82 protein-coding genes and 1 tRNA gene (1 of these 83 running past the window's edge) are annotated in these 106873 nt (G+C 49.5%); 59 read left to right on the forward strand and 24 right to left on the reverse strand.

What is annotated here, in order from left to right; all coding sequences use genetic code 11:
* Both IEX60_RS16190 and IEX60_RS16195 read right to left on the reverse strand, forming a co-directional pair.
* A protein-coding gene (locus IEX60_RS16190; RefSeq protein WP_229717599.1) for a glycosyltransferase family 4 protein crosses the window boundary here: on the reverse strand, positions 1 to 137 show its start. Its footprint begins 2152 nt before the window's first position; the window shows 137 of its 2289 coding nt (coding positions 1–137); its start codon is at positions 135 to 137; the stop codon falls past the left edge of the window.
* A 178-nt stretch (positions 138 to 315) separates the two neighbouring features.
* The gene (locus IEX60_RS16195; protein ID WP_188752449.1) at positions 316 to 918 is read right to left on the reverse strand and encodes an OmpH/Skp family outer membrane protein; all 603 of its coding nucleotides are present in this window, start codon (positions 916 to 918) and stop codon (positions 316 to 318) included.
* A gap of 262 nt (positions 919 to 1180) precedes the next feature.
* On the opposite strand from IEX60_RS16195, the gene gyrB reads away from it, so the two are divergent.
* Positions 1181 to 3139 (forward strand): DNA topoisomerase (ATP-hydrolyzing) subunit B, encoded by a 1959-nt coding sequence (gyrB, locus tag IEX60_RS16200; protein ID WP_188752450.1) that lies wholly within the window; start codon positions 1181 to 1183, stop codon positions 3137 to 3139.
* Positions 3140 to 3216: 77 nt separating this feature from the next.
* On the opposite strand, the gene IEX60_RS16205 is transcribed toward gyrB, so the two are convergent.
* Entirely contained in the window at positions 3217 to 4107 is an 891-nt protein-coding gene (locus IEX60_RS16205; protein ID WP_188752451.1) for an AraC family transcriptional regulator, read from the reverse strand.
* Positions 4108 to 4361: 254 nt separating this feature from the next.
* Between IEX60_RS16205 and IEX60_RS16210 the strand changes: the two genes are divergently transcribed.
* The 3 genes from IEX60_RS16210 to IEX60_RS16220 are packed head-to-tail and all read left to right on the forward strand — an operon-like array spanning position 4362 to position 9265.
* Positions 4362 to 5990 carry a fucose isomerase gene (locus IEX60_RS16210; RefSeq protein WP_188752452.1) on the forward strand — a complete coding sequence of 543 codons (1629 nt, stop codon included), beginning with the start codon at positions 4362 to 4364 and terminating at the stop codon, positions 5988 to 5990.
* Positions 5987 to 7654, forward strand: a complete 1668-nt coding sequence (locus IEX60_RS16215) for a ribulokinase (RefSeq protein WP_188752453.1) — start codon at positions 5987 to 5989, stop codon at positions 7652 to 7654. Before IEX60_RS16210 ends, IEX60_RS16215 begins: the two co-directional genes overlap by 4 nt.
* A gap of 51 nt (positions 7655 to 7705) precedes the next feature.
* A complete protein-coding gene (locus IEX60_RS16220) occupies positions 7706 to 9265 on the forward strand; it encodes a sodium:solute symporter family protein (protein ID WP_188752454.1) in 1560 nt (519 codons plus the stop codon).
* 25 nt (positions 9266 to 9290) lie between these two features.
* Here IEX60_RS16220 and IEX60_RS16225 read toward each other — a convergent pair whose 3' ends face one another.
* Positions 9291 to 10160 (reverse strand): hypothetical protein, encoded by an 870-nt coding sequence (locus tag IEX60_RS16225; RefSeq protein ID WP_188752455.1) that lies wholly within the window; start codon positions 10158 to 10160, stop codon positions 9291 to 9293.
* A 398-nt stretch (positions 10161 to 10558) separates the two neighbouring features.
* Between IEX60_RS16225 and IEX60_RS16230 the strand changes: the two genes are divergently transcribed.
* The 33 genes from IEX60_RS16230 to IEX60_RS16390 all read left to right on the forward strand — a co-directional run bounded on the left by IEX60_RS16230 (position 10559) and on the right by IEX60_RS16390 (position 61188).
* The gene (locus tag IEX60_RS16230) at positions 10559 to 12205 is read left to right on the forward strand and encodes an ArnT family glycosyltransferase (protein WP_188752456.1); all 1647 of its coding nucleotides are present in this window, start codon (positions 10559 to 10561) and stop codon (positions 12203 to 12205) included.
* A 120-nt stretch (positions 12206 to 12325) separates the two neighbouring features.
* Entirely contained in the window at positions 12326 to 13615 is a 1290-nt protein-coding gene (locus tag IEX60_RS16235) for a purple acid phosphatase family protein (RefSeq protein ID WP_188752457.1), read from the forward strand.
* A gap of 109 nt (positions 13616 to 13724) precedes the next feature.
* Complete coding sequence (pafA, locus tag IEX60_RS16240; RefSeq protein ID WP_188752458.1) at positions 13725 to 15359, forward strand: alkaline phosphatase PafA; 1635 nt, start codon at positions 13725 to 13727, stop codon at positions 15357 to 15359.
* 344 nt (positions 15360 to 15703) lie between these two features.
* Positions 15704 to 17443 carry a GMC family oxidoreductase gene (locus IEX60_RS16245; protein WP_188752459.1) on the forward strand — a complete coding sequence of 580 codons (1740 nt, stop codon included), beginning with the start codon at positions 15704 to 15706 and terminating at the stop codon, positions 17441 to 17443.
* Between the two features lie 14 nt (positions 17444 to 17457).
* Positions 17458 to 18087, forward strand: a complete 630-nt coding sequence (locus IEX60_RS16250) for a gluconate 2-dehydrogenase subunit 3 family protein (RefSeq protein WP_188752460.1) — start codon at positions 17458 to 17460, stop codon at positions 18085 to 18087.
* An 18-nt stretch (positions 18088 to 18105) separates the two neighbouring features.
* Positions 18106 to 19554, forward strand: coding sequence for a Gfo/Idh/MocA family protein (locus IEX60_RS16255; protein WP_188752461.1), 1449 nt, complete (start codon positions 18106 to 18108; stop codon positions 19552 to 19554).
* 16 nt (positions 19555 to 19570) lie between these two features.
* The gene (locus IEX60_RS16260; protein ID WP_229717600.1) at positions 19571 to 20203 is read left to right on the forward strand and encodes a 3-keto-disaccharide hydrolase; all 633 of its coding nucleotides are present in this window, start codon (positions 19571 to 19573) and stop codon (positions 20201 to 20203) included.
* 5 nt (positions 20204 to 20208) lie between these two features.
* On the forward strand, positions 20209 to 20943 hold the full coding sequence (locus tag IEX60_RS16265) for an orotidine 5'-phosphate decarboxylase / HUMPS family protein (protein ID WP_229717601.1): 735 nt from the start codon (positions 20209 to 20211) through the stop codon (positions 20941 to 20943).
* Positions 20922 to 21947: a zinc-binding dehydrogenase gene (locus IEX60_RS16270; RefSeq protein ID WP_188752463.1), complete on the forward strand. Its 1026-nt coding sequence runs from the start codon at positions 20922 to 20924 to the stop codon at positions 21945 to 21947. The genes IEX60_RS16265 and IEX60_RS16270 overlap by 22 nt, the downstream gene beginning before the upstream one ends.
* A 20-nt stretch (positions 21948 to 21967) precedes the next feature.
* Positions 21968 to 22777 carry an SDR family oxidoreductase gene (locus IEX60_RS16275; RefSeq protein WP_188752464.1) on the forward strand — a complete coding sequence of 270 codons (810 nt, stop codon included), beginning with the start codon at positions 21968 to 21970 and terminating at the stop codon, positions 22775 to 22777.
* Between the two features lies 1 nt (position 22778).
* The gene (locus tag IEX60_RS16280; protein ID WP_188752465.1) at positions 22779 to 23660 is read left to right on the forward strand and encodes a sugar phosphate isomerase/epimerase family protein; all 882 of its coding nucleotides are present in this window, start codon (positions 22779 to 22781) and stop codon (positions 23658 to 23660) included.
* Positions 23661 to 23752: 92 nt separating this feature from the next.
* Positions 23753 to 24691: a dihydrodipicolinate synthase family protein gene (locus tag IEX60_RS16285; protein WP_188752466.1), complete on the forward strand. Its 939-nt coding sequence runs from the start codon at positions 23753 to 23755 to the stop codon at positions 24689 to 24691.
* A gap of 21 nt (positions 24692 to 24712) precedes the next feature.
* Positions 24713 to 27127, forward strand: a complete 2415-nt coding sequence (locus IEX60_RS16290) for a beta-N-acetylhexosaminidase family protein (protein ID WP_188752467.1) — start codon at positions 24713 to 24715, stop codon at positions 27125 to 27127.
* 6 nt (positions 27128 to 27133) lie between these two features.
* The gene (locus IEX60_RS16295) at positions 27134 to 27955 is read left to right on the forward strand and encodes an HpcH/HpaI aldolase family protein (RefSeq protein ID WP_188752468.1); all 822 of its coding nucleotides are present in this window, start codon (positions 27134 to 27136) and stop codon (positions 27953 to 27955) included.
* Positions 27956 to 28016: 61 nt separating this feature from the next.
* Positions 28017 to 29210 (forward strand): sialidase family protein, encoded by a 1194-nt coding sequence (locus tag IEX60_RS16300; protein ID WP_229717602.1) that lies wholly within the window; start codon positions 28017 to 28019, stop codon positions 29208 to 29210.
* A 20-nt stretch (positions 29211 to 29230) separates the two neighbouring features.
* On the forward strand, positions 29231 to 30358 hold the full coding sequence (locus IEX60_RS16305; protein WP_188752470.1) for a sialidase family protein: 1128 nt from the start codon (positions 29231 to 29233) through the stop codon (positions 30356 to 30358).
* Positions 30359 to 30447: 89 nt separating this feature from the next.
* A complete protein-coding gene (locus IEX60_RS16310) occupies positions 30448 to 31869 on the forward strand; it encodes a PhoPQ-activated pathogenicity-related family protein (protein WP_229717603.1) in 1422 nt (473 codons plus the stop codon).
* Positions 31870 to 31930: 61 nt separating this feature from the next.
* A complete protein-coding gene (locus IEX60_RS16315) occupies positions 31931 to 33730 on the forward strand; it encodes a purple acid phosphatase family protein (RefSeq protein ID WP_229717604.1) in 1800 nt (599 codons plus the stop codon).
* Between the two features lie 35 nt (positions 33731 to 33765).
* Positions 33766 to 34932 (forward strand): sialidase family protein, encoded by a 1167-nt coding sequence (locus tag IEX60_RS16320; protein WP_188752471.1) that lies wholly within the window; start codon positions 33766 to 33768, stop codon positions 34930 to 34932.
* Positions 34933 to 34953: 21 nt separating this feature from the next.
* A complete protein-coding gene (locus IEX60_RS16325) occupies positions 34954 to 37197 on the forward strand; it encodes a hypothetical protein (RefSeq protein WP_188752472.1) in 2244 nt (747 codons plus the stop codon).
* Positions 37198 to 37421: 224 nt separating this feature from the next.
* Entirely contained in the window at positions 37422 to 38507 is a 1086-nt protein-coding gene (locus tag IEX60_RS16330) for an acyltransferase family protein (protein WP_188752473.1), read from the forward strand.
* Positions 38508 to 38593: 86 nt separating this feature from the next.
* On the forward strand, positions 38594 to 39151 hold the full coding sequence (locus tag IEX60_RS16335; RefSeq protein ID WP_188752474.1) for a hypothetical protein: 558 nt from the start codon (positions 38594 to 38596) through the stop codon (positions 39149 to 39151).
* A gap of 20 nt (positions 39152 to 39171) precedes the next feature.
* On the forward strand, positions 39172 to 42582 hold the full coding sequence (locus tag IEX60_RS16340; protein WP_188752475.1) for a SusC/RagA family TonB-linked outer membrane protein: 3411 nt from the start codon (positions 39172 to 39174) through the stop codon (positions 42580 to 42582).
* Positions 42583 to 42670: 88 nt separating this feature from the next.
* Complete coding sequence (locus IEX60_RS16345) at positions 42671 to 44224, forward strand: SusD/RagB family nutrient-binding outer membrane lipoprotein (RefSeq protein ID WP_229717605.1); 1554 nt, start codon at positions 42671 to 42673, stop codon at positions 44222 to 44224.
* Between the two features lie 38 nt (positions 44225 to 44262).
* Positions 44263 to 45513, forward strand: coding sequence for a hypothetical protein (locus IEX60_RS16350; protein WP_188752477.1), 1251 nt, complete (start codon positions 44263 to 44265; stop codon positions 45511 to 45513).
* A gap of 41 nt (positions 45514 to 45554) precedes the next feature.
* Positions 45555 to 46919: a PhoPQ-activated pathogenicity-related family protein gene (locus IEX60_RS16355; RefSeq protein WP_188752478.1), complete on the forward strand. Its 1365-nt coding sequence runs from the start codon at positions 45555 to 45557 to the stop codon at positions 46917 to 46919.
* Between the two features lie 309 nt (positions 46920 to 47228).
* A complete protein-coding gene (locus IEX60_RS16360; protein ID WP_188752479.1) occupies positions 47229 to 50534 on the forward strand; it encodes a SusC/RagA family TonB-linked outer membrane protein in 3306 nt (1101 codons plus the stop codon).
* 22 nt (positions 50535 to 50556) lie between these two features.
* A complete protein-coding gene (locus tag IEX60_RS16365; protein WP_188752480.1) occupies positions 50557 to 52257 on the forward strand; it encodes a SusD/RagB family nutrient-binding outer membrane lipoprotein in 1701 nt (566 codons plus the stop codon).
* A gap of 193 nt (positions 52258 to 52450) precedes the next feature.
* The gene (locus IEX60_RS16370) at positions 52451 to 55210 is read left to right on the forward strand and encodes a DUF1553 domain-containing protein (protein WP_188752481.1); all 2760 of its coding nucleotides are present in this window, start codon (positions 52451 to 52453) and stop codon (positions 55208 to 55210) included.
* Between the two features lie 3 nt (positions 55211 to 55213).
* Positions 55214 to 56674 (forward strand): DUF1501 domain-containing protein, encoded by a 1461-nt coding sequence (locus IEX60_RS16375; RefSeq protein WP_188752482.1) that lies wholly within the window; start codon positions 55214 to 55216, stop codon positions 56672 to 56674.
* Between the two features lie 49 nt (positions 56675 to 56723).
* Positions 56724 to 58160: a c-type cytochrome domain-containing protein gene (locus IEX60_RS16380; RefSeq protein ID WP_188752483.1), complete on the forward strand. Its 1437-nt coding sequence runs from the start codon at positions 56724 to 56726 to the stop codon at positions 58158 to 58160.
* A gap of 69 nt (positions 58161 to 58229) precedes the next feature.
* Entirely contained in the window at positions 58230 to 59537 is a 1308-nt protein-coding gene (locus tag IEX60_RS16385; RefSeq protein ID WP_188752484.1) for an acetylxylan esterase, read from the forward strand.
* Positions 59538 to 59544: 7 nt separating this feature from the next.
* Positions 59545 to 61188 (forward strand): FMN-binding glutamate synthase family protein, encoded by a 1644-nt coding sequence (locus IEX60_RS16390; protein WP_188752485.1) that lies wholly within the window; start codon positions 59545 to 59547, stop codon positions 61186 to 61188.
* 1 nt (position 61189) lies between these two features.
* Here the strand turns inward: IEX60_RS16390 and IEX60_RS16395 are convergent, their stop codons facing one another.
* Complete coding sequence (locus IEX60_RS16395; RefSeq protein ID WP_188752486.1) at positions 61190 to 62767, reverse strand: M20/M25/M40 family metallo-hydrolase; 1578 nt, start codon at positions 62765 to 62767, stop codon at positions 61190 to 61192.
* 70 nt (positions 62768 to 62837) lie between these two features.
* Here IEX60_RS16395 and lysS point away from each other — a divergent pair, with 70 nt between their 5' ends.
* Complete coding sequence (lysS, locus tag IEX60_RS16400) at positions 62838 to 64556, forward strand: lysine--tRNA ligase (RefSeq protein ID WP_188752487.1); 1719 nt, start codon at positions 62838 to 62840, stop codon at positions 64554 to 64556.
* A 70-nt stretch (positions 64557 to 64626) separates the two neighbouring features.
* On the opposite strand, the gene IEX60_RS16405 is transcribed toward lysS, so the two are convergent.
* The 3 genes from IEX60_RS16405 to IEX60_RS16415 all read right to left on the reverse strand — a co-directional run bounded on the left by IEX60_RS16405 (position 64627) and on the right by IEX60_RS16415 (position 66904).
* Positions 64627 to 65049, reverse strand: coding sequence for a SufE family protein (locus IEX60_RS16405; protein WP_188752488.1), 423 nt, complete (start codon positions 65047 to 65049; stop codon positions 64627 to 64629).
* Positions 65050 to 65133: 84 nt separating this feature from the next.
* Positions 65134 to 66375, reverse strand: a complete 1242-nt coding sequence (locus tag IEX60_RS16410; RefSeq protein ID WP_188752489.1) for a cysteine desulfurase — start codon at positions 66373 to 66375, stop codon at positions 65134 to 65136.
* Between the two features lie 91 nt (positions 66376 to 66466).
* Positions 66467 to 66904, reverse strand: coding sequence for a hypothetical protein (locus IEX60_RS16415; RefSeq protein ID WP_188752490.1), 438 nt, complete (start codon positions 66902 to 66904; stop codon positions 66467 to 66469).
* Between the two features lie 196 nt (positions 66905 to 67100).
* Between IEX60_RS16415 and IEX60_RS16420 the strand changes: the two genes are divergently transcribed.
* The gene (locus IEX60_RS16420; protein WP_188752491.1) at positions 67101 to 69833 is read left to right on the forward strand and encodes an outer membrane beta-barrel protein; all 2733 of its coding nucleotides are present in this window, start codon (positions 67101 to 67103) and stop codon (positions 69831 to 69833) included.
* A 1-nt stretch (position 69834) separates the two neighbouring features.
* Here IEX60_RS16420 and IEX60_RS16425 read toward each other — a convergent pair whose 3' ends face one another.
* Positions 69835 to 71220 (reverse strand): DUF3748 domain-containing protein, encoded by a 1386-nt coding sequence (locus tag IEX60_RS16425; protein WP_229717606.1) that lies wholly within the window; start codon positions 71218 to 71220, stop codon positions 69835 to 69837.
* Between the two features lie 262 nt (positions 71221 to 71482).
* Here IEX60_RS16425 and IEX60_RS16430 point away from each other — a divergent pair, with 262 nt between their 5' ends.
* The 5 genes from IEX60_RS16430 to IEX60_RS16450 all read left to right on the forward strand — a co-directional run bounded on the left by IEX60_RS16430 (position 71483) and on the right by IEX60_RS16450 (position 76082).
* Complete coding sequence (locus IEX60_RS16430; RefSeq protein WP_188752492.1) at positions 71483 to 72088, forward strand: RNA polymerase sigma factor; 606 nt, start codon at positions 71483 to 71485, stop codon at positions 72086 to 72088.
* Positions 72089 to 72101: 13 nt separating this feature from the next.
* Positions 72102 to 73370 carry an outer membrane beta-barrel protein gene (locus IEX60_RS16435; protein WP_188752493.1) on the forward strand — a complete coding sequence of 423 codons (1269 nt, stop codon included), beginning with the start codon at positions 72102 to 72104 and terminating at the stop codon, positions 73368 to 73370.
* A gap of 217 nt (positions 73371 to 73587) precedes the next feature.
* A complete protein-coding gene (locus IEX60_RS16440) occupies positions 73588 to 75528 on the forward strand; it encodes a tetratricopeptide repeat-containing sensor histidine kinase (protein ID WP_188752494.1) in 1941 nt (646 codons plus the stop codon).
* A gap of 211 nt (positions 75529 to 75739) precedes the next feature.
* Positions 75740 to 75892 (forward strand): hypothetical protein, encoded by a 153-nt coding sequence (locus IEX60_RS16445; RefSeq protein WP_188752495.1) that lies wholly within the window; start codon positions 75740 to 75742, stop codon positions 75890 to 75892.
* The gene (locus tag IEX60_RS16450; RefSeq protein ID WP_188752496.1) at positions 75870 to 76082 is read left to right on the forward strand and encodes an alkaline phosphatase; all 213 of its coding nucleotides are present in this window, start codon (positions 75870 to 75872) and stop codon (positions 76080 to 76082) included. The genes IEX60_RS16445 and IEX60_RS16450 overlap by 23 nt, the downstream gene beginning before the upstream one ends.
* Here the strand turns inward: IEX60_RS16450 and IEX60_RS16455 are convergent.
* Entirely contained in the window at positions 76079 to 76702 is a 624-nt protein-coding gene (locus IEX60_RS16455) for an HAD family hydrolase (RefSeq protein WP_188752497.1), read from the reverse strand. The genes IEX60_RS16450 and IEX60_RS16455 overlap by 4 nt on opposite strands.
* The gene (locus IEX60_RS16460) at positions 76699 to 77895 is read right to left on the reverse strand and encodes a proline dehydrogenase family protein (protein ID WP_188752498.1); all 1197 of its coding nucleotides are present in this window, start codon (positions 77893 to 77895) and stop codon (positions 76699 to 76701) included. The genes IEX60_RS16455 and IEX60_RS16460 overlap by 4 nt, the downstream gene beginning before the upstream one ends.
* Positions 77896 to 78036: 141 nt before the next feature.
* Here IEX60_RS16460 and IEX60_RS16465 point away from each other — a divergent pair, with 141 nt between their 5' ends.
* On the forward strand, positions 78037 to 79947 hold the full coding sequence (locus IEX60_RS16465) for an amidophosphoribosyltransferase (RefSeq protein WP_188752499.1): 1911 nt from the start codon (positions 78037 to 78039) through the stop codon (positions 79945 to 79947).
* Positions 79948 to 80001: 54 nt separating this feature from the next.
* Here the strand turns inward: IEX60_RS16465 and IEX60_RS16470 are convergent, their stop codons facing one another.
* From IEX60_RS16470 to IEX60_RS16505, 8 genes are all read right to left on the reverse strand, one after another.
* Positions 80002 to 80976 (reverse strand): bifunctional riboflavin kinase/FAD synthetase, encoded by a 975-nt coding sequence (locus IEX60_RS16470; protein ID WP_188752500.1) that lies wholly within the window; start codon positions 80974 to 80976, stop codon positions 80002 to 80004.
* Positions 80963 to 81688 (reverse strand): tRNA pseudouridine(55) synthase TruB, encoded by a 726-nt coding sequence (truB, locus tag IEX60_RS16475; RefSeq protein WP_188752501.1) that lies wholly within the window; start codon positions 81686 to 81688, stop codon positions 80963 to 80965. The genes IEX60_RS16470 and truB overlap by 14 nt, the downstream gene beginning before the upstream one ends.
* A complete protein-coding gene (locus IEX60_RS16480; RefSeq protein ID WP_188752502.1) occupies positions 81688 to 82482 on the reverse strand; it encodes an undecaprenyl-diphosphate phosphatase in 795 nt (264 codons plus the stop codon). Before IEX60_RS16480 ends, truB begins: the two co-directional genes overlap by 1 nt.
* Positions 82482 to 82721, reverse strand: a complete 240-nt coding sequence (locus IEX60_RS16485) for a DUF3098 domain-containing protein (protein ID WP_188752503.1) — start codon at positions 82719 to 82721, stop codon at positions 82482 to 82484. The genes IEX60_RS16480 and IEX60_RS16485 overlap by 1 nt, the downstream gene beginning before the upstream one ends.
* A gap of 9 nt (positions 82722 to 82730) precedes the next feature.
* The gene (locus tag IEX60_RS16490) at positions 82731 to 83609 is read right to left on the reverse strand and encodes a cell division protein FtsX (protein WP_188752504.1); all 879 of its coding nucleotides are present in this window, start codon (positions 83607 to 83609) and stop codon (positions 82731 to 82733) included.
* Positions 83610 to 83673: 64 nt separating this feature from the next.
* The gene (locus IEX60_RS16495; protein ID WP_188752505.1) at positions 83674 to 88239 is read right to left on the reverse strand and encodes an efflux RND transporter permease subunit; all 4566 of its coding nucleotides are present in this window, start codon (positions 88237 to 88239) and stop codon (positions 83674 to 83676) included.
* Positions 88240 to 88277: 38 nt separating this feature from the next.
* Entirely contained in the window at positions 88278 to 89432 is a 1155-nt protein-coding gene (locus tag IEX60_RS16500; protein WP_188752506.1) for an efflux RND transporter periplasmic adaptor subunit, read from the reverse strand.
* 171 nt (positions 89433 to 89603) lie between these two features.
* Positions 89604 to 89978, reverse strand: a complete 375-nt coding sequence (locus IEX60_RS16505; protein WP_188752507.1) for a hypothetical protein — start codon at positions 89976 to 89978, stop codon at positions 89604 to 89606.
* 182 nt (positions 89979 to 90160) lie between these two features.
* On the opposite strand from IEX60_RS16505, the gene leuS reads away from it, so the two are divergent.
* The 12 genes from leuS to IEX60_RS16565 all read left to right on the forward strand — a co-directional run bounded on the left by leuS (position 90161) and on the right by IEX60_RS16565 (position 101475).
* Positions 90161 to 92950: a leucine--tRNA ligase gene (gene leuS / locus IEX60_RS16510; protein WP_188752508.1), complete on the forward strand. Its 2790-nt coding sequence runs from the start codon at positions 90161 to 90163 to the stop codon at positions 92948 to 92950.
* Between the two features lie 72 nt (positions 92951 to 93022).
* On the forward strand, positions 93023 to 93259 hold the full coding sequence (locus tag IEX60_RS16515; RefSeq protein WP_188752509.1) for a type II toxin-antitoxin system Phd/YefM family antitoxin: 237 nt from the start codon (positions 93023 to 93025) through the stop codon (positions 93257 to 93259).
* Entirely contained in the window at positions 93256 to 93654 is a 399-nt protein-coding gene (locus tag IEX60_RS16520) for a type II toxin-antitoxin system VapC family toxin (RefSeq protein WP_188752510.1), read from the forward strand. Before IEX60_RS16515 ends, IEX60_RS16520 begins: the two co-directional genes overlap by 4 nt.
* A gap of 46 nt (positions 93655 to 93700) precedes the next feature.
* The gene (locus IEX60_RS16525; protein ID WP_188752511.1) at positions 93701 to 95836 is read left to right on the forward strand and encodes a S9 family peptidase; all 2136 of its coding nucleotides are present in this window, start codon (positions 93701 to 93703) and stop codon (positions 95834 to 95836) included.
* 422 nt (positions 95837 to 96258) lie between these two features.
* Positions 96259 to 98175 (forward strand): sensor histidine kinase, encoded by a 1917-nt coding sequence (locus IEX60_RS16530; RefSeq protein ID WP_188752512.1) that lies wholly within the window; start codon positions 96259 to 96261, stop codon positions 98173 to 98175.
* Positions 98156 to 98809, forward strand: coding sequence for a response regulator transcription factor (locus IEX60_RS16535; protein ID WP_188752513.1), 654 nt, complete (start codon positions 98156 to 98158; stop codon positions 98807 to 98809). Before IEX60_RS16530 ends, IEX60_RS16535 begins: the two co-directional genes overlap by 20 nt.
* A 201-nt stretch (positions 98810 to 99010) precedes the next feature.
* Positions 99011 to 99271, forward strand: a complete 261-nt coding sequence (locus IEX60_RS16540; RefSeq protein WP_188752514.1) for a transposase — start codon at positions 99011 to 99013, stop codon at positions 99269 to 99271.
* A 154-nt stretch (positions 99272 to 99425) separates the two neighbouring features.
* Positions 99426 to 99499: transfer RNA gene (locus IEX60_RS16545), tRNA-Ala, on the forward strand.
* Positions 99500 to 99828: 329 nt separating this feature from the next.
* Positions 99829 to 100077, forward strand: a complete 249-nt coding sequence (locus tag IEX60_RS24845) for a winged helix-turn-helix transcriptional regulator (RefSeq protein ID WP_262892327.1) — start codon at positions 99829 to 99831, stop codon at positions 100075 to 100077.
* Between the two features lie 314 nt (positions 100078 to 100391).
* The gene (locus IEX60_RS16555) at positions 100392 to 100574 is read left to right on the forward strand and encodes a hypothetical protein (protein ID WP_188752515.1); all 183 of its coding nucleotides are present in this window, start codon (positions 100392 to 100394) and stop codon (positions 100572 to 100574) included.
* A gap of 190 nt (positions 100575 to 100764) precedes the next feature.
* Positions 100765 to 101013, forward strand: a complete 249-nt coding sequence (locus tag IEX60_RS16560; protein ID WP_188752516.1) for a hypothetical protein — start codon at positions 100765 to 100767, stop codon at positions 101011 to 101013.
* Positions 101014 to 101103: 90 nt separating this feature from the next.
* A complete protein-coding gene (locus IEX60_RS16565) occupies positions 101104 to 101475 on the forward strand; it encodes a hypothetical protein (protein ID WP_188752517.1) in 372 nt (123 codons plus the stop codon).
* A 76-nt stretch (positions 101476 to 101551) separates the two neighbouring features.
* Here IEX60_RS16565 and IEX60_RS16570 read toward each other — a convergent pair whose 3' ends face one another.
* From IEX60_RS16570 to IEX60_RS16580, 3 genes are all read right to left on the reverse strand, one after another.
* Positions 101552 to 102319: a hypothetical protein gene (locus tag IEX60_RS16570; RefSeq protein ID WP_188752518.1), complete on the reverse strand. Its 768-nt coding sequence runs from the start codon at positions 102317 to 102319 to the stop codon at positions 101552 to 101554.
* A 167-nt stretch (positions 102320 to 102486) separates the two neighbouring features.
* On the reverse strand, positions 102487 to 103353 hold the full coding sequence (locus IEX60_RS16575; protein WP_188752519.1) for a hypothetical protein: 867 nt from the start codon (positions 103351 to 103353) through the stop codon (positions 102487 to 102489).
* A 146-nt stretch (positions 103354 to 103499) separates the two neighbouring features.
* Positions 103500 to 103850 carry a winged helix-turn-helix transcriptional regulator gene (locus tag IEX60_RS16580; RefSeq protein ID WP_188752520.1) on the reverse strand — a complete coding sequence of 117 codons (351 nt, stop codon included), beginning with the start codon at positions 103848 to 103850 and terminating at the stop codon, positions 103500 to 103502.
* An 86-nt stretch (positions 103851 to 103936) separates the two neighbouring features.
* Here IEX60_RS16580 and IEX60_RS16585 point away from each other — a divergent pair, with 86 nt between their 5' ends.
* Entirely contained in the window at positions 103937 to 104311 is a 375-nt protein-coding gene (locus IEX60_RS16585; RefSeq protein WP_188752521.1) for a DoxX family membrane protein, read from the forward strand.
* Positions 104312 to 104333: 22 nt separating this feature from the next.
* Positions 104334 to 104954, forward strand: a complete 621-nt coding sequence (locus IEX60_RS16590) for a lactate utilization protein (protein WP_188752522.1) — start codon at positions 104334 to 104336, stop codon at positions 104952 to 104954.
* Between the two features lie 136 nt (positions 104955 to 105090).
* Here IEX60_RS16590 and chrA read toward each other — a convergent pair whose 3' ends face one another.
* Positions 105091 to 106179, reverse strand: a complete 1089-nt coding sequence (gene chrA / locus IEX60_RS16595; RefSeq protein WP_229717608.1) for a chromate efflux transporter — start codon at positions 106177 to 106179, stop codon at positions 105091 to 105093.
* A gap of 57 nt (positions 106180 to 106236) precedes the next feature.
* Entirely contained in the window at positions 106237 to 106827 is a 591-nt protein-coding gene (locus IEX60_RS16600; RefSeq protein ID WP_188752529.1) for an FAD-dependent oxidoreductase, read from the reverse strand.
* Positions 106828 to 106873 lie beyond the last annotated feature (46 nt).

Below are 106873 nucleotides of genomic sequence, written 5' to 3' on the forward strand. Positions count from 1 at the left end.
GGATCGTTGATGGCCACAACAAAACTTTCGCTGCGGTTGATATCCCGGATGGGTAATGAATCGAAAAGATTTTTTGAAAATGAACCGATTCCACACTGGCGCGGTTGGTAGGTGCTGATTAACGCAATCTTCATCATTTTTGGGTTATGGTAAAGTTAACTCGTTACTAAAACCTGTAAGAACCAATTTAGTTTCGATTATCATCAAAACTGACAAAAATTCAGTTAATGGATAAATACCAACTTCATGCCAATCCATAAAAAAAGCCGCCTTTTTGGGGCGACTTTTAAAATGTCTGTCACGGATTCAAAATGATTACTTTTTCTCTTTTGCGTATTCCGCATTCAATGCGGTAAGCACTTCATTGGTGATTTCCAGGCTTTCATCGGCATATAACACAGCCGGATTGGAAGCAGAGTAGGTAAGTACCAATTTGTAGCCATTTTGCTTGGCATGCTTTTTCAAGTATTCGGTGATACGTGAATACAGCTTTTCGTTTTCGGAAGCTTCCTCCTGGGCAAATGACGCACTGGCGTTCTGATTGTGACGGGCCAGTTCATCCTGCTTACGGGCGAGCCGTTCTTCCGTACTTTGGCGGTCAGCTGCACTCATTGTCGGTGCCTTCTGTTGGTAATCCGCTACCTCCCGCTGAAATGCGGTACTGCGCGATTGAAGATCTGCCTGTGCCTTTTTAGCTTTATCTTCCAGCTTCACCCGTACGTCTTTGAAATATTCATATTTTTCGAGTAACGTATCGGCATTTACATAGACGATTTTCTCAACCTTGGCTTGGGTGGAATCCCCACCTCCTGCGGTGGCCGCCGAAGGCTTCGTTCCGGGGTTGTTGCAAGACGCCACGGCAGCTGCCAGCAACACACATATTCCTGCCTTTGCAAAAAAGGCGAATGCATTGTTCATGTTTTTAGTAGTCATTTTTCTCATACAAAGCGCAAACCTACTATAAAAATCCGATATTTCCTGCACCAAATTTCGGAAAGATTGCGGAAGCGCGGGAACATTGACCGCCACGGATGCACGGATAAACACCAATCATGTACGGATGAATACCCGTCATTCGCGGCCATTCGTGCGTCCGTGGCAAACTCCGCACCAAACATCAATGCCTATTTCATTTTTCGCACTTTTTTCTTATCTTTGGGCACCGAATTTAACAACAGTAATGAGCGAAGAAAACAAGAATAAATCAACTTATACAGCAGATAACATACAGGTACTGGAAGGATTGGAGGCCGTTCGCAAACGGCCTTCCATGTATATCGGTGATACCGGTGTCAAGGGGTTGCACCACTTGGTATATGAAGTGGTCGATAACTCGATCGACGAAGCTGTTGCCGGTTATTGCGACGATATCCAGGTTATTATTCATAAAGACAACTCAATTACGGTAGAAGATAACGGACGGGGTATCCCGACCGGTATCAATAAGAAAGAAAATAAGTCGGCCCTGGAGCTCGTAATGACCGTGCTCCATGCCGGCGGTAAATTTGATAAAGACACGTATAAAGTTTCCGGCGGTTTGCACGGCGTGGGTGTATCCTGCGTCAACGCACTGTCTACGGTGCTGATTGCGGAAGTGCACAACGAAGGGAAGGTATTCATGCAGGAATACCGTAAGGGCAAGCCGCAGTATGATGTGAAGGCGGTGGGGGAGAGCAGCCGCACCGGTACCAAAGTGACGTTTCACCCCGATCCGGAAATATTTACGACAACCACTGTTTATAACTACGATACCTTGGCCAGCCGCCTACGGGAATTAGCTTTTCTCAACAAAGGGATACGGCTCACATTGACCGACGAACGGGAAGAACAGGCCGATGGTTCCCTGCAGAGCGAAGTGTTTTTTTCAGAAGGTGGCCTGAAAGAGTTTGTGAAGTACCTGGATGGAACCCGGCAGCCGCTCATTCCGGATCCCATCTATGTGGAAGGAATCAAACAGGGAATTCCTGTTGAGCTGGCGTTGCAATACAACGACACATACTCCGAAAACGTACACTCATACGTAAACAACATCAATACCATCGAAGGCGGCACGCACGTGGCCGGTTTTCGCAGGGGGTTGACCCGCACGCTCAAAGCATATGCGGATAAATCGGGGTTGCTGAAAAACATGAAGGTGGAGATCACCGGCGATGATTTCCGCGAAGGGCTCACTGCGGTAATTTCGGTTAAGGTAGGCGAGCCTCAGTTTGAGGGCCAGACCAAAACCAAATTGGGAAACAACGAGGTCATGGGCGCGGTAGACATGGCCGTAGGCGAAATTCTTTCCAATTACCTCGAAGAAAACCCAAAAGAGGCCAAGGCCATCGTTCAGAAAGTAATCATTGCCGCACAGGCGCGGGCCGCCGCCCGCAAAGCCCGCGACATGGTGCAACGCAAGAATGTAATGGGAGGAAGCGGTTTACCGGGTAAATTGGCCGACTGCTCCAATAACGACCCCGCCAAGTGCGAGATATACCTTGTGGAAGGGGACTCCGCCGGTGGAACGGCCAAACAGGGGCGCGACCGTGAGTTTCAGGCCATACTGCCCCTTCGCGGTAAGATCCTTAACGTAGAAAAGGCTATGGAGCATAAGATCTACGAAAACGAGGAAATAAAAAATATGTTTACCGCACTGGGTGTAAGCATCGGTACCGATGACGACGCCAAGGCATTGAACCTCGACAAACTGCGTTACCACCGCATTATTATCATGACGGATGCCGACGTAGATGGATCACACATCACCACCCTCATTCTGACCTTCTACTTCCGCTACATGAAAGAGCTTATCGAGAACGGATATGTATACATTGCCACGCCGCCGCTGTATTTGGTTAAAAAAGGTAAGGAGCAGCAGTATGCATGGAATGACGATCAGCGGGATGCTGCGATCCAGCGGCTCAAGGGCGCGGGCAAGGAAGACAGCGTACACGTGCAGCGGTATAAAGGGCTCGGTGAAATGAACGCGGAACAGCTTTGGGATACCACGATGAACCCTGAAACAAGAACACTGCGTCAGGTAACCATTGAAAATGCCGCCGAATGTGACCGGATCTTTTCCATGCTTATGGGCGATGAAGTAGCTCCCAGACGTGAATTTATCGAGCGTAACGCCAAGTACGCCAAGATTGATACCTAGCCAGTGGTCAGTGATGGGTGATTAGTGATCGGTTTTTTACATGTCACCGATCACCCACCACCGATCACCCACCCCCATTACCCAACTGCGGGCAGCTGCTTGCTGAAAAGATATTTTTTCTTGTACTCCAACGGGGTCATATCCGTTACTTTTTTAAAGTGACGGTAGAAATTCGACACATTGTTGAATCCGCATTCAAAGCAGATTACTTCCGTAGGCAAAATGTCTTCTATCAGCAACCTACAGGCATGGCTGATGCGTATTTCAATCAGGAAATCGTAATACGTCTTTTTGGTCATCAACTTGAAATACCGGCAAAATGAGGTAACGCTCAAGTTGGCAATCGACGCAATTTCTTCGAGGCTGATTTCTTTCTTATAGTTGCTCAGCGTATATGTGCAGACTTTATTGATGCGTACCGCATCTACTTCATTGGATTTATAAAAGGCATGGGCAGAGGTGATCTGCGTGTATTCTTCCGATTCCGCAACGGTTTTCAGGAGGGACAGCAGGATAATCAACCGCTCCATGTCAGTGGCCATCGTTGCCTTGTGCATTAAATCGATCAATTTAGCACGGCTCCTGCCTGTAAATTTCATCCCTTTCCGGGCCTTCTCAAACAGCTTGGGAACGAGATAAGTCTCCGGTAAATTCAGGAAATCCCGGCCCAGGCAGTCGGGTAGAAAATGGATGACGATCGCCTCTACTTTACGGTCGGGGCGATTTTGATAGTACTCTTCGTTGCACTGCCACATGTGTGGAAGGTTGCTTCCCAGCAATAATACTTCGCCTTCGGAAAAGTTGCCGATATTATCACCAATGAAACGTACACCTTTGCCCCGGATAACATGATGGAGCTCCAGTTCCGGATGATAATGCCACAGCGATCCAAAGTTTGGCTGCACATCGTGCCGCGCGCTGAATGACGATTGAATTTGGGTCGGTACCTTGTGAAAAAGTGGTTTCATAGTTCACAATCGTTACTTTTTCCTTTTCCTGGTTTGGGAAAAGAAAGGGTTTATAATTCGTTTTGTCCTCACCGGGAATACGCCATTCCCAACATGCCTACTAAATTAAGTAATAGAAATCCGATCTCCAAGGAAATGATAAGATTGTATAATAAGAAGGCAATAAGTTCCAATAATGCTCCATCCTTTCACCACACCTTTGTATCATGCCGGTCACATGTATCCGGCAGCGACTTTTTGTAAACCAATAGACCATGGATACGATCAATCATAAAAAGGAAATCTGGCTGGTAGCAAGCGGTGATTTGCGGCTGGCCGCGAATCAGTTGTGCTGGAAAGCACAGGAGACAATGGAACAACAGTTAACCGCGGCCGTAGAGCGGCAGGGGTGGCGGTTAAGGCGGGCACATGCTTACGATTCCACGAAACAGCACGGGTTTATCGATTCCCAGCGGATGGGCATTGAAGTATTTAAAAACATTCCACCGGATGCACCGCTGATTGCTGCCGAAAGCGTGTGGCAGTATACACACCATGTACTGGCGGGGCTCACCACACACCGTGGCCCCATCCTCACGGTAGCCAATTGGAGCGGGCAGTGGCCCGGTCTGGTGGGTATGCTCAACCTCAACGGCTCGCTTACCAAAGCCAATGTGGCGTACAGTACGCTTTGGAGCGCGGATTTTACGGACGGTTTTTTCAACAACGGCCTCGCTGAATGGTTGGAGAAAGGCTTTGTTAAGCACGATCTCCGCCATGTGACACCTTTTGATCTGGTAAAAATCCCGACCGCTGATGACGATACCGGGAGATCCTTTGCACGCAGGCTTCGCCAGGCAAAGGCAATCATGGGCGTCTTTGACGAAGGCTGCATGGGCATGTACAACGCCATTGTTCCCGATGAGCTGCTCCATGCTACCGGCATCTTCAAGGAGCGGCTCAGCCAGTCGGCTTTGTATGCGCGGATGCGTACCGTCAGTGAGGCCGAAGCCGAAGCTGTGCTGCAATGGCTGGTCGATAGGGGAATGACATTCAAGTGGGGCGAAGACGAAGAAACCGAACTCACCCGGAACCAGACCCTCGAACAGTGCAAAATGTACATCGCTGCGGTGCGTATTGCGGCGGAGTTCGGGTGCGATACCATCGGCATCCAATATCAGCAAGGGCTGAAGGATTTGACGGTGGCCAGTGATCTCGTTGAAGGATTGCTCAATAACCGGGAGCGGCCGCCCGTCTATTTGGAAACCGGGCAGGAACTTTTTGCCGGGGAGGCAATTCCGCATTTCAATGAGGTAGATGAATGTGCGGGCATCGACGCGCTGGTGACGTACCGGCTGTGGAAAGAACTGGGTATGGACGGTGAAAATACGCTGCACGATATCCGTTGGGGCGAACACTATACCGATGGTGACCTGGACGATTTTGTATGGGTATTCCTCATCTCCGGTGCGGTGCCCGCGGCCCATTTTGAAGGTGGTTATGCCACGGCAAGCAGTTGGCGTCAGTCGCCGATGTATTTTCGGTTGGGGGGAGGCACCCTGCGGGGTGTAAGCAAACCCGGACCGATTGTTTGGAGCCGTATCTATGTAAAAAAGGGGCGGCTGCAGGCTGATCTCGGCGTCGGGCGGGCAGTAAGTCTGCCCGAAGTGGAAACGCAGCGGCGGTGGCAGCTAACCTCACCCGAATGGCCCATCATGCATGCAGTGCTTCATGGAGTCAATCGCGATCAGCTCATGGCCCGCCATGCCGCTAACCACATCCACGTGGTTTATGCTGCCAACGAGGAAGCTGCGCTCCGGGCATGCCGTATCAAGGCTGCGGCACTGGATGAGCTGGGTATTGAAGTACATTTCTGTGGTGACGTAACTAGTTCGGACAAATGAGCAAAGCGGGCGAAAATTGGGTAATCGGACTGGATTTCGGGACGGACTCCGTACGGGCGTTGCTGGTAGATGCCGCCACCGGCGAAGAACGGAAAAGTGCTGTGCGGATCTATCCGCGTTGGAACGACGGCCGTTATTGCGATAGCTTGCGGTCGCAGTTCCGCCAGCACCCGTTGGACTATATCGAGGCGATGGAAGCCGTTATCCGGGAAGTGCTTTCCGGTATTCCGGATGAGGTGGTAAACCGTATCCGGGGTTTGTCGGTAGACACGACCGGCTCTACGCCCGTTGCGGTGGATCGCCAGGGTACGCCGCTTGCACTGCATCCCGAATTTGCAGAAAATCCCAACGCCATGTTCGTACTTTGGAAAGACCACACAGCCATTGCAGAAGCGGAAGAGATCAACCAACTTGCCCACCGGTGGGAAACCGATTATACGATGTACTCCGGGGGCAGCTATTCCGCAGAGTGGTTCTGGGCCAAGATGCTGCATATCTTTCGTACAGATCCCCAAGTGGCTCAATACACCTATTCCTGGATGGAACATTGCGATTGGATTCCGCACTTGCTCTGTGGCCATGGCGACGTACAGGTCCTGAAGCGTAGCCGCTGTGCGGCAGGCCACAAAGCGATGTGGCATGAAACATTCGGAGGACTTCCTTCAGCAGCTTTCCTGACCACGTTGGATCCCCGCCTCAAAGATATCCGTAACCATCTGTACCGGCAGACATACACATCCGATACAGCCGTAGGCACGATATCGTCCGAGTGGGCCCAGCGTACGGGTTTGCCGTCAAACGTCATCATTGGCGTGGGGGCAATCGACGCGCACATGGGGGCTGTGGGTGCTGCCATCCGGCCCTATTCGTTGGTGAAGGTTGTCGGCACATCCACCTGCGACATGCTGGTGGCGCCGGTAAGTAAGCACGGCGACCCGTTGGTAAGCGGAATCTGTGGACAGGTTGACGGTTCCATCGTGCCTGGAATGCTGGGGTTTGAAGCCGGGCAATCCGCTTTTGGCGATCTCTATCAATGGTTTGCCCGGTTGGTAGCCTTTCCGGTTACCACCTTACTCAGCGACACCGTAAGCCAGCAGGAACAACATACGCTCATCAGCCGTATTCTGACTGCTTTGAACCGGGAAGCGGCGGCCCTCCCGGTAACCGATACGGATGAAGTAGCGCTGGATTGGGTCAACGGTCGACGGACGCCGGATGTCAATCCGGCATTGAACGGCTGGCTGACGGGCATTACCCTGGGTACCGATGCGCCGCGTTTGTTCAAAGCGCTGGTGGAAGCCACAGCGTTCGGCTCGAAAGCCATTGTCGATCGGTTTGAGGCGGAAAGCATACCCGTACAGGAAATCATTGCCACGGGGGGCATTGCCAAAAAATCAACTTATGTGATGCAGGTATTGGCAGATGTACTCGGCAGACCCATTAAAACCGTAAAAACCGAACAATCCTGCGCCCTCGGGGCCGCTATGTATGCGACCGTGGCGGCTGGTATCCATCCCACCATCGCCGCCGCCCAGGAGGCCATGTCATCGGGATTTGAGCAGGAGTACCAGCCAAATCCCGACCGGGCGCAGGTGTATGCGGCGTTGTATCGACGTTATCAAAGGCTGGGAAGCTTTCAGGAAAAGTTAACATCCTACAGTTAGCCGCAAAAATAGTAGAATGAATTATATGCCCGAGCAAGTATATTTGTTTCCATGAAGAACCTTCCCCTTATTGACATTGCCGTAATTATTGCTTATCTGGTAGCCATGGTGCTCGTTGGCGTGTGGTTTTCCCGGAAAAACAAAAGTGCCGATCAATTTACCAAAGCCTCGGGAATGATTCCCGGATGGGCAATCGGCCTCTCCATCTATGCTACCTTCCTGAGCAGCAATACGTTTTTGGGCGTGCCGGGCAAAGCATTCGGTGGCAATTGGAATGCGTTTGTATTCAGCATTTCCATGCCGCTGGCTGCGTGGGTAGCGGTAAAATATTTTGTGCCCTTCTATCGGGCTACGGGTGAAGTTTCGGCATATACGAATCTGGAAAAGCGCTTCGGCCCCTGGGCACGGAGTTATGCAGTGGTCTGTTTCCTGCTGACACAGCTCGCCCGGATGGGGTCGATTTTTTTCGGGATCGCTCTCAGTCTCCAGGCACTCACAGGGTATTCCATGGAAATGATTATGCTGATCACGGGGATTTGCATCATTATTTACACCGTGATGGGAGGAATTGAAGCCGTCATCTGGACGGAAGTGGTGCAGGGAGTCATCAAAACACTGGGTGCGGTCCTGATTGTTTACCTAGTGGTTATCAATATGCCCGGAGGTATTTCCAAGATTGTCGAAATCGGTCAGGCCGACCATAAATTCAGCCTAGGAACCCTGGCATTGGATTTCACCTCCTCTTCATTTTGGGTCATCCTGCTGTATGGATTCTTCATCAACCTCAATAACTTCGGCATGGATCAGAATTACGTACAGCGTTATCATACGGCAACATCTGCCAAAGAAGCAGGTAAATCGGTTTGGCTTTGTGTATGGATATATGTGCCTGCTTCGCTTTTGTTTTTTATCATCGGCGCCTGTTTGTATGCTTACTATCAGGTAAATCCGGATCTGATCGAACCCGTCAAACTACAGGCGGCGGCGGAGCGGCTGGCTGCTTCGGCCTCCCAGATCGAGATTGCGGATCTCGCCGCCACACTGAAGCCCGAAGATTATGGCGACAAGGTGATGCCGCATTTCATGGTTACCCAAATACCCGTAGGGTTGGTGGGGCTGATTGTTTCGGCCATCCTATCGGCCGCGATGAGTACCATCAGCTCGGGGATGAATGCGTCGGCCACCGTGTTTTCAGAAGATATTTACAAGCGCTATATCAATCCAAAGCTCGGAAGTCAAGGCCAGCTACGCCTGCTATACATTGCCACCGCCGTGTTTGGTTTGATGGGCATGGTGACCGGCGTGGCCATGATTGGCATCAGCAGTGTATTGGATGTATGGTGGCAGCTTTCCGGCATCTTTGCCGGAGGTATGCTCGGTTTATTTCTATTGGGGATTATCAGCAAAAAAGCGGGTAACAACGATGCGATCATCGCGGTGATCGCAGGTGTTTTAGCCATTCTATGGATGACCTTCTCGTACCTGCTGCCCGAACAGTATGGCTATTTAAAATATCCGCTACATGCGAATATGATTATTGTAGTCGGAACATTGGTGATTTCACTGGTGGGAACAGGGCTGGCTGCCGTGCGTCGGCAGCCAACCGGGTAATGCCCCGGTTCTTGAAACACCGGTTTTACTTTTTCTTTTTTGCCATTTTTTCTTTGAACTCGGTAATCCTCTTAAGGGTGCGGAGAACATTGTATCCAAACTTATCACATTCTTCTTTGGCAACCGCAAAGTTTGCCGCCTTACCGCGTGCAGCCATGTCTTCGGTTACATGGAATGCGTCCAGTATAATGGTTGGGAAGAATTGGGGGTTCGTTGACCAGATTTGCTTTCCTACCCAGTTAAACGCAGAATATCGCAGGGAGAAGACAACGATCACAATGAAACCGGCGGGCAATTGCCGTCGGCATTCCCAGTCTATCTGAATTTGTTTGTCCAGTTTTTCATAGGCAAAGCTTTCATAGTCGATGACCTGGGCATATTCTTTTTCGAATTGGATGGCAACCAGTCCAATGGTGAAGCTAGGGTCCATACTCAAATCCCCGGGCGGATAAAGAATGTCATCAGCTAGGTTAAAACGCGGAAGTTTAAACCGGAAAAGTCCATCGGGTTCCACACTCCATGTGGGGCGCACCGCTATCCTGCTTTCAATGGGCGCATCCAGGTTAAACTGAAATCCTTTCAGGCAACTGAGATCGGTGTCGTGTAGTGTACGCTCACCTACTTCCGTATCCGAGCTGCGTAAACAGGCAGCAATTGCCGCGTTAAGCCGATTATTCATTTTGCTGTCTGATTCTTCATATACCTTCCGGAATATCTGTCGAATCACTTTACTATGCGCGCTCGCCAATCCGAATTCCAGCGCGTTCAATTTAGTGGCATAGGTCTGTTTCACACGATCCGGCGCAATTTGCAGAATTTGTTGGTTGCCTAACCTACGATAAACAATGTTGTTGATTTTTCCCTTGATTTTTCCGTTTCTACCTTGTATCGCCATATTAAAAAGTTTTGGTTTTTTGTATTCAGAAGTCTATCTTTGAATGTATCAGCCAACTAAAAAGTACTAATCCTATTACTTTATGCGAAGTGGCTACCCCGCTTGTACCAAGTCCGTACTTTCTTCACCATGAACCAATAGAACTACCATGCTGAATCTGCCATGCATCCACGTTTTTACTGAAAACCCTGGACTCACCCTGGACTCACTCTGGACTCAAGGTGGACTCACTGTGAAGAAAGGGCATAACAAGTTCCCATTTGGTGTATAATCAATATGAATTCCATATGTAGTTTATTTAGTTGGCTACCCAAATAGAATCACCCGATTTGAAAAAAGCAAATATCATTGATAACTTTACGCACGGTTTGCATGATCCATCGTTATTCAGTTCATCGATGTTAAGTAAACGTGTTTTCTCACTGTTATGTGTCGCCGGTATCGCGGTGAATGGGATCGGTCTTTTTTCCGGTGTAATGATGATTGATGGTGCCCTTTATGCACTCATTGCAAAAAACATGGTGCTAAGCGGAAACTATGAATTTCTTACGCTCCATGGTTTCGATTGGCTGGATAAACCCCATTTTCCTTTTTGGTGTACCGCATTGAGCTACCGTATATTCGGCATCCATGATTTTGCTTATAAGCTGCCCGCATTTATTTTCTGGCTTATTGGCGCGTTGTATACGTATCTGCTTGCCCGTCGGCTGCACGGCCGGAATGTGGCACGCATTGCTGTACTGGTTTACCTCAGTGCATTGCATCTGCTGCTGTGTAATTCAGCGGTGAATGCCGAACCGTATCTGACGGGGATGATCGTTGCAGCAATCTATCATTTCTACCGTACATACCGCGAGGGCACATTCAGCCAGTTGCTGTTTGGTGCGCTGTGGGCAGCTTTGGCGGTGATGACCAAGGGCATTTTCGTGTTGATCATCGTCGGTAGTGGTTTTATTGTGTTATGGTTGGTCCGGAAAGAATGGCGGCAGTTTCTCAACTACCGGTGGTACGCGGCCGTTGCGTTGGTGCTTGTCTTCATCCTGCCGGAACTGTATTGCCTGTACCGTCAGTTTGACGCCAGACCGGCGGTAGAAGTGTTCGGCCAGACCCATGTCTCGGGTATCCGCTTCTTTTTTTGGGATAGCCAATTCGGCCGATTTTTTAATTCGGGACCAATAACCGGTCACGGCGATCCCTTTTTTTACCTGCATACCCTATTGTGGGCTTTCCTTCCGTGGTCGCCACTGCTTCTGTTTGCCGTCTACTTTTCTTTTGGTAAAAGAAGGGTGGCAATGGGGCATCCGCTGTTGTGGGGAAGTTTCCTGATTACTTTTTTGCTTTTTTCTGCATCGCAGTTTCAGCTGCCGCATTATCTCAATGCACTCTTTCCGTTGGTAAGTATCTGGACCGCCCAGCTTCTGGGGAATATGGGAAGATTACCTGCGAACGGCACCATGCACCGCATACAATGGTATTCGGGCATGGTAATCGTTATTCTGCTTTGTGCGTTGATCGTCCTGTTTCATGGTAGCGGTTGGTGGGTATTCGGAATCATCACCGTAGGAGTGGGCTTAGCGGTATTGGTCCTTACCCGGCGCGTTTCACCAAGCAATACCTTTTTGGTGAGCTATGCCATAGGGTTGTTGATCGGGATCTTTTATGGAGGGTATCTATATCCGGGGCTGCTCACCTATCAGGGGGGCGACCGGATGGCCCGGTTCATCAATGCGCATATCGCGGAAGAGCATTACCCGGACCGCCTATATGTGCTGGATCTCGAAATAGAAAATTTTATGCTCGGTTTCCGGTGCGAGGTACCGCTGCAAGCGATCCGCTCCGAAAAACAGTGGGATGCGATAAACGATGGTAGCTTGCTGGCCATACGCCCAGAGGCATTGGGAGAGATTCCCGATCGCTTTGAGGTGGAGCCGGTGGCTTCCTTTGGAGCCTACCGCATTAGCCGGTTGACGTCGAAATTCTTTTACTACCGGACTCGCGACGCACAACTGGGTGAATTCCGTCTGGTCCGGTTGAAAAAGCGCTAACATCCTATAATACCCAGCCAATTTGATACAGAAGCGGCAAGATTTAATGGGATACCTTTGACTGTATCAAGGATAAATTTCGGGGTTACCTTCGTAATCAAATGGACAAAAGATCGAAAAATGGTTAAGTTTATCGTAGGTTGTTTTATTTCAGCCTTTACATGCGTTTATCTACAGGCTTGGGGGCAGGAACTTCCGGATTCGGTACCCCGGCGTATCATTTTAAATGTGACCGAAAATATGGCTTCTTCGGTTGCAATAAATTGGCAAACCTCCAGTCAGGTCCGGGAAAGTTTTGCAGAAATTGCCTTAGCCGATGCGGATCCCCGTTTCGTAGACAAGGCAGTCAGGAAAAAAGCGGAAACCGAATTTGTGCGTCTGGGAGATACCGTTTCGTCCAGTTATCATTCGCTGGTTTTCGATGACCTGACGCCCAACACAAAATATGCCTATCGTGTCGGCCAGGGGAATAGCTGGAGTGAATGGTTTCATTTCGTTACGGCCAGTGATAAGGAGACTGATTCGTTTCAATTTATCTATTTCGGAGATGTACAGGTAAATATCCGGTCGCTGTGGTCGCGTGTCATCCGGGAAGCTTTTGCGAAAGCTCCCAATGCCAGGCTCCAGCTTTACGCCGGTGATATCATCAACCGGGCAAACCGGGATGAGGAGTGGGCCGACTGGTTCGAAGCAGGCGGATTTATACACAGCATGATACCGGGGCTTCCTTCACCGGGTAATCATGACCACTTTAACCTACCGAATGGAGAGAGAGCCGCTTCTGTTCTTTGGAGACCGCAGTTTAACCTGCCGTTAAATGGCCCTGAAGGATTGGAAGAAACCTGTTATTTTGTCGATGTGCAAGGGGTAAGGTTTATTTCGCTTAACTCTGACCAGGCGGAAGAATCGGATCATTACCTGGAAGCCCAGCGCATATGGCTGGAACGTTTGTTACAGCATAACCCCAACACCTGGACGGTAGTTACCTTCCATCATCCGATTTATTCGCCTAAGGGAACACGGGATAACAAGCGGATGCGGGAGACTTTCAAGCCGCTTTTTGATCGATACCACGTAGATTTGGTGCTACAGGGGCACGATCATACCTATGCACGGGGGATGAGCAAAATCCCGATGGAGGGTAAGGGCAAGGCGTCGGGGACGATGTATGTGGTCTCAGTGAGCGGACCCAAGATGACCGGTAGCCACGTGGAGAAGAAATCCTGGATGGATCGGTCGGCCATCTATACCCAATTGTTTCAAATCGTCGATGTATCTTCCCAAAAGCTTTCGTTTAAAGCGTACCTTGCAACCGGAGAGCTTTATGACGCATTCGATTTGATCAAGCAGGAAGGAAACATAAATAAATTGGTTGAACAGATACCGGCGGGTGTGCCGGAACGCCAGTAATAATTGATAATGAACCGTTCCTGTTTAAAATTTCATTTTTATCACACAAGGAATGTAAATTTTAAATAGGATAAGCTCCATCTGACCGATGGAATAAAATTATTTACAGATGAAAAGAATCGGAATTATTTTAATCGCTACGCTTTTGCTTGGAGCAGCGGGGGCTGTAGCCGAAACAGCTGTGCCAAGACCAAAGATGGTGGTGTGTATGGTGGTAGACCAAATGCGCTGGGATTACTTATATCGCTTCTACGATCGTTATGGTGAAGGCGGGTTCAAGCGGCTGCTAAATGAGGGGTTCAATTGCGACCAGACATTAATCAGCTATGCCCCCACCATCACCGGATGCGGACATGCGTCCATATTTACGGGGGCAACCCCGGCCGTCCATGGAATTGTCGGTAACGACTGGCCGGATTTTGAAAAAGGCTATTCGGTCAATTGCGTCGGCGACGAGAACGTGTCTCCGGTGGGTACCGAATCAAAATCCGGCAAGGCCTCTCCCCGTAACCTGCTGACAACGACGGTTGGCGACGAACTGAAGATCGCTACCAATTTCAGGAGTAAAGTAATCGGCATCTCGATCAAAGACCGGGCGGCTATTCTTCCCGCAGGCCATACCGCCGATGCCGCGTTCTGGTTTGATAAATCCAGCAACAGCTTTATCACCAGCACTTACTATATGAGCGAGTTGCCGGAGTGGGTAAAGTCTTTCAACAGCCGCGGAGTTGCGCAAAAATACCTTAACCAGGGATGGAAAACCTTGTATCCGATTGATTCGTATACCCAAAGTACACCGGATGATATGCCGTATGAATCCCGGTTTGCCAATGAAAAGCGTCCGGTGTTTCCCCACCAGTTAATCGACACCGTGACCGGTTTCGACGTGGGCATCAGCAACACACCGTTTGGAAACGGGCTATTGCTTACTTTTGCCAAGGAAGCCATCGATGCCTACCAACTGGGTAGGGGTGGAGATACCGATCTGTTGACGGTTAGCCTGTCATCGCCGGACGCCATTGGCCATCGTTTCGGCCCCAATTCAATCGAAATAGAAGACAACTACCTCCGTTTGGATAAGGATCTGGAAGACTTCTTTTCCTACCTGGACAAAACAATTGGCAAGGACCAATATCTGTTCTTTATCACGGCTGACCACGGCGCTTCACAGTCGCCCGGCTACCTGGCAGCGAATAAGCTACCCTTCGGTTATATGAATGAAAAGTATATGCTGGATTCCATTCAAACCGTTATCCGGTCCGAATATGGAATCGACTCGGTAGTTGTTGCGGCCACAAATCAACAACTCTATTTAAACAATAAGGCCATCGCCGAGCGGGGTGTTTCCAAAGAGGAAGTTGCCGACCGGATTACGGAGCTGCTGATGGAAAGCCCTGGCATAACGGATGCTTTCGTAACCAAAAAATTAGGGAGTGCCACGTTGGCGGAGCCGATAAAAACCATGATGATCAATGGCTTTCATTTAAAAAGGGGTGGAGACATCGTATTCAGCGTGCAGTCGGGTTGGAAATGGGGGTCTATATCCGGTGCCTCCCACAGCCATTGGAATGCCTACGATGCCCATATTCCATTAATCTGGATGGGATGGGGTGTGCGTCCGGGTAAGACAAACCGGCTTGTTCACAATACAGATATCGCGTCCACCCTCGCCTCGCTGCTCCATATCCAGATGCCCAGCGGCAATGTAGGTAGCGTTATTTATGAGCTGACAGACTTGGAATAAGAAAGCATCTAGAATGATACGCAGTCGGTTATGAATGTTGAAAAATCGACGCTTAGCATTGGGGTCGTTAGCCCTGGTTTGGTTGTTGCTCTATTTTCTATACCGGAACCGGATTTTTGTAAAAGTGTAGGTTAACGGGACCGGCGGGGTAGACCTGTATGATGAATCGAGTAGGCAACCGCTTGGAATCATTGGACATCCTCGAAAAGAAGGATTATACCTCAGGTATGACCTTATGCAAATATCCTATAACAACAGGATAAAATGAAATAACCTTCCGCTTCTTAAAATATAGAACTTCGGGCTGTTATAAGCTAACTGATTATAAACCCGTAAAAATCAACATGGCATTTAATATAAATGGAAGTAAGGACAAATACGACGTCATTATTGTCGGGTCCGGTGCGGGCGGAGGTATGGCCGGTTACGTGCTGGCACATGCAGGCTTGAGGGTATTGATGCTGGAATCCGGTCCTTTTTTCGATCCAGCCAAAGATTCGTTACAGATGCGCTGGCCCTGGGAGTCACCGCGCAGAGGCGCATCTACAAACCGTGCCTTTGGAGATTTCGATGGTGCTTTTGGGGGATGGGAAATCGACGGCGAGCCTTATACCAATAACGAAGGAAGCGAATTCCGGTGGTTCAGGTCGCGGATGCTGGGGGGCCGGACAAACCATTGGGGCCGCATTTCCCTGCGTTTTGGTCCAAAGGATTTTAAAGGGGGAAGCTTTGACGGTGCCACCGACGACTGGCCGATCACGTATGAGGAAGTCAAGCCTTACTATGACAAAGTTGATGTGTTGATCGGTGTGTATGGCACCAATGAAGGACTGGAAGACGATCCCGACGGTATTTTTCTGAAACCACCCAAGCCGAGGCTCCACGAAATACTTATTATGGAAGAGGCAAAGAAAAAAGGGATTCCCGTAATTCCGGGCAGGGGCTCGGTACTTACCGAACCGTTGAAAAACAACAGTCAACGGGGTGTGTGTTTCAACTGCGGTCAATGCGGCAGGTCCTGTAAGGTGTATGGAGATTTTTCGTCGTCGTCTGCGTTGGTGATCCCTGCCATCCGGACCGGCAACCTGGAAGTGCTTCCAAATTCGTTGGTACGCGAAGTGCTGGTAGACGGGGATGGGCTGGCCAAAGGCGTTTCCTACGTAAGCAAAGAAGATATGCAGGAATATCAGGTTTACGGCGAGCAGGTGATATTGGCCGCCAGTGCCTGCGAATCGGCCCGTATCCTGCTGAATTCGAAATCCAGGCAACATCCGCAGGGACTGGCCAACAGCAGTGGGGTGGTGGGCAGATACCTTCACGATTCCACGGGAGTAAGTGTAGCGGCATACCTTCCCCGGTTGAAAGACCGCAAGCGGTATAACGAAGATGGCGTCGGTAGTTTGCACGTCTATGCACCGTGGTGGCTGGATAATTCGAAGCTGGATTTTCCGAGGGGCTATCACATCGAATTCGGCGGAGGGATGAACATGCCTTCTTATGGATACCTCAATGATTTGCCCCGGTTTAATGGGGCGTTGGCCCAGACCAATGGGGAGGTCAAGAAAAGCGGCGGATATGGTAGGTCCCTGAAAGAAGAATACCGCAGTTATTTCGGGACTAAGGTGGTGCTGGCCGGACGGGGTTTGGCAATTGCGCGAAAGGACAATTACTGTGAAATAGATTCCAATACTGTCGATAAATATGGTATCCCGGTATTGAAATTTCACTACAAATGGCACGATGCGGAGATCAAACAGGGCAGGCACATGCAGGACACTTTCCATGATCTGTTCACCGGAATGGGTGCCGTCATCACCTCACAGTATGTAGGTGCGGACCGGAACTACGGCCTCAAAAAGCCCGGCGAGATTATTCATGAGGTGGGTACCGTACGGATGGGAGACGATCCGAAAACATCGGCCCTGAATAAATGGTGCCAGGCCCATGACTGCAAGAACCTGTTTGTCGTAGACGGGGCTCCTTTTGTGCAGCAGGGCGACAAAAACCCTACGTGGACGATACTGGCGCTGTCCATGCGGACGTCGGAATATATTTTGGAACAACGGAAAAGACGTAATCTGTAATTACGATGAATAAAATGAAGCGAAGAGATGCCCTGAAAGCCATTGGCGTGTCCATGGTGGCAAGCGGGTTTCTTTTTCACCGATGTGGTAACGAAAAAACAGATCGGGTAATCTCCCGGATCAATCTGGAACTGAAGGAAGGCAGGGAGCTTTGGGAACGGGAGCGGCTTGAAGAACTGAATTCGTTTACATTCTTTGATCAGCATGAAAAAGAAACGCTTACCGAACTGGTGGATCTGGTCATACCCGCGGATGAAGATTCCCCGGCTGCTTCCGGCGTGGGGGTGCCCGATTTCATCGAGTTTATCGTAAAAGACCAACCGGAATTGCAGCAGCCGATGCGGGATGGATTGAAGTGGATAGACGATTACTCCCAACAGCAATTCCGGGGTGCTTTCACGGGGATCACAGCTGATCAGCGGACGCAAGTGCTGGACCGCATTGCCTATCCGGAACCGGAAAGCAGCGAATTGCAATCGGGCATCGCATTTTTTGCGCTGTTGAGAGAGCTGACAGCTTCGGGATATTTTACGACAAAAGCGGGCATCGAATACCTGGGATACGTGGGTAACCGGCCGAATGTATGGGAAGGGGTGCCCACGGATGTCCTCCGGCAATATCACCTGACGCATTTAATTACGTAAACCAAAAAATCCAAAAATATGAAGCAAGACAGTAAGAAACAGTCCAGAAGGGATTTCATCAGCACGGCCAGCCTCGCGGTTGCGGGTGTAACCATCGTGCCCCGCCACGTATTGGGCGGCAAAGGATTTATCGCACCCAGCGATAAACTGCTGATCGCCGGTGTCGGCGTAGGGGGCAAAGGAAGAAGTGACCTGAAAAACTTTTACGATAGCGGCAAAGCTGAAATTGCCTATTTATGTGACGTGGACGACCGGATGGCGAAGGAATCCCGGGAACGGTTCCCCAAAGCGAAGTATTACCACGACTGGAGGGAACTGTTCGATAAGGAATCCAAACATTTCGATGCAGTGTCTGTGTCTACGCCCGACCATAATCACGCCATCATTGCCATGGGCGCCATGCAACTCGGGAAACACGTATATGTCCAAAAGCCATTGACCCATGACATCTATGAGGCACGGAAACTGACCGAAGCGGCAAAAAAATACAAGGTAGTAACCCAGATGGGTAACCAGGGTGCTTCGGGAGACGGGGTCAGGCAGCTCCGGGAGTGGTTTGATGCGGGTATAATCGGCGATGTACATACGGTCTACACCTGGACAAACCGGCCCGTGTGGCCTCAGGGGATTCCATGGCCTGCCCAATCACCCACTGTTCCGAAAGAGCTGGACTGGGACCTCTGGCTCGGGACGGCTCCCTACAAAGAATATGTGGACGGGCTCATACCCGGAAGCTGGCGGGGATGGTGGGATTACGGTACCGGAGCGCTGGGTGATCTGGGCTGCCACCTGCTGGAAGCTCCCTTTTCCGTGCTGGATCTCAAATATCCGATTGACGTGCAGGCAACTGTTGGCAGCGTTTATACGGCCTTCGGAGAACGGGGTTACTTTAAGGACAGCTGCCCGCCGTCGGGCTACGCGATATTGACTTTTCCCAAAACCAGCAAAACGCAGGGGGAAATAAAGCTGCATTGGATGGATGGTGGAATCAAGCCGATGCGCCCCGATGAGCTCGAAGCCGAGGAAATCATGGGGGATGGCAACAGCGGCATCCTGTTTATCGGTACGAAGGGAAAAATGATGGCCAGTGAATATGCTGCCAATCCGAGGCTGATCCCGGTTTCGAGAACCAAGGAAGTAACGGTTCCGCAGCGGTATGAGCGTGTAAAAGACGGTGCGGATGGACACTATGCACAGTGGGTTGAAGGAGCAATCGCCGGCTATGGCAATGCCAAACTAAGTGCGCCCTTTGAACTATCGGGTCCGCTGACGGAAACGGTGTTGATGGCCAACCTGGCGATACGGGTGGCTGATATCCCCAAACCACGTCCCAGCGGTAAAGGGTTCATTTACCCGGGAAGCAACAAGCTGATGAAGTGGGACAGCCAGAACATGCGGATTACCAACTACGAGGAGGCCAATCAGTTTGTGAAGCGGGAATACAGAAAAGGTTGGGGACAATTATAGCTATAACGTGATGACGTTGAAAATATATTTAATCTGCGGCCTTGCCCTGTGGTTTTCCGGCGTGGCAGCACAAACGGGTCGTTGGATGCCACTGTTTGACGGCAAGACATTAAACGGATGGAAAGCAAGCGAAAACGAATCATCCTTCCGTGTCGAAGACGGCTGCATCGTACAGGAAGGACCGCGGTCTCACCTGTATTATATGGGCGATGTGGGTAGCCATGTGTTCAAGAACTTTGAATTCAAGGCCCAGGTGTACACATTCGAAAATGCCAATTCAGGCATTTACTTCCACACCCGTTTCCAGGAAAAAGGGTTTCCCAACTATGGTTACGAGGTACAGGTCAATAATTCGCATCGGGATCCCATCCGTACGGGCAGCTTGTACAATGTGGTAGATATTGCGGATAAGTACGCGGTCGATGGGAAATGGTTCGAGCTGTATATCAAAGTGGTGGATAACCACGTTGTTATAAAAGTGGATGGCACCACCCTGGTGGATTATACCCAGATGGCCGACAAAAGCCGGTTGGTAAGGAAGGAAGATCATTTCGGGCGCTACTTGGATTCCGGAACATTCGCCATCCAGGCGCACGATCCGGGTTCAAAAGTAAAGTATAAAGATATTCAGGTAAAAATTTTAGATTAGCACGTATGATGAAACCGATTGTTCAGATCTCGCTGGATCTTACGGATATTGAAGAAGCGGTGAATACCGCTCATATCGCCTTGCAGGCCGGGGTAGACTGGCTGGAAGTAGGCACCCCGCTCGTGTTGGCAGAGGGCCTGCACGGGGTGCGCCGGCTGAGAAGCGAATTTCCGGATACACCGTTGGTGGTCGACCTGAAAACCATGGATGGCGGTTACCTGGAAGCAGAGATGATGGCCAAAGCGGGCGCAACGCACGTTGTGGTCATGGGAAGGGCCCATGCGGAAACCATCAAATGCGTGGTACAGGCCGGGCGAGATTTCGGCGTGAAGGTGATGGGCGATAACCTCGCCTGCGACTCCATGGTAGACGGCGCCAGGTTTCTGGAAGATCTGGGATGCGATTACGTGATCCACCACATCGGTTACGACGAACGGCGGGGACTGGTGGCGCAGGGTTTGGCCTGTCCCAGTCCGCTGGACCAACTTGCCGAAGTGGTGGAAGCGGTACATGTACCCGTTCAGGCCGTGGGAGGGTTGTCCATTGACCAGGCCATCTCATGCCCTTCTTACGGTGCGCCGTTGGTGGTGCTTGGAGCGCCCCTTACGATTGATGCCGACTCGTTCAAAACGTCGAGCAGCAACGATCTTCCCGGTGTATTGCGTACCATCTGCAAAAACATCCATTCGCAGTCAATCAACAAGAAATATAAACAACCATGGAGTTTTTATCAGTCGTAAATTTCGATCGCCAAAAGGGTTCGGTGGAGCTCCGGAAGGTGCCCAAACCTTCGCCGAAAAGCGGTGAGGTGATTCTGGAAGTAAAGAGCGTGGGCGTATGTGGCAGTGATCTGCACCAATGGACGTCCAGTCACAGCTGGGAGGTCAATTACCCGGTTATATTGGGCCATGAATTTGCAGGGGTCATCCGCGAAAGCGGCCCGGATGTAAAAAACTGGAAGATCGGCGACCGCGTAGTCAGTGAAACGGCGGCCATCATCAACCCGGATAACCCGTTATCAAAAGTGGGGCTGTATAACCTTGATCCGTCGCGCAAGGGATTCGGTTACGGCGTCAACGGTGCGATGACCAAATATGTGGCGGTGCCCGCCCGTTGCCTGCATCGCATACCGGATACACTGGAGTTCGAGAAAGCTTGCCTGACCGAGCCGTGCAGCGTAGCTTACAATGCGGTGGTGAATAACGCAGATATCAAGCCAGGAGACCGCGTGCTGGTTATCGGCCCCGGTACCATCGGGATGTTATGCGCGCTGATGGCCCAGTTAAGGGGTGCCGAAGTGGGCATCGTGGGGTTGGAAAGTGACCGTGTGCGGCTGGACGTTGCAGCGGCCTATGGAATACAACCCCTCACCGGCGATGCAGGTGTCTGGGCAAGGGAGCTGGACGGAATGGGTGCCGATTGTGTGATCGATTCCGCAGGAATCAGCCATACGCTCCAAAATGCCATCGACTGGGTTCGGCCCAACGGACAGGTGGTTAAAGTAGGCTGGGGCCCCCAGCCCATCGGGTTTTCACTGGATCCCATCGTGCAGAAAAACGTACGTATTCAGGGCAGTTTCAGCCACAACTGGCCCGTGTGGGAGAAGGTGATCCGGCTGTTGGCCACGGGCCGCCTGGATATAAGCAAAATCGTCGGTGGGATGTGGCCGTTGGAGGAATGGGAAGTGGCGTTCCGCAAGATGAAGGACGGGGAAGTCATAAAAAGTGTATTGATACCGAAATAAACCAATCGGGAGGAACAACCATGCAAAACGATCTATTAAAAGACAAGGTGATCATCGTCACCGGCGCATTTGGAGGAATCGGACTCGCAATTGCGAAGGCTTGCCTGAATGCCGGGGCATGGGTGCTGCTGCACGGGCGGAGTGAGCGGAACCGGACCGATGCGCTGGCCTACCTGGACGGCGGGGAACGGGTTGAACCATTTGTCGGCGACGTAACGCGCGACAACTTTGCACCGGAGCTGGTGGAGGCCACGATACGCCGTTTCGGCAAGATCAATGGCATCGTCAACAATGCGGCCTACGTGGTCTCGTCAAATGTGCACGATACGACACTTGCGTTGTTCCGGGAGGTGCTAGAGGTGAATTCGTTGGCACCGTTTTCCATCATCCAGGCGGCCCTGCCGCATCTGGCGGAAACCAAGGGGGCGGTGGTGAATATCGGCTCGGTCAATGCCTATGCCGGAGAACCGAATTTATTGGCGTACAGTGTGTCAAAAGGGGCCTTGATGACCCTTACCAGAAACCTGGGAGATACGTTGCACCGGGATTTGGGGATACGGGTAAACCAACTGAATGTGGGATGGGTGCTGACCGAAAAAGAACAGGAACGGAAGGTAGGTCACGGATTGCCTCCGGATTGGTATACCCTTATTTCTCCGATGTATGCGCCCGCCCGGAGGTTACTGGATCCGATGGAAGTTGCAAACTCCGCGGTATTCTGGCTTTCTGATCTGCTGGGGCCTGTAAGCGGACACGCGATTGAACTTGAACAGCATCCCATCATCGGAAGAAATCCCGAAAAAAACGTAGACGCGTTAGACATCGATTGATATGCCCAAATTAGCTGTATTTCCGAAAGCCTTTATGAAAGCGCTTTGTGTAACGGGAGAAATGACGCTTGACGAATGGATTGATCTGGCATCGGCGCTGGAAATTGACGGACTGGAATGGTACGCCGGGTTTCTGGGAATGGAAGACTCCCGCAACTGGACCCGTTACCGCAGCCGCGTAAGCGACGCCGGACTGGAGATACCGATGATGTGCTGCTCGCCGGATTTTACCCATCCCGATGCTGCATTCAGGAAGGAACAGATCCGGAAGCAGAAGCAATGGATCGATATGACGCATGCGCTGGGAGGCCGTTATTGCCGTGTGCTGTCCGGCCAGCGGCGGCCCGAGCTTTCGCTGGACGAAGGCGTAAAACTGGCGGCGGATTCGATCCGGGAGTGCCTTGAATACGCCAAAACACTTGGCATTACCTTAATTCTGGAAAATCATTACAAAGACGACTTCTGGAAATTCCCGGAGTTCGCGCAGAAAGCGGCCGTATTCTGTCAGCTCGTCGAGGCGATCGATGATCCCTATTTTGGAGTAAACTACGATCCCAGTAATAACTTCCTTGCGGGTGAAGACCCGTTGGCACTGCTGGAAAAGGTGAAATACCGAGTCAAGACGATGCATGCCAGCGACCGGTATCTCGTGGGCGGAACCATTGATGACCTACGGAAGATGGAAGATAACAGCGAGGGGTATGCGTCTGTGCTGAGGCATGGCGAAATCGGCAAAGGACTCAACGATTATGATGCTATTTTCACGACGTTGAGGTCCGTTGGTTTCGACAGCTGGATCAGCATCGAAGACGGCGTGGACGGTATGGATCAATTGAAAAGGAGCGTAGATTTCGTAAACCGGAAAATCGGGCAATACTGGTAACATCCTATAATATCCCGCAAATTTGATATAGAACTGCTGCAGTCGCTTGGGCTATATTTGTTTATCAATTACAATATTACCCAAGTATATCAATGAGCAAAAAAGATAAGGGATACATTCCCGTTATGTTAACCCCCTTTACGGAAAGTGGTGCGGTCGATTTTAGTGGATTGACGAAACTTACGGAGCTTTACCTCGGGGCGGGCGCAGCAGGCTTATTTGCCAACTGCCAATCGAGCGAAATGTTTAATTTATCGGAAGAGGAGCAATTAGCTGTCACCAAGCAGGTGTTGCAGGTGGCAGACGGCGCAGTGCCGGTAGTTGCTACCGGTACCTTTGGCGGTCCGGTGGAAAAGCAGGCGGATTTCGTAAAACGGATGTATGAGACAGGAGTGGATGCCGTCATCGTAATTACAAACATGCTGGCAGGGGAATCGGAAAGCGCAGACGTATTTGATGAACGTTTCGGACAATTGCTTGACGCCACGCCGGGTATTCCACTGGGATTCTACGAGTGTCCGGAACCCTTTAAACGGGTGCTGACTGCGGAGCAACTGAAGCGCTTTGTCAGTACAGGACGTGTCATTTATCACAAAGATACCTGTTTGGATATTGAACAAATCAGGGCAAAGCTGGATGCAACAAAGGCCGTATCCAAGTTCGGTTTGTATGATGCGTATATGGTTCATGCCGTAGAGTCGTTAAAAGCAGGTTCCGCGGGTCTATCGTGTATCCAGGGCAATTATTATCCGGAATTGGTTGTCTGGCTGTGTAACCACTTCGATGACGATGAACTGGCAGATCAGGTTGAGCGGGTACGGCAATTTTTTGTCGAACGCATGGATGTGATGCATGCGGTGTACCCGATCGTAGCCAAATATTTCCTGCAAAAAAGAGGACTGCCCATCTCAACCTTTACACGGAAAAATGCCGGTGTATTTGATGCGTCAGTCAGGGGGCAGATAGACTCGCTTTATGTGCAATTTCAGCAATTGATGGAGCAGATTGAGCTAAAGCCCTTATTGGCATAAGGGCCCAATAGATTGGTAACGATGAAGTTGGGAAATGCCATATTTTTCGTCGGACTGTGGATTGCAGTAACCCCTATCGGTTATGCCCAGGGGCGTGGACTTTCGTATATCGACTTGTCAGCGGGCGGTATCTGCAATTTCGTTACCGATAAGCAGCAGCTCTTGCGGACGCAATCGGTCTTGCTTGAGGAGATTGCCAAACGGAGCGGCATTGACCTTCCGATGATGTCTTCCGGGGAACTTGGAAAAAAACCCGGCATTATCTTAACCCTCGAATCGGATACCAAACGCCTACCTCAGGTGGTGCAGGAAGCCGTGGGGGAGATGGAACACATCGGCGCTGAAGGATACCGGCTGATTGCCCTAAAAAAATACCAGATTGTTGTTGTGATGGGAAAAGATGCAAGGGGCTTGTTATTTGGCGTCGGCAAGTTACTCAGAAAAGCAACAATAACGCCCGATTCCATGTTGTTTCCGGACCATTTTTCGTTAGCTACGACACCCAAAAATCCCATCCGTGGCCATCAATTGGGTTACCGCCCCAAAAATAACGCATACGATGCTTTTTCTGTTGCGCAGTTTGACCAGTATATCCGGGAGTTGGCGCTCTTTGGCGTGAATTGTATTGAGCTAGTACCTCCCCGAACGGACGACGATCCGACGCATCCGATCATGAAGCTGCCACCGGCACAGATGATGGTTGAATTATCAAGGATCTGTGATAGCTATGGGCTGGATGTCAGCATGTGGTACCCAAATGTGGGGAAAGATTACGACAGTCCCGCAGGCATCCAGTCGGAGCTGGCCGAGCGGGAAGAAGTATTTGCGGCGTTACCCCGGCTGGACGCGTTATTTATACCCGGCGGAGATCCGGGCGATCTGGAAGTGGACACGCTTTTCCGATGGGTCGGACAGGTAGCCGAGGTGCTTCGCAACTATCATCCGGATAGCAAAATATGGATTTCCCCGCAGGCGTTCAAACAGACCGACCACTGGTTCGACGTATTTTTCGAACAGGCAAACCGCCGCCATGAATGGTTCGGTGGCGTGGTATTCGGGCCGTGGGTCAGCATGCCGATTGCCGAAATCAGAAACCGTCTTTCCCCGGAAATACCGATCCGGCGGTATCCAGATATCACCCACAACATCAGCTGCCAGTATCCGGTTCCGGATTTCGATTTAACATGGGCACTGACACTGGGGCGCGAGAGCATCAACCCCCGCCCGCGGGAATTTAAACACATCCATAACTTATTTGAATCATACGCTATTGGGGGCATCACCTATTCCGAAGGAACAAACGATGATGTGAATAAATTCGTTTGGTCCGACCAGGACTGGGATTCGTCAACACCGGTGGTAGAGACCCTGCGCGATTACGCCCGGCTGTTTTTAGACCCGCTGCTTGTCGAACCCTTTGTGCTCGCCATCTTCGCATTGGAGGATAACCTCCGGGGTTCCCCTTTGACCAACGGCGGCATGATCCGTACACTGGACAAGTGGCGCTACCTGGAACAGCATTCTCCGGCAGGAAAGGCATCGAATCCCCGCTTTCAGATGGGGTTGATACGGGCATATTTCGATGCATATACCTACCGGCGGTTGACCTGGGAAACCTACCTGGAACAGCAAGCGTGGGACGTCTTAAGAGGTGCAGCACCTGAAACGGTGGACAACGCCCTTACGGAAGCCATCGCCTTGCTGAAAAAGGGAGCCTCGCAACCGGTTTGCGCGGATTGGCGGCAACGGTGCCTGGAGCTGGCGGACTCGCTTTACGAAAGTATCGGTACACAGTTGACGGTGGAACGCCACCACGGCTATGAAGAACGGGGTAACTTCATCGATCACATTGATATGCCACTGAACGATGCGCCCTGGCTGTTGCCACAGCTGGAAGCGTTGCTGTCCACTCCTTCCGTTGCAGAAAAAGTAAAACAATTAGCCGGTATTTTACAGCGGACAGATCCGGGGCCGGGGGGGATATACGACAATTTTTCGGAAGCCGGATCGTGGCAGCGGGTTGAGAAGGGGAAGGGATGGTTCGCCGACCCCGGAAATTTACAGTCGGCCAGCCACGGCTTCAACATCAAGGTAAAAGGACCCTCGGAAAGAGCGGCTGAACCCAAAGCATGGATGAAGCAGGCCACGGTCCTGTACGATCATCCGTTGGTAATCCATTACGGCGAGCTGGATACCCATGCTAATTATTCCGTAAAAATAGCGTATACAGGGCGGTTTAAATCGAATATATCGCTGCATGCAGACGGACTGCCGGTACACGGATACCAGCCGGTCTCGGGAAGTGAAGTATATGAATTTGACGTGCCGAAGGCCGCAACATCGGATGGAAAGGTGACCTTTCAATGGCGGTGCAAACCCGGTGAGCGTGGATTGCAGGTAGCTGAACTATGGTTGACAAGGAAAGAACGTAACTAGTCGGTTATGGATACAAATGGATTTTATCAAAAAATCAAGAACGGAACTCCGGTATACGGAACCTGTGTAACGGTAAATAGCCCCCAATGGCCGGCCCTGGTGAATAAGGCGGGGCTTGATTTTGTGTTTCTGGATACGGAACATGTCCCCTTAGACCGGTCTCAATTGGCGTATTTATGCCACGGTTACCGGGCGCAGGGTATTGCACCGATTGTGAGGGTTGGCACTGCTGACGACACGCTGGTCTGTCAGGCCGTGGATGCGGGTGCACAGGGAGTTGTTGCCCCGTATCTGGAAACCGAACAACAAATTGAATCGTTGGTTTATGCATTAAAATACCGACCATTGAAGGGTGCCCTGATGGAACAATATAGGGCGAAGCCAGAAACCGTGCCCGATACGCTTCAAACGTATCTGGCAGGGTATAACAGCGGCAACATAGCGATCGCCAATATAGAGAGTGTGCCTGCCTTGAGCAACCTGGATAGCCTGCTGGCTGTCAGGGGATTGGATGCGGTATTCATTGGCCCGCATGACCTTTCGATCAGCATGGGATTACCGGAGGAATACGACCATCCCGAGTTTGAGAAGGCTGTTTCCCATATTATCAAGTCGTGCAGGTCCACCGGTATAGCGGTAGGTATCCATTTTTCGATGGAACCGGACAGGCAGGTGAAATGGGCACAGCACGGTGCAAATATCATTGTGCACAGTTCTGACATAGCGCTGTTCGGTCAGCGGTTGGCATCCGATATGAAATACATCAAAAATCTATTGGGTCATACGCATCATTCCGGTGAACCGGATACGATGGCAACAGTTATCTGATAAATTCCGGTCATCGTCCGAAATCATTTGATATTTTTGGGCAGAACCAATGAACAAGATTATGAAAAGGCTTTTGTTACTACTAGGAATAAATTTTGGATGGATCATTCCGTCGGTTTCGCAGGACATGGGTTCAGGCGGAGTCCCCGGCACCGTCATTGCCCATCAACCCGCCTCCACGCAGCAATATATCGGCTCGCCCAGCATTGCCATTTTACCGAACGGGGATTATGTTGCATCCCATGATCTTTTTGGACCGGAGAGTTCGGAATTTGTGCAGGCCGTGACGCGCGTTTACCGTTCGGCAGACAAGGGAAAGACATGGAAACAGGTCAGCGAAATCCAGGGAGCATTTTGGTCCAGCTTGTTTGTGAACCGCGGTACGCTGTATCTGCTCGGACCCGACCGTCATCACGGGACGGTCCTGATCCGTCGGTCGGACGATGGGGGAGCTACCTGGACCCGTCCAACCGGGACGGAGGATGGGCTGTTGCTGAAAGGCATGTTTCACTGTGCTCCGGTACCGGTGATTGAACACAACGGCCGCCTATGGCGCGGAATGGAGACCGCTTACGGTCCGATTCAGGAATGGGGCAAGCGGTACGGTGCCATGATGATGTCGGCGCCGGTTGATGCCGATCTGTTAAAAGCCAGCAGTTGGACCACCAGCAATCCGTTGCTTTACGATTCAACCTACCTAAATGGAAACTTTACAGGTTGGCTGGAAGGGAATGCCGTTGTGGCACCGGATGGAGGTATAGTGGATATTCTTCGGGTGGACGACCGTACAACGCACGAGGAGAAAGCGGCAATGGTCAGGATCAGTGCCGACGGAAAGGTCGCTTCGTTTGATCCGGAGACCGGATTTATACCTTTCCCGGGGGGGAGTAAAAAATTTGCGATCCGTTTTGACGAAAAGTCCGGCCGTTATTGGACGTTGAGCAATAGCATTCCCGAGGCATTCCGGAAACAATATCCCGGGAGAAACGCCGCAAGCTTCCGGAATACGCTTGCGCTCATGAGTTCGGACGATCTGCTCAATTGGCAAGTCCACGAGATTATCCTCCAGCATCCCGATGTGATCAATCATGGCTTTCAGTATGTCGACTGGCTTATCGAAGGTGAAGACCTGATCGTAGCCAGCCGGACGGCGTACGACGACGGGAAGGAGTTGGCAAACAACAACCACGATGCAAACTTCCTGACATTTCACCGCATTGAGGGCTTCCGGAAAAAAGCAAAGCAAACATTGTAAACACAAACAAAAACATAGACATGAAGAAGCAAGCAAGGATCTTTTTACCCGCTCTCGTCCTCTTTTGCCTGAAATGTTCCCCGCCCAACAATGTCGCCGGGAACTTTAAACTGCCGCCCAAAGCGGATACCACGGATGCCGCTTACGTGAGCGGCGAACTCCTTTATCCCCTGGATAACAAGCCTACGCCCGAGTGCCATGCATCTACGCTAGTCGAAACGCCCGATGGATTGGTTGCGGCTTTTTTTGCAGGCACCTACGAAAGCCATCCCGATGTGGGGATTTGGGTGTCCCATCGGGTGGACGGCAAGTGGTCCTGGCCCAAAGAGGTGGCAGATGGTGTGCAGAACGATACACTTCGCTACCCCTGTTGGAATCCGGTACTGTTTCAGCCGAAAGGCGGAGACCTTATGCTGTTTTATAAAGTAGGGCCCAGTCCGCAAACCTGGTGGGGCATGGTTATAACATCGAAAGATAATGGAAATACCTGGTCGGAACCCCGGAAATTGGGTGAAGATGCGAAAATAGGTCATTTACTCGGGCCCATCAAAAATAAACCCATTCAGTTGGCAGATGGAACGATTATCAACCCGACAAGTATCGAATACCCGAAGGAGGACGGTGAGGACCAGGATTGGCGTGTTTACTTTGAAATCAGCAGGGATCTGGGGCAAACGTGGGAAGTGGTTGGCCCGATTAACGACGGTGTGGAGTTTGACGCCATCCAACCCAGTATTCTGACCTATCCGGATGGTAAATTGCAAGTAATCTGCCGCAGCCGCCAGGATGTGCTGGTGCAAAGCTGGTCAGAAGACCAGGGGCGGACGTGGAGTAAAATGACGGCTACGGCTTTGCCGAATCCAAATTCGGGAACCGATGCGGTGACCTTACGCGATGGCAGGCAGTTGCTGGTATACAATCATTCCACAAGGCAGGGAGAAGAACCCAAGGGACGGAATATGCTGAACGTAGCGTTGTCAGACGATGGAAATACGTGGACGCCGGTCATGACGCTGGAAAACGAGCCCATTGAAGACGGTTATGCTTATCCCGCCGTTATCCAGTCGGCCGACGGTAAAGTGCACATCACCTATACGTACGACCGCAGGTCTGTAAAGCATGTTGTGCTGGATCCGGAGCGATTGTAATCCGAAGATAAGATGCTATAATCTCTCGGCAACTTTTTACATAATAGCAGGCAAATTCTCGGGTATTTTTGAAATAAAATCGATTATTTATGCAGTGTATCCATATGACACTTCTCCGAAACAAGACGTTAACACGTACGATCGGAAAAATTTTTTTGGCATTTTTCCTGATCTGCACTGTTGCGGGAGAAGGTTTTTGCCAGCAAGGCGCAATCACACCCCGGACGGCCCTCCGCAGTTACCTGAACAACGGCGATCAGGCGTACGCATGGGAGATCCGGGATAGCCTGGTATACGATAAAGGGACCATTTTCCAGGTGCTGCTTACCTCGCAGCGCTGGCGGGAGCATACCTGGCGGCATCAACTGAATGTCATCGTTCCCAACGAAATTGCATACGACGGTGGTTTGCTTTTCGTCAGCAGTGGCCGTATGCAGAAAGAAGATCCAACGATGCCCCAATGGAACGACTTAGCGAAGGATGGATTGATACAGGACGTTGCGCGGATTGCCGAGGAAAATAAAGCCGTGGCGGCGGTCCTCCGGCAGGTGCCCAATCAGCCGCTGTATGGGGGCCTGGTAGAAGACGAGTTGATTTCGTATACGCTCCATCAGTTTCAAAAAGATGGAGACTTTTCCTGGCCATTGTTGTTTCCGATGGTTAAAAGCGCGATCCGGGGCATGGACGCGGTGCAGGAAATTGCCGCAAGCCGTTCCGCAAAACCGGTGGAGCGGTTTGTGGTTTCCGGCCTGTCCAAACGAGGCTGGACAACCTGGCTGACCGCCTCGCAAGACAACCGGGTGGAAGCGTTGGCCCCGATGGTGATCGATATCCTCAATATGCCGGTTAACCTCAATTACCAGGTTGAGGTATGGCACGAATACAGTCCGCAGATACAGGACTATGTGGCGCTTGGCCTGGTGCAGGACATCGGGAGCGACCGTGGCCGCACATTGGCACAGATGATCGATCCGTATTCCTACAAGGAACAGCTTAACAAACCCAAGATGTTATTTATGGGTACCAATGATCAGTATTGGGTCATTGATGCGGTGAAGCACTACATCGACAGCGTGCCCGGCCCTTACTACATTCACTATGTGCCTAACGAAGGGCATGACCTGGGGGATAAACAGCAGGCGTTTCAGGCGCTGTCATCCTTCTGGGGATTTACCCTGCAGCATAAGCCTTACCCGGTTACCGATTACAAAACATCGGTGGGAAAGGATGCGCTGGAATTGAAAATACGGGCAACGAAACCGAAATTGGAGGGAGCGGTTATCTGGAGTGCGGTGTCGGACGATCAGGACTTCCGGGATGAGACCTGGGTGAGTCGTGAACTGCCCGTGGTACACAAGCGGAAATTCAAGGTGAAGGAAACGTTGCCCACTTCGGGTTACAAAGCCTTCTACGTAGACCTGAAATACCGCAACACAAATGGAGAGCTATATACCCAGAGTACGCGGGTCTTTGTGTCAGACAGTCATTCGTTTTTGATCGGTGGTCGGTGATGGGTGATCGGTGATGGGGGGTCTGTGGTCCGTGGTCGGCAGTGAGTGATCGGTGTTCAGTATGATGAATTTGGACAGTATAAAACGGAAAGCGGAACAAGTAGTTGGATGCTTCGTATGGGGCATCCTCCTTGTGGCTGGCTGTGCGCCGGAGCAACGACTGGAAGAACTCACCGTGAAACGTGTGATGGATAGCTTGGTGACGCGTATTTATGCGCAATGGGATACCCGGCTGATCAATGGCTTGGATGAAAATCTGGTGTTGAAATTCGTGAGTCCCGAAGAACAGACCGCGCTTGCTGAAAACTACTGGCGGTTCGGGGTAGACGTTCCGGTGGTTGTATCCCTCATGCGCGACAGTGCACAGGCTTCGGTGCCTTTCTGGCTGGTGGCGTCTGGTTTCGAAAAGACGGCCTACACCGTCCGGAATGAATTGTACACCTATGAGGTATGGCAGAAAAGTTTTCCGGCGGGTGAGGTAGGGCTTGGAATCAACGGATTCGACAAGCACCGCCCGGTTTATTTTGTTTCGGTAGCTCCGCAGCATCCGGGAGAAAAAGTCAACATTACCCCAATCCTGCCTGAAAAACAGGCCATCACCGTGCTGGACACGGGTGCGTTTGTCTATCACGATTGGGATGAACTGATGCTTACTGACGTGCCCCGGCCGCTGAGAGGGCAGCAACTGTTGCCCACCATACGGGGGCGTGCCCGTGAAGCGCATGTCATCGGTGCGTTCCGGAGGACGGCGTTTCCATCCGCGGGAATACCCGATCAAGTGGTGCTCACCCTGCCCGAAAATACAGCGCGCGGCATGGTGGTCCAATGGCGGTGCGCACCGGATGTAAAGCGGGGATGGATTAAGTACTGGAAATCTGGAACGGACGATACCATGCGGGTTGATGTAGCTGGCACGTTGCTGGAGGACCGGTTGTTACGCAATGACCGGTATATAAGCCGGTTCCGCGTACAACTTGATTCCCTGCAGCCCGGTGCGGCTTATGAATATCGGATCGGACAGGGTGATATCGCCGGGGAGACTGGGGTGTTTGCTATGCCGGATGCCACCGATACATTTGCCTTCACATGGTTTGGCGACATCCATAATGACCCCGCATGGGGGAAACTTGCGCAACGTGCTGCCGCCGACCATCCCCAAACGAACTTTTACCTCGCTGTGGGCGACCTTGTCAACACCGGTTTACACCGCGATGATTGGGATGCGCTGTTTGCCTATTCGGGGGGGATTTTCCGAGAGAAGCCACTGATGGCAGTACCCGGCAATCACGACAGCCAGGATGGACTGGGCGCAGGAATGTTCCGCGACCTGCTGTCCTACCCGGCAAACGGACCCGATGGACAACCGCCGGGTTTCACGTATGCATTCCGGTATAAGCATGCACTGTTTTTGATGTTAGACGTCGTCAGCTTTTCCGCGCAGCAGCAGGCCGCTTGGATTGAATCCCAGTTATCGGACACGGACGCGGTTTGGAAATTTGTCGTTTTTCATTTCCCGCCTTACACCCTGGAAGAACCGTATCCAGATATTGTAAAAAACTGGGTGCCTTTGTTTGATAAGTATGGGGTGGATCTGGTAATGAACGGGCATTTCCATTATTACCTGCGTACCCAGCCGATGAAGGATAGTCAGCCTGTAAAAGCGGAAGAAGGCGGCACAAGGTACGTGATGTCCGTCAGCACACGGGGTAAAAATGCTGATTCGGTGTCAGAGCCCTATGCAGCTAACGTATTGAAAGAAGGATATCTTTATCAGTATGTCCAGCTGGACGGCAGACGGTTGACATTTACCTGCGTTGATGCCGAAGGAAAGATCCGAGATCGTTTTGAACTCGCTAAATAATAGCCGATAACCTTAAGATAATCATAAATTTAATCATGAAAAAGCGATTGTTGACCTCTGTTTTTTTACTCTCGTTACTTGCCGTCAAATCAGCGGCAGCCCGGCAACCCGAGGTTGTAGATTCGGTACTTGTCTTCCCGTTGCAGGAACAGCATGTGCACGGCAGCAGTGTGGTGGAACTGCCCGGCGGGGATTTTCTGCTGGCCTGGTTTCAGGGAAGCGGGGAGCGGACGGCGGACGACGTACGGATTATGGGTGCACGTTTGAAAAAAGGAGATAAGAAATGGAGTGCCCCCTTTGAACTGGCGGATACCCCGGATCTGCCGGACTGTAATCCGGTCTTGTTTATGGCCGAGGGTAAGCTCTTTCTGGTGTGGATAGCCGTTTTGGCCAACCAGTGGGAAAACTCGATCCTGCGGGTGCGGTCAACCCAGGCATTTGGTGGAAGCGGTGCCCCCGAATGGCAATGGCAGGATAATATCCTGCTGAAACCCGACGAACGTTTTGTGGACGAGGTGGCTGCCAGGTTCCGTGAATTGCCGCCCCAGCATCACGGCTGGTCGGCATATGCTCCGAGATATGACGAGCTGACGATGGAAGCAACCAAAGACCCGGGGAAACGGAGCATCGGGTGGATGACACGGATCAAACCCCTTGTGTCGGGGAAACGGATTCTGTTGCCGCTCTATTCGGACGGATTCAATTTTTCGCTGCTGGCGATCTCGGAAGATGGCGGCCGTTCCTGGAAGCCCAGCCTGCCCATTGTGGGGCGCGGGCCCATCCAACCGGCACTGGCAAAGCGTGCCGATGGTACCTTGGTAGCTTACATGCGGGATAGCGGCGATGCACCAACGCGTGTCCAGGTCAGTGAGTCGAATGACGGAGGCTGGAGCTGGTCGGCGGCACGTAAGACGGATATTCCAAACGGTGCAAGTGTGGATGTATTGGTACTTGATGACGGCCGTTGGGTCATGCTGGGTAACGATGTAGACGACGGGCGCTACCGGTTGAACCTTTATTTTTCCGACGACGAGGGGGAGACCTGGCCCGTGAAGTTACCGATCGAATACGATGCGTCGAAACAAGGACGCTATTCCTATCCGTCGCTGATACAGGGAAGCGATGGATGGCTCCATATCAGTTATTCTTATCACCTCCGCGGTGAAGAAAAGGCCATTAAATATGTTACTGTTAAACCGTAAATCCCATCCAAACGAATTGTTATGAAGCTAAATTTATCAGGTATTCTTTCCTTCGCGTTGCTGGCCGGTACCTGTGGCAATCCTGCACCCACCGCTGTTGTTTCCTATGCGGATACAGCGTTTACCCAAGATTATAGCGTGAAGTATGTTGCAGATGAAGGCCAACAGGCGGAATTCCGCCGGGTGTATGTTAACCGGGACGGAAAAGTGCAGGTGTTGGCAGCAGATGGACTGAAACATCCTTCCAATGGACATTTTTTGTATCCGGGACATGTCACGGAAGACCGTTCCTATCGGTTTATGTCGGCCAAACAACTGGTCGATATGGCACTGTGTAGGGGTGAGCTGGTATACTTGGACAGCCGTGTAATTTTCAGCAATGCATGGTCGGGAAGGTTGTATATCGAGCATCAGTTGGCGAGCCCCACGGCATTTGCCGCCAACGACAGCCTGGAATTTTTAGTGACGGACGGAGAACAGGTACACTTCCTGGCGGATCATGCAGTGAAGTGGAAAGGGCAGGTACCGGGAGGCAAGGTGCTGCAATTGATCGGCCATCCAACCGATCACAGCCAGTTCTTTCTGGTAACGCCCGAGAGCCTATACCGGTTCTCTGCAGCAACCAACCAATTGGAAAAAATACACGACGGAAGCGGGTTTACATCCGCCGATGTGGACGCGCGGAACAACCAATTGATCGTAGGCACATCCGATGGGTATTTCAGGTACAGCCTGAAAGATGGACAGGTAACCGGAGCGTTGCAAAATAAGCTGCCTTGGCCCCACATTGGCCTAGTAAAGGTAATCGGCGAAAAATACTGGTTTGGCACGGACCGGGGTGCTTTTGCGGTGCGGCAGGATGGGAAAATAGATTACTACGCCGGCAAGCGTTGGCTACCTGACGATCAGGTGACCGATATCGCCAGCGGTGCCGGTCAATCGGTTCTTCTACTGACGAAGGGCGGACTGGCCAATATCCATTTCAAACAGATGACGCTGCTGGACAAAGCGATGTATTACGAACAGCAGGTAAGGGAGCGGCATATCCGCAACGGATTTAACGCGACGCTCACCGGTATGAAAGCGGGCGATTTAAGCACAGGCTACATGGGCGACTCGGACAACGATGGTTTATGGACCTCGCTGTACCTGGCGGCACAGGCCTTCCGCTATGCAACCACCGGTGAACAACAGGCCCTGGACAACTGCATGGAGTCATTGGATGCCATGGCCCGCCTGTATGATATCAATCCCGTGCCGGGATTTCCGGCGCGTTCTTTTGAACGCCGTGGCAAGGGCGACACCCGCACCGTGCTTTCCGACCCCGAACGCTGGCAATTGGCAGACCACCCCGATTGGTACTGGAAAGCAACCACCAGCAGCGACGAAGTTATCGGGCATGTCTTTGCGTTCGGGGTGATCGCGGAATTAGTAGATCATAACGACACCCGCGAAAAAGCGATCCGACTGATTGATACGCTGATGGGACATATCGTGAAAAACGACTATTATCTTGTAGATTATGACGGGCAGCCTACGACATGGGGCAGGTGGAATCCCGAATATGTAAATGGATTCCCAACCAATGTCGGCGACCGGAAGCTGAACTCTTCCAACATCATCGCGATGTTACAGACCGCTTACCATTTTACAGGTAAGTCCATTTACAAAGAAAAGGCGTTCGACCTGATGGATAACCACGGGTACCTTGAAAACCTGCTGCGCCCCATGGCTGAGATCGGGGAAGCTCCTGAAGATGCCGATGATTGGAGCCGGATGCTTTCGGGTGCCTGGAACCATTCAGACGATGAAATGTACTTCGCGGGCTATTGGGGTCTGTATCGCTATGCGTTCAACGACACATTGAAAGCGAAATACAAAGAAGCGATACGGGATCACTGGGAGGCAGAAAGACCGGAAAAAGAAGGGGCATGGAACATTTTTACGGCAATAACCGGAACAGCAGATTTTGATCGCGATGAAGCGATCTGGTATTTACAGGAATATCCGCTGGATCTTATCCAATGGACGATGCAGAACAGTCACCGCCGGGATATTGTGCTGCTGCCACCGAATTTCCGGACCCAAACAACCGAAGAGGTGCTGCCACCGGATGAATTGAAAATATCCCGCCATAATAGCAACCGGTTTATACTGGATGGTGGCGACGATGGAGTGGCTGAAAACAGCGCCGGAGACATCTGGCTCTTTCCCTATTGGATGGGCCGGTACCTGGGAGTGATTGATGCTCCGGCCAATCCGTGAGCGTCCGATGGGCCAATCACATAATTCATGATTTATTGACGTAGCAATTATGTGTGATTAACATGAATTACATCTTGAAAATCAATAGGTTGTTGGTGTATAATATGCTAAAATTCGCTATGCAAATGATAATATCCTACAAAGAAGGCACGGGGTGATTGACTACTTTTGAGGAGAAGCGTTCATAACCATACACTAACCAACTCAATACCAAAAACAGAAAAATGGCACACAGACTAGCAAGTAAGCGTTTACGATCACTGGATGCCTTCCGTGGATTTACCGTGGCCGCGATGATCATCGTGAATACGCCGGGTTCGGAAGAGCATGCCTTTGCTCCGTTGCTGCACGCTTCCTGGAATGGCCTCACACCTACCGACTGCATTTTCCCGTTCTTTATCTTTATCGTGGGCATCTCCATCACCTTGTCATACGGTAAGCTGTTAGCGACCGGCCGGACAAAGCGTGAGCTGATCGGGAAAACATTGAAACGGGCTGCATTGATCTTTCTGATCGGCGTTTTGCTGGGCTTATTCCCTGATTTTGATTTTACGGAAATACGCTGGCCGGGGGTATTGCAGCGCATTGCACTTGTATTCCTGGCGTGTGCACTGCTGTTTCTCTATACCGGTTGGAGGCAGCAGGCCGTGATCGGTGCCGTCGTGCTGCTCGCATATTGGGTAGCGTTGCTGTTTGTACCGGTTCCGGGTGTGGGTACGGGCGTGATGGAACCGGGCCGGAACCTGGTCGCGTGGATAGACAGCCTGCTCATTCCCGGTAGCATGTGGCAGGGAACGTGGGACCCTGAGGGGATTCTTAGTACATTCCCATCGGTGGTCACGGGAATCTCGGGGATGCTCGTTGGCAAGCTGTTGTCGGTAGCTAGCATGCCGCACGAACGGAAAGTGTCATGGCTTTACCTAGGTGGGCTATTGGCCTTCCTGCTGGGGTCCATGTGGGGATGGGTTTTTCCCCTCAACAAGAACCTGTGGACAAGCTCCTACGTGTTGTATACTTCGGGCCTTGCTGCGATGATATTCGCTTCGCTTTTCTTTGTTATTGAGGTAATGGGACGGCAAAAGTGGGCAAAAATCGGGGTCGTATTCGGCTCTAACGCCATTACTGCCTATGTCATAGGTGGCATCTTGCCGGCCCTGCTGGCAGGGTTGAACACATGGTACGTAAGCCATTTCATCGAAGGTGGAAATTGGCCCCAAGTGGCATCGTTATTCTGGGCCGTAGGAATATGTGCACTGTGCTATGTGTTCGTATATCTGTTGTATCGGCAGAAAATTTTTATCAAGATTTAAAATTAGGTTAACGCTGAAGAAAGTACTTTGCACCGGTAGCGAACAAACGGGGATGAATAAGATAAACACAATTAAAAGCCACATAAATGAAGTCGATTTTTACGTTCAAAAGAGTGGGCACAAGCCTGTTGTTCTTGTGTTCCCTAGTTTTCTTCGGGTCGTGCTCCAAAAAGGAGGCACCCGAAACCGATTATGCCGCGATTAAGAAAGTCTGGTTGACCGGAAGTTGGAAGCAGCAGGACATTACGTTGGGTGTATCCACCTCGGTAAACTTGCCTGATGGGACAAAATTACCATTGATTGCGGGTAGCAGTATGATCAGCGATCCCACGATCAACGCCCTGTTAAGCGCTTTATTGGGAGAAAATCGTTTTTTAGCGACCGTAAACAACAGTTTCACGTTCGGGGCCGATGGTACATACAGCATTGATGGAGCGACGGATCTCATTATGCCGCAAGCCGAAAAAGCAGGGAAATGGGAACTGGAGGTATATGGAGCAGTTATCGCTTTATACTCATCTGCAGATGTCAGGGCACCCTATTGGGTCAATTCAATGAACGAAAAGGAAATGAGTGTCGGGTTGATCGTTAAATTTCCCGGATTAGGGGACGTACCGCTCAACTTGTTGCTTGAAAAACAGTAGCAGTTAAAAAACTAGACAATATGAAAAGATATTACTACTTATTTAGTGTCATTGTGCTCTTGCTTTTTGGCTTGGATGCGGGAATGGCGGCACAACAGACGGTCTTAGTAAGAGGTAGCGTCCATGACGACAGTGGGCCCATTCAGGGAGTTACCGTGGCCGAAAAAGGGACGGACCGTGTTACGGTTACTGCTGCCGATGGAACATTCGAGATCCAGGTGGCGACCAGACAGAGCGTGCTGCGGTTTTCTGCGGTAGGCTATGAGTCCACTGAGGTCATTGTTGGGGAACAAACCAGTCTCCGGGTCACATTGGCGCCCAGCTCGCACCAATTGGATGACGTTGTGGTGACGGCGTTGGGGATCAGCCGGGAAAAGAAGGCGTTGGGCTATTCCATTGAAGAAGTTTCGGGAAAGGAGATGGTACGGGTGCCACAGGAAAATATATTAACAGCGATGGCAGGTAAAGTTGCCGGCGTGGCCATTAACCAAACAAGCGGAGCAGGATCTTCTGTGAGTATGGTAATTCGCGGAGCTACTTCATTGAACAATGATAATCAACCGCTAATTGTGGTGGATGGTACTCCTTTAAATAATACCATTAATAATGTTTCCCAGGTCAATGGCGTGGATAATCGGGTGGATTACGGTAATTCCATCTCCAGCATTAACCCCGACGATATCGAGAATATTTCGATTTTGAAGGGGCCCAGCGCTGCGGCATTATATGGTTCCAGGGCGGGCAACGGTGTCATACTCATTACCACTAAAAGCGGTAGACAAGCCCAGAAACTAACGATAAATGCCTATACCAACACGGTATTTGATCAACCATATCGTTTTCTAAAAGTGCAATCAAAGTTTGGCAGCGGGCAAATATCCGCTATTCCTGTTTCGGTAAGCGGTAACCTGCTTACAAACCCCTTCGGTGCTTTGGTACAGGATTGGGTGAACGGCTATTATGGTGCTGAACTGGATAAAGGATATGAAGAAGTGCAATGGAATAGCCCGGTGGACGAGAACGGAAAACAGATAAAAACTCCGTTGATTTCGCACCCTGATAACGTCAAAAACTTTGTACAAACAGGCATTACCAGCATTAACGGGTTATCTGTAGCCAATAATAATAACCTGGTAAGTTACCGGCTTTCTTACTCTAATATGCAAAACCGGGGTATTGTACCCAACTCCGACCTGTTCCGGAATACCTTTAACCTTGCAGCCGACGTCAGAGCCAGTAAAAATTTTAAAATAAGCACCAACCTGGACCTGAGCCGTAATAATTCCAACAACCGCCCTGCCGGAGAAAGGGGAGCTAACCCACTGCAATGGGCTTACTCTGTTACACCCAGTACCGATATCAGGGATATGAAAGATTACTGGATGCCGGGACAAGAAGGATACCTGCAAAGATCCCAGGATGCGGCGCGGCTGGCAGCAAGCGGCAAACCGCCTACCTTTAATAACCCGTATTTCTTAGCCTATGAAATCAATAACGGCTTTATACGGGATCGGGTGTTTGGAAATATCAGGGCCGATTGGCAGATATCGAGCGCCTTCTCTTTTATGGCCAGGTATTCGTTAGATAATTTGGCTGAAGAGCGCGAAACCAAATTAGGCAGAAGTTATTCAGAGGATCCTTACGGCGGGTATGGATTAATGAACCTTAAAAACTTTGAAAATAACGCCGACTTTTTGCTGACCTACAAAAAGGAGTTGAGAGACTTTAATTTATCGGTATCCGGTGGAGGCAACCATCGCTATCAGACCGGGAGCAACGCAAATGCTTCTTCCATCAATGGGCTTATTACGCCGGGGGTTTATACGCTTTCCAATATTGCAATGGGTAATCTTGTGTCGTCAAGTTCCAGATTTGAAAAAGCCGTTAACAGTGTATATGGCTTATTGAACCTGAGTTACAAGGACTACCTGTTTTTGGATGTATCCGGCCGTAATGACTGGTCCAGTACGCTTCCTGACGCTGCCGGCTATTTTTATCCTTCCGCTTCTTTGAGCGTGCTGTTAAATGAAATACTGGGAATGTCATCCGACGTAAACCTGTTTAAGTTAAGAGGCGGTGTGGCTCAGGTAGGTAACGATACGGAGCCCTATAAATTAATGGCGATGTTGGAAAATGCAGGCACATTTGCGGGAGTACCCCAGCTTGCTACCTCAGCGATACTGCAAAATGCCCAGCTAAAGCCTGAGATTGCGAGCTCGTACGAAGGGGGAATAGACCTGGCGATGTTTGGTGGGCGACTGCGCTTTGCGGGGACGTACTATATGGTCGAAAATAAGAACCAGATTTTAAGTACCGAAACGCCCCCTTCATCGGGTGTCATTCGGAAAAATATTAACGCCGGCCTGTTAAGAAGCAAGGGTGTCGAAATGACTTTTGGCATCACACCCATTGAAAACAGAAACCTGCGATGGGATGTTAACGTGAATTTTACCAGGAACCGGACAAGGTTGATCGAACTATCTGATGACCTTCCTTATTTCACGTCGTGGAATGAAGCAAAAGGCGGCGCCTGGACGTATGTAGGTGACGAAATGGGAGACATCTATGATGCTCAGATCGTAACGGTAACCGATAAAAACAGCAAATATTATGGTTATCCCATATTGGACAACACCGGGAAATGGCAGAGCATCGATGCCGTAAATACGAAAAATAAGGTAGGAAACTATAATCCGCGTTTTGTTTTGGGGGCACAAACATCGCTTACTTATAAAGGCTTTAGTTTGAGCATGACATTTGACTGGCGCAATGGTGGTGATTTTATATCGCAAACGTACCGGTATATGGAAGAGGGAGGCCTTTCGCAACTGGCGTACGATAGACTGATCAACCCGGGTGTCCTTCAGGGGAAAGAATTAAGAGATTACCTGGTATCCAATCAGGATAGGCTGATTATATCGGACGGACGTACCATGCCAATAGTTGGTGGACCTACTCCGGAATATAACAGTTTTCCCTTTGTTTACGGACCTTATACCGTGCCGTATGGTGGTGTGTTCATTCCAGGGGTATATCTTGATGAGCAGGGTCAATACGTAGAGAACCTGGGAGAAAATATCGGAAAAGAAGGAGGCACCAAAACACTCCCCCTTGCTGGCGCAACGCCCTGGTCTTTTACCCGTACGGCTACATTCGATGCATCCTACCTGAAATTAAGGGAGATTTCGTTGGGCTTTAGCCTGCCGCAGAAAGTTGTACAACGAGTAAAGGCGCAGGATGTGAACATTTCTGTTTTCAGCAGAAATATCATGTTGTGGACAGCAGCTAAAATAAACATTGACCCCGAAAATGCGTTTCAGCCCAGGGTAGGTGATACGCGGGGTGGTATGCAGTTCGCCCAAGGTATTGAACGATATAACGTAAATCCCTGGGTAATTCCGGTTGGTTTTAAAGTTAGTGTAACTTTCTAAATAGTAAACTATGCTACGCAATAAGATAACAAAAATAGTCTGCGCTATTGTTTTAGCAGTCTCATTTTTAGGTTGTAAAAAATACCTAATGGATCTGAATATTGATCCAAACGGCATTCAACCCGAAACGGCGAATCCCAACCTGGTGTTAACAAAAGTACTTTCCTCAACAGGGATGGCCTTTACCAACCTGGGCTATCAGGATGTTGCCGGGGTCATGCAGCATACGCAGAAAGACGGCTGGGCCGACGGGCATAATAATTACGACTGGGGACAGAGCAATGACTGGTCGATTTATTACGATATTTTAAGAAACAATAAGTTTGTATACGAGCGAGCGGAACAACTGGGGTATGATTTACAAAAAGGTGTATCCCTAGTTATGAAAAGCATGGTATTCGGACTTATCACCGATTTATTCGGCGATGCACCTTATACCGCTGCACTCAATGCGGATGAGGGGGGCGATGAAAATATGTTCCCTGTTTTTGATAAACAACGAGATATTTACCTCGGTATACTGGCCGACCTGGAAACGGCTAATACCCTGTTATCGAAAAACAAAAACGAATACAACAGCACGATTGAAGCAGCTGATATTTATTACCAGGGCGACCCGGTTAAGTGGCGCAAACTGGCCAATTCCCTGCGTTTAAGATACCTGATGCGGCTTTCCGTGAAAGAGCCTGCCATTGCAAAGGCCGGTATTGAGGAAATTGCCGGGGACCCTACCAACAACCCGATTATCACAACGGCAGCAGATGATGCCAATATGCCTTCGTGGACACCCGTGTATGATGTGAGTGAAAGTGAATACAGGAGAATAAAAATGTGTCAAACGCTTGTAGAGGCCATGCGGGCCGGTAACGATCCCCGCCTGGGCGTATGGGCTAAAAGAGTGGAGATACCTATTGTGATGGATGAAACCCTTCCTGATGGTACCGACAAGATTGAAGACGGCAAGCGGTACATTTCCCCGGATATTTTATCAAAGAAAGGACTTACAACAGCTGATATTAGCCTCAATCCCGACTATGTTGGTATTCCGCCGTCTTATACTGCCCCCGCGGCATACAATCTAAGCCCGGATGTGAATCAGGCTGCATTTAATCCACATGTATCTTGGTTGAGCGATATGTACAGAACATTTAATAGTCCACTGCTGAAATCAAGACTTTTGTCGGGTTCGGAAGTAAATTTCATATTAGCTGAGGCGGCGTGGCTGGGCTGGTCTTTGCCTGAAACTGCTGAAACCTATTATAACAATGCCATAAAAGCATCGCTTGAAACATGGGGAGTAGGCGATGCATATGCCGACTTCATAGCCCAACCCGGTGTTGCATATGATGGCACTCAAAAGCAAATCATTGTCCAAAAATGGATCGCCAGCTGGCAGGCGGCTACAGAATCGTGGGCAGATTATAAAAGAACCGGCTTTCCCGAATTGCATACCGGCCCCATGGCCATAAAAGCTGCGGTGCCGGTTCGCTTTTATTATATGCTGAGTGAACGGAATTTGAATAAAACGAATGTCGAAGCCGCCATGGAGAATCTGGAAGAAACCCCCTATTCTCAATCAGAAGGGGCGAACAGCGCCTGGTCAAAACCCTGGGTTATTCAGGGAACCGGAAAACCGTGGTAGGGGAAAGGTGTGAGGTATCAGGTAAAATCATTTGAAAGATGTATATAAGAGTAATCATTTTTTTTCTCTGTATAGTCAGTTTCATCCCTCATACCTATGCCCAAACCTTGAAAGCCGGGGCGGCGGTGAGGGTCATTACCCCCGATCCGCTGTTGCCTGTTTCGGGAGGTGTAGGCATACCACGGCCGGCCAACACACAGCGGGGGGATTTATTTGTACGTGCGCTGGTCATTGAATCTGGGGATACACGTGTCGCTTTTGTCAGCATTGACAATTTGGGATGGCCTGCTGTCCTGGGCGATAGCGCCCGCGCATTGATTACCGGGATTCCTCCGGAAAACATCCTCATCGGGGCAACGCATACGCACAGCGCTCCCGACGCTTACGGGTTTCCCGACGAGCATGGGGTACATTATGCCGATTTGGATTACCTCCGCTTTTGTGTGCGGCAAATGGCCGAGGCGGTCAATGAAGCTGTTAATAAACTGGAGCCCGCTTCGTTGAAAGTCGCTTTGGGAGAAGCGAATGGACGCATCGCCTTCAACTACTATGCGGAAGAGCTTTATGATCCGCGATGCGGCGTTATACAGGCTGTTTCCCAGAACGGTAAGGTCATTGCAACCCTGGTTAATTATGCCATCCACCCCGAGGTGCTTGGCTCCAAGCGGGGCGTGCTGAGTCCCGATCTCTGCGGGCCGCTATACGAACGTATCGAAGAACGGGTAGGAGGGGTAGCCCTGTTTATGAACGGAGCGCAGGGAGGCATGGTTACGGCAGACAACCGGCAGGCGAAGTCGGATGAACTCCCCGATCAATGGGCCGAATGTGTCCGGATCGGAACGTTGCTTGCCGATGAAGCCATCCGGCTGATCCAGGGTGGACAGGTATTGACCGACCCGGAGCTGTTGTGTGTGTCGAAGCAGATTAACTTCCCGGTGGAATCCCCCATCATGCAATACATCCTGGAGCATTCGCCTTTGGGCTACCTTTCACACACGCCAAACGAAATTACAACCCGCATCAATGCGGTGAAGATTGGCCCTGCGACGATATTGACTATTCCGGGCGAAGCATTACCCAATATCGGGTATTACCTGAAGCGGAAAATGAAGTCAGACTATCCGTTCCTGTTCGGGCTAACCAACGATGCGTTCGGTTATATCCTCATGAAAGTGGATTTTGATAGTTTTAAGCGCTACGCTTACATCTCGCGCACCAGCCTGGGGGAGATGACCGGCGAAATCTATCTAGACAAAGCGTTGGCCCTGGTGGACGAGCTTGATCGTTAACGATATTGAAATTAATTAACTAGTTGCAGAATAGAAGAAAAATGAAAAGAGTCTTGTTGAGTTTATTGTGGATAGAGGGGCTGTCTATCGGTTTGAGTTATGGGCAGGCTGCATTGGTAGAGGTTTCTCCCAAAAATGCCTTGTACCATTACCTGGAGTCGGAAGACGCTTCTTACACCTGGGAGTTGAAAGACGTTATCAAGGAGGGCCCCATTGTGGCTTACGACGTATTACTGACCTCACAAACCTGGCAGGGGCATGTGTGGAAACATCAGTTGACCCTGATCGTGCCTAAGAAGGTTAAACGTAAAACCGCGTTACTTTTCATTGATGGAGGCAGTGTCAACAACGAGGGCGAACCCAATTGGCGGGATCCCCGGAAGAACGATGTTGCATTAGCGCTGGCAGGTATTGCATTGGAAAACAAAGCAATTACAGCGGTATTGAAACAGGTACCTATGCAACCGCTATATGGAGGCAAGCGGGAAGATGCTTTGATTTCCATGACCTTACACAATTACCAACAGGATAACGACCCCACCTGGCCCCTGTTGTTTCCGATGGCCAAAAGTGCCATCCGGGCGATGGACGCCATACAGGAATTGACGGCGAAGCAGCTGAACAAACAGGTTGAAGATTTCGTGATTTCCGGTGCTTCGAAGCGGGGTTGGACCACTTGGCTGACGGGTGCCTCTAAAGATAGCCGTGTGAAAGCCATCGCACCGATTGTGATTGATATCCTCAACATGCCGGCCAACCTGAATTACCAGTTGGAAGCTTATGCAGAGTACAGCGAAGAGATAAAAGATTATACCGATCTGGGTATTCCCCAAGCGATGAATTCAGAGAAGGGGCGTAACATTGTCACCATGATCGATCCGTATTCCTATCGGTCTGTACTCACTATGCCCAAGATGATTTTTATCGGAACCAACGATCCCTACTGGGTGGTTGACGGTGTTAAACACTATTTCGATAGCATCCCGGGCCAAAACTTCCTGCACTATGTACCCAATGCGGGGCATAACCTCGGTGGGGGGAAACAAGCGTTTAAGGCACTGGGTGCATTTTTTGGATTCACTGCTAAAGAGGAGCCTTATCCGGTTACCCAATGGAAAACAACCGTAAACGGACAGCAGGTATCTCTGGATATCAACGTCACACCGAAGCGTCTGAAAGGCGTGAAGCTATGGCGTGCCTATTCGAAGGATCGTGATTTCCGGGATGAAACCTGGGCTTCGACCGACCTTGAGCTGCCCCGTACGGCATCCGTTTCGGCAACCATCCCGTTGCCCGCCGATGGTTATCAGGCATTTTATGTCGATTTGATCTACAAAGGTCCCAATGGAAAAGAATACAGCCAAAGCACACGGGTATTTGTGACAAGCGATAAGGAAATATTATAACCATGCTAAGATGTTCCATGCAAAAGGCAATATCCTATAAATAAATCGGCACGTTTTAGCTTATTTTTGGGTAGTTGTTCGGATGGTCTTTCTGGGGAAAAGGAGAGAATACGCTAACCGATTATTACCGAACGACAAATATAGTTTATTAATCTATAAATGCTGGCTGCGGGGATGTAAATGTAAATGCCCCACGCTAAAAGCAGAGATAAATCGCGGTGCAAACGCGGGTTGACACTTGACGCTTAAGCAAGCGGTGTGGCTCCTTTGTTAGCTACCATAACGGCATTGTCTTATAAATAACTGAATATGAAACAACGTTTTACACTAAAAATGAAACAGGTATTCCTGCTGTGCGGTTTATCTGCCCTGGGGTTGACGCAAAGTCCTGTGGTTGCGCAACAACAAAGTAGGTCTGTATCGGGGGTTGTCCGGTCAAGTACGGATTCGGCCCCCCTGGAGGGCGTAGGAGTGGCCATTAAAGGTTCGGAAACCAGGGCCGCCACAGATGCCAATGGCAAATACACGATCCGTGTTACGGGAGACCAACCGGTGCTGGTGTTCAGGTCTGTCGGCTACGAGCCCCAGGAAATCGCGGTGAATAATAAGCAGGTGATCGATGTATCGTTAGTGCCTACGGAGGAGCAGCTTGATGAAGTTGTGGTAACGGCGCTCGGTATTGAACGGGAAAAGAAGTCGTTGGGATACAGTGTGGGTACGGTGGCTGGGGAGGATCTTGTAAGGGTTCCACAGACAAATGTGGTTAATGCACTTTCCGGCCGGGTTCCGGGGGTGACCATTAACCAGACCGGCGGGCCGGGGTCAACCGTGAGTATGGTGATCCGCGGGCAGACATCGTTGAGTACGGATAACCAACCGCTGTTTGTCATAGACGGTATTCCCATGCAGAATAAGCTAAACAACGCTGCGGGAGGGAAGCGGGGCGACCGTAACGACGTGGATTACGGCAACGTGATTTCCGACATCAACCCGGAGAACATTGAAAGCATTTCCATCCTGAAGGGCCCCAGTGCAGCAGCGCTGTATGGTTCACGTGCAGGAAACGGGGTTGTATTGATTACTACCAAGTCGGGAAGAGGAGACCAGGGTTTGGGGATTACTTTTTCGAGCAGTAATGTATTCGAAGTACCTTACCGTTACGTTGATTTTCATTATAAATACGCGAATGGAGACCGGCCTGATCATTATAACGAAGGTTCCGCATACTGGGGTGGGCTGCCATTGGATCAGGGAAATAAAGCACCTCATTTCATGAGCCCGCTTGATGAGAACGGGAATAAAATTCCCATTGAATTGAAGTCTTATCCGGATAATGCGAAGAATTTTCTGGAGACCGGCATAACCTCGGTGAACAACCTGACGGTTGCCGGCTCAAGGGGTTTTGGCACTTACCGGGTATCCTATGACATGATGCGGCACAATGGGATGATTCCCAATTCGGATTTAAAACGGGATGCGATCTCATCCGTTGCTGAATTTAATGTAGGGCAGACGATCAAGTTGCGGACGAACCTGAACTTCCTGCGGTCGAGTTCACCCAATAGACCCGCTACGGGGCGGGGTGCGAATCCGTTATATGCATTGTACAACTGGTCGGCAGTCGACGTCCGCGATATGCGGGAGATCTGGTTGCCTGGGCAGGAACAAATTGCGCAGCGGCGCCCCGGAACGGGCGAAGACAATCCATACTTTCTCGCGTATGAATTAACCAATGCGTTTACAAGGGATCATGCGTATGGCAATGTGGAAGCCGAATGGACCCCGTTGCAAAATCTGGTGCTATTGGGACGTGTAGCACACGATGTGTTCAATGAGAATCAGGAAACGAAAGTGCCGTGGAGTTATTCGCGTGCCAGTAAAGGCGGATATTACCTGGATGATTTTGTGAACCAGGAGACGAATATGGAATTCCGGGCATCGTACCGCCTATTCCCGGGTGATTTTGACATCAGTCTGACTGCGGGGACTTCAGGTATGCACCAACAGGGCAAAAGCCAGTATATGGGCGGTACCGAGCTGACAATACCGGGTCTGTACCGGATCAGCAACATACCGACGGGTAACCGACAGACCACAAACAATACCTATGAGAAGCGAATCTATAGCGTATTCGGGTTGGCGTCCATCGGTTTTGACGATAAGCTTTACCTGGATGTGACCGCGCGGAATGATTGGTCGAGCACATTGCCCGCTAACGACCGTTCGTATTTCTATCCGTCGGCATCGTTAAGCTGGCTGGTGAACAATACGGTTAAGTTGCCGACGGCATTTTCTTTGTTCAAGCTACGCGGGGGCGTAGCACAGGTGGGGAATGACACCGGTCCCTATCAGCTGTATAATGCACTCGGTACCGGCAACTGGGGAGATCTGATTACCATAAATATCGATCAGAATTTGCGGAATCCGATCTTGAAGCCTGAGATAGCCACTTCGTATGAGGGAGGGATCGATCTGAATCTGTTTAAGAACCGGTTACGGTTCGAGGGAACGTATTTCTATGTGGAGAATAAGAACCAGATCCTGAACGTGAATGTTTCACCTTCATCCGGGTATGTGACGGCAAAGACAAATGCAGGATTGCTTTCGAGCCGGGGCTTGGAGCTCATGTTGTCCGGAACACCGATCGCGGACCGAAACGGATGGAATCTTGATGTAAGCCTGAACTGGTCTCGCACCCGCGCCCGGTTGGATCGGCTTTCCGGTGACCTAAAATACCATGAGTTTTGGAAGGATAACGAAGGCGGTGCTTACACCTGGGTAGGCGAAGACATCGGCAACCTTTACAGCCGGGGTTATATGCAAGTGACCGATCCCAATAGCAAGTATTACCGTTGGCCGATTCTTGACCAATCCGACGGACAATGGATCTATAACAACGGGGTCGAGAACATGGAAAAAGTGGGTAATTGGAATCCCGACTTTCTGATGGGAGGACAGATTGCACTCCGTTATAAGCGTTTCTCGCTGACTACCAGCTTTGACTGGCGGAAAGGTGGGCAGTTTATGTCCTGGACCTACCGCTACGGCGGATCCGACTGGAAGGACGCCAACCAGGAGAAAAAGCTGATACCGGGTAGTCTTTACGAACCCGAAGAATTGGCGGCTATGTTGAAATCGAATCCTGAAAAATACATCATCCCGCAAAATGGAAATTTCCCGCGCGTAGGCGGACATACTGCGGAAACCGGAGGATACCCCTTTGAGGGGTTGAATGACGGCGGATTTGTGCCCGGTGTTTTTGACAACGGCGATGGAACCTATACGGAAGTGCTGGGAGGACCGGGTACACCAATTCTGACCCAGATCACCGATATCTATGCCTGGGGTTTCAACAAACAGGTTACATTTGACGCGGATTTTCTGAAAATACGCGAAATTTCGCTGGGATATTCGCTGCCCAATTTTGGGAAATTCAGAAACATGCATGTCTCTGTTTATACACAGAATATCATGCTGTGGACGAAAGCCAATATCGGCGTCGATCCTGAGCGGGCGTTTCGAGTCAATGAAACGGGATTCCGCCAAGGCATTGAATGGAATAACATTTTGCCGTATACGTCTCCCATCGGATTTAAAGTCAGTATAAGCCTTTAATCACAGCTAATAACACAAGGCCATGAAGGTAATGAAAACTCTATATAAACTAGCGATCGTAAGTGTCTTATTTTGTGCGATATCGTGCAGCGATAAGCTCACGGAAGCGAACATCGATCCAAACGTTGTGGATCCGGCTACCGGGAATCCCAACATGATTATGCCGACCGTCCTGGCGACGGCCGCTACGGATTACCTCCTTAAGGGATGGAACGAGCCAGCGGGTATCGTGCAACATATCCAGCACGACAGTTGGAACTCGGGAATAAATCACTATGACTGGACGCCTCAGGATTGGACAAATTATTACGGTATGTTGCGGAACAACAACTACCTGCTGACCAGTCCCAACGCGTATCCCTTCCACGAAGGGGTTGCCCTCACGATGAAGGCATTCATTTTCGGGATGATTACGGATTTGTGGGGCGATGCGCCGTACACCGATGCGTTGAAAGGGGATGAAGGACTTTTTGAACCCGTTTTTGATACGCAGGAAACCATTTATCGGGGGATTTTAGCCGATTTGCAGGCTGCTTCCGATATATTTGCAACCGGAGATAATTCCGGCTACCTGGCTGGGTATGACGTGTATTATGGCGGGGATCCCGCAAAGTGGCAACGTTTTGCCAACAGCCTCATCCTCCGCTATGCGATGCGGATTTCCGAAAAGTTGCCCGATGTGGCAAAAGCTGAGATTGAACGCGTAGCGGCTTCGGGAATTTACATCAAGACACCGGCAGACGATGCGGTGATTACCTACGTGGGTACACAAACGAGCAATGCGTGGCCGATTGAGGCTCCCTGGACCGGCGATAGTCCCTTCAGCAATTTTCGCAGGAGAAAACCGGGTCAAAAACTAATCGATCAACTGTTGTCTACACAAGACCCCCGTTTGGCTGTTTGGTGGAGCCCGGTTCAGGTACAATGGGTGGCCGACCCAACGTTGGGCCGGTATATGGATGACGCCATTTATCGGAATGATGAGCGACTCAGTGTGGTTACATTGCCCGATGCAGAATTCGAACAGGCAATTGCCGCCGGTAATAAATTCACACGGCGGTTTAACCCTAACCTGAAAGGTGCAAACGATCCCGAGCTGAATACCGATCTTTATGTGGGATTACCGGCAGGATTAGTATCGCCGGATAGTTATAACGGCAATCCGGACGCTGGCCAAGACAAACCGAACCAGCATGTATCCTTGATGTCCCATTTGTATCGGAACCACTCAGATCCCGAACTGATGAAATCCAGGATCATATCGTCGGCCGAAGTGAGTTTTATCCTTGCAGAAGCTGCTTTGAAGGGATGGTCCGTCAATGGGAGTGCGGAGTCCCATTACCTGGATGGCATCCGGAATTCATTGATTACCTGGAAGCAGGAAGGTGCATATGCGGATTTTGTGACCAGGGAAGGAGTTGCGTTTAACAGCGCCACGGCGTTGCAGCAAATCATCACGCAAAAGTGGATAGCCAGCTGGACAGGTGCGGTGGAAGCTTGGATGGATTTCAGAAGGACCGGATGGCCGGATCTCAAGCCGGGTCCCGCCTCTGCACAGCCTGTCTTGCCCGTGCGGTTCATCTATGGATCGGCAGAGCAGTTGGCCAATTCGGCCAATATCGCGGAAGCCATAAAGCGTCTGGAACAAAATCAATACAGTAATCAGCCCAATAGCCAGTGGTCTAAACCCTGGATTATACAAGGAACAGGCAAACCGTGGTAACGGTTTGCCTGAAACTTGAAACCCACAAAGGTAGTTGTATAAGTTGGATTGCAAAATCCAACTTTTTTGCGTTTATGGCTGATCTTATTATCTTTACGCTTCGCAATTTGTACTAGCTATTGGCAGGATTAAACAATGAAGTGCCTCCGATGGTTAATACCTGTGAAAATGGCGCTAACGAACTAAACAGCCTATGTGGTATAGATCAAAGCTTTTTGTCGTTTCGATTATCGGGGTAGCCATTGTATGGGGGATCTTCAGCCTATCGCCGGAAGACGAGGTTGATTTCAGTACAGAGATTAAGCCCATTATCAATAAACACTGCATCTCCTGCCACGGTGGCGTAAAGAAAAACGGCGGATTCAGCCTGCTTTTTGAAGAGGAAGCGTTTGCCGAAACCAAATCGGGTAAGCCCGCGATCGTTCCGGGGGATGCTGAACACAGCGAGCTTATTCGCCGGTTAACCGCGGAAGATCCTGAAGAACGGATGCCCTACGATGCGCCCCCGCTTAGCAAAGCCGAAATCAAACTGCTTACCAAATGGGTGAACCAGGGTGCAAAGTGGGGAGAGCATTGGGCATATTCACTTCCCAAAGAGGTAAAGGTACCCCGTACCGGCTTTGCGTTGGCGGCTTTTTGGAATCTTTGGGACAGCCCGTCGTTGCATAGCGATATTGATTATTTTATCAAAGCCAAGCACAAAGAGCAGGGGCTGGCATTTTCGCCGGAGGCAGATCGGGCTACGTTGCTCCGCAGGCTGTTTTTGGATCTGGTCGGTCTGCCGCCTTCGCCCGAACAGGTGGAGTCGTTTGTGAACGATAAGCGACCGGACGCTTATGACCGGCGTGTCGATAGTTTACTGGCTTCGCCCCATTTCGGCGAACGCTGGGCTTCCTGGTGGCTTGATATGGCGCGTTATGCCGATACCAAGGGGTATGAGAAAGACCCGTCCCGCGAAATATGGGCCTATCGCGATTGGGTTATCAAGGCGTTTAACAGCGATATGCCTTTCACCCAATTCACGATTGAACAATTGGCTGGCGACCTGCTTCCCAATGCTTCAAAGGATCAGCTCATTGCCACTGCTTTCCACCGCAACACCATGACAAACGATGAAGGCGGTACCGAAGACGAGGAGTTCCGCGTTGCAGCGGTTATCGACCGTGTCAATACCACATACCAAACCTGGCTGTCGACCACCTTTGAATGCGTGCAATGCCACAGCCACACCTACGATCCCATCAAGTTTGAAGAATATTATAAGTCGTTGGCTTTCTTTAACAACACACGCGACGAAGATACGCCCGCAGATTATCCGACCCTCCGTTTTTTTAACGGGGAAGACAGTCTGCAGATTGAACGAGTTAAACAATGGGTGGGCAGATACGCAGATGCCGAGCGGGTGACTGCCACAGATCGGTTCCTGTATACCCTCGAACCCAAAATCCACGCTCACTCGTGCGACCAATTGATCAACGGAGCGTTGGTCGATACCAAATGGCTCGGAATCCGGAATGGGGGGAGCGCACGGATACCTGCCGTTACGGTAGGCGATAACGATGTGTTTTATATGAATTACAACTCGGGCACACCGGGAGGCGAAATGGAAATGCGGTTGGGGACACTCAGTGGTCCGCTATTGGCGAGGGCGAAGCTGAAACCCACCCAAGGTACGGAAACCGTTGCGATTCCGACAACAACCCCGAAAGGTAAGCACGATATCTACCTGATATTTAAGAACGCTTCGCTGCCACCGGGGCAAGCGGTTTGCCTTGCGGAATGGATGACTTTTCGCCAGCCGTTACCCGGTACCCATCAGGAGGGCTACGCTGAATTGGATGAATCTTTCCTGCAACTGATCAACCGCAGAACACCCTCCGTGCCGATACTCGTTGAGAATCCACCCGAAATGGCCCGTGAGACCCCCATCTTTGAACGCGGCAATTGGTTGGTTCACGGGCCGGTGGTCGAGCCGGATGTGCCCAAGTCGCTCAATGACTTTCCCGATGGTGCGCCACGCAACCGCCTGGGATTTGCCCAATGGCTCGTCAGTGAGGAGAATCCACTTACCGCACGCACCTTAGTCAACCGGGTTTGGGCACAGCTATTCGGACAGGGAATCGTTGAGCCACTGGGCGACATGGGTACGCAGAGCGATCCGCCTACCCATCCCGAATTGCTGGACTGGCTCGCACTGCAATTCATGCATGAAATGGATTGGAGCGTAAAAAGTCTACTTAAAGAGCTCGTTACATCCACCACTTACCGGCAGTCATCGGTAATGACCAAGGAAACCGCTGAAAAAGATCCTTCCAATAAGTACTATGCCCGTGGCCCCCGGTTCCGGCTTTCCGCCGAACAGATACGCGACCAGGCGCTTGCGGTAAGCGGTCTGCTGAGTACGAAGATGTATGGACCCAGTGTCATGCCCCACCAACCCGAAGGGGTATGGATGAGTGTATACAGCGGCGAACGTTGGGAAACCAGCCCGGGAGAGGACAGATATCGGAGAGGGGTGTACACCTTTATCAAGCGGACGAGTCCTTACCCGTCCTACATAACGTTCGATGCCTCCAGCCGGGAAGTATGTTTGATAGACCGGATAACAACCAATACGCCCCTGCAGGCACTTACTACGCTAAATGATCCGGTCTATATGGAAGCCGCCGTTCACCTGGCCAAGCGTATGGTCGAGACCGGGGCAGGGGATGTTGCCGAATCCATCCGGTCGGGATACCGCGCGGTTATGCAACGGCCACTTTCCCGGGATAAGCTCCCAGCGTTTGAAAAACTTTACCAAGAGGCATATCGTCACTACCGGGAAAAACCGGCAGAGGCGGGTAAGTTGATCGGGGGGGCATCCGGTACGGCAGAAACGGATGCCTGTACAGCGGCGTATACGATGGTGGCCAATGCCCTCCTTAATCTCGATGAATTCCTCACAAAATCATAACCCATGGATAAATTACTGAAAGAAGCACAAGAAGCCGAATTAAGAGCCATCACCCGGCGCCATTTCCTGATGGAATGCGTGGCAGGCGTGGGCGGCCTGGCTTTGGGATCCATGTTGGGGGGATGCATGGGGGCGCGTTCTAGTAGCGGTTCACTCGCTTCCCGGCTTCCCCATTTTCCCGGACGCGCGAAAAGTGTCATTTACCTGCATATGGCCGGTGCGCCGTCGCAGTTGGAGTTATTTGATTACAAACCGGAATTGCAGAAGCTCCACAATCAGTTATGTCCGCAGTCGTTGCTCGAAGGCAAAAAGTTTGCGTTCATCCGCGGCACCCCCAAAATGTTGGGGCCGCAAGCAACCTTCCGCCAGCATGGCGATAGTGGTGCGTGGATATCCGATCTCCTTCCGCATTTTTCAACGGTGGCAGATGAGGTAAGTTTCCTGAAGGCGGTGCATACCGATCAGTTTAATCATGGGCCCGCCCAACTTTTCATGCACACCGGGCACGCCCGTTTGGGAAGACCCAGTATTGGATCATGGGTAACCTACGGACTTGGTACGGAGAACAGTAACCTTCCGGGTTTTGTGGTGTTGACCTCCGGTGGCAAAACCCCCGATGCGGGAAAGAGTGTATGGGGCAGCGGCTTTCTTCCATCGGTATATCAAGGGGTACAATGCCGGTCGCACGGCGATCCGGTGCTGTATATCAGTGATCCCGAGGGGATGGACCGGGATATGAAGCGGAAGGCAATTGACGCCATCGGCGCGGTGAACAGGGAGGAGTATGCGACCTATAAAGACCCGGAAATCCTGACCCGTATCGCCCAATACGAAATGGCTTATAAAATGCAGGTAGCCGTACCGGAGGTAATGAACATCAACAACGAGCCCGAATACATCCACGAATTGTATGGCACGCAACCAGGCAAGGAGTCCTTTGCAAATAATTGCCTTTTGGCACGCAAGCTGGTGGAACAGGGTGTACGCTTCGTACAGCTGTTTGATTGGGGATGGGATAGCCACGGAACGGGCGCAGATACCGCACTCGATCTAGGTTTCCGGAATAAATGCCGTGAAATCGACCGGCCTATGACAGCTTTGTTGCTGGACCTGAAACAAAGAGGTCTTCTGGATGAAACGTTGGTGGTATGGGGTGGAGAATTCGGCCGGACCCCGATGCAGGAAAACAGGGACAACAAGGACATGCCCTTTGCCGGCCGTGACCATCATCCCGATGCATATACGATATGGATGGCCGGGGGTGGCGTGAAACAAGGAGTCTCCTGGGGGGAGACTGACGAAATCGGCTTTTCTGCGGTTAACGGCAGTACCTCTGTTCATGACGTCCATGCCACGATGCTTCACCTGCTGGGCTTCGACCACGAGAAGTTTACCTATGAATTCCAGGGGCGTCCCTTCCGGCTCACCGATGTGGAAGGGAACGTCATCCGGGCACTTGTTTGATTTTAATAGCTGATTCTACGAACCTTTTGAAAACCTGCTACGGAAGTTAATGGAAAATAACGGTGACTTACTCCTTTTCCTTGGGAGGTGGCATCCTTTGCTGGTACACCTTCCCATTGGCATGTTAATCATGGCCTTTGTCCTGGCGTTGCTCAGCCGGAAGAAAGCCTATTCGTCTTTGGCTCCCGCGGTATCGATTACCCTTCTTTTTGGCGCCACCGCTGCCGTGGTAGCAAGTGTTACAGGGTATCTGCTGTCCCTCAGCGGTGGCTACGATGTGCGTACACTTTCGCTCCACCAGTGGGTAGGCATCAGTACAGCCTTGGTGAGCGTGTTGTGCTGGCTGCTGTACCGTAAACCGGTTGATATGAGGGATGTGTTTTATCGGATCAGAAAAGGGCGTTTCGCAGTGCTTGGCCTTATGCTTGCATTGCTTGGTATTGCCGGGCATTTTGGGGGTACGCTTACACACGGAGATGGATATTTGACGGAAGCCCTGCCCGCTCCGATGCGGAAACTGATAGGTTGGCAGCCCGAGGTGGTAACCATCGAAAATGTGCAGGAGGCGGCCGTTTATACAGCTATCATCCAACCCATCTTCCGGCAACGCTGTCAAAGCTGCCACGGCACGAAAAAACAGGAGGGCGAATTGGCGTTGCATACCTTCGAAGCATTAATCAAAGGCGGGGAAAGCGGGCAAGCCATCGTTGCTGGGGATACGCTGGGAAGTGAGCTGTACCGGCGTTTGACACTGCCCGAGGGCGATGAAGACCGGATGCCGCCCAAAGGGCGTACACCGATCAGTGATCACCAGATCCGGTTGATTGCCTGGTGGATTGATGCCGGTGCACCTAACGATAAACTGGTGAAGGAAATGGCTCAGCCTGAAGAAATTCAACCCATATTGCTGGGGTTGGAGGGGGGTGATACAAAAACAGCCCTGGGTAAGGAGCCTGTACTAACTTATGAGGATATTCCGCCCGTTAAGCAGGAGGCCGTTGACAAGCTGTTGGCCAAGGGAATGACGGTTGTGCCTGTTGCGGAAAATAAAAATCAGGTCATCGTCAGTGCCATCAACTACCCTGCATTCAGCGATGGCGATGCCGAGCTATTGCTTGAACTGGGTGCTAATATCGCGCAGCTTAAGCTGGGTGGAACACAGATTACGGATGCTGCATTGAAACATTTCGGAAAGCTGACCGGATTGCGGCAGCTCCATCTGGAAAATACGGCGATAACCGATGAAGGTATCGCCTACCTGAAAGACTGCGGGCAGTTGTGGTACCTCAATCTGGTTCATACCGGTGTAACGGATAAAGGCATTCAGGTGCTGAATCAAATTCCAGGCTTGCGCACCTTGTATCTGTATGAGACGGCGGTGACCCCCAACGGTATTGCTGCACTCGTCCAAGCTGCTCCGGAATTGAAGATTGACACGGGCAACTACCAATTGCCGGCATTGCCTTCCGATACTGTGGTGTATTAATTTTGAGGTTACGGTCGATCTTGCTACCTTTATCCGTATAATTGTTACTCATTATAGGCCTTATAAACAATGAATAGACGATCTTTTATCCGTTCCTCCATTGCGCTCTACGGTGCGTTGGTTTTTGCATTGACCTCCTTTGGGCAATCCCGTCCACCGCATCCCATTCAGGTGCTGGTATCACCGGATAAGCCGGATTGGACCTACCATACAGGTGAAGAAGCTACGTTTACGATACGGATTTTGAAGCACCAGGTCCCAATGGAAGATGTGGAGGTAACGTATGCAGTAGGACCGGAGAAAATGAAGCCCGTTAATCAGGGAACGTTGAAGTTAAAAGGAGGCGTTGCAACGGTAAAAGGCAAATTAACCGATCCCGGTTTTTTGCGGTGTGAAGCGCTGATTACGGTAGATGGTGCGGATTACCGGGGCCTCGCCACGGCTGGATATGCGCCGGAAAGCATCCAGCCCACACAAATCCTGCCAGACGATTTCTGGGAATTCTGGGATAACGCCAAGGCGGAAGCTGCAAAAGTTCCGTTGGATGCCAAACTGACGTTAGTTGCAGATCGCTGCACCGAAAAAGCCGATGTCTATCAGGTGGATATTCAGAATTACCAAACGGGAAGCCGGATCTATGGCATTTTAGCCAAGCCCAAAACACCGGGTAAGTATCCCGCTGTGCTGCAGGTACCGGGTGCCGGCATCCGCCCTTATTACGGGATTGTGGATTTGGCAGAACGGGGTATAATTACGCTACAGATCGGTATCCACGGTATTCCGGTAATTTATGAAACGGGATTGTACAACAATCTTGCTGCGGGAGCGCTGAAGAACTATCAATTTTTCAACTTGGATGACCGGGACCAATATTATTACAAGCGGGTTTACCTGGGGTGCGTGCGTGCGATCGATTACCTGTTCTCTCTGCCCGAATTTGACGGTTCCAACCTTGCCGTGTGGGGCGGAAGCCAGGGAGGTGCGCTATCCATCGTCACGGCAGCGTTAGATAACCGGGTAACACATTTGGTGTCCTTATATCCCGCGTTATGCGACCTGACGGGCTATCTGCACGGGCGGGCCGGGGGATGGCCGCATATGTTCAACGACGCCAACGCTCCTTTTATGGCCAAGGAAGAAAAAATCAAGGTATCGGCTTATTATGACGTGGTGAATTTTGCACGTTCTGTTAAGGTACCGGGGTTTTATACCTGGGGGTACAACGATGAAACGTGCCCACCCACCTCGTTTTATTCAGCCTATAATCAGATACAGGCATCCAAGGAATTATACCTAATGCCAGAGACGGGGCACTGGACGTTTCCCGAGCAACAGACGAAGGTACAGGAGTGGCTGCTGAAGCAGCTATTGAAATGAGAATGACATGCGAAAAAAATTCAGTTACGGAGCATGCCTTTTGGTGGCATGCATCGTATTAGTAAGTGTTTGGTGGCCGCCTATTCTTTGGGGTTTCGTGGTTGTCGGTCCACTTATCTTTTTGGGTATATTGGACATGATCCAGACCAAACAAGCGATCCGGCGTAATTTTCCGTTGTTTGGCCGGTTGAGATACCTATTTGAAAGCATACGTCCCGAAATCCAGCAGTATTTTGTAGAGAGTGATACCACGGGCAGGCCTTTTAGCCGAATTTACCGGAGTGTGGTGTATCAGCGTGCTAAAAAGGAGATGGATACAACGCCGTTCGGTACGCAGATGAATGTATACGAAGACAATTACGAGTGGATGAGCCACAGCATCAATGCACTTGATTTTTTTAAAATCAACGACCATCCCCGGGTAACGGTGGGCGGACCCTATTGTCTTCAGCCCTATTCGAGCAGTGTATTCAATATTTCCGCGATGAGCTATGGTTCGTTGAGCAAGAATGCGGTTATGGCCTTGAACGAAGGAGCCAAAATCGGCGGCTTTTATCACAATACGGGAGAAGGTGGACTTACCGACTATCACTTGGAAGGCGGGGGTGATGTGGTTTGGCAGATCGGGACGGGGTACTTCGGATGCCGGCATCCCGATGGCAACTTCAATCCGGAAGCATTTGCCCAGAAAGCGCAGCATCCCCAAGTCAAGATGGTAGAGATCAAGATATCCCAGGGAGCGAAACCCGGCCATGGGGGTATTCTACCTGCGGCCAAAGTCACCGAAGAAATTGCCCGTATCCGGTTGGTGGAAATGGGTAAGGATGTAGACTCACCGCCGTATCACCGGGCTTTTTCCACACCGTTGGGGTTGTTGGATTTTGTGAAACAACTTCGGGATCTTTCCGGTGGGAAGCCCGTCGGGTTCAAGCTTTGCATCGGGCACCGCAGTGAGTTCGTAGCTATCTGCAAGGCCATGATACAAACGGGTATTTATCCCGATTTTATTACGGTGGATGGAGGAGAAGGGGGGACCGGCGCTGCGCCCCTGGAATTTTCCAACTCGGTGGGAATGCCGTTGCGGGATGCACTGGCATTCGTATACGATTGCCTGACCGGATTTGATCTCAAACAGCACATAAAAATCATTGCGTCGGGTAAAATTGCTACGGGGTTCGACCTGGTGAAAAATTTTGCGCTGGGCGCGGATATCTGCAACAGTGCGCGTGGCATGATGATGGCACTTGGGTGCATCCAGGCACTGGAATGTAACGCAAATACCTGCCCTACTGGCGTGGCCACCCAGGATCCGAACTTGGTGAAAGGACTGGTAGTAGCCGATAAGCGGGTGCGGGTTGCCAACTTCCATCATGAGACCGTTAAAAGTGCGGGGGAGCTGATGGGAGCAGCAGGTATTAAACATCCGGATAATATCCACCGGGTATATATCCATCGGCGGATCTCACCGAACCGGGTGGAGACCTACCTGGATAGTTATCCCTATATTCCTGCCGGCAGTCTGTTGCAAAAGCCTTATCCCAAAGCATTCGACATGCTGATGAAAATCAGCAGTGCCGAATCCTTTGAACCTAATTTTGAGGAAGTTGATTTCGTAGAATACGCATGGGCAAAGAAGCCAATGACGGGGTAGCTCAGTATCCCACTCCGGTACGCCTCGGTTGCCGGATCACCGGCCACTGTCCCGGCTGTCCGTCCCTGCCTAACGGCATTACCCGTTTTTCGCGGTTAACCAATTCAGCCTCTTCGCTGGCTTTGTAGGCGAGCGTAGCGATGAGGATCACGTTATCGCGCAGATCGTCGAAGATCAGCTTGTCATAGGTATCTAAATTGGTATGCCAGGTAATGGTGCCATATCCCCACGAAAGCGAGCTCATTGAGAATGCCGGTATGCCGGCAGCGGTAAACGAAGCGTGGTCAGACCCGCCCGTACTGGGCGAACCGGGATAATCGGTTTTAATATCCGCTGTGATGTTGCGGGGTGCGGCGGCGAGCCACCGGCCCATGAAATCATAGGCATGCAGGAATCCCGATCCGTCGATGTTAGCCACCCGTCCCGTACCGTTGTCCTGGTTGAATACCGCCTGGGTTTTTTCGACAATATCCGGATGATCCAAGACAAATGCACGCGAACCGTTCAGTCCCTGCTCTTCGCTGCCCCAATGGCCGATCAGGATGGTTCGCCTAGGATTGGGGTAAACTTTTTTCAGGATGCGTGCGATCTCCATCATGGTAATCGTACCTGTACCGTTATCGGTGGCACCGGAGCCTCCTTCCCAGGAATCGAAATGGGCCGAGAGAATCACGTATTCATCCGGTTTTTCAGTTCCTTTGATTTCGGCGATGGTATTAAAGGTAGGTACGGTACCCAGATCTTTGGAGTCGGTTTCGACCTGAATACGGGGCTTGTGGCCGTTTTCGGCCAGCCGGTATAGGATTCCATAGTCTTCCAGTGAAATGTCAAGTGAAGGTACGATGGTGGTGCGTGCCCCGAAAATCTTATTCGAACCGAATTCGCGCGACCAGTAGCACTGTAGGATCCCGGCCGCACCTGCTTCTTCCAATATACGGGGCAGCGAATTGCTGGAAATCCCCATGGCCTGTATTTTTCGGTTCCAAGCTTCGGTCAGTGAATCACGTTCTTTCTTCATCCGTTCTACGGATTCGGGGCGGCCAAACTCTTCCCAGTTGTGATCGGGCCTGCCGGTGGGCTGAGGCATGGATACCAACACATACTTTCCTTTGACCGTAGGCAGCCAGGCTTGGAAAGCCTGTGAATTTTTTACATCGGGTAAGGTGATGACCTCACCTTCTATGGCTTTCCCTCCGGTGGTGGGACTCCACGCCAGCTGAGTGCCCGCCAGGGTTTTTACACGGGGGTATGTCATGTCGATGTGGGAGATACCGCGGTCCCATCCGCGCCATTCACCAAATTCCTCATACCGGGCCTCGATGCCCCAATCTTTATATTTGGCCACAGCCCAATCGTGGGCATGTTTCATCTGTGGCGTGCCTACTAAGCGGGGCCCCACTACGTCCAACAACTCATGGGCCAGCTGTTTTAACTGAGAGTTTTGGTATGCTTCATCCACGATCTGTTGCACAACCGGATCCAACTGCTGTTCAGATGGCGGCGCCCATTGTGCCTGTACGGCAGAAGGAAGCAGTCCAACTGCTAGGAGAAAAAAGGTTGCTGTTGCTGTGTACTTCATACCACAAAGAAACAATTTATTCTGCATATAACATCGATTTTAGCTATGTTTGCCGCGTAATTTATACCGGATGAACACCGTATTATCTGAACAGGAGTTGCAACGCAGGGATGCGTTGACTAAGTTGGAAGCACTGGGGATCAATCCCTACCCGGCCGAGGCTTTCGAAATCAATGCCACAGCCAAAGATATTTTAGCGAATTACGAGCGCGACAAGCTCAATTATAAGACCATCAGCATCGCTGGCAGGATGATGAGCCGGCGGGTGATGGGCAACGCCTCTTTCATCGAGCTGCAGGATGCTACCGGACGCATCCAGGCATATGTGAAGCGCGACGACCTTTGTCCGGACGAAGACAAAACACTTTATAATACAGTCTTCAAAAAATTGCTGGATATCGGTGATTTTCTCGGTATCAAGGGATTTGTATTTACCACCAATACGGGGGAAATCTCCATCCATGTTCAGGAGCTTATTCTGCTGGCTAAGTCCTTGAAGCCTTTGCCGGTGGTGAAGTCTGCCGATGGCAAGACGTTTGATGCCGTGACCGATCCGGAATTCCGGTACCGCCAGCGTTATGTGGATCTGGTGGTCAATCCGCAGGTGCGTGAGACCTTTGTAAAGGTATCCAAGCTGAAAACTGCGATCCGCGACTTTCTGAATGAGCGCGGTGCCCTGGAAGTGGATACGCCGGTATTGCAGAGCATTCCCGGAGGTGCCGCTGCGCGCCCCTTTATTACCCATCACAATGCACTTGATATCCCCTTATACCTACGCATTGCTAACGAGCTTTACCTCAAACGGCTTATTGTAGGAGGGTACGATTGGGTATACGAATTCAGCCGCAATTTCCGCAATGAGGGTATGGACCGTACCCACAACCCGGAGTTTACCGTATTGGAGTTTTACGTTGCCTACAAAGATTACCTCTGGATGATGGAAATCACCGAGAAACTTTTTGAGCAGGTGGCGATTGCCACCAACGGAACGACTTCCCTGCAGGTGGGCGACAAAACGATCAATTTCGCGGCTCCGTATCCGCGTGTAAGTATCTACGATGCCATTAAGGAACACACCGGCTTTACGGTTGACGGACTGGGCGAAGCGGGGCTGCGTGACGTATGCAAGCAATTGGGTATTCCCACTGACGAAAGCATGGGCAAGGGCAAGTTGATTGATGAAATTTTTGGTGAGCAATGTGAGCACCATTATATACAACCCACCTTCATCATCGATTATCCGGTTGAGATGAGTCCGCTTACAAAAAAACACCGCAACAAATCCGGTTTGGTGGAGCGGTTTGAGCTGATGGTTAACGGCAAGGAGCTGGCCAATGCGTATAGTGAATTGAATGATCCCATCGATCAGCGGGCTCGCTTTGAAGAACAGCTCAAGCTGATGGAACGGGGTGATGATGAGGCGATGTTCATTGATCATGACTTCCTGCGGGCATTGGAATATGGCATGCCTCCCACCGCTGGTATCGGCATTGGTATCGATCGGCTGGCGATGTTGATGACCAATCAGCAGAGCATACAGGATGTACTTTTCTTCCCGCAGATGCGCCCGGAAAAGGTGGTGAAACAGGCGAGCACGGCGGACTATACCGCGCAGGGAGTGCCGGAAGCATGGGTACCCGTCTTGCAGAAGATGGGACTTACGACGGTAGATGCATTGAAGGCGGCCAATCCGAATAAGGTTTTCAACGATCTTGGCGGCTTGCGCAAGAAAATGAAGCTGGAAATCCCTATGCCGGCGAAGGATGAAGTGCTGAAGTGGTTTGAGTAGGTAGTTGATAGTTGATAATTGATAGTGGACAATTGATAGTGTATAATTATCCATTATCCATTATCCATTATCAATTTCTTGTAGCGTTCAGCGCCGCTGCATATAATTTCATCTGCTTTACCATCGATACCAAGCCATTGGCTCGGGTTGGTGAAAGGTGTTCCTTCAAGCCGATTTGGTCGATAAAATAAAGTTCGCTGGTCGCGATTTCCGCGGGTGTATGATTGGATAATACCTTGATCATCAATCCCACCAAACCTTTGGTGATGATAGCGTCGCTATCGGCCGTAAAAATTACCCTGCCATTTTGATAATCCGCGTGTAACCATACTTTCGACTGGCACCCCTTAATCAGGTATTCGTCTTTTTTATACCGGTCATCAATCAGCGGCAGTTCTTTGCCTAATTGGATGAGGTATTCGTATTTGGCCATCCAATCTTCAAAGAATGCAAAATCATCTATTAATTCGTCTTGTATTTCGTTTATGGTCATTTTTTGTGTTCAGTGATCGGTGTTCAGTGATCGGTGATCGGTGGAGCCGGACTTTCCGGCTTTCGGTCTTCCGGACTCCTTTACTTAAACAAGCATTGAAGCCGCCCGGCGGACTGCGGCTACCAAGGTGTCCATTTCTTCACGGGTATTATACAGGGCGATGGACGCCCGCACCGTGCCGGGAATATTAAATCGATCCATGAGCGGTTGCGTACAATGGTGGCCCGTACGTACGGCAATACCCAGTTTATCCAGGATTACACCTACATCGTACGGATGGGCGCCATCCAGCAGGAATGAGATCACGCTTGATTTTTCTTTGGCCGTACCTACAATGCGTAGGCCGGGTATTTCAAGTAGCTCGTGCGTAGCATATTCTAGGAGGCCATGTTCATACGAGGCGATGTTGTCCAGTCCCAATTCGGTGAGGTAGTCAATGGCATGTGCCAGGCAGATGCCTGCCTCAATATTAGGGGTACCCGCTTCAAATTTGAATGGCAACTCGTTGTATGTTGTTTTGGCAAAGGTCACCTCCTTGATCATTTCGCCTCCGCTTTGGTAGGGGGGGATGGCATTGAGCCATTTTTCTTTTCCGTAGAGCACGCCTATGCCGGTGGGGCCGTACATTTTGTGCCCCGAAAACGCGAGAAAATCCACATCCAATGCCTGTACATCGATCGGTAAATGCTGGACGGCCTGTGCGGCATCTAACAATACCGGCGCGCCTACGGCGTGTGCCAATGCGATGATTTCCTTCACAGGGTTGACCGTTCCAAGCGCATTGGATACATACGTAATGGCAACCATTTTGGTGCGTTCGTTCAGCAATGAGCGGTATGCGTCCATATCCAATTCCCCGGCATCATTAATCGGAACAACATGTAAAATAGCCCCGCGTTCTTCACAAAGGATCTGCCAGGGAACAATGTTGGAGTGGTGTTCCATGGCAGAGATAATTAGCTCATCTCCCGTATTGACAAAGGCCTTACCGTAGCAACTTGCCACCAGGTTGATGCTTTCTGTGGTTCCCCGGGTGAAAATTAGCTCGTGCTCATGGGCGGCATTGAGAAAAGGCTGCAGCTTCCGCCGTGTCACCTCAAAAGCGTCCGTAGCCAGTTGACTCAGGTGATGTACCCCCCGGTGTACGTTGCTGTTTAATTGCGTATAATAATTTACGATTGCATCAATCACCTGGCGGGGCTTTTGCGTAGTAGCCCCGTTATCAAGATATACCAACGGCTTTCCGTTGACGGTACGGGTAAGAATCGGGAAATCTTCCCGTACGCTGCTGACGTCAAACCATTCCAATATTGCTGTCCGTTCCATAGTACACAAAGGTACGAGTAATTTTTATTATGACCACTATTTCGGTGCGGTACAGCGGACGATGGGTAAGCTCTTTTACAGCATATGGTGCTTACGAAAATACAATGTGGAGTATTTCTCCATAAATCACCGTGCCGTCGGTTAAAACCGCGTATGCCCGGTAATTTGCATCGTTGAAATAAGAGAATGGAAACGTCACCTGACTGGATAAGACCGTGCCGGCTTTTCCGGGTTTATCGGTGAACGGAATGAGAATGGCATCCTTGCCACCAACGGTGGGCGTTGTCCCCGACTTTTCACTGATCCAGGGGATGAAGATAATACCATATTCTTTGACACTGCTTATCTTTTCGAATTTCAGGCGAAAGGTATATTCCATGCCATATACTGCAGTGGTGGTTCTGTATTCCACTTCCAATGTGGTCACTTCATTGGCTCCGGCCGGCTGCGTGTCATCGGCATCTTTCTTACAGGAAGTCAGAGACATCAATGTCGTTAAAAAGAAGGCAGACAAAAAAATCGTTTTCATAAAATCGTGTTTACTAGTGAATACTTGGTTTATATCGCCTGAAGCGGTAAAAGGTCATCAACCGCTGTTAAAAAATATTGCTTAACAGTAATTTTACATAACGAACCCGTGACATGGCTGACTAAACGGCTTATTTCGATAATGGCGGTCTGATATTTGTGCGCTTCAGCACAGATACTAAAATGACATTTTATTAATGAAATACCTATTTTATGCGGTACTGCCGTTTCTTTGCATTCAATCTGTCTGGGGCCAGCAATACCACATCCAAGGGCGGGTATACGCCGCCAGCGACAGCATCCCTTTTCCGAATGTGACCGTCTCGCTATTCGCTAAACCGGATTCGTCGCCGGTAGGGGAAACCATAAGCCACGCGGATGGTACCTTTGAACTGAAAGATATCCATGCGGGCGATTACCTGCTTCGGATTCAATACCTGGGCTATGAAAATACCGATCAGCCCGTGAAAGTGACCGGTAATACGGATGTAGGTTCTCTGTACCTCCATGAGGGAGCCCGGTTATTGGATGAGATAACGATTTTAGGTCGCCCCCCTGTAGGCAAACAACGCGGGGATACCATTCAATTCAATGCCGCGGCATTCCAGACCATGAAGGATGCCACGGCGCAAAGCCTGATTGAAAAGATGCCCGGTATGGGCAGTGAGGATGGCTCCTTGCAGGCACAGGGTGAAAATGTGACACAGATTTTGGTGGATGGCAAACCCTTTTTCGGTACGGATGTCAAAGCGGCCCTGCAAAATCTGCCCGCGGAAATTATACAAAGTATCGAGGTCTATGACAAACTCAGTGACAAAGCGGAACTGAGTGGATTTGACGACGGTGAACGCCAGAAAACTATCAATATCGTCACCAAACCCAACAGCCGGCGGGGGCTCTTCGGCAAATCTTCTGCCGGATATGGCAACGATAACCGTTACCTGGCGGGTGCGAGTGTCAATGCGTTTAATGAGCACCAACGGCTTACGATAACCGGGTTGACGAACAACATCAATGCGGTCGACTATTCGGCAGATCCGAACAGCCAGGGTGAGGTGCGCCCGCAAAACGGCATTATCAATACAAACCGCATCGGATTAAATTATACGGATACGTGGGGGGAAAAGATGGAAATCAATGCCAGCTATCTTTTCAACCATCGAAAGAACGTCGGCGAGGCTTCACTTTTTCGGGAATATGTGCTCCCGGATGACGACGGACAATATTATACCGAGTCGAGCACGAATTCCCGTAGGAACATGGATCACCGATTTAACATGCGTTTTGAATACCAGATCGATAGCAACAACCGTATCTTATTCCGGCCGGATTTTTCAGCGGAATCCGATAAAGAAAACAGCTTCTTTTCGGGGAATACCGTTGCAGACTCGGGGCCAATGAATCAAACCCAAAACAGCAGGCAGGCAGACAATTCAGATATCGATTTCAACAGCCGGCTATACTACAGCCGCCGCTTTGCTAAACAAGGCCGAAGCCTCCGTTTGGGATTGGTCACCGGAAATCACCGGAATGACGACGATGCCTACCGGCAGGCGGAAAACCTATTCTTTGATCCGGCGGAGCGTACGGAAACCATCAACCAGCAGCTAGTGCGGATGCGCAAAGGATTTGATTGGGAGGCCAGCGCCGCCTACACGGAGCCGGTTGGCAAACGTGGCATGGTGGAGTTGGAATACGAGGTTGGCAACCAGAATAATGATTCAGACCAACTGACCTACGATACCGACGAGATGGGAACGCGGTTGCGCCTCGATACCGCGCTCAGCAATACGTTCAATAGCCAGTATCTGAGGCAGGAGGCGGAAATCGGCTATCAGTATAAAACGGAAAAACTGCGTGCACAGGTGGAAGCGGAGTTCCAGCTTTCCCGGTTGGCGAACGATCAGGAGTTTCCTGCGGCCTTCGCCCTGCAACGTACATTCCGGAGTATTTTGCCATCGGTGCGATTGGGTTACAAGTTTACCGACTCAAAAAACCTGGATTTTGATTACGACGCGCGTACCAATGCGCCCGGAATCGGCGATCTGCAGTCTGTTATCGATAACTCGAATCCCCTGCATTTGCGTACCGGAAATCCGGATCTCGACCAGTCGTATAGCAATCGTTTCAGTTTGCGGTACCGGAGTTATAATCCCGAAACGGAGCGGAGCTTTTTCGCGATGGTACGGTCTTCGGTTACGTCAAACCGTGTGGTTACCCATACAACCATTGCCGAAGAACCCATTGAACTGGCGGAAGGGATCGTGCTGGAGCGCGGTTCCCAACTTACCCGTCCCGTCAATCTGAATGGCTATTGGGATCTGAGTTCGTTTTTTCACTATGGACTGCCTGTGCATTTTCTTCCGTCTAATTTTAATCTTCATGGCGGCATCCGGTACAGCCACAGCCCCGGAATGATCAATAATCAGGTCAATGCGGTTAATACAACCCGTTATAGCGGTGGGATTTCATTAAGCAGCAATATCAGTGACCGGATTGATTTCAATATCTGGACGCGTTCTGCTTATAATACCGTTGAAAATTCGTTGCGTCCGACACTCAACAATAACTTTTTTAACCAAACAACCCACATTAATTACAATTGGATCCTTTGGCAGGATTTGGTATACCGGTTAGACCTGAACCATCAGTTCAATACTGGGCTTTCCGAAGGGTATGATAACAGCATTCTTTTGGTCAATATGGCTATAGGGAAGAAATTTCTCCGGAATGAGCGTGCCGAGGTGAGCCTGAATGTGTACGACCTGTTCGGGCAGAATAACAATATCCGGAGGGACATCACGGAAACGTATATTCAGGATTCGCAATCGAATGTGTTACAACGGTATTTTATGTTGAGTCTTACCTATAACATCCGTTATTTTGCCCGGGGAACAACCCAGGAGGATTACGAAAAGATGTATAACTAAGTTATCGGTGAAGTAGAAAAATCTGCAAAAAGTATTCCTGGTCTACGATCGTATTGCGGTTGTACGCAATTGCCTTCCCGTCGGGCGACCAGTTTGGGGCACCGATGGGCTTTTCGGCATCGGTAAAGCGCGGTGTAATACGTTCGGTAACGCCCGTTGCTATTTCAGTGATAAATACGCTGTTATCCGCAATATAGGCAATCCATGTGCCCGAAGGATCGATGTTGAATGGACTTTGTACGGAAAATTTGTTGCGGGTGATTGCCACGGGATTACCTCCATTCGGAGAGATGCCAAAAAGCTGTATGACACCGTTCGGATCTTTCGCCAGGTAGCAGATGAGGGCACCATCGGGTGTGGTACGAAGCCAGTGCCGGGGCCCTTCCACGCCATGGGCAGAATGTGTAATACGCCGCTGCGACACGCCTTTGGGCACCCCCGGCCGTGAAGTAGCGGTTCCTTCCAGCGGTTGCCCATTAGCTTCGGTTGGCAGTTCGTCCGGTAGATCAACCACGAAGATTTCGGTGAGGGTTTTGCCTTCCGCATTCCGTACATTGCCCTGAAAGGCAATTGCCCGCCGTTGAAGCGTTCCATCGGGCTTGTGGTATCCTTCTTTTCCAATCCAGCACTCATCAAACGCTTTGTCAATGGCATCGCTTCCCGGCACCGGATTTTCTGTGACATCGGTTACCACGACTGAAAAGCAGATTCCACTGTTGTTCTCCAGGGTGCTGTCGGGCGGGACTGTTACCGGTTTCGGTACCATAATACCCACCATCCGAAGATCCTGCACCGCGGTGTCCGTTTTGGCAAGCTGTTCCATTACGTAGTCGTTGTACGTAAAACTGATCCATTGCCCGTCGCCGCTCCATGAATGAGCGTGGGTGCCACCCCGGAGGGCGCCTGGAGTATAAGGGGGAATGATATCCCGTGCATCCATGAAAATAGGTTGCTGGGGCCGATCGATATCGATGGCAACCCCGGTACGCCTTGTGATTCCATAGGGTCGGCTTGCATCGGCATTGCGTATTCCGTGAATAAATAATACACGATCCTGAGTAGGCGAAAAGGTTGCGGCACCGACACCGGGGCCGTAAACTGTCTGGTGTTGCGTTTGATAAAGCGTCCGGATTTCGCCGGTTTCCACATTCACCATCCCGATACTGCCCGTACTGCCAATCTGTGAATCATCATTCCGCGCATCGTATACGATCCATTGACCATCTCTTGAAAATGCCTGTGTATTATGCAGGGTATGGCCCTGCGGTGAGTGGGTAAGCTGAACTTCCTGAAACATGATAACCGGTTTTTCGTTACGATGGCAAGCCTCAGCCACAGTCAGCAGAAAAACCATGCTTAGCAGCCGATATACGATTTGCGATGCCATCCCGGCAAAAATAAGCATCCAGATGATATAGATTACTATAGTATCTTGTTACAGGCTTGTATGATGTTGACCTATTGTTACGGATCATGTTGTTTTTCTGTTAAGGGGATGTAGCGTTTTGATGTAGATCTACGTTTTACTAACTAACGTAATAGAAAGTTTATATGGTTAATTTTTCGTAGGATTGGCTACATAAAGGGGAATGGGGCGTATATTTGCAAAGTGAATCCAAGGAGCTGATTAATAGAAGTGTAGCCGCGTAGTGAGTTTCAACATCCGACACTTAAAGGGGAAGCATGCGTTGTCGTTAGAGGACGCGGTAAAGAGGTGTGCCCAAGTGGGAGATGAACGGAGTAAGGAATTTATCTATAAAACCTGTTATGGTTACATCCGTGCGATCACCATGCGGTATGTCAGAAATGAGTTTGACGCGGAGGAGCTCACAAATGAAAGTTTCATCCGGGCATTTAACAAAATCGGGACGTTTAATAGCGAGGGACTGGGTGATCGTTTTGAGAAATCGTTCCGGGCGTGGTTGGGAAGGATAGCGGTGAATATTTCCATTGATTTTTTACGCGCGCAGAAACAGTTGTTGGCTTTGGATGACGTAAGTGAATCGGAAATCGAACATCGCCCCGTACCGGTGTCGGGAAATCTGCACGTGGAAGATATCATGAAGCTGTTGTTGCAGTTGCCCGAGATCCAACGGACCATCTTTAATTTATACGAGGTAGAAGGGTATTCCCATGAGGAGGTATCGGTATTGCTGGCCATACCCGAAAGCACTTCCCGGACGTACCTGACGCGGGCGAAGAAAAAGTTAAGGGAACTCTATTTAGCCTCGACAAATATTACGGCAGGATTTTAATATGTATGGTTGAATGAACGAAAGTGAAGAAAATAAGGAGCTGATTCAGCGGATTGCAGAGACGTTGCGCAATTATGCCGAACCTTATAAAGAGGGGGCTTGGGAGCGTTTTACTGCGGCACAGGGAACATTCCCGAAACGGGTGCTTTGGTGGCCGTATGCGGGTGCTGCTGCTGTATTGCTTATGGCGGCGGTGCTGTTTTTATCCCATCCGGGATCCGAAGTTCCAACGGTGGTGAGTCTTGAGTCGGTAACGGGAGAAACCCCGTCTTCTGGCTCTGCATCTGCGGAAGAGCCAGACACTGCGGAGCCCGAAGAGCCAGCGCATATGGCAGCCGCTGCGCAGGCTGAGGAGACTAAGGCCCATGCGGCGGTTTCCGCCCCTGCTCCGGAGGTGAGCGAAGCGGATGAACGGAAACCTGTAGCGCAATTGGCTGTGGTGCAGGAGGAGGAAGTGCAGGAAGAAGATCCGGGGATCAATGAGAGGGCTGTGAGCAGTGCCGAAACGAAGGGTGAGGCGACGGATACCCCTCCGCAGCGGATTGCGTTGGCAGATCAACCGGAGACGCATGAGGTACCTGTTACAGCCGTCGGGAAGGAAACCCACGACGATGCCACGCGAAAGTGGAATCTTGGGTTAGCAGTAGCGCCGTCAATGACCAGTAAAAAACTAAATTTGGGAGGAGGGATTGCTGTTGCCTATCAACTATCCGATAAATTTTCTGTGGGGTCGGGTGTGACAATCGGGCGGTTAGGCATGGGGGAAAACCCAAATTATGATCCTTCGTGGGGGAATCCGCCGCAATATGACTCGGCACCGGATGGCATTACGGGGCTTGCCCAAAACCGCGAACAATATAAGCGAGATGTTACGCTGACAAGCAACGTGGTTGCGTTGGATATACCGTTGGACTTCCGTTATGAAGTTTTCAAAGGTCTTTATACTTCGGTGGGTATCTCCTATGTGGCCGTGCTTAGCGAAGAGCGAACCGAACATTTTATCGGCGGCCTCAATGAGACCACCTTTGGATCGGACAAAATGGTGGGGAAGGATTTGGTGGCTTCCACAACCGTAGGTTATAGGACGGAAAAAATGAATACCCAGCCACTTAAAGGTAACGGGTATGCGGGCTTCATGAATTTTTCAGTCGGCCGGAAAATGAAGCTTTCCAAACATATTTTCTTCTCAATAGAGCCCTATTTCAAACTCCCCATCGGGCAGCTTTCCAGGGAGCAAATGGACTTCACAAACGGTGGGGTACGTATTGTTACCGGATTTTAGGTGCGACGTCTTTTTTCGCGTTGAAATCGCACCGTTTTTTCACGCAGCGCATGTTGAGGACATTGCACCTCAGTTACTCATTTTGATTATTTAGCGGAATCACTTACATTTGAGAGCCTGATCATCTGCCTAATGATGTGCTTTTTGGGATTTGTCGTGCGTGTCAGAGGTGTTCATTTTGACATGGTAAAGGCGTGAACATTGAAAACAGAGATAAATGAAACGTAATGTGATGCGTTTTTGCTTGGTTCTCCTGCTGAAGGCTTTTTTAGGAAGTATGGTGTATGCATTCCAGCCAACCGCATCCGTTTCGGCAAAAGATACAGCAATTATCAACGAATGGTACAGCAATGCATCCCATTTGCTGTACAGCAACCTGAGGAAATCGGACGATCTGATTAATAAGGCATGGAAAACGTCTATCGATATAGATTATGAGCAGGGGATTGCAGATGGCTATTATTATACGGGGTGCATATACGAGCGGAAAGGAACGCTAAACATTGCAAAACGATATTTTGAAAGAGCGGTTGCGCTCTATGTTGAAAAGGGGTTTTTCAATAATCTCCCGGATGCTTATCGTCGTTTAGGGATTATTTATATGGACGAAAACAGGCATTATACTGCCTTCGAACATTTCCTGAACGGCTTGCAGGTTGCGGAGGAGGAGGGGAACTTCCTGGGGCAGGTTGAATTGTCCATCGAGCTTGCCAATTACCACAATACCGTTTCAAAAGATTACAAAGAGGCGGTTGCCACACTGGATGGTGCGGAGCGGTTGGCAAAGGAGAAAGATTACCGGGCAACATTGGGGCCGCTCTATCTCCAATACGGCATCGCCTATGCGAAGCAGCGTGACTACCAAACCGCCTTGCGATATAGCAACCTTGCGAAGGGGCAATTTAAGGCCTTTTCGGGACCTGCTGAAAACTGGCAGCTGAAAGTGCTGCTTGTGGAAGGTGGAATTTACAGCAAAACACACGACGATGTCCGATTGGCTGCCATACTGAAACAAGTAGGGGCCGTCGTGGATTCTGTGGGTGACCCACAGCTGCAAATCTCTTACCAGTTGCTACAGGCGACCGAACGATATTTTCTGGGAGATTATGAAAATGTGCTGAAGCTATGTGACGAAGTTAAGAGACAGCTAACGGATCAAGTACAATTGGCAGAAGATTGGCATAACATGCGGTTATTGCAGCTAAAGGCCCTTTATGCGCTGGGTGATATCAACCGTGCGGACATGCTCCTTGATGACTATGAATATGCCAAAGATAGCCTCTATGCAGCGCAATATGTTGGACAGGGGCGGGAAATGAGCGAGAATTACAAATTGGAAAAATTTGAACGTCAAATCAAGGAACAGGAATTGAGGCTGTCCAACACCAGCTATCAGCGATATGGACTCATCGTGGGGATCGTGGTATTACTGACGATCTTGACTATCCTGTACATGCATTTCAGGGAAAAGGATAGACTGGCTCATCGTGTCGCACTTAAAAATGCAGAGATCTCTGTTCAGAATGAGATTTTAAAACAGGCAAATAAGCAAAACGAATTGCTGCTTCGAGAAATACACCATCGGGTTAAAAATAACTTACAGATTATCAGTAGTCTACTTAGTTTGCAGTCTAGGAAAACTTCTAATAAAGAAGTGGTTTCAATGATGCAGGAAAGTAGCAGCCGTATCAATTCCATCGCACTGATTCATACAAAACTTTACCAACAACAGAGTCTTAGCCGTTTGAACATCCAGGAGTATATAGAGCAACTGAGCGTACACCTGTTAAGTGTTTATAATATCGGCAAAAAAGATGTCCGTTTTTTTGTGCAGGCGCAGGATGTTTCGTTGGACATCGATACGGCGATTCCATTGGGATTAATATTAACCGAACTGATGACCAATTCGCTGAAATATGCCTTTGTAAACCGGAACGATGGTGAAATTCATATCGAGGTAAAGCATGAAGGTGCGAAAGATTACGAGTTGATTTTTAAAGACAACGGCGTGGGGATACCGGAGGGTAAATTAACCCAAACTCAGGAAACCCTGGGATTCCGGTTGATTCATTCGTTGACAAGGCAGTTGGCAGGTATCATTCAATATACGTTTGGCGAATTCTCGATGTACAATATCCGCTTCAAGGGACAGGTATGACCTTTGGAAAAACCATGTTCATTATTTCTTTACAAAGGGTTAATCTGAGGCCCTTATTTTTGAGGATTTTATAGCCCATTCATAACTAACGTCATTGATATGAAACGTAGAGATTTTTTCCACCGATCATGGGAATGCGAATCCGGGGCTGTTTGGGGCAACCGCCAGTTTTGAAAAGATTATTGGTTTTAAACACACCAACGAATGGGTCTTGCAGGGAATTGACCGGGACTTTAATGCGAACCAGGTACGTGAGCGCATTGAATATGCACAGGGCTACGCAATCAACGCAGATGAAGCCGTACGGCTGCTGGCCCATTACGTAACCGACTGGGGAGAGGATGGATTGTATAACCCCTTATAAGCTGCCATTTGCAGATTTTGCGGATATCCAGCGGAAATATACGGCAATCGGTTGGGCAGGTACAGGACATTCAGGCGACCACGTGGAAGTCGCTGCCTACGGTGCGGGTGCCGAACTCCTTAAACCGTTTGTGCGCAATACGGACCTCCATTACCTGATGTTGGAAGCCGCTGGGGTAAGACACGGTTAAATCTCGTCGATGCGGACCCAGTCCATGCCGGCAGCAATCGCTCCCTGTACCCCCGGATTGCCATCTTCAAATACCAGGCAATCCCGGGGAGCAACTCCCAGCTGACTGGCAGCACTTAGAAAGGGATCTGGATAGGGCTTGCCCCGTTCGGTATCATCGGCACATACCAATGTTTCAATGGTATCAATCAGTCCGATGGTGGTAAGCGTACGCGTCACCGTCTTCCGGCTGCCGCCGGATACCACGCCAATGCGGACCTGCCCTATATGGTTTTTCAAATGCTGGACGACAAAATCCACGGACTGGGTTCTCGATACGTAATGTTCGAGGAAAATAGCTGATTTTGCAGTGGCAAATTCGTGTGTCGGAACGTGGGTTCCATATCGTTTATTGATTTCTTCAGCAATCAGTACCGTTGGCCAACCTGCCAGCTCATCGATGATAGCCGTATCCAGATCGATGCCGTATTGGGCTGCCGCGTGCCGGTATGCCGCCTTGTGCATCGGCATATTATCCGCCAGGGTACCGTCGCAATCATATAGGTATGCCCCGTAATTCTTTTGGTGGCTGATCTGAGTCAGTATTTCCAGTTTGTTGTGTGCCAAGGTGTCTGTTGTCATTTGCTTAATTTTCTTCGTTTTTTTTCTTTGGTAATGAGTGAGAGCTCGCGCCCGGTCTGTCCGGCTACTGAGGTGTTTTCTTGCGCCCTGCGGAATAGGTATGGCATCACGGCCTTTACCGGTCCAAAGGGCATGTATTTTGCAACCTGATATCCTGCTTCGGCCAGGTTGAAGCTAAGGTTATCACTCATGCCCAATAGCTGTGCAAAATGGATATTCGGATGATTGCGGGACAACTGTCGGTTGTCTATTTCTTCGGCCAGCAGCCGGCAACTGGACTCATTGTGCGTTCCGGCCATCATGCCGATCCGATTGATACGGTCCAGGCAAAAACGGACCGCAAGGTTATAATCCCGGTCAGTTGCTTCTTTGTTGGGCTGGATGGGCGAGATATAGCCCCGCGCTTCGGCTCTTTCCCGTTCAATTTCCATGTATGCTCCCCGCACCAACTTGGCTCCCAGAAAGAAACCATCGGTCTCGGCCAGGTAATAATCAGCCTGGAGGGATGCCAGTTTATCCGTGCGGTAAAGCTGGTAGGTGTTGTACACCACGGGAGCGGCGCGGTTATACGCACGCATCATATCCCGGGCTATATCGTCAATTGCGTCCTGTATCCAGGAATGTTCCGCGTCGATCAATACACGGATGTTGCCGTTGTGGCAGGCCTTGCATATGCGATCGATACGGTGTTTAATGCGAATGTATTCCTGCTCTTCGTTCTTGCTGAGTGGAATTTTGGCATTAACCTTTTCAAATAGCGCAAAGCGGCCCAGACCCGTGGGCTTGAATACGGAAAAAGATATGTGGGGGTTACGTTGAGCGTATTCGATGGTGCGAAGTATTTCGTTACAGGTTTCATCAAAAACAGGTTCGGCATCTTCGCCTTCCACCGAATAGTCAAGAATGGTTTCTACGCGTTGATCTGCCAACCGGTTGACGGCGGTAACACAACCCTCAATGGTTTCGCCGCCACAGAAATGGTTAAAAATCGTATTGCGGATCAGGCCGGTGATAGGCAAACCGATGTGTAAGGCAAAATTGGTGATGGGCGGACCCACCTTCGTCAGCAAGTTGCTGCCGATGATTTTGAACAACCAGTAGGCTTTGTCCAGGTCGCGGTTGCTTTTTCCCCTGAACGCGATTTCTGTATTTTCAAACGAGAGTGAACCTCGTTGCTCCGTTTGTTGGGCCATGGATGTGTGCAATTACGGGGGCGAAATTACGGATACTTGGTAATCTTTACAAGTTTGTTTAAAACACAGCTGAGCCTGCCGATATTTTTATTTGTATCCGAAAGAAATAATTTATGTATCTTTGTGCACTCAAAGCATAACATGAGTGACGCTATCAAACACGAGTGCGGTATCGCACTGATTCGCCTGTTAAAACCCCTTTCATATTATCAGGAAAAATACGGTACGGTCTTATACGGCATTAATAAGCTGTATCTGTTGATGGAAAAACAACACAACCGTGGGCAGGATGGAGCCGGAATTGCCACCATCAAGCTTGACGTAAAGCCCGGTAACCGTTACATCAGCCGGTACCGTTCCATGGCTCCCAATGCGGTTGCCGATATCTTCGAGTATGTCCAGAAGAAATTTGCTACGGTGCAGCGCGCTTATCCGGATCGGTTTACCGATAGCCAATGGCTGAAAGATAACGTGAGCTTTACGGGGGAGGTACTTATGGGACATCTGCGTTATGGTACCCACGGAAAAAACAGCATAGAAAGCTGCCACCCTTTCCTGCGCCAGAATAACTGGATGACACGAAACCTGGTTATTGCGGGTAATTTCAATATGACCAATGTGGATGAGCTGCTTGAACAGTTGTATGAATTAGGGCAGCATCCCAAGGAAAAAGCAGATACCGTAACTGTATTAGAGAAAATCGGTCATTTTCTCGATGCGGAGAACCAGGAACTATTTGATCGGTTTAAACAAAAGGGATACAGCAATGTCGAGATCAGTACCTTGATTGCCGAGCACCTTGATGTGGCGCGGATCCTGCGAAAATCGGCTAAGACATGGGATGGCGGATACACCATCAGCGGAATATTCGGTCATGGCGATGCCTTTGTGATGCGCGACCCGGCGGGTATCCGGCCTGCCTACTATTACGTAAACGATGAGATGCTTGTTGTGGCTTCCGAACGGCCAGCCATTCAAACGGCTTTCAATGTCAAGTTTGAGGAGATCAACGAGATTAAACCCGGCTACGCGTTGATCGCGAAAAAAGACGGTGCAATTACGGAAGAGATGTTTAGGGAACCGGTGGAGAAGAAATCGTGTTCATTTGAGCGGATTTACTTCTCACGGGGAAGCGACGCGGCTATTTATCAGGAACGCAAACATTTGGGGCGTTTATTGTGCCCGCAGATACTGGAAGCGATCAACCACGATATCAATAACACAGTTTTCTCCTACATTCCGAATACAGCAGAAGTCGCATTCTATGGGTTGGAAGAAGGGATTAATGATTACGTCCGTAAGCTACAGAAGGATACGCTTCTTAATCGGGCCGATAAAATATCGGATGAGGAGCTGAATAAGATGCTCAGCATCAACCCGAGATTTGAGAAGCTCAATATCAAGGATGCCAAGCTGCGGACTTTCATTACACAGGATGCGGACCGGCAGGACATGGTACAACACGTATACGATACGACTTATGGGATCGTGAGAGACCATCAGGATACCATCGTAGCCGTAGATGATTCCATTGTACGGGGTACTACGCTTAAGCAAAGTATTCTCACCATTCTTGACCGTCTTAACCCAAAGAAAATCATCATTGTATCTTCAGCACCCCAGATCCGCTATCCAGATTGCTATGGTATTGATATGTCACGGCTGGGAGAGTTTGTCGCATTTGAAGCGGCGGTCTCTCTCCTTTACAAAAGAGGAATGGGTGAAATCGTCGAAAGCGTTTACAATCGGTGTGTAGCTTCACTGGACCTACCTAAAGATACTGTCCAAAACTACGTGAAAGCCATTTATGAGCCATTTACGGATGAGGAGATTTCCAGGGAAATTGCCGGTATCATCCGGGGTACGCATATCCGGGCGGAAGTCGAAGTAATTTACCAAAAGCTGGAGAACCTCCATATAGCCTGTCCGGACCATAAGGGTGATTGGTATTTCTCCGGGGACTATCCCACACCGGGAGGTAACCGGGTCGTCAACCGTGCGTACATGAACTGGGTAGAGGGAAAGAACGTCAGAGCATATTTCAGTGCGTAATGGTGGCCGGGTGAACGATGTGGTGGGGGGCGGATTTCAGCTGGCGGCTGAGAACTACATACCGAATAATTCCCTGATTTTCCGTTCGTCTATGGCCATTTGATCCGTCATTTCTTGCATGGACTCAAACCATTGATCATGCCGGATAAAATGGAGAAAATCGATGCAGAGAGTCTTTCCATAGATGTCTGAATGGAAATCGAAAAGGTGTACTTCGATACTTCTGCTGACACCGTCTACGGTTGGCCGGGTACCGATGTAGCCCATGCCTTTTACCACCTGTTCGGGAGGATTTGGGCGGTATACGCCGGTATCGATGCTTGCAAGGTCGACAATGGCAGCCTCTACTGCATAAATGCCATAAGCCGGTATGAGCTTGTGGCTTTCCAGCACCTGTAGATTGGCAGTGGGATAGCCGATTTGGCGTCCCAACTGATTGCCACGCACAACTTTTCCGGTCAGCTGAAAGGGGTGCCCCAAGTAGCTGTTTGCCGTCGTAATGTCGCCTTTAATCAATGCTTCCCGGATTTTGGTTGACGAAACGGCAACATCGTTGATGTCCTGCTCGGGAATCTGTTCCACCGAATATCCGTAGATTTCTGCATGATCGAGGAGATCTTTGAGCGACCCGCTCCGGTCTTTTCCAAAGCGATGATCGTAGCCGATGACAATTTTTTTTGTACCGATTTTACCTACAAGCACATCGCGGATGTACGCTTCCGGCGATTGATTGGAAAAATCGCGGGTAAAAGGTGTAATAATGAGGTGGTCAATACCTGCATCGGCAAGCAATTGTACTTTTTCTTCGATATCACTGATGAGCCGCAAGCTGTCGTCTTCGGGATGAAGGATCATCCGTGGGTGAGGAAAGAAGGTAAGCAATACGGTTTCACCACCGATTTCCTTTGCACATTCCTTGAGCGTACTCAGTATCTTCTGATGACCTACATGCACGCCGTCAAACGTACCGATGGTTACCACCGCGTTGTCCAGTGGAATGAAATCCTCAAGGTTTCTATATATCTTCATGTGATGATGCAAAGGTAAAATCCTTGATACAGTTCACCAAATCTGTCACTTGCCAGGCGTCTTCTACACGGAAATCACCGCTTTTCGTCCGTCGTAGTTGGCTCAGATAGGCACCATTGTTCATCGCTTTGCCGAAATCATGTGCCAACGATCGGATATACGTGCCTTTGCTGCATACTACCCGAAAGTCTACATCCGGCAAGGAAATGCCTGTTATTTCAAATTCCCGGATGTGTACGCGCCGGGGTTTGACGTCGACCGATTCACCGCGCCGTGCTTTTTCATATACCCGTTCACCGTCTATTTTGACCGCTGAATGGGCTGGAGGAACTTGCTCGATTTCACCCAGGAAGGAGATGGCGGTTTCCCGGATTTGCTTTTCATGAATGGCCGACCAATCGAACCGTTGATCGATCTCCTGTTCAAGGTCATAAGACGGTGTGGTAGCCCCTAGGGTAATGGTGCCTGTGTATTCTTTTTCCTCAGCCTGAAATTCATCGATACGTTTCGTGAATTTTCCGGTACAGACAACCAGTAACCCTGTAGCCAGTGGATCTAGCGTGCCTGCATGCCCGACTTTTACTTTTAGCGGTTTGATTGCATTACGGACTTTCCGTACTACATCGAAACTGGTCCAGCGGATCGGTTTATCGACCAGGATTACTTCGCCTTCGGCAAAGTTAAATTTGCGGCGTATTCCCGATGTCTCCATTACAGAATCTGCAAACTGTGGCCACTCATTAGCATGATCAAGATGACCCCACCCACGATGATGCGGTACCACCCAAACGCTTTGAAACCATATTTAGATACGACGCCTATGAACGATTTGATGGCAATGATGGCTACGATAAATCCAATTACATTCCCAATGATGAGCTGGTTTATTTCGATTGTGCTCAATCCATTACCATCGTCAAAATATCCTTTTAGTTTAAGTAATGTGGCGCCAAACATCATGGGTACGGCCAGAAAGAAGGAAAATTCAGCAGCAGCTTTCCGGGTCAGGTTTTGCGTCATGCCCCCCACAATGGTGCTAGCTGACCGCGATGTGCCCGGTATCAAGGCCAGGCACTGAAAGAAGCCTATTTTCAATGCCTGCCAATATGAAATATCGTCTGAGTCATCAATGCTCGGGCGGTTGAACCACCTGTCGACAAACAGCAGTACGACACCTCCCAACACCAATGTGATGCCAACTACGAGTGGGCTTTCAAGCAATCCATCGATTTCATCGCTGAATAAAACGCCGAAAATGGATGCAGGAATGGCCGCCAACACCAGTTTGTAGTAAAAGGAGAGGGAACGGAGAAACCGGCGGTAATACAGCACCAACACAGATAAGATGGTTCCCAATTGGATGGCAATGGTAAACAGTTTGACAAATGGCGTAGGGGATACCCCCATCAGGGCGGTGGCAATAATCATGTGGCCAGTCGATGAAACCGGCAAAAATTCCGTGAGGCCTTCTACGATGGCCAGCACAATCACTTCGAATAACGTCATTAACTTTTACCGGAATTTTTAGGTTTTATCAAAATGGATACGACACCCAATGCAAAGCCGATGACCACTACAAGGGGAGCCAGGGTGATTTTGGTAAAACTATAGATGTCTTCCGTACCCATCATCAAAATAAATCCGAGGGCGACCACCCCGATGCTCAGTAAAAAGAACTGGTAATTCCGCTTACCAAACACCAAGGATGTATTTTGTTCCTGCTGTTTCTTTTTATATAGTGACATAAGCTATAATTATCGATACAATTCGTTTGATTTCAGCCGTAGGTATTTGCCGACTGCAAAATACGTGCTCAATCCAGAAATCAGAATACCTAACAGGGCTACAATCACAAAGATGGCGATAAATTCAAACCAATTACGAAGGAAGACCAATTCGGGAATTTCCCGTTGCCCGAGGTGCAACGTGAGCAGTAGCAGCAGGATGGCAATCAAGGCACCCAACAGGCCATGTAAGATGCCATACCCCAAAAACGGTCGCCTGATAAAACCCTTTGTCGCGCCCACCATCTGCATACTTTTGATCAGGAAGCGCTGCGAATAAATGGCCAGGCGGATGGTGTTGTTGATGAGTGCCACGGCAATGACCAGTAGCAGGGCGGTAAACGCTAGGATAACAATCCCAATGGTGCGTATGTTCTTGTTTACCATATCAATGAGCGACTCCTGGTATACTACTTCTTTAACCATTTCATTGGCAGATACCTTTTTTATAAACGTCTCAATGCTATCAGTGTTTGCATAGTCAGCTTTCAGGTAGATGTCAATGGAAGAGAGCAACGGGTTGTGTCCGAGAAAATCAACAAAATCTTCGCCAAGTTCTTCTGAAAGATTCTTGGCAGCGAGTTCCTTGCTGATGTATTCCGAGCGCAGCACATAGGGATCAGACTCCAGTTGTTTCTGGTAGGCGAGTACATTCCCTTCGGTCACCCCCTCCTTCATGATGATGTTGAGCACGATATTTTCCTTGACATAGTCAGACAGGTTTTTGGCGTGCACAAGCAGCAACCCTAATAATCCCGTCATCAGCAGCACCAGCGCGATGCTGATGACGGTGGATATATAAACAGATTTTGTCTTTTTCGCGGACGTACTTACTTCGTATACTTCCATTTGCCGGATATTAACGTTGCGAAAGTAGTGAATTGCGCTGACAAATTAAAAAATATGCCCCGGTTTATTGCCAGCCGCCGCCCAGCGCTTTGTACAGTGATAATTTGGTAACAGCTTTTTCCCGATGTGTTTTTATGAGGTTTATTTCTGCATCGAGTACATTTCGCTGCGCTGTAATGACATCCAGATAGGTTGCCCGCCCGGCTCTAAATAGTTCATTGGCTGCATACACAGCCTTACGGAGGGCTTCTACTTCCTGAATATTGTGTATACTCCGCTGGTTGAGATAATCCTGAGCTTTCAAATTTGTTTGCACTTCTTTCCAGGCATTTAAGACTGTCTTTTCATAGTCTTGAAAAGCCATTCCATACGCTGCTTTTGCAGCTTCATAGGCCGAGCGGATGCCGCGCTGATTAACTATCGGGGCAGTTAGTCCGCCCAATAAGCCGTAAGCAACGGAAGTGGGAGCCATGATGAGTTTGCTGATGTCAAACGCCTGGAATCCCACATAAGGGGAGAGCACCAGTGCCGGCATAAATGCGGCCTTTGAGGCCGCTTGGTCCGCCTGGGAAGCAAGCAATTCCAAGTGCGCCTGTCGCACATCGGGGCGGAGTGCTACCAATTGCGGTGTTACACCTGTTGCCAGGGGTTCCGTGAACAAGTTGGTCATCCAACCTGCGGTGTCCCTGCTGATTTGTCCATCGAAACGACCCAATAAAAAATTGAGGTGATTTTCCGTTGCGGAGATTTGCTGGAGCACTTCCTGTTCCTTTCCTTTTGATTGATGAACCACCGCATTGAACTGCTGTATGCCCAATTCATCGGCCCTGCCGGCTTCTTTTTGTACACGAATGATTTCCAACGCATCTTCCTGTAACCCGATGTTTTTCCGCAGAATGGCAAGCTCATTGTCTAATGCCAGTAACTCGTAATAAGCCAAAACTACCTCTTCTATCAGAGAAGTTTGCACGAGTTTCCGGCCTTCATAAGAGGCGAGGAATCGCTGGTAAGCAGCCTGTTTCTGCCTTTTTAGTTTTCCCCATAGATCAATTTCCCACGAGGTGCGTAGCCCAATGAAGTAGTCAGGCAATGGGTCGGGCAGTTTTTCGTCTTCATTGAGGTTTTCCGAAAAATTGGTGTCATAGTTACCAATCCCATCCGGGGTATAAAAACCATATTTCCGTAAGCCCGCTTCGGCCAATGCGTCTACCGATGGAAACATACCGGCCTTTCGGAGTCTTAAATTTGCCCGTGCGATTTCTACCTGCCGGAGTGCGTTCTCCATATCGGGATTGTTGGACAGCGCCGTATCGATCAGGCGAACCAGGTTGGGATCGTTGAAGAAATTACGCCAGCTAACATGGGCGATGCTGGCCGTATCCGTCCCGGTTGTATCTGCGCTGCCCTGGTAGGCAGCAGGTAGTTCACGGTGTTGATGGTCAGGCAATGCCTTATGAGAAGAACAACCCGATGAGAATGCCAAGCAACCGACCACGAGCAGGCTTGCCGCACCCGTTTTTATTTTCTTTTTCTTGTTCGATGCAAAAAGCACATAGAGCCCGGGGATGACGATCACGCCGATGAGCGTGCCGATGATCATGCCACCGACCGCTGTGGTGCCGATGGACCGGTTGCCCAGCGCCCCCGCACCGGAAGCCATGGCTAACGGGATTAGTCCGGCTATGAATGCAAAAGACGTCATTAATATCGGGCGTAAACGAGCAACCGAGCCTTCAATAGCCGCCTGCAACTGCGTAGCTCCCTGTTTACGGCGTAAAATGGCATACTCCACAATGAGAATCGCATTTTTGCCCAATAAGCCAATAAGCATTACGAGGGCCACCTGCGCATAGATGTTGTTTTCCAGCCCCAGGAGCTTGAGGAAAAGAAATGCACCGAATACACCCGCAGGTAAAGACAGGATTACGGGCAACGGCAGCAAGAAGCTTTCGTATTGCGCGGCGAGGATAAGGTATACGAACAACAGGCATAAGGCAAATATGTAAATGGCCTGGTTACCCGAGAGAATTTGCTCACGCGTCATTCCTGACCATTCGATGCCATACCCTTGGGGAAGTATTTCCGCTGCCACCCTTTCTACGGCATCGATGACCTGACCGCTGCTATAGCCGGACGCTGCGTCGCCACTGATGAGCGCTGAACTGAACATGTTGTAGCGTGTTACCTGCTCAGGACCATATACGCGGTTCATCGTTACGAACACCGAATAGGGAACCATTTCACCGCTGTCGTTTTTTACATACAGTTTGAGTACATCTTCCGGTTTTTCGCGGTACCCCGGCCCCGCCTGAACCATTACCTTATACATCTGACCAAACCGGATGAAATTTGTGGCATAGAAACTGCCCATCAACGTCTGCAAGGTGAGCATCGCATTTTCTACACTGACTCCTTTCTTGGCCGCCATATCGTAGTCTACCTCAATGAGATACTGCGGAAAGCGTGGGTCAAACGTTGAAAACGTATCTCCCACTTCCGGGGTTTCCTCCAGTGCATTCATGAAATCAGCAAGTACGTCTGCTGTGCGCTCCAGATTATCCGTGCCTGTACGATCGAGCAAACGAAGCTCAAAGCCACTGGAGTTACCAAATCCCGGTACGGTAGGCGGGGGGAAATATTCGATGCTTGCATCCATCAGGTGTGCGGTACTATCCTGTAACCATGCGATGACATCGGAGACAGACTCCTCGCGGTCCTCCCAAGCCTTCAGGTTGATCATGCCCATGCCGTAAGAAGCGCCGCTCACTTCGGTAACGATGCTGTATCCCGCTAATGTCGAGACCGTTTCTACCGCTTCGTGACATCGGCTGATGGAGTCGATCTGATTGAGCACGGCTACGGTACGGTCGACAGTCGCGCCGGGTGGAGTGGTTACATTGACGTAGATCATTCCCTGATCTTCGGTGGGGATAAAGCCGGAAGGCAGAATGCTGTTAATCCCCCATGTAGCGACGAAAAATGCGGCCAGTAGGCCCAGCGTTAGTACCCGCCTGCCGGCTATCTTACCCACCAAGCCCGCGTAGCGCGAAGAAACGCGGTTATACCAGCTATTAAATCGTTTGAAGAACGAGGCAAGCCAACCTTTGGGAGCGGGTTTTTCATGCGGTGATTTTAGCATAAGGGCACAGAGAGCGGGTGTCAGTGTCAGTGCATTGATTCCGGAGATCACGATGGATGCCGCCAAGGTGAGTGAGAATTGCCGATAAAAGATGCCAACGGGCCCCGAAAGAAATGCAACCGGGATAAATACCGCGGACATAACTAGCGTGATGGCCATGACGGCACCACCGATTTCCTTCATCGCCGCTAAAGTAGCTTCCAAAGGGGGGAGGTGCTCCTCCTCCATCTTGACATGCACCGCCTCGACGACGACAATGGCATTGTCTACCACGATCCCGATTGCCAATACCAGCGCAAAGAGTGTGAGTAAGTTAATCGAAAATCCAAGCAACTGCATGAAAAAGAGTGCCCCGATGAGACATACCGGTACGGCCAACGCAGGGATCAATGTGGACCGGAAGTCCTGCAGAAAAATAAATACGACAAGGAAGACCAGCAGGAACGCTTCAACCAACGTACGGACCACCTCACTGATTGATGCGTCGAGAAAACGCGATACATCGTAGCTGACAGTATATTTCATGCCGGGAGGGAAGGAGGTCTCCTGCAATTCAGCCATGCGTTGTTTAACGTTTTCAATAACTTCCTGCGCATTGGATCCGGGCAGTTGCTTCATCATGATGGAGGCGGATGGCCGTCCGTCGGTGCGGGATTCCATTTCGTAATCCAGTGAACCGAATTCTACGTCTGCGATGTCCCTGATACGCAGGATGGAACCATCGGCATTGGCGCGGATGGGTACATTACGGTATTGATCCGGCTCGGAGAACTTGCCGGGATATCGCAGTACGTATTGCTGCATGTTTACCCGTTGATCGGATCCGATACCCGTTTGGCCGGGAGCCGCTTCTACGTTTTGCGCCCGCAATGCCGCGATGACTTCCTCGCTGGAGATGTCATAGGCGGCCATCCGGTCGGGCTTGAGCCATACGCGCATGGCATAGTCGCGAGCACCCATGATCTGGGCGAATCCCACCCCTTCGATACGTTTCAGCTCCTTGAGGATGTTGATGTCGGTAAAGTTATAGATAAAGCGTTCATCCGCTGTGGGATCATCGCTGAATACATTGAGGTACATCAGCATGCTGTTGACCTCTTTTTCGGTTGTTACCCCTGCTTTAATGACCTCTTCCGGCAATTCATCGAGCACGGTGGTTACGCGGTTCTGCACGTTGACCGCGGCCACATCCGGGTCCGTACCTACATTGAAAAATACCTGAATCAGTGTAGTACCATTATTAGTGGACACGGATGTCATGTAAGTCATTCCGGCCACGCCATTGATGGCACGTTCAAGCGGTATGGCCACAGCGTCCGTACATACCTCGGCGTTCGCACCCGTATAGTTTGCCGTGACTACGACAGATGGCGGCACAATGTCTGGAAACTGGGTGACGGGCAGGGTAAATAACGAGAGTAAGCCGAGTAGCGTAATCAGTAACGATATGACCAGCGACAATACGGGTCTTTTGATGAATGTTTCGAGCATATGGATTGATTCTTGAGTACGTGAGTCTGAAGATAGCGTTATTGCGTTCCGTTGACAGCCAGTTGATAATTGGCCAAAGCGGTCATCTTTGGCGAAATGGTCATGCCATCCTTGAGATTTTGCACTCCCTCAAACACAATGGTATCACGGGCGCTCAACCCGTCCTCAACGAGGTAATAATGCCCTACACGCGGTCCGGCCCGAAAAGGAGTCATTGCAAGGGTATTGCCTCCCACCACTTTATAAACATAGGTACGGTCCTGGATTTCAAAGACAGATTTTTGATGGACAACTAAGTTTTCACCGTGTTGCATCGGTACGCTTATTTTACCCGATGCACCGTGTTTGATCAGTCCATCGGGATTTGGAAAGAGTGCACGTAGCGAAATGGTTCCGGTTGTTTTTTCAAATTCATTCTCTGCAAATTCAGCTACGCCGGTGTGAGGGTAGGAGGTTCCGTTGGCGAGTGTCAATGTCACCGGTAAATTAACGTCGACCGTGCGTGTGCCGTTATCGGTCACAATACTCAGATATTCCTGTTCTGAGATATCGAAATACGCATAGACTTGACGTAAATCCGAAATCGAAGTCAACAAGGTGCCCTCATCCAATAAGCTTCCCTCTTTCAGCGGAATGCGGTCTATCTTGCCCGCAAACGGTGCCCGGACCAGTGTGTAAGCTAACTGTGTTTTGGCATGCTGTAACAATGATTTGGCTTCCTTAATCTTGGATTCGGCGGCGGCCAATTTGGCGGTAGCCACTTCCAGATCTGTTTCCGACACGATATTCTTGTCTACCAGCAGCTTCGTCCGGTTCACTTCCAGGGCCAACGTCTTCGCATCGGCAATGGCACTTTCAAGGACGGCCTCGCTCCGGGCAACTTCAGCGGCATATTCGGTGTCATTCAGCTTAAAGAGGGGTTGCCCCTGAGAGACTTCGCTGCCCTCATCCACATAGATCTGATCAAGAAATCCAGCGAGTCTACTGCGTATTTCGACGTTCTTAAATGCGATGATATTGGCTATGTAATCTTGGTATATGGTCGTATCCAAGACGCTGACTTCGGCGACGGGTGTTGCCGGAGGCGGCTGCGGATCATTCGACTGACTGCCATCGGCCGCACATCCGCTCAATAGTCCGACGAGTAAACTTGGGGTAATAAGTTTTTGAATCAATATGGTTTTACTATTCATGATATTTTTAATTTATTTCAACATAAAGCCGTGTTCGGGAGGGGGGTCCGAGCATATGCCGCGCAGACCCACCATGGTCTTGTCAAAGCCATCGATGGTTGGCAGCTATTTCTCCCACAATACAATCAGGTTAACTCACGTTGATTGTGGTAACCTGCTGATTGGGAATGCTTAAAAAGGTTTTAATCGAAATAGGAAGGTATAATAGCCGATGAGGCATGAAATCTTTGAGTTAAGCCCCGAACGAACCAACTGATTAAATGTATCAAAGGATGGTAGCGGACTTAGCTCAAGGTTATTTCGCTTTGGAGGTGATATGGAGATCCATTTAGCGGACGCGGGCCGGTAGTCGTCGTGTTGGAGATCTTCCTGTTGGTTTTCTTCTCCGGAGCAAGGGATGTCAAATACATCTTCAAGGATGACTTCTACGATAGGTGTACCGTCGATAATTTGGCAAGAATCATCGCCATGTACATGCCCATCCTGATGAAAGATCGTGTTGATGTAAGCAATTAAAAAAAGAAAATACAGCAATCTCGTCAACATAATCGGCCGCGAAAATAGTCAATTTATAAGGATCGTTATAAATTATCTCTTTTTTGTTACTGTGTGCATTGGTTTTTTAACGATTTCATCATATTGGGATGGTCTTGCCACCGGGGAAGGGCTATTTGAGACATATCACAAAAAGTTGTATTTTCGCCACTCTTATTAAATTTCCGAGATTCATGGATTATCATCATCGCACGATTGAGAAAAAGTGGCAGAAATTTTGGGCAGATAACCACACTTTCCGTGTAGACAATACATCAGCGAAACCAAAATATTATGTATTGGACATGTTTCCCTACCCGTCGGGAGCGGGGTTGCATGTGGGGCATCCATTGGGATACATTGCTTCGGATATTTTCAGCCGTTATAAACGGTTAAAAGGATTCAATGTGCTGCATCCGATGGGATATGACTCGTTTGGCCTCCCCGCTGAACAGTATGCCATCCAAACCGGACAGCATCCGGCCATTACTACGGAGACCAATATCAATCGCTATCGGGAGCAACTGGATAACATCGGGTTCTCGTTTGATTGGAGCCGTGAGGTACGCACCAGCGACCCCACTTTTTATAAATGGACCCAATGGATATTCATGCAGCTTTTCAATGCGTGGTATGACAAATCACAGGATCGTGCGGTGCCCATAGATACCTTGGTGTTGCATTTTGAGGCACAGGGTTCTCAGGGCGTCCAGGCGGTTTGCGATGAGGATGTCCGTCATTTCACTGCCGGCGAATGGCAGGCGTTTACAGACCGTGAAAAACAACAGGAGCTGCTGAAGTACCGGTTGGCTTACCTGCGCGAGAGCACCGTCAATTGGTGTGCGGCGTTGGGTACCGTATTGGCGAACGATGAAGTGGTCAATGGTGTGTCTGAACGGGGTGGTTATCCCGTTGAGCAAAAGAAAATGATGCAATGGAGCATGCGCATCACGGCCTATGCCGAGCGCCTGCTCAAGGGGCTGGAGACCATCGATTGGCCGGAACCCTTGGTCGAGATGCAACGCAATTGGATCGGAAAGAGTGTGGGAGCAAGCGTACGTTTTGGTGTTCCTATCTTGGGCAAGAACCCGTACATCGAAGTATTTACGACACGGGTGGACACCATCTACGGGGTAAATGCATTGGTACTGGCGCCGGAGCATGAGTTGGTGGGTGCGTTGACCACCGATGGACAAAAGGCAGAAGTGGAAGCCTATATTGCGCAGACCAAAAAGAAATCCGAACTCGACCGTATGGCAGACGTTAGAACGGTTTCGGGCGCGTTTACGGGCAGCCATGCCGTCCATCCGCTTACCGGAAAGGACGTGCCGATCTGGATTGCCGATTATGTACTGGCTGGATATGGCACGGGAGCAGTGATGGCAGTGCCTTCGGGTGATCAGCGGGATTACCTGTTTTCAACCCATTTCGGATTGCCAATCATTCCCATTTCGGATGCCCAACAGCTGGATGGCCAGGCCGATCCTACCAAAGAAGGATGCTACATCAACTCAGGTATCATCAACGGGATGACCTATCGGGAGGCTGTGGATACGCTGATTGCAGAGCTGGAAGCGATCGGGGCGGGTAAGGCAACCATCAACTACCGGATGCGCGATGCGATCTTCGGTCGCCAACGTTATTGGGGCGAACCGGTGCCGGTATATTTCAAGGATGAGTTGCCGCAGTTGATCGATGCACGTGAACTGCCGTTATTGCTTCCCGAGGTAGACAAATACCTGCCTACAGAAAGTGGGGAACCACCTTTGGGACGCGCTAAGAATTGGAAATACCAAGGCACCTTCGAATACGAGTTAAGTACCATGCCTGGATGGGCCGGATCGAGCTGGTATTGGTACCGGTATATGGATGCGCAGAATGCCGAGGCATTTGCTTCGCAGGAGGCCATCGGTTACTGGCGTGATGTAGACCTTTACATCGGCGGTTCGGAACACGCTACCGGGCACCTGTTATACAGCCGCTTTTGGAACAAGTTCCTCAAAGATATGGGGTATGTGATTGAAGAAGAACCTTTCAAGAAGCTCATCAACCAGGGGATGATTCAAGGGCGGAGTAATTTCGTATACCGGGTGTTGGATGAGGAAGGCAAGGGGACCAATACCTTTGTATCTTATGGGCTGAAAGACCAATACCGAACAATTTCCCTGCATGTCGATGTGAACATCGTTACCAACGATGTGCTCGATCTGGATAAGTTCCGGAAATTCCGGCCGGATTTTGCAGATGCGGAATTTATTCTCGAAAACGGCAAATACCTCTGTGGCCACGAGGTGGAGAAAATGTCGAAATCCAAGTACAATGTCGTAAATCCCGACGATATCATCGAACAATACGGGGCGGATACCCTGCGTATGTACGAGATGTTTCTCGGCCCGTTGGAGCAAAGTAAGCCCTGGAATACCAATGGCATTGAGGGAGTCTATAAATTCCTCCGGAAATTCTGGAAATTGTTTCACGATGGCGAGGGTAACTTTGTTGTCAGTGACGAGGCGCCCAGTAGGACTGAACTGAAAGCACTGCATAAAATCATCAAGAAAGTTGAGGACGACATTGAACGATTTTCATTCAACACATCGGTGTCGTCGTTTATGATCTGCGTCAATGAGCTGACAGATCTCAAATGCAACAAGCGCGCTATTTTAGAGCAACTGTGTATCGTATTGCAGCCCTACGCGCCACACATTACCGAAGAGTTATGGGAACTGCTTGGTCATGCACCCGGTACGTTGTCCAATGCAAGCTATCCGGCATTTAATCCGGATTACCTGGTGGAAAGTGAATTTGCGTATCCGGTGTCTGTGAATGGAAAAACACGAACGAACCTTACGCTGCCACTTGACCTGGCACAATCGGATGTTGAAAAGGCGGTGCTGGCAAACGAGGACGTGCAGCGTTACCTGGAGGGCAAGCCCGTGAAGAAAGTTATTTACGTGAAGGGGAGGATCGTGAACGTGGTTGTGTAAATCCATCTGCTTGACAACTTGACAAAAAAAGACTATTTTTGAAAGAAGTTTTAACAAAAATAACGTGTCGCCATGAAAACAATGACGGTTGGTGAGTTTAAAACGCATTTTTCTGAAGTGCTTGAACAAATAAAGTCGGGTGGTGAGATTGCCGTCACGTATGGTAAGTCGAAGGAAATCATTGGATATTTTGTGCCTAAATCTGCTAAAGCAAGTAAAAAGCGCAAGTTGGGTATACTGAAAGGAAAGGCATCAGCCTCTTTTAGCCCAGATTTTCAGATGACTACTGAAGAGTTTCTTGCCTTATGACTTATCTGCTGGATTCCCATACATTTATTTGGTCTGTTATTGATCCTGTAAAGTTACCCACCAACGTTTCGGATATCCTGGAGGACCCTCATCAATCCATATTTATTAGTTCTATCAGTTTTTGGGAGATAGCGCTTAAATATGCATTGGGAAAATTGCAACTAAACGGGGTGGAACCCATTGAGTTTCCGTCGTTGGCAAAGGAAGTGGGCTTCGATATTCTTCCCTTGGATTCCGCAGAAGCCTCAACCTATCATTTATTACAGGCCGATTGGCATCGGGATCCTTTTGATCGTATGTTAATCTGGCAAGCCATCCAACAGAAGATGGTTTTTATCAGTGCGGATAAGAATGTGGCTAAGTATCAATCCGTGGGGTTAACGGTATTATGGTAATAGGTAAGATAAGGCTCCGATGATAATGCGCAACCAATTTACACATATGAATAAACTATCTCTTGTAAATAAACTACATCTTGCGGTCGGCGTGTTTCTGCTGTTGGGAAATTTAGTGTCGGCCCAAACCAAACGGTTGGATCTGGAGCAGTCGCTCGGTCTCAAGCCTTCACTTACCAAGTCCATCAACACGGTCAGTGGTTGGGCAGATGCCCAACATTACATTGAATACGATGCACAAAACGGTCAGGTATTTCAGGTACATGTTAAAACCGGCGAGCGCAGACGGTATACACCACCGCCGACCAGTGACGTGGAGGTGTTTATGCAGGACAACGATATTTTTATCCGGCACGGGGTAGGGGCACCCAAGCAATTAACCCACTCGCCCGAAACAGCGGAAAAGAATCCTACGTTATCACCGGACAACCGGTATGTTGCATTTACGCGCAGCAACGACCTATATGCGGTATCCGTAACGGATGGCCGTGAAATCCGGTATACTTCAGACGCAACCGACGTTATATACAACGGTTGGGCTTCGTGGGTATATTTTGAGGAAATTTTGGGGCGTGCTTCCCAATACCGGGCGTTTTGGTGGGCACCCGATAGTAAATCCCTGGCATTTATGCGGTTTAACGACACGCGTGTGCCGATGTTTCCGATCTATAACGCCACGGGGCAGCATGGCTTCCTGGAGCAAACCCGCTATCCGAAAGCAGGTGACCCGAATCCCGAGGTACGGGTAGGGTTTGTACCGGTGGAAGGGGGAAAGGTGGTTTGGGCCGACTTCGATGAAAAAGCCGATCAGTATTTCGGGCAACCGTATTGGAGTTACAATAGTGGAAACCTGATGGTTCAGTGGATGAACCGCGACCAGACCGATCTGAAATTCTATCAGGTAGATCCTGCCACCGGAAACAAACGGGAAATTTATCATGAGCATCAGGATTCCTGGATCGACCTGAGTCACGAAGAGCGGATCACTTACCTTCAAGACAATAAACATTACATACTGAAGAGCGATAAAACCGGTTGGGCGCATTACTATTTATACACGCTGGATGGTACATTGATCAATCCGATCACCTCGGGGAAGTGGCAGGTTTCTTCGCTGGAGTTGGTGGATGAAAAAAACAAGGTCGTTTATTTTACCGCACGCAAGGAACATTCTACGACCGTAGACTTATACCGGGTAGATTACGACGGGAAAAACCTGAAACGGCTTACCTTCGGCGACTATACCCATCAGGTAACAGTAGCGCCTGATGGCAAGCATTTCATCACGACCTATTCCAATGTAAGCACACCACCCAAGATCGCATTGCTGGATAACAAAGGCAAGTTTATAAAAGAACTAGCCGACAGCAAAGCAGCTGATTTTGATAGCTATCTTTTCGCGAAGACAGAAATGATCACCATCCCTACGCCGGATGGATACCAACTGCCTGCTGTCATCACGTGGCCTACCGATTTTAACGAGCAACATCCCTATCCTGTCATTTTCAGTATTTACGGCGGTCCCGATGCGGGTACCGTGAGCAATACCTGGAAAGGCACAGCTAACCAGCATTGGGCCAACGAGGGGATTATCCAGATCAGTGTGGACCACCGTGCGTCCGGTCATTTCGGCAAAGAAGGCGTAGCCTTGATGCACCGCAACTTGGGTCATTGGGAGATGATTGACTACATCACTGCTGCCAAGTGGCTTAAAAGCAAGCCGTGGGTAGATCCGCATAAGTTGTTGATCACCGGTCATAGCTACGGTGGGTACATGACCTGCCTGGCGCTGACCAAGGGAGCCGATTACTTTGACTTTGGCATTGCCGGTGCGCCCGTAACCAGTTGGGAATTGTACGATACCCATTACACGGAGCGGTACATGGATACCCCACAAGACAATCCGGAAGGATATAAGAAAGGATCCATTTTGACTTATGTAGATAACTACAAAGGGGTACTGCGCATCATGCACGGTGATATTGACGATAATGTACACCTTCAAAATACGACCCAACTTGTGGATGCACTGACTAACCGCGACCGGCCGTTTGAGCTGATGATCTATCCCGGGAGCCGGCATGGTTTTTCGCGTGAAAAGTCGGCTTATGACCGCAGGGAACGGTACCGATTTTACTATCAGTACCTGTTGGAGAAACCGGTGCCGGCGGGGCTGAGGTAGCTAATTAAATAAGTGTTTTTTAAATCCACCTTTTTTTCAACTGCCAACGAGATCGGTTTGACAACGAGATCGATTCGACAACGAGATCAGTTTGATCAAGCTACACGCCTGTATTTTACGTAGGATGTTTTTGCGGTGCGTGGCGACGGTCAGCGAACGGATGAACAAGGCAGCGGGGGTTAATTCCATGTCATCGGGCGGGAATTTTCCATCGGATAATTCCGTGATGGATGGTATATAATCGTTACCCGCCGCTTCGGGGGATCGGTAGTATATCGCGTGTCAGTGTGTTTCGGTCGATCAGTATGCAATTGTCGATTGCTCCCGCATTGGCTTAAAAATTACCTGACGTTCGGTATTTAATCCGACGAATAGCAATTGTAATTTTGGGATTGTGAGTTTGTACATTATTTTAGCTGCTAATGCGTAGGAAGATAAATTATTATTTGTTCCTGTTGACCGTATGTATCTGTGCGGCCTCGGAGGCCCGTGCAGGCGAGATCAAGCCGGTGCTGATCGATTCGGCAGCTACTTACCGTCTCAATGGTTATGTAAACTATTATATAGACAGTACGCTGAACGCAACTCCTGAAGCGGTATTAAGCTTTGCAAATCAGGGGCGGTTTATGGATATTAATGGCGATGAATATGTCAGTTTAGGGTATACGGATTTGTATCATTGGGTGATCATCAAACTTGAAAATACCCTTCCGGATCCTACGGATTTATTTCTGTCGATACCCATTCCGAGCATTAACCGGATGGAGCTTTATCGATGCCATGGGGGCGATGATGTGCCTGACCTGATAAGCACGACCGGCGACCGGCTGCCGTTTGCCGAACGCCCATGGCCCATTCGGGATTTTATGTTTCCAATCCGGTTAACTGGCCATGAAACCACCACATTGCTGTTGAAGATTGACAAACGTGGCCAGAATTTTGCATTCAAGGCCAAATTGGGTAAACCGGAGGCGATTTTGCAGGAGGATATTCCGATCTATGCAGCATTTGGATTTTATGCCGGAATATTTGCCTTTGCCCTATTGTTTAATATCCTTATGTACCTATCTGTAGGGGATCGCATCCACCTGTATTATTCGCTGTATATCTTTATTTCCGTAATCCTGGTACTTGACGAAGTGGGATTGACCAAAGAGTGGCTGTTTCCAAATTTGGGGCGGTTTCACGATTACGTCAAATATGTCAGCGGTATACTGGGCTGTGGCCTGCTTATCCAGGTAATGCAACTGTTTACCAATCAGCATGCGGGGAATAGCAGGTTGTACCACCTGACTAATTTTTACAAGTATTTTATTTGGACAGTAGGGATGGTTCCTGTTTTTGCGATGCTGTTTCCCATTAATATGCAGCTCGAACGGACATTTTTCTTTTCCGTCAACTTATTGGTGATGTTTTCGTTAGTGGTCATTGTGGTTTGTGTTATCGAGCGCATCCGGGGCGGTTTCATACTTGGCTACTACTACTTGCTGGCAGTTTTACTACTGATTGTCGGTGCAGCTAACTACATTCTGCAGGTTATGGGGGTAGTGGGGGCACAGTTGCTCAAACCCAACGGGATTACCGTTGGGTTTGCTGCAGAGGTGATCATCCTTTCTTTTGCGCTCACCCAGCGTTATAATTTTCTGAAGCGTGAAAAGGCACAACTCAAGAAAGAAAACGACCGTATCAAGATGCAGTCTGTTCGGCAGGTATTCCAGGCACAGGAAGATGAGCGGGATCGACTGGCGAAAGATCTGCACGATGATTTAGGAGGTACGCTTTCGGTTATCCGGCTCAAAGTGACTGATTTTCAGCAGAAAATCAACGGTTTGCAATCGAATGAGCGCGAGGCATACGAGGAAACAATCCGGTTGATTACCCGGGCGTGCGACGACCTCCGCGAGATATCGCATAGTCTCAAGCCTAAATTTTTCCTGGAAAATGGCCTTATCGGCACCATTCAAGAGCGACTTTCTATCTTAAATCGGGTCAGTGTTGTTAATTTCGATTTCGTTTATCAATATACAATACGTTTGGATCCTGAAGTCGAGTTGTCCATTTATCGCATCGTCAATGAGCTTATTAATAACGTGGTGAAGCATTCCTGTGCGACACAAGCCACCGTTCAACTGGTGGAATCGGCAGACGAACTGGTCATTACCGTAGAAGACAATGGAATCGGATTTGAAGGCAGCGAAACTGCTGGAGGCATCGGACTGAAAAACGTGTATTCGCGCGTTCAGTATCTCGGAGGCCGCTATACGATCGACTCCAATAAAAACGGAACCACCATTACCCTAGAGATACCCCTGCAAAATCATGGAAATCAATCATGCTGAACCAAAAATAAGCCTGTTGTTGGTAGATGACCATCAGCTCTTTATCGATGGCTTACGTTCCATCCTGGATAAACACACGCATTTCTCGGTGTGGCGTACTGCGCGTGATGGGCGGGAAGCCCTGCAACTGTTACAGCACCATACGCCCGATGTAGTGATTATGGACCTGAACATGCCGCGCATTGATGGACAACAGGCTGCAGCCAAAGCCCTGTCTATGCACCCTGGTTTAAAAATCCTGGTGGTTTCCATGTACTATACGACGTCGCTGCAAGCATCCCTGGAGACAATGGGCGTAGCCGGCTTTATACCGAAAGATTCAGATGCAACGGTGCTGATCCAGGCTATCGAAAAAATCCACGGGGGTGGCCATTATTTCTCGATCGATCCCAACCGACAGATGAAGGACGACGACAGCGGGCAGAAAAGTATTCGGCAAAAATATAACCTCACCAAGCGGGAAGTAGAAATTATCCGGTTAGTAAGGCAGAATAAAACTACGCAGGAGATCGCTGAGCTGCTTTTTGTCAGCCCATTTACCATCGAAACACACCGAAGAAACATCTGTACCAAGCTGGATATCAAAGGAAATAATGGCCTACTACTCTTCGCGCAGCAACACTTAGATATCTGACGGCAGAAAATACACTAAAATAGGTATTGACCAGAAGCTGTTTTTTGCGTCTCTTTGTAGTAAACGAACTTCTTGTATCGTGACGGCCCTCGCTACCTATGGCGGCAAAGATTATTATTCAATGCTTGCGATGAAGTCGGTTGAGGACTTGGCCTATTGAGGCGTATATTTTAGTGATTAACAGTTAACGGATACGCTACCATGAATAAAACTAAAGTGAATGAAGCCGCGATGATTAGTGCCATTAAAGCATCTGAATGCGGAAAACGGGTAAGTGAGATTTGTAGGGAACTGGGCGTACACCGGAGTACGTTTTACCTATGGAAAAAAAAGTATCTCAGCATCCGGGAGTCGGAGCAGAATTTGTTGAACAAACAGGAAGCGGAAAATCTGCGCCTTAAACAACAACGGTCGGCATTGGAATCAAATACAAGCATCATTGCCAAGCTGTTGCTATCCTAATTTATCAATGAATTGAAATTTTATCTTGCCGCTTGCAAGTGAAGTCAAATTTCTCTATGTTTGCAATCCGTAAAACGGGGGTTTAGCTCAGTTGGCCAGTGCGTCCCGACAGGGGCGGGAAGGTCAGCGGTGAGTTAGATCACAGAAAAAACAAGGGGGTTTAGCTCAGCTGGCTAGAGCGCTTGCATGGCATGCAAGAGGTCACCGGTTCGAATCCGGTATCCTCCACTTGATTATCAGGTACTTATGAAACATCATAGGTGCCTTTTTTTCTCAGTACCCTCCAGCATTTAATTTTGTGTATTTTTAGTCGATTCAAAGGTGCAAAAGTGTTTCCTTGCGATAAGAGTCTTATAAAATCTTGTATCTTTAACGTATAAATTCCGGTTATCTCCATGAGCCGGTTACGAAAGAAGAAGAAAGCGAAAAGAAGCCTGTGTCCAAAAACAAAAATGTCAAAAATAAAAGAAACGTCAACGAATTTTGCCAACAAACAGGTACTATCCAAAGAATGCTTAGAGGTGTATGCTCGCAATCTGATTGGCGGTCAATAGTCCTTGCCTATCTGTTATGCGCTGATTAGCGGAAAATTACGGTTTGGCGAATTGAAAAGATGTTTACTTAATATAACCGAGCGAATGCTCACGTTACAATTGCGAAAATTGGAAGAAAATAAGATCGTCAAACGGACGGTTTATGCAGAAGTTCCATCGCGGGTAGAATACGAACTGACACCGATTGGGCATGAATTGAAACCGATTATCAAAGAACCCGAAAAGTGGGGCAAAAAGCATAAAGCCCTCTGATTTCAATAATCCCAAACCCGTTTGGCTGCAGCTTGCCATTTCCAATGCGGAAGAAGCAACGAATTATTTGAAATCAAATGGTGTGAATCCTGCTACGAAATTGAGGAACTACCTGAAAACATGCATTTGATTACCGACTCCAGCAGGCACAGTTTTACCAGAAGAGATCCGTGCTGTTTCTGGATTGCCAGATTTGCGAGCGGCGAAACATAGAATTATAGCCATAATTCCCCGCTGATGGGCCAGACGATTGCAATTCCTCCGAAAACGAAGAGTTTTTTTTAACCCTACTTTACAGGAAGCAGAAATCTCTGGTGCCTTCTTCAGGCAGTGAGGCGAACGGGGGATCCGATAAACAGTTCGCATTTGAGCACAACCTGAAAGAGATTATTGCCTATTACAATACCCGGAAAAAAGGCAGTCTAGCGCAGCATGAACAGTTGGATATATCACGGCAGGGACCAACAATAAGCCCGCACAAACAGGTCCGTAAGTAAACAAACTTGCCATAGACGTGATGGACGGGATGTTCCAGATGTCGGCTTCCAACATGGAAGCCTTGGGCAGTGCAATAAAGAGTTTTTGGATAAGGGGACTGTCCCAGATAAACAGTAGGTAAGGTATACGCCCTATTTTCCAAAAGGTCTTAAGCGGCTCGACGGAAAAACCGTTACAATCAGGGGGTACATGGTGCCCATAGAGCCCATACGCCATCACCGTACTTTCCTCCTGTCGGTGCTTCCCGTCTACCAGTGCATGTTCTGTGGGCAGAACGGTATCCCCCCAATGGTACAGGTATTCCTCGCGGATGGCAGTAAGCGCCAGTTCTCCGAGGATCCGGTTATCGTCAGGGGTGCTGTATTTCTGAATGCAACGGATGGCGATTCAGCGGAAATCCAATTGAGAGATGCCATTGTAGGGGGCGGAAAGGAATGAAACAAATATTGTAACCATAACATTACTTCCGAAGGTTAATCTTCGATCCTATCCTTCGGTCTAAATTAGACAATCAAAATACATACAGTCATGAAAGCACCTATCGTTATCCTTGGCATTATGATTGCAATATTGGGCTCGTGTACCGCGACGAGGTATCAGCTGATCAATGCCGACATGAGCCTGATCAGTTTGGGTATGCAGAAAGAAGAGGTTGTCAAACGGATTGGAAAACCCAATCTTGTGGTGGCGTCTCAACGTTCCGCTGAAGGGAACATCGAAGTTTATGAATACTTGCGTTTGGAATTTGACCGGTACACGGAAAAACGGGTGGACAGGCCGATATGGGTTTATTTCGTTGACGACGGAGTCGTTGAATGGGGCCCGGGAGAAAATTGGCAAATGGACAACACGATTACTCAGAGACTGTTGGAAAAATACAGACACCGCAGCCGGAGGTAGCGATTTTTTAAGACAATTTCACATGCCTGGAAATCCGGTTGGATTTTCCGAAGCGTTACGCCATGAAATCAAGCTATTAGACAGAACAAAACACATCGATGATGTCAAGCGCGTTCTGCATCGGCTTCTCGACCGGCACGTCGTATTCGCCTACGCTCCGAAAAAAGACGAGCCCGGTGAGGGCGATCAACGGCAAATCAGGTCGTTCGATATCGAGTTCGAACAGCTGGTCGGGCAAGGTGCCTGCGGTTGGCAATATGGGTGAATGTTCATAAACGGAGGAGCGGATCTCAGCTTCTAGATCCAGGGATATCGCTGCGACAGTAAACCGAGCCCCTGAAATCCTGCCATCGCCGTCTGGTTTCGGTGGATTCAGAACGGACGGCCCCCAATAGGAGGGGAGGAAGAGTTGTAGCTTGCCCGTACTGGTGTTTAACTGACACAGGGTCGGTGCATAGTAAACATCTTTCCATGCGGAATCCTTGTTGAAGCTGAAGCCGGTTAAGAGGTGGAGGTTTTCGGCCAGCAGATCACGCTGGCCCCGGGGGTTTACGCCGTCATTCTTGATGACCTGAAGGATGCGTTTGTTGAGGCGCGTCTGCATGGTGCCTTCATGGAAGAGCGGAAGTATTGGATGCAACGACTGCCGGATTAGTTTCCCGATTGCGGAAGCTCGCCCGAATTCTGTATTGTTTTCCCGCGTTCGGGCAAATTTCGGGTCTTTCGCAATACGTGTGGCACTGACTCCTCTTTTTGCGCGTGCCAGGTGCGCACCGTTTCGTTTGTAGAAAGTCAAGTCTCCGAGCTGACCCTCCAACTTGATGTCCCCCTTTTGATATGCCATGTTTGCCAATGTCGGTTCCCTACAAAGGTATTTAATAGTCACTGTTTATCCAATCGTTATCCAGTATATCGCCAGTATATATTTAGCAATTGAGGTTGCTATATACTGGATATAATATGGATATATACATACGATGGAAAGCAGGGAACGCGGGGTTGCCGCACGCTTTAGTCCGGTTGAATGCGTTTGAACTTTTTATACCATCTCAAATAATGATCTTTGGCTGGTGGAAAGCCTTCAGGCCATTTGCCGAACGTATCCGAATAGGCCACCACCGCATCACTGGGCAGTTCCTTCTCTACCTGTTTGAAATAATCATCCAGATTTGGTATACTCGTAATGCCAAGTTCCCGGTCACGTTTACTTGCATAATAGGGCTCTCGTTGTTCTTGATTGCCTGACTGGTAGGTGTTGCAGTACTCGATGAAATCAAATGCCTCATAATCTAAGTATTCCCATGTAAAGTCGGTGGCGGGCAAAGCTTTGAAGAGATGACGCATAAGTGGCATAAGATTAGCTTCGTGAATCAGTATGCGCTTTTCCCAAGGTATAAAGGGTAATTGATACGGCTTTTCGGTGACGATTCCTTTATCCCGTGCGACAATTTCCGCGGCTTTTTGGACTACCGGTGGATTGACTTCATAGAAAAAATCTGAATCTTTATGGTAAAATTTTCCGTCATGACACATGCAGGAGAGTGCATCAACAAACAAACTACATAACTCCTGTTCCGGATCGAATGGTTGGGGTCGGTAGGTAAACTTGAAATTTTTAGTTAGCGATTCAAAATCTACGATATGGGTGTCTTGATGTGTCAACACCCCAAAACGTTGCCGATATTGTACTTTCGTCAATTCATTGAGAAGGGCTTTTAACCCCTCTTCTTCGGGACTAAAGTGGAACAAGGGGTAATAAGCGCTAGATTCCCAACCATCCGGAGCGACATCTGCCAAGATCTCTGGCAATTGATCGAATACTTCGTTAAAAAGCTGGATGATGGTCTTACGTGGTAGATATTTTATGTTTTCTATCATAGTATAGGTGATGAAGTGGTTAATTATAGGCGAATATATTGATTTTATGTTTATAATACCAAATTCAGCTGGAATAATTGGAGTGCCCAAATCCTAAACGCCAGTGCCTGTCTGTACCTGCGGGCATAAATGGGTTGATTTATTGATTACTTCGTCTTTCCGAAAACCTCTTGGCGATGTTTTACGCCCCAATTTTGCAATTCCTTAATCACTTTTTGCAAGGTTTTGGAATATTCGGTTGGGGTATATTCTGTGCGGACAGGGAAGCCATTGACGACTGTCCGGGTTATCAACTTGTTTTCCTCCATGTCCTTCAGTTCCTTTGCCAAAACTTTGGTTGAGAGTTTTGGGATGCTCCGTTCTATTTCCCTGAAATGCTTATTTCCCTCCCAAAGGGAAATCAAAATCAGAATTTTCCACTTGCCGCCAATCATATCCAGGGTATCCCTTACAGGTATTAATGCCGACAAACATTCGGTATGCGTTTTCTTTTTCATTTTCTTTTTTGATTACCAAAAGGTAACTGATTACAATAAGAAATCAAAAATACGATAATTTTGCATCCATACAAAAATGTAAAAAAATGAAACAAAAGATCCTTTCAGTTTTATGTATCCTATTTGGCCTCATGATGATCAATGCAGGTCTCAACAAATTTTTCAATTACATGCCTGCACCACCGCCATCTGAAGAACAGATGAAAATCTTTGGAGCCATGGTAACGCTTAAATGGCTGATGCCATTGGTCGCCATTGTTGAAATTATTGGAGGCTTTCTGGTCGCCATTCCCAAAACCCGGGCATTGGGCGCACTGGTCATATTACCTGTTCTGATAGGGATTGTCGTCCATCACCTAACCTTTGATATTGCCGGCATTAGCATGGGGTTGATTTTGTTCGCTATCAACAGCTGGGTAATCATCGAGAACAGGGAAAAGTATTCACCGATTTTAAAATAATTAGCATTAAAAAATAGTTAAAATGGTAACGATATATAATGAATTGGCCTCGGATGAGCGCGTAAACACCGCTGAAAAAGCGCTCAAAGAAAATGGCTTTTTAACGGAAGTCTTTGAAACGAAAGAGGCAGTTTTTAATCATATCAAGGAATTGATTCCTTCGGATGCCACGGTGATGAACGGATCATCCCGTACCCTGGAGGAAATCGGATTTGTGGATTATTTAAAGAAAGGTGAACACGGGTGGCGGAACCTGCATGAAGAAATCCTTGTGGAAAAAGACGGGACAAAGCAACAGGAATTACGGAAGTATTCCGTTGTTTCCGATTTTTATCTGGGGAGCGTACATGCCGTTTCGGAGACCGGGGAACTGGTCATTGCATCTGCTTCGGGCAGCCAGTTGGCACACCTTGTTTATACTTCCCAAAATGTAATTCTTGTAGTAGGCACTCAAAAAATTGCAGCTACTCTTGAAGACGCCCGCAACCGTGTTACCGCATATGTGTTTCCTCTTGAAGACGAGCGTATGAAAAGTGTTGGCTATCCGGGAAGCACATTCGGGAAGGAACTTATTTTTTATAAGGAACTGCAGATGGGCCGAAAAGTATATGTATTTTTCGTGAAAGAGAAATTAGGCTTCTAAAGAGATATATTACTTGGGGGTATACCCCGGGTAATATGTGTGCCACGCTATTACTTAACGGATCAGTGAAGTCATGCTGAGCAGCAGAAATCCGCCTGCGCTGCCAATCAATAGGACTACAACCGTATTCAACCTTTTATAAAAAAAAAGTTAGGCCAAGGCATAATACCAGAATTACCGCTCCCCGCCATTCCTGTACGGACGATGTAAACAAATGAAAACCAACCACAGCAATGATGGAAACGGATGCTGCACTGAGGCCATCCAAAAAGAGCCTGAGCTTTCGGCTTTTCCGGGCGGACGAAAGTATCCTGTGCAGGAAAAAGGAAATGAAAAATGAGGGTAGAAAGATGCCAATGGTCGTCAGTATACCTCCTGTCGTTCCTTGGATCAGATACCCCGCGAAGGTCGCACTGGATAAGATGGGACCCGGAGTAATCTGCCCCACGGCGATGGCATCCATCAACTGCTGGTGGGTTAACCAATGGTTATTCCGCATCAGCGTCTCGTCCATATAAGCAAAAAGTACGTAGCCGCTTCCGTACAGAACTGCACCGATTTTCAGGAAAACGAGGAAGAGCTTACCATTTGAAAATTTGCTGTTTATCTCCAAAAATGTCGGAGCCAGAAACATTCCGGTAACTATCGGCAGTCTGCCTTTCGCTGAATGGGCGAAATAATTGACCACACCTGCGCCCATGATCAAGAGCACTTCGTTCATCCCGTAAAGTGCGGCTGCAAATACCAAACAACAGAGTAAAATGAGTGTTTTGTTGTTCTTCAAAGTGCTGCCCGCGAGTCTGAATACCGTACTGACAACCAATGCAGTGGTCGCAGGCCGTACGCCGAAAATAAAACGCTGTACATCCGGTAATGCACTGTACCGCTTATAGAAATACCCAAAGAGCAGGCAGATCAGCGTGGCCGGTAGTAGGTAACAGATTCCGGCTACCACCAATCCCAAACGACCGCCCCGTTCCTTTCCGCAATGCATGACGACTTCTACCGCATTTGGGCCAGGGATAATATAGGAAGTGCTTAGCACGTCCATGAAGTGTTGATGATCTATCCATTTACGCCTGATGACCATCTCATTTTCGATAGTGGAGACCATGCCTGCAATGCCGCCAAATCCGATTGTTCCCAATTTTAAACAGGAGACGGCAATTTCTTTTAATTTTTTTGTTTGGCTTTCTTCTATATTTTCCGCTGTATTTATGGACATTCTGCAAGCATATCTTTGGTCAATAATTGATGTTTATCTGTCTTTTAAAGCTGCAAGTCAACGATGAGGTGGCAAAGACAGGCAGCTTCCGGCAACTTTTAATGCAGAAACAACTGCACCCTCCATATAACCGGGAAATTTGGTCGCGGTTTCCGTTGCAGCAAAGAATAATTTTCCGTGCATATAACTTTCCTGTAATAAGGGATGCCCGTTGTATTGGTGTGGCCGTTGGATCACCTGGTTGCCATCCAATATAAATTCGTCCGTCCAAACCTTGTCAAAATAAGCAGTAGGTTTTAACGCCTGTGCGCCCAATAGATCGCTTAATTGGCGAAGTACCCAATCCCTCCGCACTTGCTGCGGATAGGTTGCAGCACCGCCGCTGAGGAAACCGGTAAAGCCAAATTTATTTTCTTCAAAGTTTGTATGATCGTACATCTCCATAATGATTCCGGCGTGGCTGTACAGCATTCCCGAGTACCCCTCATGTCGCCAAAAGGGATAGCCATATTCCAGGGTAAATTTAATGGCTCCTGCCATCCACGTTTGTACGTTCAATAAAACGGTTTCGAGTGCATCCGGTAATTCAGGTGAAAAGACTATCTGCTTGGCGTATCCGCCCGACCAACCACATATTTCCAGATTGATTGACTGTCTGTAGTTTTACGCCCAAAATATTATTGAAATGAAAGAG

The organism is Parapedobacter defluvii (assembly GCF_014642075.1).
Taxonomy (GTDB): domain Bacteria; phylum Bacteroidota; class Bacteroidia; order Sphingobacteriales; family Sphingobacteriaceae; genus Parapedobacter; species Parapedobacter defluvii.

What these genes read in the sequence shown, in the direction of transcription:
- IEX60_RS16275 (WP_188752464.1), top strand. Translation starts at nt 21,968, where the DNA reads ATGCAAAACGATCTATTAAAAGACAAGGTGATCATCGTCACCGGCGCA.
- IEX60_RS16495 (WP_188752505.1), bottom strand. Translation starts at nt 88,239, where the DNA reads ATGCTCGAAACATTCATCAAAAGACCCGTATTGTCGCTGGTCATATCG.
- IEX60_RS16210 (WP_188752452.1), top strand. Translation starts at nt 4,362, where the DNA reads ATGGATACGATCAATCATAAAAAGGAAATCTGGCTGGTAGCAAGCGGT.
- IEX60_RS16525 (WP_188752511.1), top strand. Translation starts at nt 93,701, where the DNA reads ATGAATAAACTATCTCTTGTAAATAAACTACATCTTGCGGTCGGCGTG.
- IEX60_RS16305 (WP_188752470.1), top strand. Translation starts at nt 29,231, where the DNA reads ATGAAGAAGCAAGCAAGGATCTTTTTACCCGCTCTCGTCCTCTTTTGC.
- IEX60_RS16350 (WP_188752477.1), top strand. Translation starts at nt 44,263, where the DNA reads ATGTATATAAGAGTAATCATTTTTTTTCTCTGTATAGTCAGTTTCATC.
- IEX60_RS16565 (WP_188752517.1), top strand. Translation starts at nt 101,104, where the DNA reads ATGAAAGCACCTATCGTTATCCTTGGCATTATGATTGCAATATTGGGC.
- IEX60_RS16575 (WP_188752519.1), bottom strand. Translation starts at nt 103,353, where the DNA reads ATGATAGAAAACATAAAATATCTACCACGTAAGACCATCATCCAGCTT.
- IEX60_RS16225 (WP_188752455.1), bottom strand. Translation starts at nt 10,160, where the DNA reads ATGGCGATACAAGGTAGAAACGGAAAAATCAAGGGAAAAATCAACAAC.
- IEX60_RS16585 (WP_188752521.1), top strand. Translation starts at nt 103,937, where the DNA reads ATGAAACAAAAGATCCTTTCAGTTTTATGTATCCTATTTGGCCTCATG.
- IEX60_RS16375 (WP_188752482.1), top strand. Translation starts at nt 55,214, where the DNA reads ATGGATAAATTACTGAAAGAAGCACAAGAAGCCGAATTAAGAGCCATC.
- IEX60_RS16460 (WP_188752498.1), bottom strand. Translation starts at nt 77,895, where the DNA reads ATGGCCCAACAAACGGAGCAACGAGGTTCACTCTCGTTTGAAAATACA.
- IEX60_RS16480 (WP_188752502.1), bottom strand. Translation starts at nt 82,482, where the DNA reads ATGACGTTATTCGAAGTGATTGTGCTGGCCATCGTAGAAGGCCTCACG.
- IEX60_RS16420 (WP_188752491.1), top strand. Translation starts at nt 67,101, where the DNA reads ATGAAATACCTATTTTATGCGGTACTGCCGTTTCTTTGCATTCAATCT.
- IEX60_RS16290 (WP_188752467.1), top strand. Translation starts at nt 24,713, where the DNA reads ATGAAGTTGGGAAATGCCATATTTTTCGTCGGACTGTGGATTGCAGTA.
- IEX60_RS16590 (WP_188752522.1), top strand. Translation starts at nt 104,334, where the DNA reads ATGGTAACGATATATAATGAATTGGCCTCGGATGAGCGCGTAAACACC.
- IEX60_RS16385 (WP_188752484.1), top strand. Translation starts at nt 58,230, where the DNA reads ATGAATAGACGATCTTTTATCCGTTCCTCCATTGCGCTCTACGGTGCG.
- IEX60_RS16325 (WP_188752472.1), top strand. Translation starts at nt 34,954, where the DNA reads ATGAAGCTAAATTTATCAGGTATTCTTTCCTTCGCGTTGCTGGCCGGT.
- IEX60_RS16515 (WP_188752509.1), top strand. Translation starts at nt 93,023, where the DNA reads ATGAAAACAATGACGGTTGGTGAGTTTAAAACGCATTTTTCTGAAGTG.
- IEX60_RS16355 (WP_188752478.1), top strand. Translation starts at nt 45,555, where the DNA reads ATGAAAAGAGTCTTGTTGAGTTTATTGTGGATAGAGGGGCTGTCTATC.
- chrA (WP_229717608.1), bottom strand. Translation starts at nt 106,179, where the DNA reads ATGTCCATAAATACAGCGGAAAATATAGAAGAAAGCCAAACAAAAAAA.
- IEX60_RS16335 (WP_188752474.1), top strand. Translation starts at nt 38,594, where the DNA reads ATGAAGTCGATTTTTACGTTCAAAAGAGTGGGCACAAGCCTGTTGTTC.
- IEX60_RS16315 (WP_229717604.1), top strand. Translation starts at nt 31,931, where the DNA reads ATGATGAATTTGGACAGTATAAAACGGAAAGCGGAACAAGTAGTTGGA.
- IEX60_RS16500 (WP_188752506.1), bottom strand. Translation starts at nt 89,432, where the DNA reads ATGAATAGTAAAACCATATTGATTCAAAAACTTATTACCCCAAGTTTA.
- IEX60_RS16280 (WP_188752465.1), top strand. Translation starts at nt 22,779, where the DNA reads ATGCCCAAATTAGCTGTATTTCCGAAAGCCTTTATGAAAGCGCTTTGT.
- IEX60_RS16235 (WP_188752457.1), top strand. Translation starts at nt 12,326, where the DNA reads ATGGTTAAGTTTATCGTAGGTTGTTTTATTTCAGCCTTTACATGCGTT.
- truB (WP_188752501.1), bottom strand. Translation starts at nt 81,688, where the DNA reads ATGGAGACATCGGGAATACGCCGCAAATTTAACTTTGCCGAAGGCGAA.
- IEX60_RS16320 (WP_188752471.1), top strand. Translation starts at nt 33,766, where the DNA reads ATGAAAAAGCGATTGTTGACCTCTGTTTTTTTACTCTCGTTACTTGCC.
- IEX60_RS16570 (WP_188752518.1), bottom strand. Translation starts at nt 102,319, where the DNA reads ATGGCATATCAAAAGGGGGACATCAAGTTGGAGGGTCAGCTCGGAGAC.
- IEX60_RS16440 (WP_188752494.1), top strand. Translation starts at nt 73,588, where the DNA reads ATGAAACGTAATGTGATGCGTTTTTGCTTGGTTCTCCTGCTGAAGGCT.
- IEX60_RS16485 (WP_188752503.1), bottom strand. Translation starts at nt 82,721, where the DNA reads ATGTCACTATATAAAAAGAAACAGCAGGAACAAAATACATCCTTGGTG.
- IEX60_RS16270 (WP_188752463.1), top strand. Translation starts at nt 20,922, where the DNA reads ATGGAGTTTTTATCAGTCGTAAATTTCGATCGCCAAAAGGGTTCGGTG.
- IEX60_RS16365 (WP_188752480.1), top strand. Translation starts at nt 50,557, where the DNA reads ATGAAGGTAATGAAAACTCTATATAAACTAGCGATCGTAAGTGTCTTA.
- IEX60_RS16330 (WP_188752473.1), top strand. Translation starts at nt 37,422, where the DNA reads ATGGCACACAGACTAGCAAGTAAGCGTTTACGATCACTGGATGCCTTC.
- IEX60_RS16425 (WP_229717606.1), bottom strand. Translation starts at nt 71,220, where the DNA reads ATGGCATCGCAAATCGTATATCGGCTGCTAAGCATGGTTTTTCTGCTG.
- IEX60_RS16265 (WP_229717601.1), top strand. Translation starts at nt 20,209, where the DNA reads ATGATGAAACCGATTGTTCAGATCTCGCTGGATCTTACGGATATTGAA.
- IEX60_RS16380 (WP_188752483.1), top strand. Translation starts at nt 56,724, where the DNA reads ATGGAAAATAACGGTGACTTACTCCTTTTCCTTGGGAGGTGGCATCCT.
- IEX60_RS16360 (WP_188752479.1), top strand. Translation starts at nt 47,229, where the DNA reads ATGAAACAACGTTTTACACTAAAAATGAAACAGGTATTCCTGCTGTGC.
- IEX60_RS16410 (WP_188752489.1), bottom strand. Translation starts at nt 66,375, where the DNA reads ATGGAACGGACAGCAATATTGGAATGGTTTGACGTCAGCAGCGTACGG.
- IEX60_RS16245 (WP_188752459.1), top strand. Translation starts at nt 15,704, where the DNA reads ATGGCATTTAATATAAATGGAAGTAAGGACAAATACGACGTCATTATT.
- pafA (WP_188752458.1), top strand. Translation starts at nt 13,725, where the DNA reads ATGAAAAGAATCGGAATTATTTTAATCGCTACGCTTTTGCTTGGAGCA.
- IEX60_RS16300 (WP_229717602.1), top strand. Translation starts at nt 28,017, where the DNA reads ATGAAAAGGCTTTTGTTACTACTAGGAATAAATTTTGGATGGATCATT.
- lysS (WP_188752487.1), top strand. Translation starts at nt 62,838, where the DNA reads ATGAACACCGTATTATCTGAACAGGAGTTGCAACGCAGGGATGCGTTG.
- IEX60_RS16285 (WP_188752466.1), top strand. Translation starts at nt 23,753, where the DNA reads ATGAGCAAAAAAGATAAGGGATACATTCCCGTTATGTTAACCCCCTTT.
- IEX60_RS16255 (WP_188752461.1), top strand. Translation starts at nt 18,106, where the DNA reads ATGAAGCAAGACAGTAAGAAACAGTCCAGAAGGGATTTCATCAGCACG.
- IEX60_RS16220 (WP_188752454.1), top strand. Translation starts at nt 7,706, where the DNA reads ATGAAGAACCTTCCCCTTATTGACATTGCCGTAATTATTGCTTATCTG.
- IEX60_RS16205 (WP_188752451.1), bottom strand. Translation starts at nt 4,107, where the DNA reads ATGAAACCACTTTTTCACAAGGTACCGACCCAAATTCAATCGTCATTC.
- IEX60_RS16530 (WP_188752512.1), top strand. Translation starts at nt 96,259, where the DNA reads ATGCGTAGGAAGATAAATTATTATTTGTTCCTGTTGACCGTATGTATC.
- IEX60_RS16390 (WP_188752485.1), top strand. Translation starts at nt 59,545, where the DNA reads ATGCGAAAAAAATTCAGTTACGGAGCATGCCTTTTGGTGGCATGCATC.
- IEX60_RS16230 (WP_188752456.1), top strand. Translation starts at nt 10,559, where the DNA reads ATGTTAAGTAAACGTGTTTTCTCACTGTTATGTGTCGCCGGTATCGCG.
- IEX60_RS16195 (WP_188752449.1), bottom strand. Translation starts at nt 918, where the DNA reads ATGAACAATGCATTCGCCTTTTTTGCAAAGGCAGGAATATGTGTGTTG.
- IEX60_RS16345 (WP_229717605.1), top strand. Translation starts at nt 42,671, where the DNA reads ATGGATCTGAATATTGATCCAAACGGCATTCAACCCGAAACGGCGAAT.
- IEX60_RS16215 (WP_188752453.1), top strand. Translation starts at nt 5,987, where the DNA reads ATGAGCAAAGCGGGCGAAAATTGGGTAATCGGACTGGATTTCGGGACG.
- IEX60_RS16340 (WP_188752475.1), top strand. Translation starts at nt 39,172, where the DNA reads ATGAAAAGATATTACTACTTATTTAGTGTCATTGTGCTCTTGCTTTTT.
- IEX60_RS16455 (WP_188752497.1), bottom strand. Translation starts at nt 76,702, where the DNA reads ATGACAACAGACACCTTGGCACACAACAAACTGGAAATACTGACTCAG.
- IEX60_RS16435 (WP_188752493.1), top strand. Translation starts at nt 72,102, where the DNA reads ATGAACGAAAGTGAAGAAAATAAGGAGCTGATTCAGCGGATTGCAGAG.
- IEX60_RS16560 (WP_188752516.1), top strand. Translation starts at nt 100,765, where the DNA reads ATGGTGCCCATAGAGCCCATACGCCATCACCGTACTTTCCTCCTGTCG.
- leuS (WP_188752508.1), top strand. Translation starts at nt 90,161, where the DNA reads ATGGATTATCATCATCGCACGATTGAGAAAAAGTGGCAGAAATTTTGG.
- IEX60_RS16520 (WP_188752510.1), top strand. Translation starts at nt 93,256, where the DNA reads ATGACTTATCTGCTGGATTCCCATACATTTATTTGGTCTGTTATTGAT.
- IEX60_RS16295 (WP_188752468.1), top strand. Translation starts at nt 27,134, where the DNA reads ATGGATACAAATGGATTTTATCAAAAAATCAAGAACGGAACTCCGGTA.
- IEX60_RS16490 (WP_188752504.1), bottom strand. Translation starts at nt 83,609, where the DNA reads ATGGAAGTATACGAAGTAAGTACGTCCGCGAAAAAGACAAAATCTGTT.
- IEX60_RS16405 (WP_188752488.1), bottom strand. Translation starts at nt 65,049, where the DNA reads ATGACCATAAACGAAATACAAGACGAATTAATAGATGATTTTGCATTC.
- IEX60_RS16415 (WP_188752490.1), bottom strand. Translation starts at nt 66,904, where the DNA reads ATGAAAACGATTTTTTTGTCTGCCTTCTTTTTAACGACATTGATGTCT.
- IEX60_RS16505 (WP_188752507.1), bottom strand. Translation starts at nt 89,978, where the DNA reads ATGTTGACGAGATTGCTGTATTTTCTTTTTTTAATTGCTTACATCAAC.
- IEX60_RS16395 (WP_188752486.1), bottom strand. Translation starts at nt 62,767, where the DNA reads ATGAAGTACACAGCAACAGCAACCTTTTTTCTCCTAGCAGTTGGACTG.
- IEX60_RS16450 (WP_188752496.1), top strand. Translation starts at nt 75,870, where the DNA reads ATGGATTGTATAACCCCTTATAAGCTGCCATTTGCAGATTTTGCGGAT.
- IEX60_RS16535 (WP_188752513.1), top strand. Translation starts at nt 98,156, where the DNA reads ATGGAAATCAATCATGCTGAACCAAAAATAAGCCTGTTGTTGGTAGAT.
- IEX60_RS16465 (WP_188752499.1), top strand. Translation starts at nt 78,037, where the DNA reads ATGAGTGACGCTATCAAACACGAGTGCGGTATCGCACTGATTCGCCTG.
- gyrB (WP_188752450.1), top strand. Translation starts at nt 1,181, where the DNA reads ATGAGCGAAGAAAACAAGAATAAATCAACTTATACAGCAGATAACATA.
- IEX60_RS16370 (WP_188752481.1), top strand. Translation starts at nt 52,451, where the DNA reads ATGTGGTATAGATCAAAGCTTTTTGTCGTTTCGATTATCGGGGTAGCC.
- IEX60_RS16310 (WP_229717603.1), top strand. Translation starts at nt 30,448, where the DNA reads ATGCAGTGTATCCATATGACACTTCTCCGAAACAAGACGTTAACACGT.
- IEX60_RS16580 (WP_188752520.1), bottom strand. Translation starts at nt 103,850, where the DNA reads ATGAAAAAGAAAACGCATACCGAATGTTTGTCGGCATTAATACCTGTA.
- IEX60_RS16470 (WP_188752500.1), bottom strand. Translation starts at nt 80,976, where the DNA reads ATGAAGATATATAGAAACCTTGAGGATTTCATTCCACTGGACAACGCG.
- IEX60_RS16250 (WP_188752460.1), top strand. Translation starts at nt 17,458, where the DNA reads ATGAAGCGAAGAGATGCCCTGAAAGCCATTGGCGTGTCCATGGTGGCA.
- IEX60_RS16540 (WP_188752514.1), top strand. Translation starts at nt 99,011, where the DNA reads ATGAATAAAACTAAAGTGAATGAAGCCGCGATGATTAGTGCCATTAAA.